Origin of the sequence: Shewanella pneumatophori (genome assembly GCF_023283895.1) — a bacterium.
Classification (GTDB): domain Bacteria; phylum Pseudomonadota; class Gammaproteobacteria; order Enterobacterales; family Shewanellaceae; genus Shewanella; species Shewanella pneumatophori.
This window is the reverse complement of sequence record NZ_JAKILB010000006.1, coordinates 115,344-230,686: the sequence shown is the minus strand read 5'-3', so window position 1 is coordinate 230,686 and position 115,343 is coordinate 115,344. Positions and strand designations below refer to the sequence as shown.

The window sequence follows — 115,343 nt, the reverse complement described above, 5'->3', positions numbered from 1 at the left end:
ACTCGATATTCTCAGTCGCTATCACACTGACTATCGCACCTTTAGCTTGGGTTAAATCTACGTTTTCCTGTAATGGATTTTTAAGTGCGTTGCTTATTGTAAGCTGTAGCTCCTCACCTTCTAATTGTCTAGCGACTCCCATCGCTGCTCGGCCTTGGTGACTAATCACAGCGATAAAGTCATTTAAGTCAATATTAATCAACCCTGATTGACTGATAGTCGTAGTTAAGCCTTGTAAGACATCTTGCAATACGCGATTACTTTCAAAAAAAGCATTGATTAATCTAATTTTTTTATCAAGAGCTTCCATCAACTTGTCGTTAGGTAGAACAATCACCGCATTGGAATGCTGCATAAGCTGCTCAACACCAGCTTGAGCTAGAGCACTCCTATTCTGACCTTCAAAACTAAAAGGCGTTGTCACAACCGCTACCAAAGGTTTATTAAGCTCTGCAGCGACTTCTGCAATAAATGGAATGGCGCCAGTACCTGTACCACCGCCCATTCCCCCAGTAATAAAGATAATATCAGCGCGCTCTATATGTTCTTTCAATATAACTTCAGATTCTTTAGCGGCCTGACACCCTTTTTCAGGGCTTGCTCCTGCACCTAGCCCTTTGGTTACCTCTAATCCAATCTGTAAACGGATACTGCACTGAGAAATCATTAATGATTGTGCGTCAGTGTTTACCGCAATAAGCTCTACATTTTCGTGTAAAGCAGACTGACTTAATTGATTAATGGTATTGCAACCACAGCCCCCTACGCCAAATACTGCGATACGGGGTGCATGTTGGTTTGGGCTGACTAAATCAAACATTTAGCGTACTCCTAAATTGGGATATTAGGAACTTAACTGACTGGCGCGACAAGGTCCGTCGCAGCATTTTGGTATCGAGTATTCATTTTGTGGATAAGACCAATAAAATAAGACCTTAATTTTATCGGCGCCATAACTTCAACCTTGTCATTTATATTCCACAGCCAAGTTCGTAATTTTGGCGTGTCTTTGACAGTGGCCTTAACTAAGTAACGTCCGTCAGTAACCTGCTCTATCGTTTGGTTATCACTTAACCTAACCCCACGTAAAATAAAGCTTGCCGATGGAGTAAACAGTAACTCTATGTCAATCAAAGCTCCCTCACTCGCCTGAGCGCTGCGCCCGATATCAAAATCGTCTCGAGTTATAGCAGCGGAATCGAGCAACCTGACATTACGTAATAAATTTATTGGTTTGGCATAGCGGGTTACGTGAGTCGTACCAACAGTAAAAGCAAGTAAAGCAACGCCATCTGAAATTTTAATTCCTTCAGGGTTCACCGGTTGGTAATCAATCCAATAACGCTTACCTTTTATCACTCGTTCAATTTGACAGGCAATTTGACGTTTGTGTAGCAGTGCATATTGCACCGTTTTAAGTGTTTCTGGATCTGACTCTACATAGGTAAAAGGATAAGGTTCAGGTAACTGCGCCACACGACAGGCCCAATAAAGCCAAGGATTATTAGGATCATTTGCTAAAACTTGATCTGCACGCTCAAAATAAGGCGTGAGCTGCTCGATACTTTCTGGCGGTAACAACTGCTGTGCATTGCGTTTTAAAATATGCAGCCCCAACGCCATATGCTGATCCATCAAGGTCAAATTAAGGCCACGCCAACAGGCTGCGATTGACCACCCAAAAGGTTTACAGCGCTCATCTAAAGCTAAACCAAATAGCCCCATGTCATACATCGCCTTAAGCTCCCGCTGCACGGTACGCAGACCGACTTCGTAGCCACGATTATGCAGCATGTCAGTTAACATATTGGCAGTGACACGCCTTGGCGCAGTAGGGATTAGTTCTAACATAACAAGTTGGCGCTGGATATTTGCTTGCATCTACAATTTCTCAATAACTTCTATGCAGTTAGCATAATACCAGCTTGCGACAAGATATGACGCAGCAAGTTTTTTTGTAAAACTTTTAGGTTCTGCTTGAGAGCAATATTCGATTCACAAAGTGAAGTTGAGTATAAGTAAAAAAAGAGCAGCTTACGCTGCTCTCTATATCGTGTTAATCATTATCCTATTAATAATGTTAGCTGGCTTTTTGCTGGCAGTAATAACTGCTCCACATCACTACTGCGGTAACGCTGCCTGATGCTCGCTAATAAAACGATCCATTTCGTCTTGAGCGCGGCGCTGTGCGCTGGCTAACGTATCTTCTGCCGTCATTGTTGCTACCACTTCGTAATAACATTTAATTTTTGGCTCTGTGCCTGACGGCCTAACAATCACCCTAGCGCCATTGTCTAAACGGTAAATCAGCACGTCACTGGTTGGCAGAGCAATATCTTCTTCACTGCCATCGCTAAATACACGTTTGCTGATGCTGATATCATCGGTTGATAACACTTTATGCCCGGCGATCGTTAACGGTGGATATTGACGCAAATGAGCACCAATATTTGGCGTGGTCGGTTTAAGGGCTATACTCACCTGCGCGTTGAGGTGAAAACCATGTTCACGATAAATACTTTCAAGCCTGTCCCAAATGGTTTGCCCTTGGCTGGCAAGCTCAGCGGTTAATTGCGCAAATGCCACTAACGCTGATAAGCCATCTTTGTCCCATACCATTGAGCCAACGGTGTAACCTAAGGCTTCTTCATAGGCAAATAGGAAACGATTGTCATCCGTTTCTTCACTCATACCGACATTCGTCAACCATTTAAAGCCTGTGAGTGTAGTGCGGCAATTAGCCTGTAAGCTTTGGGCCACTTTTGACAATAAGCTGGAAGAAACAATAGTCGTGCAGGTTAGCTTTTCATTTTCATTAGCATGGGTCAGTAAGTAATGGCCAAATAGCACTCCCACTTGATCACCGGTTAGCATTTGGTAATCGCCACTATCTGTGCGCACTGCAACCGCAAAACGATCAGCATCAGGATCATTGGCGCAAGCTAACATAGCGCCATGCTTTTTCGCCTCAGCAATCACCATATCCATCGCGCCTTTCTCTTCAGGATTCGGAAAATTCACCGTTGGAAAATCGCCATCTGGCTGCGCTTGTTCGGCTACCGAATGCACCTTGGTAAAGCCTGCATCTTTTAGCACATCAAGTGCCATTTTGTTGCCCACACCGTGCATAGCTGTATACGCCAAGCTAACCAAATCAGGTTGAGTATGATTTTGTAAAACGCCGGCTTGGTTAACGCCGCTACGGTAAGCTTGATAAAACTCGGCTTCTAACATAACAAGCAAGTTTGCCGCTTGCGCCTGCTGGGCGTCTAATAAACTAATATTTTCTGTTGCGGCCTTATCAATACAAGCCGCAATACCACTATCATGTGGCGGAATAATTTGTGCGCCGTTGCCCCAATACACTTTGTAGCCGTTATATTGTGGCGGGTTGTGACTCGCAGTAACCACAATACCTGCCGCAGCACCTAAATGCAGAACGCCAAATGCGACTAACGGCGTAGCGGCAACATCAGCAGTTAGATAAACCTTAACCCCTAAGGCTGTTAATACACCTGCAGCATCATGAGCAAATTGTTTTGAGTCATGGCGACCGTCATAACCAATAATGACGCCACGGGTTGCAACATCGCTAATTTGCGCCTTTAAATAAGCGCCTAAACCTGCCGTGGTTTGCTGCACAACTAAGCGGTTCATGCGTGTTGGCCCTGCACCAACCACGCCACGAAGGCCTGCGGTACCAAAGGCTAAACGGCCATTAAAACGCGCTTCTAGCTCACTGACATTACTCGCATCGACCAACTGCTGCAGCTCTTGCTGCATTAGTGGATCAGGGTCGCTTTCAATCCAACGGTTAACTCTTAATGCTAACTGCGTGTCCATAACTCACTCCATTCGCTATTTAATCGGTAATACCAAGGTGTTAGCGCAAGCTTGTTAAACTAACTTAGGCACAAGACCCGTTGGATTACCTCAACCTTAATTAACTAAACACTAAGCCTAGCAGCATGCTAGAACAAGACAATTTGCATTAAATTTTCACCATTAACCGCATAATCAATATGAATAGTCCAAGTCTGCATTAATAATCCGCCCAAAAAGCGCATAACGGTGAGGCTGAATGACGAGAAGTTATGCGTAAGCATGAGCTAAAAACAAGATAATCGTGTAAAATCATCGGCTGATAAATTCTCGTTGATAGCCGTATAGCATGAGCCCTTTGAAAATAGAAACCCATATTAAAATCCAATCAGCAGAGCTCGATGCCGCGAGTTTACTAGCTGAAGATACCGGCCTATCTAAACAGAGCATTAAACAAGCTATGCAAAAAGGTGCTGTGTGGCATAGTCATGGTAAGCAAACTAATCGTTTACGCCGTGCCAAAAAGCCATTAAAAGCAGGTGATGAGCTGCACCTTTATTACAACCAAGCAGTGTTAGATGAAGTCATTACTGCGCCAGAACTGCTATTTGATCAAGGCCAATACAGTATTTGGTATAAGCCGTTTGGTGTACGTTGCCAAGGCTCAAAATGGAGCGATCACACCACCATTAATCGCTTTGCCGAAACCCACTTAGACCCCGCTCGCAGCGCCTATATCATTCATCGCTTAGATCTCGCAGCAAGCGGACTTATAGTGCTTGGCCACAGTAAAAAAGTCACCGCAGCAATCGCCCATCTATTTGAAACCCGTGCGCTAGATAAGTTTTACCAAGTGATTGTTGAGGGTAAGTTTCCTGAGGGCAATATCAGCATTGATACCAATGTTGATAATAAATCGGCGCTGTCCCATGCCCATATACTCGAGTACAACAGCGAGCTAAATCAGTCTAAAGTTCAGGTAAAAATTGAATCTGGGCGTAAACATCAAATCCGCATCCATATGGCAAGTTTAGGTCACCCTGTCGTAGGTGACAGGCAACACGGCAATGGCAGCGAAAATACGCCTAATCTGCAACTAACGTCATGCCATTTGAGTTTTATTTGCCCATTGAGCGGCGAGCACAAGATATTTGAACTACCGCAAAGCTACCGCCCAGAGTTTCAACTCAATTAAGTTAGATAGTTTAAGTTAGATAGTTATTAGCTGTGTCACTAAAGCCCACATCCTTTTGTGGGCTTTTTTGTTGTATTTTTTAGGCTTTATCACCGCCAAATAACGTCTCATTAGCGCCCTCAGTCCATACAGGATATTGCGCCATGACTTTACTAAACATAGCACTTTGCAAATAACCATCTAACCAGCGCCGTACCTCAGGATAAGGCGACTGTAGATACCATTGCCGCTCTACTCGAGCAAATTGGCGAATAAAAGGCATAATCGCCACATCTGCAAGACATGCCTTACCACCAAATAAAAAATCATGTTGAGCTAAACGCGACTCTAGCTGCTGCAAATAGATTTCACACTCAGCGCGATACTGCAATAATTTAGGATCACGATAGCGTTTAGCGCTGCGATAATGCTCTAAACGGGGAATAAACTCGCTGTCAAATTGAGTCATTAACTGCTGCACTGTAGCTGCTTCACTTTGCTTGCCATTAGCAAGTGGCTGATGGAGTTGATAGTTGTTGAGATCGCTTTGGGCAAACGCCCACAGCATAATATCTCGGCTTTGCTCCAACACCTCACCACTTGGCAGCACCAATACAGGCACAGTCCCTTTAGGTGATGCCGTTAGCATTTGTGCGGGCTTTTGGCTCAATAACACTTCGCGCAAACAAACCGTTTGCTCAGATGCAAATATCGCCAACCTTGCGCGCATCGCGTAGGGGCAATTTCTCAGAGAATACAGCACTGGTAATGGCTTTTTCATGCAAAGACTCGCGTTATTTTGCCAACTTTCCCAAATAAAGCATGCTTTACTAAGGTGTTTATTTATCTATGATAATCATACGGCTACAGCGAGCAATTTTAAACAACAAACATGAAAGGTTACCAAGGTAAAAAGGCCACTTTTTTGTCCAGAAAAAGTGGCCTTTGGTACCGTAAACGCAAAAGGATTAGAATCGTTTACGGCGTTTTCTAGCGGATAACATACTCGCTAGTGCTTGTACTGCCTGTTTTAATACTGATAACTAATGTCGATAGTGTATTCAGTACCTGGGTCTTTGGCATAAACGGTTATGTTTTGCTGCTCATACTCGGTTTCTGAGCCCAATAGATTTTTCGCTTTTACTTTAATCGCGAGACTTTCTAGCGGGAAGTAACTATACGTAAAATCAAGGCTTTGGAATGGCTGCTCATACACATCATCCAGTCCACCGCGACCACCATACGCAATGCGATCACCAAACACGTTGTAAACTAAGGTGGCACTGTGTTCTTCGTTAGAGGAGTCATAGCTAAGTTGCACGTTAGTCACCCACTCAGAATGGCCTGTCATGCGGCGGCTATTATTAGTCGGGTCAATTTCACCGTTAGGGGCAATTTCAATTTCAGAATCACTTAAGGTCAAGTTACCTGCGACAAAGAAGTTGCTCCACACGCTATTTTCAGCCCCCAAGAAGCCTAAAGACTGTAGAAACTCAGTTTCGATACCGTAGATATAACCAGAGTCTGCATTGTAAAACTTAAGCTGACGCCCAGCCTCTGAGATCCGCTGAATAGGTTCAATCGGCGCATCGATGTCTTTATAAAAGCCACCCACACTGAGGTTGTTACCGGTTTCGCCATACCATTCCCAACGAAGATCTAAGTTATAAATATCAGAGCTTTGTAGTTCTGGATTACCAAAGAAGTCAAAACCAGTTACCGGATCTTGGAAGCGTACTGGTGATACTTCACGTAAGTCTGGGCGCACTATGGTTTTACTTGCACCAAAGCGCCACTGGGTTGTATCAGTGTTTTTCCAAGTTAGCGACGTTGATGGGAACCAACCATCTTCAGTAATAGCGTAATCAGTTAAGTCATAACGTCCGCCTTCATCAGAGATCTCACCATCAGGATCGATTGGCAAAGTGACTCGACGAAAATCTTCATAACGCACGCCAGCATATAGGCGCCATACATCATCAAAATCAACATCGACACTTACAAAGCCCGCATCTAACTTTTCTGCTGCAATGTAATCTTCAGTATCAGTCGATGCATCTTTAAGCTCAAAGCCTAAGGTGTCGTTAGCGATATTATCGTTGCTAAAGATCTGATTAAACTCTTGCGATAAAATATCGCCATTAGGATCTGTTGGGCTTAAATCCACATCAAAACCTAAACGAGTTGCGTAACTTTCGCGGGTGCGTTCAAAGTACTGATAGCCACCTTTAATCGTCACTATCGTGCTATCAAACTCTATCGGCAGAGATAAATCCCAGCCGTAGTTAGTGGTGTCATCATCTAATTGGCTATAAACATATTTTGGCGCATCTTGAGTATTAAGATTGCGCGAACTAAAGCCATTATTGTCATCAACCACTACGTTATAGGTATAAGACAATTCATTAGGTGCATAGCGCTCTGACCGAGCATCTGAGTACATCCAGTTCGCTTCTAAGTCCCACAACATCTCAAAAAAGTGCTGACCTTTGATTTGATTGCTAATCAGTGATCGTTCTTCATAATCAATATTGTAAACTTGCAGCGCGTTTGGTTCACCTAAGGTATCGATAGTTTCTTCCATCGCCACCGACACATCATCAGAGGTATCTCTTAGGTAAGTAGTAAAGGTCTCGATTTTATGATCTACGTTGAACTCAAAGCCCATGTTAAGCATGCCAGAGATCTGTACGATTGAATCCGTGCCTACAATCTGCTTTTCATTCTCAATTTGTGCTTGGCTTTCGTCACCATCTAATTCGACGTCTAGCTTGGTATAGTTTTCAGCTTGCTCTTTGTAAGAAGCGGCAGCCATAAAACCAAAAATTGACTCTTCGCCAATGTCCCAATTGTTACCTACTGCAATGTTGCCACGAATTCCCGGATCTGTGCCTTTAGTTTGCACTGTCATATCGCGGTTGATATCAAGGCCAAGTTGGCGATTCATCTCTTGCGCTGCTTGAAAATCAATTTGGCCGTTTGATCCCGTCACAATATCAATTGGGCTAATGCCGCCATATTGACTGTAGGTTTGGTTAATACTTGATGGCATGGCGCGCGTGCCATCATCTTTACCAAACCAGTCGTCATCGCCGCCGTTGTAGGTATAAGTATCTTGGCTGTCGTTACTGTTAAAACGACCACCTACCGATGCTTTAAAAAACAGATCTGCCGGTATTGATTTAGTTCGAATATCAACATGACCACCGCCAAATGCAGCAGGCATTGCTGCAGTGCTCGATTTTTGTACCGACAGTGACTCAATAATTGACGCCGGGAACATATCAAGCGGCACCACATTACGAGTTGGATCCGGTGATGGCACTACAGCACCATTTAATGAAGTACTCGAGTAACGCTCACCTAAGCCGCGCACATAAATAAATTTACCATCTTTAAGAGTTAAGCCTGTAACACGGCGCAGTGCTGATGCAGCATCGCTATCACCGGTTCGCGAAATCTGCTCTGAGCCCATAATGTCGGCAACAGCAATTTGTTCGCGGCGCTCTTCCATCGCCTCTGAAGCTGAGGTACGTAAACGGCCGGTAACTTCAATACGTTCAATGGGAAAGTCTTCGCCATTGTCTAATGTTTGATCTTGAGCGTAAGTTGGAGCAGCCGCGAATACTGCAGCTGCAGACACTGCCGAAGCAACAGCAAGGCTGAGCTTAGTTAAGGTAAAGTTCGGCTTGGTTTTCATACTGACAATCCTGAATGCAGTTTAATGAAAGCCGCGTTGCTGCGGCTTTAAATGACACAATAAACACTCCCGTTTCTTTTCAAATCTCAGCTCAATAACACAAAGTGGATTTGAAAAGACCCGAGAGTTAGGCTGACTTAGTTTGGAGTATGTACCCAGCCTTGACGCCAATCGTTAGTTCCATCAAATGCACCGATATAATCAGTCGATTCAAAGAAGCTATCGCTGCTCATATCAATACCTTGACCTAACAGCGTGGTATCAGTTGCTGCTGGCATGCCGTCAGTAATGCTGACTGCTGCAGTGCTATTACCCGCTTGACCTAAGAACCAAGTTTCTACATTTACTGCATCTGCTGTGGCTGCGTTGTCAGAGCTATATTTGAATGGCTCGTTACAATCAATCACAGAGTGGGAGATGGTCAGTTCGTTATTGGTTACGTTATCAACAAGGTCTGCATAAGTACCATCAAGCTCTAAACACTCACCGGTTTCAGTTGATGATGTAGAACCTTTACGACCTTGTACCAGTACGTTATTAAGTGAAGCAGCGGTTGCCACGCGAAGTAAAATCCCCTCGCCTTTATCGCCACTGGCGTTTTCAATATCTACACCAGGTAAAATAGTCACGTTCGACAGCACAGGCTTAGACACCGGAGTATCACCTGTACCTTTATGGCTATCACCTTCAATACCGCGGTTAGCACTTCCATCTTCATGAGTGATGTAGACAAACTGCGCCTTACCTTGCCAACCGTTAGTCCAATCGAGTGAGTCATCGAAGTTTTCAGTCAGATACACATACTTCATGTTGACTGCACCGCCCCAGAACTCAACGCCATCATCGCCATTAGCGTGTACTTGAATATGGTCAACTTGGGTACCGCTACCGACCGCTGCAAACGAAATACCGTTCATTTCTTGGGTATCGTTCACCTTAAAGCCGGCGTACTTGACCACTACATAGCTGATTTGACCGCTGTTATCAGCGTTATCGTTACCACCGTATGGAAAGTCACCCACTTCAAATGCAACATCACAGCTATTTGGATCATCACACTTGTTAGTTAAACCGTTACCCAGTAATACTAAGCCCCCCCACTGGCCGCGAGATCCTTCAGCGCCCATAATCACATCTTGCTCTGAAGTCATTTCAATTGGGTGCTCAGCGCTACCTTTCGCCATAATCTTTGAGCCACGGCTCACTGCGATATAGCTGTTGTCGGTGGCAAATAACTTAGTGCCTGCTTGAATCGCTAAAGTTGCAGAGTCAGTGTTATCACCACCAACAACGACTGCGCCGCCATCAATTTTGTACATTACGTTTTCGCCAGCAAGTAGTGTGGTATTGCTAGTCACATTGCCTTCTAAAGTACAAACTAGATTGATGCTGTCATCTTTATAAATGCCAGCAACAACGCTCTGTGCACTTGTACCTACTGGGCATGAGGTTAATACCGGTAGCGCCACAGGTGCAGGCGTAGCATCATCATGGATCGCCGTGGTCCAGCCCTCAGTCCAATCGTTGCTGCCGTCAAATGCACCTATATATGGCGCATCAGCTAAGCGCTGATCCACATTGCTTAAGTCTGCTGCGCCACCTGTTAGCGCAACCGATGCCGTATTCGGCATATAACCATTTAGATCTGATGCCCCGGCTAAGTTGCCCTCTTGACCTAAGAACCACGCTTCAACATCAAGTGCCAATGAGCGCCCTTCTTCAGCATCGACTTTGGCGTCTTTAAACGGCTCAACACAATCCACTAAGCTGTTCTGCATTGTGAGTGCACCATCTTGAGTGCTGACTACCGTGTTATCATCATTGATTTCTAAACACTCACCAGAGTTAACATCGCCTTTAACCAGAACGTTATAAGCATGAGCACCTGTCCCCTTACGGAATAAAATACCTTCAGCATCATCACCGCCGCTGTTTTCACCGTTAGCCACTTCAATAGTGACGTTAGCAATAGCCGGCAGAGACTGTGGCATTGCCGATGCATCGCTATTACTATCAGCTTCAATACCGCGGTTAGAACCGTTGTCAGCTTGGCGAATATAAACGTGCTGTGCGCTCCCTTGCCAACCGTTAGTCCAATCTAATGAGTCATCAAAGTTCTCAGTCAATACCACGTTAGAAATTGAAACATTACCGCCCCAAAACTCAACACCGTCATCGTTATTAAGGTGAACTTGAATATGGTCTACAACTGTTTGGCTACCTACTGCGGCAAACGAGATCCCGTTCATTTCTTGAGTATCGTTAATTTTAAAACCACCAAACTCAACCCGAACATACTTTAATGTGCCAGAGCTATCTTCAGTGTTGTCGCCGCCGTAGTTGTGACTGCCAACTTCAAATGCCGCATCACACGCTGTTAAGTCTGGACAAGTATTAACTGGTGCATTACCGAGTAGCACTAAACCACCCCATTGTCCCGCTTCGCCGGGCTGGCCGATTGCACTTTCTTTTGAGGTAAACACAATAGGCTGCGTTGCAGAGCCTTGTGCGTGAATTTTAGAGTCGCGACTAACCACTAGGTATGAATCGCTACCGCCAATAATTTTAGTGCCAGCACGTACTTCAAGTATTACGCTGCTTTCTTTATCGCCACCAACAATCACTGCGCCGTCTAACTCCCAAACAACATCATTACCTAGCACGATAGTTTCAGCATCTTGGCCACCAGTGTCACCACTACCAACTGTTGATGCCGCACTTGAAGGCGCCAATGTGCCTTTAAGCGTCCATACTTCTTTACCATCTACCGACAAGCTAGTGTTGCGCTCAGCAAAACCACTGTATGCCGCAGCTTGCTCACTTTGCGAAGGTGTCGTAGTAGGTGTTTCCGTCACCACTTCTTCAGCGCCGGTATTAATGTTGATGTCACCGCCGCAACCCGCTAATGCCATTGCAGTTGATAGTGCGCCAAGTTTAAAAATGTGTTTCAAGTCCATTGTCATCTCCGAAGACGGATTAAAAGTATGTATTAATTGGCAGATGAACCTAATACTTGGATATGACAAAAAGACTTCAACAATATGGCTTGAGTATTTCACTCGGATTTCAAAAATATTAATCCATTTAAAATCAATGGTTAACACATGGTTTTGCTACGCAAATAAATTCACAAAAATAACAATTTATTCACACAACTCACCAGGCTTTTGTCTACACATTGAGAGTTTTGATTAATAACTATGCGATTAAAAGGCGTAACTTGTTTTTTTATAGTGATAACTTTAGAGTGAGCTATATCGTTGTTATTGCATGAAACCTAGTGTTTATGCACCTAACTGACATCAACAATAATAAGAGTTAGCAGGGGATTTTGTGGAACAACTAGCCATTGCCATCGATTTTTTATTAACCCATAAGCTATTGCTTACGGTGTTAATCATTATTCTCATTTCAATGATTAAGCGTTTAGTGATCTCTCGCATTCGAGGCGATGTTGCCTTTCTGACCGAAGTGCAACGTAAATGGATGTCGCGCACTAAAAACGGCACTTTCATCCTTATCATCGTTATTTTGTTCATGTTATGGCAAACCGAAATCAGTAAATTTGCTTTATCTGTAACTGCTATTGCGATTGCTTTTGTTGTCGCATCAAAAGAGATTATTCTTTGTTTTACTGGCTCAATTCAGCGCGCCAGCTCACGCTCATTTGTCATTGGTGACTGGATTGAAGTCGGTAAAATCTGTGGTGAAGTAATTGAACACAACTTGATGGCAACAGTTATTCAAGAAATTGACTTACACCACGGCCAATATCACTTTACCGGCAAAACAGCTACTCTTCCGAATAGCATGTTCTTTAGCTATGCCGTTAAAAATCTCAACTTTATGAAGCGCTATGTTTACCATGATTTCAATATCACCGTGGTTGAGTTTGTGAACCTATATCCGCTGTTTGCTGAATTACATGAGAAGATTGAGGCCCACTGCGAAGAGTTTAGTGAAGTCGCTAAACGTTACAACAGTGTGATTGAAAAACACGCTGGAGTGGATTTGCCCGGTGCTGAGCCGCACATACATATTACCAGCGGCATTAACGGTGAGCAATTTGTGCATATTATGATTTTCTGCCCCACTGAGCAGGCAATTCATTTAGAACAATTGATCCGTGAGGATTTTATGATTGCTTACCACGAAGCCTTTGGCAAAGACGAGCGGGTTTGATATTAACGAGCAGCTATACAATAAACGATTAGTTTTCAAGGACTCGTTATGCATAGAGATTACTTCATTGGAATATCGATAGTATTATCTACATTTATAATATGTGGCTTTAGTTATGACTTCTACCGCACTGAAAAGCTGCTTGAATTAAAACAATTTCAAAAAGCGGAGCTAATAAGCGATGCGTTAACTCTTAATTTGATGAAAGAAGTTTCGCACGGTTTAAGCCAAGGTAAAACTGAAGAAACAAACTGCCTTCTTAGACACTTAATTATTGAAGAAGAGAAAAGAATTTCAACCGAGATAAGTACGTACGAGTTTGATAAGACAAAACTAGGTATTCTTAACAGATCGCTAAAAGCTCCGATAGCACCTTGCAGCGAAAACATACGAACCCACTTTAGACAAAGTATTTAAAAAATACCTTGCGCGGGCTCTGTATCGTTACATTTCCGCTTACCGTTTTTTAGCACTCGCAATACTAACTAGATTAACGACTTAGCAAACCAGAGTTGATAGCCTAAACAACTAAATCGTAAAAGACTGGCGAGCCTACTTGCTTACCCGTTTACTAAATCATTGGCTAAATCCATCTTTCACATATTATTATAACCCGCTATATTTAAAGTATATTTATCGTTTAATTGCTTATATAAACTATGTATTAATCCAATATGGATTATTGCCTTGCTTGCCTCCGTGATAGCTCTTTTGCTGGTAACCTTCATTGCCGTTCAATTTCGTGTTACTACTAAAAATGCGACGTAAGAGGTCGCTGAAAAGACAATTGGGGCTTTCTCCTTTGTCGTTTATTTTAAACTCTTAATAACGTGTAATAGCTAAGTAGGTTTATATGAAGAAAATAAATATTGCTGATAAATTTAATCTGTTCACCGAAGAGTGGACTCCTAAAGTAATAGCTAAGTCCAATGGGCAGCTGGTAAAAATAGCCAAAGGCAGTGGCGAGCTTGTTTGGCATAAACATGATAATGAAGATGAGTTATTTCTAGTGTTTAAGGGACAGCTCACCTTACAATTAAGGACTGGAAATATTGTGCTTAACCCGGGCGAAATGTATGTCGTACCCAAAGGTGTTGAGCACTGCCCTAAAGCACAGGACAACACTCACTTTTTAATGGTTGAGCCTGCATCTACAGCTCATACTGGTGACACTCAAAGCGAGCTTACCGTATCATCAGATGAGCAAAAGTGGATTTAGTGAATAACTAAAAGTGCTAACGAGCGCTAATCATTCTCGAAGCGTCATTATTTCAAAGTAGATAATCAATGGACATAAGTAACATCTTAGCTTTTATTGCAGTAGCGACACTGCTCGTTATCTCACCTGGGCCTAATGGGCTCCTTATCGCTAAAACCGTCCCAGTTTCAGGACAAAAAGCTGGTTTTGCCAATATTTGGGGCTTTGTTGCGGCATTTTATGTTCATGGCACACTATCAATTTTTGGTATTTCAATATTGCTAGTTCAATCAGCTCAGGCCTTTTTTATATTTAAAATGGTAGGTGCTGCCTATTTAATCTGGATAGGGCTAAAGGCTATTTATGGCGCTTTCAAACAAAGTGACACGCGCCCAATCAATGCACGTCATAATAGCCCTAATAATGGCCCTAGTATTAGCCAAACCATGGCTATGGCTGAGCCGAAGTCTAAGCTTTTAGCTAGCCCCAAAAATAACCCTATCGCTAATTCAGTGGTGAGTATGGCATCGGTGCGCGCAGCATTTTTAGAAGGCTTTATCACCAATGTTTTTAACCCGAAAGTATCAATGTTTTATTTGGCTGCTTTCCCACAATTCATGCCTAATAGTGAAAGTGCAATCAGTGCTTATGCACTCGTTACCACCCACACTGTGCTTAATTTTCTATGGTTTTCAATCATGGTGATTATGCTGGCAAAAGTTAAAGGCGTGACCAACAGTACTAGGTTCAAAATGTGGTTACATTCAATTACGGGTGTGTTTTTTATCGCATTAGGATCAAAACTAGCGTTCATGAAAAACGCTTAGTCATTATTGAATCCCCCCAAAAAAACCAGCATAACTTACTGTTTAATAAATACTGTTGATACTCTCAACTACCGAGTTTTATCGTTATTAAACATTAGCAATAAAAAACGCAGTGTTGGCTTAACACTGCGTTTTGTAATTTTATACCAATTAGTTATTTCAAGATTGCTCGTAAGCTACAGACTAATTTGACCACTTGACCTGAAACTCAATCTCTTCTTCAGAGTCGCCACGTTCATGCTCAATACTATACGCTGCGCGCACTGGCACGTATATGCGCTCACCGGCTATTTGGATTTCAAACTGATCGCCTGACTCTATCGCGTCTGCGAGGCGTCTTAATTTAGCCACAAACTCTTCATTACTATAAACTTTCTCAATATCCCTATTAGACTTAGCTGTCATCATGTACTCCTGTTGCGATTTAACTTTACTATCTATTAGTCATGTATTTACGCTAAAATTAGTGAGTTTCAGTCGAGCTTTACCCAAACCTCAACTTCTTTCAACGTCCCATCTTCTGTGCGCTTTGTATGCCATTCATTCCCTTTAAGCTCATAGGTAAACGCAAATGACACACCAGGCTTTACTCCGAAAGAGTTCAACTCGGGAAACTCAACATAGTCGGTTGCAGTATACTGATAGCGACCAGTACCCGCCGCCCAAAACTCATTTTTAGGTTGTTCCGTCGTGCCAATATTCTTGACTGTTGTAAAGCTAAAATGATTAGCAGAAATCACCTTAATAGCACTCAATTTTAAATCTGCATAATCGACCCACTTACCCTTACCATCTAAATATTTACCTGATACGAGCTTCCAGCTTCCCTGTAACGGATTATCCTGAGCGATAGCAAAAAATGGCGTCGTTAATAAAAGCGCCGCTGCAAAAACACTGTTAAGTAATACCTTATTCAACAAAGCTAAATTCCTTTTATTGTAGATAATTAAAAATCCAAATTTTAACGAAAAGCCTAAACTCACCGTAATCCAACCTAATGAACAGCATGCAGCATTAAGCTCTACAGAGAGAAATTTATATATTATTTTTCAAAATTAACACATTAGACTAATTTACATTAGACTTTACGTAACTAGCATCTAGGCAAAACCCATCAACTCAGCGTTATAGGCAAGTGTTGGACATTTAAGGGACTTTATTATGATGACACTACTCTTTGTATTATTTTTAATGGCGATGATATTCGCGCTTAAAAATAAAAGAACCCTCGCATTTTATAGCTTTGCTATCGCACTCGTAGCCAGCATTTTTTGGTTTTCCCATCATGCTAGCGATACGTTAGCTATTTTATTATAGGTGATAACATGACTGAGCAACTATCAAGACAATTGAACGCACTCGGTGCAATTGCTATCTCTTTAGTATTGGGATTTGGATTTTATGCGCAATTTGCAGCTGGAGAGCTGCCTTGCCCACTATGCCTATTGCAACGCGTAGGATTTGTCGCGGTGATGTTTGGACTTATTTGTAATGTGATCTTTGGTCCTAGACCGGTTCATTATGCCATCATGATCTTTGCCGCTTTATTTGGCGCTGCTGTAGCGCTAAGACAAGTGGCTTTGCATGTTATCCCAGGAACACCTTTCTACGGTGATGCATTCTTCGCCTACCATTTTTACACCTGGGCCTTTATCACCTTTAGTATTATTGTCTTTGGTACAACGGTGATGTTGTCGTTTTCATCTCAATATCAACCCACACGTTTTCAACCATTAAAGTCTATGCCTTTGTTAAGCCGAATCGCCCTCTTTTCTGTATTGGCGGTAACAGCGCTAAATGCGGTGAGTACTTTTGCAGAATGCGGGCCATTTCAATGCCCGGACAACCCAGTGAGTTATTGGTTATTTAATTAACTATCACCACTCTAACCGCATATATAAACGAAAAAGACAGCAATGAATTGCTGTCTTTTTCTATCACGAGCCGTCGATAAGCCAATGGAAACTAAACCTCAGCTAATCCGGTTTGTTAAGGCTTGCCTTTAAATATTGCATGCCATCATCAATACTCACTAACGCGCTATAACCCAAATCTTGTTTAGCGGCGCTGATGTCAAAGTAGTGACTAGTCGATAGCTGGCGGGCAACAAAACGCGTCATAATCGGCTCATCTTGTTTACCTAACAAACCGTATACGGACTCAAGCAAACAGCCCGCTGCATAGGCAAGCTTGGAAGGTACACGTTTAGTCACTGGTGGCAGGTTCTTACAAGCAAGAATTTTATTGAGCATTGCCGCCATCGTTATCGGCTCATCATTGCTGAGGTAATATGCTTTACCCGCACACACAGTTTGAGCAGCCTTGTCACTCTCACTAAGCCTTAATGCTGCCAATATATGTGCATAAGCGGCATTGCCTACATAAATAGTGTCGACCAGCTTATCTTGCTTACCCACCAGTTTTAATCTGCCTTTTGCTGCTCGTTCTAGCACACGCGGCACAAGGTGAGGATCATTCGGGCCCCATATCAAATGTGGCCTTAGTGCTGTGGTGCCAAGTTGCTTACCGTTACTCAGTAAATCGCCATTAGCTGCTAGCATCATTTGTTCTGCTATCGCTTTAGATTCACCATAAAAGTTTAAGAACTTGGCAGCATACGGCGCTGACTCGTTATTGCCGTCTTCATCATTGCCCGCAAAGGTAACACTTGGGGTACTGGTATAAACTAAATGAGCGATATTGGCTTGTTTACAAGCACTAATAATAAAGCGTGCACCATCAACATTAGGCGAATAGTAGCTTTGCTTACTGCCCCACACTCCAGCTTTTGAAGCAACATGAAACACCAAGTCGCAGCCTTGCATAGCCCTAAGTAATGCTTGCTCGTCTGCAATATCGCCCTTAATCATATTTACGCCAATTGCGCTTAGCTCTGGATAATCTCCACGGGCAAAGCCTGTGACCTTAATACCTGCTGCAACAAGTCTCTTGCATATTGCCTCACCTAAGAAGCCGCCTGCACCAGTAACAAAAGCATGACTGACATTTTTCTTCAGTGCGGTTAATGCCGCTTGCTCTTGAGGAAGCAGCACGTTGAACTCGCAAATTGACTGCGTTGTTTGAGTTGACTGAGTGGCTTGAGTCGCTGTGCTAGCGCTAGATGAGGTAACTGTGGCAGACAAGATGCATTATTCCTTAATTTGTTTTTGCGCCCAAACCGCAAGTTTCTCTCTAAAGATCTTGGCGTTATGGCGGATATCAACAGGAAAATCGGGGTGAATTAAAAAGCGCTCAATTCCTTGAGTTTGCGCATGTTGCTCGGCAATCGCTTTAAGTTCGCTATAAAGTACACCAGATAATGAGCAAGCAACAGATTGCTTCAGCTCAATGCATATTAATGGCGTGGTTTTACCGCCAATTTGCACGGCAACTAACGCGCTGCGCTTCACATCGCTATGAGTATTAAAAATACGCTCACAAGGAATAGAGTAATAACGTTTTGGTTGATTCATGGTGGCAGGTAACGCATCGGCATCAACCCTGTGCGCTTTACGGCCGCACATCCACAGTAAACCGTCACTATCGAGATAACCGAGGTCGCCCATGCGATGGCGTATGTTGTCACTATCTTGAATTTTTGCCACTTGGGTGGCACTGTCACGCTGATAGTAACTCGCGCTCACCATCGGACCTTTTACAACGATTTCACCGATTTGATTAGCAGGTAGCCACAACTCATTGTGCCAGCTTGCAATCGGCTGCTCGTCAATATCAATAATGGCTATATCAACGCCATCAATTGCGCGGCCGACACAAATACCGCCACCGTTATCGGTTATGGCCGTGGTGTTAAACAGCTCACTACTGGCCATTTTACTAATAGGTAGCGATTCAGTGGCGCCATAAGAGTTAAGCACTTCTACACCACTATTAAGCATTTTGCTAAAGCGCTTTATCGATGAAATGGTTGCTGGCGCACCTGCAGAAATGACTCGTTTGATAGAACAAAGCTTGTGAGACTTTTGCTCGCCCGCTTGACCAAGACGCTCTATCAGCGCAGGGTTTACAAACATATTACTGCATTGATATTTTTCAATTGCAGCAAAGATAAACTCTGGATTGGCAGTGATCGGCTTGCTGGCATCCATATCAGGCACAATTGACGCCATCCCAAGTGCTGGGCCAAACAGCGAAAACAGCGGGAATGTAGCTAAGTCGCGCTCGCCAGGTTTAATCTGATAGTCATTTTTCAGTGCGCTAATTTGCGCTTCAAACATCTTATGTGAATACACCACACCTTTTGGTGTGCCAGTGCTACCGCTGGTAAACAAAATCGCCGCCATTGCATCGCTATCTAACCACTGCATGGCAAATGCTTTATCAGTTGCCCTATTGGCTGCAACAACGCTTGCTAGATCTTTAGCCCCTGTTAATGGGTTTAGCAATTTGCTGCCGCCAACATTAATCTTAAATTTTACGCTGGACTTTCCCCAACCAAATAAACGTCTGGCAATATGTGCTTTAGGAATGCCAATAAAAGCATCAGGTTTTGCCTCAACAAAGCATTGCTTAAGGTTTTTCACGCCCATGCCTGGGTCAACCAAAATAGGGATTATTCCTGCTTTGAAAAGTGCAAAGGTTAAGCAGAAAAAGTCGATACTTGGCGTGACCATCAACACGGCTTTCATACCCGGCCTAAGACCATGATGAACCAGCGCAGCGGCAAGTGTATCGCTCTTGTTATGCAAGGTTTGAAAGTCAATCTCTTGGTATTGCAAGCTACTTAGCGAGCGACTGTTTGATTGCTGCACGGCAACCGCAAGTGATGTAGGAATAGTTTCAGCGGCGCTAACTAAATGACGGCACAAATTTGCGCCGTCATTTTTTATATTACTCTGACTTACCATAGCGACTAAGCTACCGATTCTTGCTTAGCATCATCGGTCTGCTTAACTCCAGCAGCTTGTACCTCAGTTTCAGCAATAAAGTCTTTAATATGACCAATGACTTCATCACTAGCATCTTCAAGAATATAGTGACCACAATCGCTAAACTCATGCACTTTGGCATGCGGCATTCTTTGCTTCCACTCAGTTAAGAAGTGCTTGTCGAATACAAAGTCTTGTAAGCCCCAACAGATAACCGTTGGCACCTGTTGGAATTGAGATAAGCTAGCTGCGATATCAGATACCAAATCGTAATTACGGTCACCCGGCTTTAGCGGGATATCTTGCACAAAGCGCAGGGTCGAAATACGGTTTGCCCATGAGTTAAAAGGAGCCACATAAGCTTCGCGGATATCTTTATGCATTGGTTTACGTTTTACACCTACATAAGATGCAGCCGATGAAAATGCGTTAAACCCACGAACAAGAAAAGTGCCTAACGCAGTGTTACGGCAAATCGATAACGCCCAAGGAAACGGCTTAGTCACTGGCAGATGGAATGCACCCGTATTTAAAATCACCAAACGTTTAATACGCTCAGGATAACGCGCTGCGTAGCCCATGCCTATCATGCCGCCCCAATCATGAACCACTAGGGTAATGTTTTGTTTTACATCTAAGTGTTCAAGCAAAGCTTCTAAATCATCAATGCGATTTTTAAGGGTGTAATCATAGCCACTGTCGTCAGGCTTATCTGATAGGCCGCAGCCAATGTGATCAGGCACAATACATTGATGCTTGTCGCTTAATGCACTGACCAAATTGCGGTAATAGAAAGACCAGCTAGGGTTGCCATGTACCATAACAACCGGCTCACCTTGACCTTCATTAACGTACTGAAGCTTATTACCGTTTCTATCTAAATAATTGCGTTTAAATGGGTGCAGAGTGTCTAGCATGACGTTTCCTATCTTTCTTATACTTATTGGACGCTGTGTAAGCTAAGGGGCAAACTTGGCGTTTGCAGACAATAACGCGAGCAGTGCCCGCGTTATTCATGCCTTACCACTTAAGGCCTAACATCATGCAGTTCAAACCACTGCCTATACCTAAAAAGCTTACTTGGTCGCCGCTTTTCAAAAAGCCTTGATCATGTGCCATTGCAGCAGTAACAGGCAAAGATACTGTGCCCATGTTGCCCAGTAACTTATAGGTTGGAAACTCTTTTTCTTCCGGAATATTTAATGCGCTCAGTACATTACGACGGTTAGACGCCCCCACTTGGTGACAAATAACTTTATCGACTTGCTCAACTAACCAGTTACGTTGCTCAAGGAAGTGGCTCCAAGTATGACGAGCAAGCTCTACGCCTTCTTTTAGCAGTGCGACACCATTAGTACGCATAAACTCGCGATACAGCTGTGGACCCGCTTCTTCAAGGCCCCATTGACAGAGATCGTAATGCTCTGGCGCCGATAGATGGCTAGCACCTAGCAGTTGGTGTTGACGATTGCCTTTAAGGTTTAAGCTGCCATCGGTCAACAAGACTGCCACAGCGCCTGAGCCACCCGTTAATGTCGCTAATGACTGCGCATAATTTTGCATTGTCGGTTCTGCCAGCATTTTATCGATAGTGATATCGACAATATGACGAGCAGACTCACAAGAGACCACAAGGCCGGCTTTAATTTGGCCAAGCTCAATACGGTTGGCGATATCTAAAATGCCCGAAAGCACACCCAAACAGGCGTTACTGATATCGTAAATAGCAGTGTCTTTAGAGACGCCAAGCTCGGCAGCAATACGGCAAGCAGTAGCTGGCTCATGTTGGTCACGGCATACACCGGTATAAACCACTGCGCCTAAATCGCTTATCTGCACATTAGTTTCAGCAATAGTTTTATGGGCTGCTGCTAATGCACCATCAGATAAACGGTGCCCTTTAGGCCACCAGCGTCTTTCATGTATTCCCGTTAACGTGGCAAGCTGCCCCATTGGAATACGAAACTTTTGGTATAAAGGCGCTAAACGCGATTCAAGCTCCGAAGTCGACACAACTTCTGGCGCTAGCTCGTAGGCCATACTATTAATAAAAACGCGGGAATATTTCATGAAACTGCTTTTAGTCGCTCACAAGATTGGCGGATTAACAGCCTATCAAGATTGTTATTTATTATTAACCAGCCATTTGAGCAAGAAAATCCCAATGATTCAATAAAAAACCGCATTACATCGCTCTTTTAATCTGATCCATCTTAGACTTTACTTGAAAAATGGCGTCACTTTTCGCGCGGATTCAATCACAGCTAACTTAATTACAACTTAATAAACAATTTGTTACGACAAGATTAAATTAAGCTAGCCTAGAATTTTTATTTAAATGCAGTAATTAACGCATTTCTCGGCGTAATACTGTTTGCGCAAAATTCACTCAAACTAACCTGGTAGCCATGCTCTTCTAGATAGCAGACTCTATCGAGTAATAACCATTGCTCGAGTGTGGTTCTAAAAAGGTGAGCCACTAAATCGATGCGACGAGTCAATCTTTGGCGTTGCTCGCCTAGTTCGCAATAATACTGCCAATTGATGTCATCGGCCAAGTTCACGTCTTTAGCTGCAGCAGCCCACTTACAAAAGTCGCTAAACTCTCCATTTAATTGGCTCTGCTTTAGCGCTGGTACTGGCAAATAGCTATCAGTTTGGCGCACCTCACGTTGCAGCGCATCATAACCTAAGCGCCAAGCCATTTCCTGCAGACGAAGAGCTTTATGTTTTTCGTTTGCAATCACGCTTTGCTGCAGTGGCAACTGCAGATCAGCACGATGTAAGGTCAATTCACTTGCTTTGGTCACAGCCGATAATGGCTGATACTGTTTGTCTTGAATAAGGTGATAACAACAAGGTGAAATCACAACCTGTTGCGTGCCTGCATGACAAGCATGCTTAAGTAACTGCACATGCAAGTCACCACAGGCATGCAGCGCTACAGCAAGTTGCTTGGTTTGCAATTGCTCACTTTGGCCAGCAAAAGCATCGGCACAGATAAAGCGCTGTGGCAGCTGCCACTTAGTTGCAAACATTTCTCCAGTCTCACACAGGCTTTGTTGCCATTCAAGACTGACCACTTCTCTGTGATGAGCTTTGGCGATTAACCTGCCTAAATGGCCTTTACCTGCACACCATTCAAGCACAGGCGTTTTATCGACGGGAAGCTTAGCAACAAAGGCGTTAATCTGTTGCCACTTACGCCCTTTAATATGGGCGCTAAAATGCGCTTCATCAATTTCATCGAGTAATTGCGGCGTAGATAACACCTCTGTCTCAACTGGTGTTACATTACCTATGGCTGATTGCTCCAACAGTGCAATAGGCCAGTCTTTAGCTTGTGCAGTTAAATCAGCGATTAATGCAGGCAATAAGGTTTTATTTAAGGTGTACTGACAGGCATCAATCTTATCTAGTACATCATCATCTAACTGCCAAACTAACTCGGCAAGCACCGGAAAATCCTGTTGCCAAGGTAAATCCTGACACTCAAATGAACGACAACGCCATAGCATCTGGCTCTGAGTGAGTAAGGTATCTATTTGCTTTAGTTTTTGCTCTGCAGTCATGGAATTGATAATAGCTTTTATATTGAAGTAAAAAGATGCACTAATGAAAACGAGCAGCTTAGTGGCTGCCCGTTAGTTTATCATGCGATAGCTACATATATAGCAGACTATTGCTTAACGACTACTTGGTCGCTGCCTCTGCTTTCAACTTGGGAGTCGTTTGCTTTTTTATCTGCATCCGCTTACCTAACCACACACCTAAGCCTAGAGGAGCAAAAAAGACCACAACTAAGAAGAGTACAAAGTACAAAATTAAGCTCTTCAGGGTTTTAGTGATCTCTTGAAAAACCACTTCTACCGCATTTTGTGAGATCTGCTCTAAGTCAACAGCCGCAGCCGCACGTTCACGTGCCACCATGGTTTCTAATGCTTGACGCTCATTCTTAACCATTAGCTCTAATGCTTGACGTTCAACTGATAACTGTTTCAGCTTATCGTCGGTATCTGCGCTAAGCTGAGCTAACAATGGCGTTAACTCTTTACGCATATCAACCGCCAATGACTGCATCATTTCAGGGCTTTGCGCCATCAGTTGCTGAAACTTAGCTGATGTGTCGCTAATACTGGTTAAAGTACGCTGAATTTCATCGGCATTGATATTTGAGTGCAGTGCGTACAGCTCTGCTTTCCAACCTAAGATTTTAGGCATTTGCTCGGCAATCATCGCCATTCTGTCAGAAATGTCGCTCATCACCTCAGGCACAGTACCAAAGGTGGTGATGGCATCAAATTCACTAATTTGGTGAAACTCAAGCCAATCAGTAAATGCAGATTCGCGCGCAAATGCCATATCCTTGATTGGATGACTAGCGACATACTCTTTAACGAACTTTTGGTTCTTGTTAAATTTAGCAGCGCCGAAACTCTTTACGGTACGCTCAAATTGATCACGTAATTTAATGCTTGCTTCAACTGCAACAGCTTGCTGTTCACCAAAGACATTTTTACCAGCACCAGACTCAAAAAACTCCACCATTTGCTCGGTGAATACCCATGTATCTAGCATTGCAGCCGTTGGCGATGCTTGGAAAATAGTATGCTGTAAATTCTGCTCAGCGTTAATCTTCCACATTAAGGTGTTAGATTTAACCGGAATGCTGTCAGTGTTGCGCTCAATCAAATCTGCAGCGCTTTCAACCTGACTATAGAAAACCGTACTAAAATCACGACTAAATACACGCATATTTAACTGTTCTTGTGGCAATGGCTCAATACCACTTTCCAACTTAATTTCTAGCAGTGAACACCCGTTTAACAGTGTTGCTGCAACAGCGATAAAACAAAAGCGAAACACCGCTTTCATAACTCCTCCAAAAAACACACAATACATTGAAATAAAAGGCCTAATGGCCAATATGCATCAATACTACCATCGGTTTATGCCGTTACCTATTGCTATGTCAATTATGGACTACTCACGCACATTGTGCGGCGCTTGAGTAAAAGATTATCACCAAGCAAATAACTCCACACTTGTAAGTTCTAGTTCGCTCCCTTAAGATCTGCCGCAAATTCGAACAAATAAAAAGTTAATTCTATTATGCAATCACCCTGCGTTGCTCGCTGCGGATTAAACGATGAAGATTATTGTATGGGCTGTTATCGTCATATTGATGAAATTGTAGGCTGGGGCAAAGCCAGCGATGACCGCAAAGCTGAAATTTGGCAAAACATCAACGCTCGCAAAGCCAATATGCAAGGTGGTGAAAATAGCGCAATTTTAAGTCGTGATAAATGGCTAGAAGCTGAAAGCCGTATTAAAGAAGTGAATTAACTCTACCGCAAAAAATAGGCGCAAAAAAGCCGCTTAAGAGCGGCTTTTTAATGATTGCGTCATCGCTATACCATACAAGATAAGGATGTTACTTTTTCAGCATGCTCTTCAAATCAGCAAACGGATTATAAGTTGCTACTTCAACTTTAGTTTCAGTGGTTGAACCGTACTGAATCAACTCTTCAAACTTTGAGTGTTCGTTATCGTGGCAGTAAAGACACAACAGCTCCCAGTTTGAACCATCTGATGGATTATTATCGTGGTTATGATCACGATGATGCACCGTCAACTCTCTCAGATTGGCATTATTAAATTCACGAGTACAACGGCCACAAACCCATGGATATAATTTTAGCGCCTGCTCGCGGTAACCCACTTCACGCTTTGCTTTATATTCCCTAGCTTCAGCCAATACTCTATCTAACTTACTTTGCCCTTGATTGGTCGACATTACATTTCTCATTTAAAGTTTGTTACCTAGACTCGATTGTATACCGAGTCTAGGTAGATTTCATCGCAAAATATCCGTGAATATGAGCCGCGATTTATTTACTTTGCAAACTAGTTCGCTTCGCTACCTAAGTACTCAGAACTTGAAAGGTGCAAGTAATGTAAGTACTTCTCATATTGGGTCACTACATCGGCTAACAGCTGATCTTGAGTAAAGCCCATCACATCGTAGTGTTGACCACCGTGTTCTAGGAATACTTCTACTCGGTAGTAGGCTGTATCACCTTCAGCAACTTCACTTTCAAGCGGGTTAGTAATACTGAAGGCACGGATCCTAAGACCATAAACAAAGTCATTGTGCTCTTCACTGTGAACCACAAAGCGCACACGATTATCAAAGTTTAGGATCTCAGCTGAAATCGAACGACTTAAGAAGCTTTCACACACTTTAGTTAATGCAGGCTGCGCCACATCATCTAAGAAGTCTTGCGCCTCTTGCTGGCTAGGGTGCGATAACAACACATCAATATGCGACTCCCAGCTCACGTTCGTTTTAGTGAACTGGACGCTGGTATTGTGCGACTGTACGCTGTTGATCTTAAGCCAGTCATCTTTAAGCGCAATATACAAGCCAAAGCACATGAGTAACATCACGATTAAGAATGGTAGAGCACTGGCAATCGCTGCGGTTTGTAATGCTTGTAAACCACCCGCTAGTAATAACACCGATGCCACAACGCCTTGCATAACAGCCCAAAAGATACGCTGCCAAACCGGCGCATTGTGATCGCCACCAGAGGTTAAGTTATCAATAACTAATGAACCTGAATCTGACGAAGTCACAAAGAAGGTCACCACCAAACAAAGCGCAATGGAAGATAGTAAAGTCGAGAATGGCATATGCTCAAAGAACACAAACAGAGCAACTGACACATCTTTAGATACCGCTTCAGATAAATAAGTGCCGCCGCTTGAGATCACTTCAATAGCGCTGTTTCCAAAACCGGTCATCCATAAAAATGTTAGTGCTGATGGTACAAACAGCACACCCACTAAGAACTCACGGATAGTACGACCACGAGAAACACGAGCGATAAAGGTACCAACAAATGGTGACCATGAGATCCACCAGCCCCAATAAAGAAGCGTCCAGCCACCAATCCAATCGTTCTTTTGCTCGTAGGCGTACAAGTTAAATGTTTTACCTACAATATCACTTAAATAAGCACCGGTGTTTTGCACAAATGCTTGCAGTAATTCAACGGTTGGGCCAAAGATAAGCACAAATACCAGTAGTAAAACTGCTAGCAATAAGTTCAATTCGCTTAAGCGCTTAACGCCTTTATCTAGACCTGAGAAAACTGATAGTGTTGCAATACCACACACACCAATAATCAAACATACTTGAACCGTTGTGCTAACAGGCACATCAAGTAGGAAGTTAAGTCCAGAGTTAAGCTGGAAAACACCAAAGCCAAGTGATGTAGCCACACCAAACATGGTGCCTAGTACCGCAAACGTGTCGACAGCGTGACCAATTGGGCCATAAATCTTATCGCCAATTAGCGGGTATAAAGCACTTCTTGGCAATAAAGGTAACTTATGGCGGTAAGAGAAATATGCCAAACTCAATGCCACAACAGCGTAAATAGCCCAGGCATGAATACCCCAATGGAAGAAAGTGATCTTCATGGCATCTTTTGCCGCTTGAATGGTCATTGGATCTGCATCAGGTGGCGACATATAGTGCATCACAGGTTCTGCAACGCCAAAGAACATCAAACCAATACCCATACCTGCTGAGAACAGCATGGAGATCCAGCTCTTGTAGGTATAGTCGGGTTCAGCATGATCAGGGCCAAGCTTAATATCACCAAAGCGGCTGACCATAACGAAGATGATAAAAATAAGGAAAACGGCTACACCAAGGATGTAAAGCCAACCAGCTTTAAGCTCAAACCAAGATTGTGCGGTTTTAAAAATATCTTGTGATTGTGTCGGCCATACGGCACAAACAACAACCATTAACGTGATTAAAATAACTGATGAAAAAAAGACGGGTGGATTAATGCTCGATTTTATCGACATAGAGTTACCGAAATTAATTAAGTACGCGCAATTATTCTAGCTTGCGCGACAAGGCCGCCATGTTGCGTTGTGTATTAACTGATAATCACAATACACTGGCGGGGTTATTATTGTGTTGTTCGACTCGTAAGTGATACTCACCTTAAACATGCTAAGTGTCCCGCAAATTATCTAAAACAATAGATAATGCCTTGGGTGATTTAACATATTAATACCAATCAAGAAAATATTTGCTTTCACTTTAGCTACTAGAATGGCTTAAGTAATAAGCACTTACTTACCTTAAAACGTACAACAAATCACATTGAATAGCCCAACTTGAAAACACCGTATTACGGCCGGTTCAGCTATTAAATGGGATTTTACTAACAGGGAGCTACAACACACTATTCACTTACACTATACATTATTTATCGGCTTAACGGTTTCGTCTATAGCCCATAAATAAAAAAGCAGCTTAATCGCTGCTTTTTTGCATTACCTAACTCAACATTTATAAAGAACTGTGAACTCAATCTCACTGCGCCTTATTAACATTTAGCTCAACCATTGATACATTTGCTAATAAATATTAAAGTTTTAAGTCTTTTTCCATCTCTTCATACGAGATGTGGCGCACATCTTTACCTTTTACATAGTAGATAATGTACTCGCAAATATTCTGGCAACGATCCCCTACACGCTCTACCGCGCGCGCCGCCCAAAGTACATCTAGCACCTCAGGAATTGAGCGAGGATCCGCCATCATATAAGTCATCAATTGACGGATAATCCCTTCGTATTCTGTATCGAGCTTTCTATCTTCTTTGTGTAACTCTAACGCGACATCGGCGTCCATACGCGCCAAAGCATCGAGTGTTGAGTGCAATGTACGGGTTGCATGACGTCCCATATTCTCAATGCTAACAAGCAGTGGCTGCTGATTTTTAGAGCGCTTATCCATGGCAGCTTTTGCAATTTTTACACAAGCATCGCCAATACGTTCAAGATCGGTAATGGTTTTTGAAATCGCTAACACTAAGCGTAAATCACTTGCCGCAGGTTGGCGTTTAGCAATAATTCGAGTGCACTCTTCATCGATTGCGACTTCCATGCCATTAACTTTGTGGTCGCCGTCTATCACCTTTTGCGCGAGCTCAGCATCTAGTGCGCCTAACGCATCTAATGATTGCTCTAGTTGACGCTCGACAAGGCCGCCCATCGCCAATACACGGTTACGGATATCATCAAGCTCAGCATTAAACTGCCCTGAGATATGCTTATTTAAATTCATGTTTTCCATTGCAATAATTCCTATCTCAATTAACCGTAACGACCGGTAATATAATCTTCGGTCTTTTTCTGCTTCGGCGTGGTGAAGATGGTATTGGTATCAGCATACTCAATTAACTCGCCCATATACATAAAGGCTGTTTGGTCTGATACACGCGCCGCCTGTTGCATGTTGTGCGTTACGATAACAACGGTATATTTCGATTTAAGGTCAGTGATCAACTCTTCAATTGTTAAGGTTGATATTGGATCCAGTGCGGATGTTGGTTCATCAAGCAGCAATACTTCAGGCTCAATGGCGATTGCGCGAGCAATCACTAGACGTTGTTGCTGACCACCAGATAAACCAAATGCGTTGTCGTGCAGTCTGTCTTTCACTTCATCCCAAATCGCGGCGCCTCGAAGCGAGCGCTCTGCTGCATCGTCAAGTTCGCGGCGATTATTTACCCCTTGCAGGCGTAAACCGTAAACCACGTTCTCATAAATTGATTTAGGGAATGGGTTTGGGCGCTGAAACACCATACCAACGTTACGACGAAGCGCGGCTACATCCACTCTTTTATCGTAAATATTCTGACCATGTAACATGATCTCACCACCAATATGGCAGTTGTCGACCAAGTCATTCATACGGTTAATACAGCGAAGCAGTGTCGATTTACCACAACCACTTGGGCCGATAAACGCAGTCACCTTTTTCTTAGGGATCTTCATCGACACATCAAACAGTGCCTGCTTATCGCCATATTTAAGATCCAAGTTGCGGATCTCTAGAGCTGTTTGTTCTTCTGTAAGGTTTTCTAGGTCTAGCATATCAGTCTTCATTACCGATTGATCTATTGAAATCATGTTCTGTCCTACTGCTTAGGATAATCGTCAATTAATGCTCAAGCGAACGATATTTTTCGCGTAAGTGGTTTCGTACACCAATGGCAGTTAAGTTAAGTGCCACAATTACCGAGACCAAAAGGAATGAAGTAGCGTATACCAAAGGACGCGCTGCTTCTACGTTAGGGCTTTGGAAACCAACATCATAGATGTGGAAACCTAAGTGCATGAACTTACGTTCTAAATGCACAAATGGGAAATTCATATCAATAGGTAGCGTTGGTGCCAGCTTAACCACACCTACTAACATTAGTGGTGCCACCTCACCTGCTGCACGGGCAACGGCTAAGATAAGGCCTGTCATAATCGCAGGGCTCGCCATTGGGATAATAATCCGCCATAGCGTCTCAGCTTTTGTAGCACCGAGTGCCAAACTACCTTGACGCACTGAACTTGGAATGCGGCTTAACCCTTCTTCAGTCGATACAATAACAACTGGCAAAGTTAAAATGGCTAACGTTAATGCAGACCAAATCACACCTGGTGAACCAAAGGTTGGTGCCGGTAGCGCCTCAGGGTAGAACAGCTGATCGAGCGTGCCACCAAACATGTATACAAAGAAGCCTAAACCAAACACACCGTATACGATTGAAGGAACACCTGCCAAGTTAATAACCGCGATGCGGATCATCTTAGTAATCGGGCCTTTCTTAGCATATTCATGTAAGTAAATTGCGGCGATAACCCCAAACGGTGTCACAATAACAGCCATCAACATCACCATAAACACGGTACCGAAAATCGCCGGGAACACACCACCTTCAGTATTGGCTTCACGTGGATCGTCACTGACAAACTTGCCCACTCCCACAAACCAATGACCTATTTTACCGATAAAGCTTAAGCGGTTGGCGTAAGCAACATCTAAAATAGTATCAAGTTTGAGGGTGACTTCTTCGCCGCGCATATCACGAATAACAACAGCGTCTCGTCCCGCCTGGGTTTTCAAGGCAAAGAACTCTTTCTCTACCACTAAATACTCAGCGTTTAGCTTAGCTTTAGCCGCTTCGATTTCAGCTTTGCGAGATTCAGTTAGTGCGTTATCCAACTCATAACTGCGAGCTTTTAAGCGCAGGTTCTCAAGCTCGTAGTTAATAGAGCCAATAACACCTTTTTGCAGCGATAGTGCTTGCTCATTTAAATCGACAGCGCGGTCAATATGCGACTCAAAATCCGCTTCAATATCTTGTGAAGTTAAACGCTTACCGTCTTCGATAATTGCAATGGGATAACCGTAAAAATCACCATTTTTACTGCGCTCAATCACTGCGATATCAGCAGGCTTAGAACGCGAGATAATATCCGTTGCTAGAATCCAGCGAAAATCTAGGCCTACAAATTCACGGTTACCCGTTTTAACTAAGTAACGGGTAACATTGTCGCCCACTTCAGTATCAAACTTATGCCCGGCTGCAATTAAGCGCTCCGTTGGTACTTCTTCTTTATCGTAGATTTCACCAATTAAGGTATAACGCTCACCTTGTTGGTTTTTCATTTCCCACTGATAAATATCAGCTGGCCAAAAGTAACTTAGGCCGCGCCATGCAATTAGCAACAATAAACCCAGCACTGCAATTAAGCTGATACTGACGGCGCCGCTGGTCATCCAAATCCAAGGAGAACCCGATTTAAACCACTTACCCATTTGCTAAACCTCTTAAGGCATTTGCCGAAATTGTATTTAGTGAAATTTTATTCAACATCATTTTCTTATCATCCATAACAAAGGGGTTAAAGTGAGCTGTAACGTTCACGTAAACGCTGTCTCACCACTTCCGCAATCGTGTTGAAGAAGAAAGTAAAGATAAACAGTACAAAGGCCGCTAAGAACAGCACTCGGTAATGTGAACTGCCAATTGCCGACTCAGGCATTTCAACCGCAATATTGGCAGCTAGAGTACGCATGCCTTCAAACACACTCCACTCCATAATAGCGGTGTTACCTGTTGCCATAAGTACGATCATGGTTTCACCCACAGCGCGGCCTAGCCCCATCATCACTGCTGAGAAAATACCTGGACTTGCTGTCAGCAATACCACTCGAGTCAGTGTTTGCCAGGTTGTTGCACCAAGCGCCAAGCTACCATTTGATAAATGACGCGGTACTGAGAACACTGCATCTTCAGCAATAGAGAAAATAGTAGGAATAACTGCAAAGCCCATCGCAATACCAACTACCAGCGCGTTACGTTGGTCGAACGTAATACCTAGCTCATTAGTAATAAACATACGGGTGTTGCCATCAAATAACGCTAGCTCTAATGCAGGGCTAATCGCGAACGAGAACCAACCAACAAAAATAATGATCGGCAGTAAGATAAGCTCTTGATAAGTATCTGGTAGTCGCTGTTTCCAGCTTGCTGGCATTTTATGCCAAGCAAAGGCGGTTGTTAAAATTGAAATAGGTAGCAACACCAGTAGTGTTAAAATACCAGGGAGGTTGTCTTCAATTAACGGTGCTAACCAAAGACCCGCTAAGAAGCCCAAAATTACCGTCGGCAAGGCTTCCATAATTTCAATGGTCGGTTTGACGATTGCGCGCACTTTTGGCGACATAAAATACGCAGTATAAACTGCGCCAGCAATCGCTAACGGAGTCGCAAACAACATAGCGTAAAGTGCGGCTTTCATGGTACCGAAAGCCAGTGGCATCAAGCTTAACTTAGCCTCGAAATCATCTGAACCTGATGTTGATTGCCAAACATATTGAGGCTCTGGATAACCTTCGTACCAAACCTTTTGCCACATCGCACTCCACGACACTTCAGGGTGAGTGTTAGAAACACTGAATAGGTTAAGTTTGCCATCGGCCTCTACGACTAATGCATTTGAGCGTGGGCTAAAGCCTACTGTTCCTGGGTTTTTCAGACCAAGGTTTTCAGAGAAAAGCTGCTTTTCACTAGTGGTGTATAGCAAGCTTAACTCGCCATCTTCAGTAATTGTGACAAAACTCTTACGATAAAATTCTGACGCTACACTATGAATATCGCCTTTAACGTCAAAGTCTCTGATCTCTTGGTATTGACGACCTTGCTCACCGTTCACTTGGAAGTACTGTTGTACAACACCGTTATCGTAACTCACTAATAATGAACTGGCGCCAGCAAGCAAAGTAACGTTAGTGACTTTGGCTTTTGCACGGCCAAGTGAAAGCACTTGGCTTAACTCAACTGCTTCTGCGTCACGAATGTTATAAACAAACAGTTTATTGTCTGAGCTTAAAATCAACTGGCGTTGATCTGGCGTCATTAATTGCTGCTGCACGTTAACAGGAGAATCAGGAATGATGCTGTTATAAGCCATCCACTCCACTTCTTCCGTCATCATGTTCTCTTCACCTTCTTGGCGAGAAAGGTGCCAAACTTTGTCATCTGTTTGATAAACAAAGCTCATTTTATCGCTACTGTAATCAAATACTAAGTTGTTTAGCGCGCGCCCTTCTCTGTCGACCGTCAGTGCTTGATTGCCATTTAAAAAGCGCACTTTAGGCGTGATGAGTCGCTTGTCATCGGGATAAGTTACCCCAAACTCAACACCTGCGATAATTGCTTGGCCATTATCTAAACCCAGTGCAAAGCGTTGCTCACTCGGCACAGCTGCAGAGCTGCTAACCACTTGAGTGCCTGCAGGAGTGTTAATTTGCTCACTTCTTAGCAACTGAGATGTATGAGTGTCATAAAAGTCGACTTTACCTAGTTGCGAAACCCGGTACATGATTTCATTTTGCTCATCACTACCTACCATTAATGCTGGCTTAGCGTCATGAAACTCAGCACTTACAACTTCTGTAACATCAGCACTGTCGAAGATTGGCTTTACTACATACAGTAGATAAAAGAAGATCAATAGCAGCGCAACAAACACCATGGTTCCACCTACGGTGACACCAATTTGGGCTGCTTTATCCTTGATTGCTCTGCGCGTCGTCCCATTGTTTATCAATAGGTTTTTCGCTGCAGGTCCAGGCTGAGTTACCTGAGTTTCCATTAAGAACCTCGATTATTATAAAGCCAGTCAAAGTTTAACTGGGATTGTATTAACGACTATGCTAACACTAGAAGCGTGCTTTGATTTGCCACGACATTAGCTCAGCATATTTTAATGTGGTGCATTATATGACGCAAAAATGACACTAGTGTTACAACGGTGAACTAAAAGCCGACTTAATGAGCAAGAATTTCCGATGTAAATAGCTGGGCAATGAAGCGCTATCTTATAGATTTAGAAAGAATATATACCCTTTGACGTGATAAATAATGGAGTAATATCAAATGTTAAGATATCTAGTTACCTTGCAAGCTAGTGACAGAGAAGGCTTAGTAGAGCAGATTGCCCATAGCGTGAGCAGACACGGCGGCCACTGGTTAGATTCAGAATTACGTCATATTGATGGTATTTTCGCCGCCATTTTATTATTAGAAGTCCCCGCTGCTCAGTGGGATGAATTAATTGAAACATTAGAGTTACTGGACGGTGTAGCGCTGACTTACGCTAAAACCAGCAAACCACAAGCTAAAAATAAACATGTTAGTTATTCATTAGTCGCTAATGATCGACCCGGTCTTGTACATCAAATTTCTAATAAAATTAGTGCGCTCGGCATTAATATTGAGCACATGAGCACCCGCTATGAAAGTGCGAGCCACACTGGGATCCCATTATTTAGGGCTGACTTTAACGTTGGCATGAACACCCATGACGAAGACAAGTTAACTCAAGCACTTTATGACATTGGTGATGATGTGGTGCTCGATAATTTATCGGCATAATCTCGCCTATTTCGAGTAAGTCTAGCGACCTAGCTATAGACAGTTAGGCTTACCGATAACTTTTAATATTGCTAAGCTTTATAAAGCCAGCTTTAATCCGCCAAACACCAAATAATGGTGTTTTAGCGTCCATAAACAACCGTCCGGTTCCTGCCGCTATTTTTTGCAAGATACAGTGAACCATCCACTTTATGCAGCAAGCTCTCAATAGTATCCATCTGAGTTGGCACCAAAGATAATAAACCTATGCTGACAGTGTATTTTATCAACGTATTTTCTACTTTGATCGACGAATGACCTAAGGCTAGATGCAAACGTTGAGTAAATTGGTAGGCTTCATCCGCTGAAGTATTTGGTAAAAGTATCGCGAATTCTTCGCCCCCCAGCCTGCCAATTACATCCGATTGTCGGCAACAACTTTTCAAGACCTTAGTAAAATTCGTTAAAGCTAAATCACCGGCTGAATGGCCATAAGTATCGTTAATGGATTTAAATTTATCTAAATCTAGCGCAACAATGGATACGCTAATTTGTTCGCGAATAGCGTAATTAACCAACACTTTGGCATCATTAAAAAACGCGCGCCGATTCAATAGTCCTGTAAGTGGATCAAGAGACGCAAGCAGTCTCATCTCTTGTTCAAGCGCACTGACCTTCATCAAAACTCCCAGTAAATACCATGAGACAAAGGGAGCCACGGTTAACGGAGTCAAAATTGCTGCGGCTATGCCAATATTACTAATAGCGCTACGTTGCCAAACATAAAATACCATGGAGGTAATGAATAAGGACGTGGATACCGAGACGAAAGTGATGAGTAGGACGATACTTGGTCGTCCCAGTTTATGGATAGTTTGGATCATGAGTTCTATTTTACAATCGCCAAATAGGCTTTAAGCCCTGATAAGCGCTAAGTATCGATGAATTGCCTAAAACAAGTTTAGACATAAAGCGGTGGGACTGGATAATACACCCAGTTCTGTGATAGGGACAACAATATGCTTATCTTCAAGCATAAATCGGCAAATTTAAATAAGTTAAACATCACTAACATCTGATACCAATCAGTATAAGAATTTGATCAGCTCAGAACGATTTTTGGCAAACTAATTCAAGACGAATAGCTGCAATAATGGTTATTCCCTTATAAAGCTATTCAACGCAGAAGTAGGCAGCCAAAAACGTTCCAGAATGGCGAGTTTTAGCGATTCTGATGCTGTGTTAACGAGCTCGAACGTAGAACAACTATGCTCTTCACTCGTTGCCTTGCCTCAAAACCGCTAAACTCTCGCTGAGTGACTAAATGTTTATACTGATTGGTATAATCTTTAAACCGCTGTAAATTTCCTTAAAAAATAACCCAGTGACAAAAGCAACTAGGGCTATTTAGGATGAATCAGTGCTGCAAACTCATACACTTTTAACTGTAATAAATAAGCAATACTTTAAAACTTAGTTAGCAAGCTCCGCTGCAGTATCAGCAAAAATACCTTGGATGTCCTGTGCTTCTCTTTGGGTTTGGCCGCCATGTTTCAAGAACGCAGAGATAATTGTTTGTGTTTTTTGCTCTTTTGCACGCTCTAAAAAGTAACGTAACTCAAGCTCTGCACCGGCTTCTTCATCAATAATTGAGCTATTAATAATTTCTTTGTACATTACAATATCACGTACCTCTAAGCTTGCTATAACTGCTAATGTTTGCGCTAAAAAGTCTTCTAACTCAGCCTTAGCAACAAATTGCGTAATAATGTTTAAAGCTTCAGCTTGCTGCGCTGTAAAATCATGACCTAACAATAATGCTTGTAGCGCTTTACCTTTACCAAGTCGTCTTGCAAACTGCACCGCACCTTGGCCGCCTGTTGGGATATTTACATGCACTTCAGGCTGAGCAAATGCTGCGTTTTCTGTACCGTAAGCTAAGTCACATGCCATCACAAACTCATTACCGCCACCACGTGCAACCCCATCTACCACTGCAACCGATAGCTGCTTCATAGCTTTTATGTTCGCAATCATGTGGTTAAATTCGATAGATGCCGCTTGACCACCTTGAGTACCGTTTATTACGTTTAGGTCTAAATGCGCTAAAAAAAACTGCTCATGTAGCGACTTAAACACCACTATTTTTGTATCGCGGTTATCTTTTAGTGACAGTACAAAAGCATTGATTTCATTAATAAGGTCAATCGTTAGCACGTTTACTGGTGGGTTATTGATGCTTACGGTTGTGATGTGATTTTCAGTAGTAATTGATAACTTGTTCATGGTGTAGCCTCATTCAATTCATTTAATAATGTAAGTTCGCAGACAAAAGGAAATCTAAGTGTAGAAGAGTCTAATCCTTGATAACGCCTTAATATCTTCGGTATGGAGCTACTATAAATTTGTTATTGATGAACAAAAACCCTAAAATAAGCACGTCATTGATGCTAAATATGCACCAATAAGGTTTAGATAAGAGATTATGGATTTTTCAACACGTTTATTATTGTTATTGGAAGTAGTCGAACTCGGCTCTTTTACTAAAGTTGCCGAACAACGAAATCTTGATAGGTCTGTAATTTCTAAGCAGATTAGCCGTTTAGAAGATGAGCTAGGCGTACGTTTGCTTAACCGTACAACCCGCTCATTAGCGTTAACTGCTGCTGGTAATGAGATGCTCAATCAAGCTAAAAGTCTGCGAACCTTGCTAAACGATAGTTATTTGATTGCGCAAAACTTTCATTCGCAGCCTAAAGGATTGTTACGGATCAGCAGCACAAGCTTATTTGGCCGGCAATATGTGCAGCAAGCCGCAATGATATTTCAGCAGCAACACACTGAAGCTCAAGTGGAGCTGCGCCTTGAAGACAGACTCATCGATATGATTGGCGAGCGGTTCGATATTGGTTTTAGAGTCGGCAAGCCAAAAACCTCTAATTTGATTAGCCAAAAAATTGCCCGAAACCGCTTATTAATCGTGGCTTCACCCGCTTTTATTGCCAAACATGGAGCAATTACAACAATAGAGCAGCTAGAGAGTTTGCCTGCCGCCGTATACGCTGCGCCTGGTTTGTTACTTGATAAATTCGCTTATAAGGACAATAAGCAAACAAAACAATTTAAGCTAAACGCCGCCTACAAGGTGAATGATTTAGAAATGCTGACTCAAACCGCTCTCGCAGGAAATATGCTTGCGGTGGTGACAGCGCAGATGATTAGCGATGAAATTATCTCAGGGCAATTAACCCCAATAATGACCCATCTACACTTAGAGGATTTTGGTACAATTTACGCAGTATATCCACACCGAAATGCGCCAATTAAGACCCGACTATTTATTGAAACATTAAAATCGATAGTTGGTGATGAAATCCCTAATTGGGAACAGCGTATACCGGGTTTTGACAACATGTACGCAAATAACAAGCCCAATTGAAAAAAGCTAACTAACCTAAAAAGTAGCAAGTAATCGCTAACTCGCCGGCAGAGCCTCTATCGACTTTAATATTTCTCGGGTAATAGCTTGACGCTTATACAGATCTTGTAAGCGATTTGGCGTGTCTATATTTAAAGCGAAAAACACCGGGCCTGTTGGCCACTCAATCCAGCCAACCCACCAGCCGTACTTCCCTTGCCAACCGGTTTTAGCCCGTAATATCCAATCAGTTTTGGCCTCGGTGATCATGATATCTTTAACTAATAGCTGGGCATCCAACGTAAACGGTAGCTGATTGCGATATAAAGCCTTTAGAAACTCAATCTGTTCAAACGCTGAAATTGCCAAGTTACCATCAATCCAATAACTCGAATTTTCAGCCACTTGGCTATCCATTCTAGGGTCGGCGTTACCATAGTTAATTTGGGTTAAATATTGCCGCGCTTTTTGCTCGCCAAGTTGCTTAGCAAAAATATCGTATACCCAAACAGCAGAGTTTCGCATCGCTGAACGCAAGTTTTGATCTTGGTTGTGTGGTGCAAAACTTCGCTTAACACCGTCCCATTTAAATACCTGAAACTCGTCTTTAACTAATTGGGCGTCTAAGGCAAATAAGCTATGGGGAATTTTGAACGTTGAGGCTGGTGAAAAGCGCTGACTTGCTCGCTCGAGATTATATACCCACTCCTTTTGCTGATTACTGCCATATTTGCCGCGCTGATCAAGCACTACAATTGTGCCCACAGCGTCGTACTTTTCAAAGGCCTGTTGCCAGCCAACATGTTCAACAACATTAGCAAGTGCCAACGAGGCAGGCATAAACGAGCAAATCAATAATGCAATAAACCTAGTAGACAGAATTCGACCCACAAAACGCATTGTTAATAACTCCTTTCACTTAATCACTTGTGATTACAACCAAGCGAACAGCTCATATTGACCCGATAGCAGCTTAATACTCATGGCTATCGACATCACCACCACCAAAGGCTTAATAATCTTTGTGCCTTTAGTTAACACTAAACGAGAGCCTAGTGTGGCACCGATAGCCTGCCCGATAAGCATCACACCACCCAGCATCCAGAATACCTTGCCGCCAATCGCGAAGAATATCAGCGATGCAATATTAGTTGAGAAATTTAAAATTTTGGCGTGAGCGGTTGCTTTCGCCAGACCATACCCCGCCAAAGATACAAAGGCTAACGCAAAAAAGCTGCCAGTACCTGGGCCGAAAAAACCGTCATAAAAGCCCACAGCTAACGCCGCGGTAAATGCAAATACAGTCGGAGTCAGCACTTGATGCTTATCCTCTTCACTAATACTTTTAGAGAATAAAAAGTAGCCACCTATACCTAACATTAAAAATGGCAAGAACACCTCTAAAAATGCAGTATCAATCATCTGTACCGCAATAGTCCCCAATGCAGCACCTGTAAATGCACATGCGATACTTAGCTTCATATCAGCAAGTTTTACCATGCCTTTACGTACAAAATAAAAACTGGCGAAGAAACTACCACCACAAGCTTGAAGCTTATTAGTTGCTAGCGCTACCGTTGGCGGCAACCCGGCCCACATCAACGCAGGTATGGTTAACAAGCCACCGCCACCGGCAATAGCGTCGATAAAACCCGCTAACATAGCGACAAAAAATAGCAGTGCGATAATTTCGAAAGTAAGCTCAAAAGTCATGATGAATTAATAATTGATTATAATGGCGCTATTAAACGTGGTTTGCAGATAAAACTCAAAGGAGTTATTGTTCGGCTTACGTGAAATAAACTCACACTAAAATATATTTCAGGCATTAGCAAATGTACTCGCATCTACCACCATTAAATGCCCTTAGAGCATTTGAAGCGTCAGCAAGATTAATGAGTTTTACGCTAGCAAGTAAAGAGCTGTTTGTCACCCATGGTGCAATCAGCAAACAAGTTAAAATACTCGAAGATTTTGTTGGTTTACCGCTGTTTATTCGTCAACATAGAAGCCTTAAGCTTACCGATGAGGGCGAGCGCTACTTTATCCATGCCCAGGCGGCACTACAAACCATCAACAACGCTACAAGTGATTTAATTAGTCAGCCACTGCGCACACAAACCCTAGCGATTAACGTGTTACCTAGCTTAACGATTAGCTGGCTCATTCCCCGCATGGAAGAGTTTAAGTCACGCTACCCACATCTATATGTGGATCTATCAATTGGTGACTTTGAGGTAGACTTTAATAAGGTCAATTACGATATTGCCATTCGTAGCAGTACCACTGTGCCAAAGGCTGCAAACGTAATGACTTTGATGGATGAAGATCTTTGTTTAGTCTGCTCGCCCGCATTGGCAGAAAACCTGCTCCATATTACAGATATTAATCAGATGACTTTACTACAGCACACGACTAGACCTGGGTTATGGCAGCTATGGGCGGAAAATATTGGACTGGAACTCACTACTGATAAGAAATTTGGTGTTGAACATTTTTACATGTTAAGTCAGGCAGCAGTCAGTGGTATGGGAGTTGCTCTGATCCCACGCTTTTTTATTGAAGATGAACTGCAAACTGGCAAGCTAGTGATCCCCTTTGAAACCAATGCAGACGCGCAGTTTACCAGCCCTTATCGCTATTATTTGTTAACGCCTAAATCGAGCAACCTGCCCTTAAAAGTACAATCCTTTATTGACTGGTTACTCGAGCTATTTAGTCCATATCGCCACTAATTAATGCAGCTATTAAAACGTATTAATCAGTGCTTGGTTCAGCTAAATCAAACATCTCTAAATAATTCATTCCAGCATGAATGCTTAAGTCAAAATTAAGCACTTTATGGCAAACATCATAAAGTGCTTCACCAAACCATTCTCTATCAAACGCTTCTAACGCATTGATGATCCCTGCTTGGCACAAATCGCCCTTTAAGCTTTCTGGCGCCATGGCATCTATAAAACTAGCCACTAAGCCATATAAGTCACGCTCAGCTTCGCCTTCAACTTCCCACAGTGTAGGGTCAGCGTACTGACAAGCGTAATGGCTGGCTGCAATATCGAGACCTATACCGAAATTAACTAAAATTGCCTTATTTTCATTACAAATAATATTTTTCGGGCAAATAGCGCCATGATAAATATCCATTTGATGCATATATTGCAACCCAGTAAGCAACTGTTTGAACCACATTAGCGGCTGACCTAAGCGGATATTTTTCACTTCATCAATTGACTCACCATACTCCCATGCTCTGGCGATAAACAGCTTTTCGCTTTGCGGTAACTGCCCAAACGCCAGCACCTTTTCGATATTCGGGTGATAAACTTTAGCTAAGGTACGATATATACTGCTAAGCATCGGCCAATTTGCTTCAACTTTACTGTAAATTGACACACCGCACTGATACTGCCCCTGCAAATGAGTGGCTCGCCAAAATTGGCTAGTCTCTTTTGCTGCGATGAATTGCTCGAGCTTGAAGTGGTGATCAATAATAGCCCCGGCACTAACCTCGATTTTTTCAGGCACAGCGTCACAAACACCGTGATCGATTATTGCAGATAAGTCACTACGCAGCGCGTCTAAATCTGTTGTCGTACCCGCGACAGCCTCACGATACCATTGATATATACGCGGCTGATTCGTTTGCTCTGCGATCGCTAAAAAGCCCTCTGCGTACGACTTAATATCTTCACTGTTGCTAACGTTATCTTTGATATCGATAAATTCAACATCACCCAGATCAGAGACAAATATACAGTTACTGGTCCAGCCGCCAACGGTAAAACCACGGCGATGTATTTGCTGCAGACCGGTGACACTTCTGCGCAGAACTTCAAGAAGTTGATAGGTGGTCATCTGCTTGGAATCAAGCACATTAAGCGGCACGCCACGCGGCATACGAATAGGCAGAACTAGCTGCTCACCATCTTGAATAAGTGGTGCACAATAAGGAACGCCGCAACAGCCAGATAAAGATTGTAAACGCTGAAATTCACTTCTTAATTGTGCTTCATGAAATTCTGACTGTTCGCTGTCAGTAAATTGAGTAGGAATAAGCACTTTTAATAACCAAGGAGCGGTCCACTCGCCGGGGTTATATTCAGCTTGCCAAACTTCTAAGCCGCTTTGAATGAATAGGCATCTAAGCTTAGTGAAATCTTGAATTTGGTTATTACGCTTTTCAACTATTGCCACTTGGCCAATGGTTTCAAGCACCAACTCTTTTTGAGTGTCAGTAACTTGATGCTTTTTAGGCGCTGTGAGTCCCCACTCTGTAGTTAACGCCTCTACAATTTGCTTAGGAGTATAAATACTCAGTGAGCCTTGCTGCTTTTCAAGCTCGATCTCTTCACCTTTGCGGCCAGTAACAAACACCATGCCTTGACACCAAGGTGCATAAACCCCAACCGGAATTTTATGCTTGACGTTACCAGCAAGTACGCGAGCCACGTAATTTGCCTTTGCTAAACTATTATCTACCTCTCGACCATCGAGCGACCATGCATGAAGACCCGCATCTAAGCGGCCAATGTAGCCTTTTACATCAACAACATATACGCCCCACTCACCGATAACCAAGGCATCAACTTCCATCGCTTGGCCAGTTTTTGTTGGTATTTCAACATTGGTGAGTAAGATATAATCTTCTGGTAATTCATCGGCCAACAAGGAAAATGCCCAACGTTCAGCATCGTTAACCGGCGTCCCAAAACTAATCATTCTTGCCATTCTTTTCTCCTTCGGTGGCAATTAATACTTAAATTGGACTCTCCGTATTCTTAACTTTTGGGCACAAAAAAGCCACTAATATAAGTGGCTTATTACAAAATGGGTCAAGCGATTGATTTAGTGCTTACAATCGTCGCTGCATTCGTGTGCGTCGTCAGCGAAATCATCGTCGCCTTCTTGGTGTTGCATTACGCCCCAACCATCAGTCACGCCGCCAAACTCTTGTGCAAACTCATGTAGGCTAACTTCTTGTTCAACGATAGCATCATATTCTGGCACCATGTTTAGACAAACAATCAGCTCCCACTTACCCGACTCGTCGTTTAGAAGCAGTTCAATTTCACCTTCTAGATCTGATTTACCTAGTTCTTCAAGCGCTGATTCTGCATCACGCTGATCTTCAAAAACTAAGAAAAAATCGACATCAAGTGCTTTTGATAGATCAATGCCTGCATCAGCCATTGCTTCAAGCATTTTACCATTGTCATCATCTGGAAATTGCATGTTAATCCTCTCTAAATCACTTATTCAGCAATAATCTTAACGCTTTCGCCATTAAAACTAACGACTTCACCGGCAACTACTTTCTTGCGTTTGCGGGTTTCAACTTCACCATTAACGGTGACTTGGCCTTCAGAAATAACGTGCTTGGCTTCGCCACCAGCACTCATCATTCCTTGAACTTTCAATACTTTGTATAACTCGATGTATTCTTCGCCTGACTTTAATGTCAGCGTTGGAGTATCTGCACTCACTGTATTTCGCCTTTAATAACTAAATCTGACGGCATTATAGCACTCTATTTATAATGCGAGTGCATGGTTTCTAACACCTTTGTGCTGCCAATAGTCCATAAATACAATCATCAAACCATTGGTCGCCAATTTTGCAGTTTTCACGCAGCAAACCTTCACGCACGAAACCGCATTTTTCAAGCACTTTGGTTGAAGCAATATTTGGCTCCACACAATAAGCGATAAACTTATGTGGTTTATAAGCTAAACAAGCCCAATCAACTATGGCTTGTAGCGCTTCACTAGCAAAACCTTGACCATGGACATCAGGATGAAGCATGTAGCCAACCTGAATTTGTCCCATTTCAATATCGGTATTTTGTAGGCCGATAAAGCCAACAAAAGCTTGTGTATGGACGTCTTCAATAATAGTGAGTAACCACTCGCCTTCAGTAAACTCTTGGCTTTTTAATACACGCTCGAACTTTTGGCGTATCTCGGATTCGGCTTGAGGCTTACGTACAAACTCATTGAGTTGCTCATTTGAGTGAGTATATAAAAAGTTGTTCCAATCGCTGGCAACAACAGTTCTTAACCTAAGTCTATCGGTATACAGTTCGAGCATGTTAATTCCTTCTCAAACAACAAGTGACGACAGATTAACCTCTGCTAGTCACCTCTAGAAGGTGGTAACCAAATTGTGTTTTAACTGGGCCTTGAACTTCATTTAGAGGCGCGCTAAACACAACTTCGTCAAATTCTTTAACCATCATACCTGGGCCAAATGAACCTAGATCGCCACCTTGTGCTGAAGATGGGCAAGATGAATTCGCTTTTGCTACGTCGCCAAAGTCAGCACCATCAAGGATCTGTTGCTTAAGTTCTAAACACTGTGCTTCTGAATCAACTAGTAGGTGTCTTGCTGTTGCTTGTACCATGGTATTTCTCCCATAAAATAATTGTCATTGCCTATCTAGGCAAAATAAAACCCAGCCAGTATATACCAAATTTTACGGTACATCCCAGCAGGGTTGTGACAGATAGATTAAGTTACTTTTGCTTAGCAATCCAATCGTTCACTTTTAACTCCATCACTTCCATTGGCAGTGAGCCTGAAGTCAAAATTTGGTCGTGATAAGCTTTTAAATCAAACTTATCACCCAACTCTTTTTCAGCTTTTGCACGAAGTGCCAAAATCTGCAGTTGGCCAACTTTATAGCTCAAGGCTTGACCTGGTATCGCCATGTAGCGCTCAACTTCAGCGATAATATCGGTTTCTGCCATTGGCGAGTTATCTTTCATATACTGGATTGCTTGCTCACGGGTCCAACCTTTTGCATGCAAACCTGTATCAACCACAAGACGCATTGCGCGTAGCATTTCATCAGACAGTTTACCAAAGTACTGATATGGATCTTCAAACAGTCCCATTTCAATGCCTAAGTATTCCGCATACAGGGCCCAACCCTCTTCAAATGCTGTGTAGCCACCAAAACGCTGAAACTCTGGTACACCTGTAAGTTCTTGCTTAATCGCAATTTGGAAATGATGTCCAGGCGCGGCTTCATGTAAAGATAAAGTGGTCATCCCCCACTTTGGCTGTGCCTTTAAATTATAGGTATTGATGTAGAACACACCAGGGCGTGAGCCATCAACTGCCGGAGACTGATAAGAGGCACCGGCTGCTGATTTTTCCCTAAAGCTCTCAACTGGTTTAACAATGTAGTCCGCTTTAGGCATTACGTTAAAGTACTTAGGTAGCTCCAGATTAATCTTATCTTTAAGCCCCATGTAACCATCAACTAAGTCTTGACGTTCAGTGAAGAAATATTGTGGTTCGGATGCAAGTGATGCGAAAAACTCGGTTAAGTCACCTTCAAATCCAACCTGTTTTCTAACGCTATCCATCTCTGATAAAATACGTGCCACCTCTTCTAGACCCACTTTATGAATTTCATCAACAGGCATTGTTGTTGTCGTATGGGTATTAGCTAAATGCTGGTACCAAACTTTACCGTTAGGTAAGCCCCACCAGCCGTCTGTTGCTCGAGATGATTTAAGGTAAGTATTTTGGAAATAATCTCTTAATGAGGTTAACTCAGGCAGTAATTGTTCACCAATAAGTTGGGTATACTCTTGCGTCAATGCTTGCTTATCAGCTTCTGAAAATGACTCTGGCATTAAAGTGATAGGGGTATAAAATAAGCTATCGCTGACGTTATCAACTAACTGTGCACTGAGTTGAGGAATGATACGTTCAACTAGCACTCGTGGCAGCACAACTTTACTCTCAATGCCTTCGTTCATTCGTTCTTGGGCGACTTGCATCCACTCAATAAAGCCTTGTAGGCGTTTTTGCCAGTTACGGTAATCTTCTACCGTTTTAAACGGCTGTGCACTCTCTCCGCTGCCTAATTGCACCATACTAATAACAGTACTATAGAACTGATTCATCGGCATAAAGTGGTTAGGGAAAGTCTCATCGGCTAATGCCACATTACGATTATAAGTAAACATATCGTAGCTAAGCTTTAAAGCGTCCGGCAATTGCTCTCTATCTATTTTCTTAACGTCTTTTAAATATTGAGTATTCAAATTATGACGTTCAGTTAAGTAAGTATGTGACAAGCCATCGCCAAACTGGTCATTGTAATCATTAACACCAACATAAGTCGCATAGATAGGTTCTAGCTTTAGCTTGTCTTTGAAAAAGTTATCAACCAAGGCTAAATACGCTTGCTCTGCAGACTGAGCTTGACTCGCTTCTACCGGCGCTTTTTGCAACGGTTTATTTGCTTGTTGTGACTGCTCGCTTTCGCTATTGTCACAGCCAGTAAGACCTATGATTGCGCCAATTGATAGCGCTAGTACCGCCTTCCTCATTTTGTTATTCCTTCTATTTATTGTTCTATACTTATACAGGTATTCATAAAACCTGAGCCGTAAAGGAGCTTTCAATGATTTATTCATTTAGTAACTCAGGTTTTAGAGATCCCGAAACAGGCGTTTATAACCAAACCTATTTTATGGAGGTCTTTAATCGTGAATGGCATCGACACATTCGCGATAATCAAAGCTTGGCTTTATTGTATCTATGCCCACACATTCATGAAACTATTTATCAACCTCAATTGTTAGAATTATTCATGAAGCGAGTACAACTTGCTTTATTACGGACAACCGATTTACTCGCAAGGCTTGATAATCAAGCATTTGCATTAGGTATTTTTGAAGTAAACAATGCTGGAATCCAGATCGTGCTTAAACGATTAGAATCTAAAATAGCTGAATTTAATAACAACCTATTATCGCAGCGCAATAGCCCGATTGAGTATGAGTTAGGTGGATGTGTATGTCGCCCTAATAAAGGACTTTATCTAGACAATTTATTTACGACTGTAGAAAAGCACACCCTACAATTACAAAGCAAGCATCAATCTGTCGCTAAAGTGATTCAGTTTTAATCCACTACCAAAACTCTCGACTCTAATTGCCGTAATCAAAAATATCTTTTGAAATGACTGCTAATAAAAAAGCCCCTAAAAAGGGGCTTTTCGTTATCGCTTATGTTAAAGGCTCACGTTATGAACGCGTGCTTTTTCTTTAATATAGGCAATATAGCTTTTAGCTGAGCGTGCAGTTTTCTTGTCATTAGCAGCAAGCGTGGCATATTTGTATGCCGACTTATACTGCTTTTGATTTAGATAAGAGAGCGCAAGTTCAAACTGAACTTCACCAGGACTCTTAACACCTGCATCTAAAGCCTTTCTTAGTGCTGTGATAGCAGACTTATGCTGACCATCTAGCGACAAGATACGGCCTTGTCTTAGATAAAGTTTACCTGAATTATTGATTGCAGCAGCCTTACCATATGTTGCAGCAGCTTCTTTCAGCTCTTTAGCATTATGATAAAAACCGGCAAGAGTGGTTAAGCTCTTTTCATCTTCTTTAATCAATCCAGACTTCATGTGCTTAGCAAAAATCTGTGCGGCATTATATGGTGAACCATTTTGCGCCAACAGCTGAGTCAAACGCGTAATGTTACCCGCTGTCTCTAAAAAACCATTTTTGTAAGCTAAGTCATATGTTGCTAGTGACTTAGTGTAGTCTTCAGTCATCAAGTAAAACTGTGCCAACTGAACCCATAAGCGCTTGTCGTCTTGGAATAATGGCACCATGACTTCAAGTACTTTAACTGCTTCTTTATACTTCTTTTGATTGAAGTAAGCAGTTAGCTTCATTTGATACAAGCCTTTATCAGGCTCTTTCGCTAACGATAAGCCTTTATCAGCGACTTCTAGTACTTTGTTCCACTCTTTCTGCTCTGAATACGCAATACCGATACGACGGTATACTTGCGGATCTTCTTTACAGGTAAACTCCATCCACTTGTAATACATTGGGATAGACTCTTTAAACTTTTTATCTCCGATAAGAAGATCAGCATAGAGTCGTAGAGTTTGAGCGTGGTCAACACCGCCTAGAATGTCAGCGTCTACCGCAGCCTTAAGGTACTTAGTCGCCGTACCCATTTGGCCTTTTTCCGCATAGAAGTTACCTAACATGCGAGCAATATACGCTTTATCAAAATCGTTTTTAGCGTTGGCTTCTAGAAGAATCGAGATAGCTTCATCTAGATTACCTTCGGTGTACGCTTCGAAAGAACGTTGTACTTTCTTTGACGCGCTTTGCCCTACTGCTTTAGATTTACGCTTTTCAATTGGACACTTCTCAGCAGCATAGGCTACCGGAGCTACCGCAACGCTTCCACCTAAACAAAGTAATAAGGCAGCGGCTATAGAGTTAACTTTAGTCATAATTATCTGCCTCCTTTATCTAGTGTGAAATCAAGTTGAACAGTCATGCCAGGTTGCTTAAGGGCTTTGCCATCAACAATCTTTGGCTTGTACTTCCACTTTTTAAGGGCTCGGCGTGCTTCTTTGTTAAATAAACGCTTTGGCTCAGCTTTAATCACCTTAACGTCTTCAACACCACCTAGCTCGTTAATGGTAAAGCTAAGTTGTACCCAACCTTCTTTACCATCTCGTGCTGCAGCAATCGGATACTGAGGCTCGATTCGTACGATAGGTGTAGCATCACCATCTCGCGTCATCATGTTGCCTAGTTTAAATCCAGTATTTGCACCACCGGCTTCAACTCCACCCATATTAAATGACATATTGGTATCAATGTCAGATGAACTATCTGGTGGCGTAGTATCCGGCTTTGGCGGCTGCTCTGGGGGTGTAGGCGGTTTAGGCTTAACCCTTGGCTTTTTCTGCGCAGATGCGTCATCTCTGTTCATGGTAATTTCAATGACAGGTGTTTCTGTCGAGGTTTCGTGGCGGGTTGGACCGCCACCTACCAAGAAAGCCATGAAGACAAACAAAGCAAAAGTCACAGCAGCACCAATTATCAGTGATACTATTCCTCTCAGCATATTATTCGTTCCCCGCCGATACAGATATCTTATCGATACCCGCAGCTTTAACGTTATCAAGTACCTTAACAACTAAGCCATGCTTAGCTTCCTGGTCTGCTTGAATTAATACTGCAGCCTCTGGTGCTTCTGCAAGCATACGTTCAACGTTTGCAGTTACACGCTCGATATCAACTTGACGGTTTTCCATCATGATAACACCAGTGTTGCTCACACCAATAAAGATGTTAGCTGAAGGCTTCTTGGTCGCTTGTGACGCTTCAGGCTTGTTATAGTCAAGACCTGATGGCTTTACAAACGATGTTGTTACAATAAAGAAGATAAGCATGATGAACACGATGTCGAGCATCGGGGTCATATCAATCTCAGCTTCTTCTTCTACGCTTGAATGCTTTCTACGTGCCATGTTCAATCTCTCTCTAGTGGTGCGGCATGCTGTCTTTTAGCTTTGCTAAACTGATTTTCATTTTTGCATCAAGACGCGTACTAAAGAATACGCCTGATAATGCTGCAACCATTCCCGCCATCGTCGGCATGGTTGCCATTGAAATACCAGCTGCCATCATACGAGCATTACTCGTCCCATGAACTGCCATCACATCGAACACTGAAATCATACCGGTTACGGTACCTAGTAGACCAATCATTGGACAAATAGCCACTAAGGTTTTGATAATCAGCATACGTGCAGTTAAATCTTGCTTCGCTTGGGATACCCAAGCTTCACGGATGCGGTGTGCATACCAAGAGGTTGAATCCTCTCGTGCTTCCCATGCGCTAATGATTGCTTTGTGCTGTTTTGGTGATACCCAATTTAGGTACCAGTAGCGTTCAAGCATCAATACCCACATAACAAACAATACACCAGCCACTAACCAAAGGATGTCTCCCCCGGCGGCCATGAAGCCCCTGACGGAATCCCAGATATCCATCAGGAATAACATTAGGCTTTCCTCTTCTCAGCGTGCGCAGCAACGATACCAGCACTTTGTTCTTCAAGTACCTGTACGATTGATTTACTACGAGCGATAACAACAGCGTGCATCAACATTAACGGTAGTGCAGCAACTAGACCTTGAACCGTTGTCATAAGTGCCATAGAGATACCACCAGCCATGAGCTTAGGATCACCTGTACCGAACAACTGGATGCTTTGGAAGGTTGCAATCATACCAGTTACTGTACCTAGTAGACCCATCATAGGAGCGATAGCTGCAAGTACTTTGATGATAGAGATGCGTGACTCTAGTGCAGGGGTTTCTTTCAGAATTGCTTCATCAAGTTTCAGCTCTAGGGTTTCAACATCAACATCTTTGTTGTCTTGGTAAGCTTTAAGTACACGACCTAGTGCGTTGTTACCTGGGTTATCAAGGTTCTTACGCTGAGCCTTAACTTTAGCACCAACTACACCTAGAGTGATTAGACGCTCGATAGAGATTAGCGCACCAAGTGCTAGTAAAGCCATAATGATGTAACCGATTGTACCACCCGCTTCAATACGCTCTTCAATTGTTGCTTTTTGCGTAAAGATGTTTAGTAGAACACCACGAGCAGGGTCGACATAAACAGGTGCTGTACCAGATGTCGCTTGTGCAAATGCCGCTGCAGACTTTACTTGATAGCCATCAGGTTGCTGTGAAAGTTCCTGAATTAGGCCAAGATCTGGATTGTAAACAACATACTTGCCATCAGCGATTAAGTTAAAAGCACCGATACGAGTAACAGTTGTGTTATTAACGCTACCATCAATACCAGTAACTGCACCGTCGAACTTAACAACTTTTCCAGACTCAGCCATTTCAAACAGCTGCTCTTCCCAGAAACGCTCTAGCTCATCAATTTTTGGTAGTTGTTTACGTGCACCAAGGTCTGCAATGAATACATCACGACCAGGGTACTGAGCAGAAACGTTAGAACCCGCTATTTTACCAGCGAAATCACCCGCATCACCTTTAACAACACCAAACATTTCACCCAAGTCACCTTGAGCTGTTTTTAAGTCTTCTTCTAACTGACCGATTTTACGCTCGTTATCTAAAAACGCTTGGTTTAAATCTTTACCGCGTTGGCGTTCAGCCGCTAAAGCATTCTTTTCACGCTTTAGTAGTGCAGCTTTATCGCCACGCTCGTTCTTGAACTCTTGCTCACGCTTTGCATTAGTCTTAGATGCGTTTGCTCGATCAACTTTAACTTGGTTTAGTAGTTGATCAATTGTTTTAGGTGCATCTGCAGCACTAGCAATACCGGCCGATAATGACAGGCTCGCAGCAACGATTGCTGTAGTGATAAACTTCTTCATTATTGTGCAGCCTCCGCAGCAGGAATTGGTAACGAGAATAGATCCGGCGCGCCTTGTTTACGAGCGATACGAATACCTTTAGTTAGATCACGTAGGTAGCTATCAGCTAGTGGCTCCCAGCCTTTAGTTTCATCGTTATACATCCAAGCAGATTTGCCATCTAAGCTTTGTGCATATAGTGCAACACGACCTAGGTTAAAGAAGTCAACCAGTACTTCTTTACCATCAAGCTGTAGCTGACCACTTTTAACTGCTAATACTGAACCGTATTCACGCTCAATTGAATATGCATCTAGAATTAGACGATACTTCTCTGCAAGCGTTACTTCAGCACTGTTAAGTAGTTTCTTTAGGTTTTCTACACGCTCAACACGTGTTTCAGTGTTGAATGGAAGGTCAAGAGCAACAAACTGCTCTAGCGCGTCAACCATTTTAAACATCAATGGCACTACGCCTTGACGTAATGAATCAACGCCGTTGATATCATCTTGAATAGATTTCATTGTAGCTTCTTGGTCTGCTACCAAGCCTGCTACGTAGTCGTTGTAGGATTTTAGTGATTCACGTTCATCAGCAACTGACCCATACTCGAACAACATGTCCTGAGCCTGATCAAAATACTTATCAACTTTCTTCTGAGACGATGCTGCTTCAGTATGAATTTTACTGTCAGCGTTTTGAACGTCTGAAAGAGGATCGGCAATCACTAAGTTGCTGCCTGCTAAGGCTAGTGCGCCAATGAGCGCTGTAGCGATTTTTGTTTTATTGCTTACCTTGGACATAGTTCCCAACCAATTTGAAGTGATTAAAAAAGCTTTAACTTATCAACAACAGGGTGCATGCGCTTATTTTGCTTTAGTTCCCTATTGCCTAAGCCTGTCTTTCTATTGTGATTGTTAATTATTATCTTCCCTTTTCTACATCTTCGAGGATGTAGACCCGCTGGCATCATTTCACAAAATGTTGACCTGTGTCAACATTCGAAAACGCCTAAAACTGTCAGAAAACGAGCTTAAAGAGTAAAAAACAGACAAGATGTTTTTTTTGGGAGGAATCGATGAATAAAATTTGTTATATAACGTGCTTACTTGATTATAGATTACCGCAAGCTGCTGTAAGTTAAAGATATAAAATCAAAAGCAAACACTAGTTAACCAACAAAATCACAACAACCTTAAAAACATTTTCTATTCGATTGAAATTATCTCAATGAATGTATCACGAATAGACTCTTCTTCGCAGAGTGATGAAAGTGGAACTCTACGAATAACAGAAAGTCTAGTTGAATTAACTAAACGAATACTCAATTATTCTCAAGTTAGAGGGAGGAGAGTTAAACCTTACATAAGTAGGCACTGGTGCTACCACATTACTCAAAGAGTACAGCTAAAACGATAACACCATTAACAAGTAAAGTTTGCATATTAAAAGAAGCGCTCAAATTAGGAGCTAACCTCTATTGCTTACGATTCCATTAAGTTAAATACGGAACCTGCATTTTGACTATTGCTACTCATGTGAAAGTAAAACAAAACTTCCTGAAAAATAACGATAAGTTGCCAGCCTAAAATGAAATTAATTTTGTAAAATCAGTTTTAAAAACGTTCTAAACCAACATTAACAATGTGCTAGTAATGCAGGCAATTCATTAGTCATAAAAGAAAAATCATTTTACCTTCTTGACCATTTCCACCTATTAAAGTCAACGTCAACTTTAAAATCGAACATTTATATCACCCAGCGGACACGACCAACTCGACGATACATTCATGAATTCTGACAAAGCCTCATTGATTGAAGTTACGCAGTGAAATAAGTGATTTGAGTCGGATCAAAAAAGCCCAAGTACCCCTAGGGCTTCAGCAGGTTAAGTCCAAAACTCATTCTAAATTCAACTTATGGTTCGAGAAATAACCACATTTAATTACCTGTGGTATAGCCCGTTCTTTGTTTACGATTCAAAGAGGTATAAGCTTCTTTTTTGTCCTTTTCCATTTGTTCCGTGGTTCTACATACTTTAGTTTTTCTATTTGACCCTGTGCGTGACATCATTTCACAATGAATACCTGCTATCACAACTTCACCATCGTCCGTCTGGTTTTTAAACATATCCTGTGAGGACTCGCAACCTACAAATAAAAACAACGATAAAATCAATAGTTTTTTCATACCTATCTCCTTGGTAAAAATAAAAAAGGGCGCTAAGCGCCCTTTAAATATAAATTTATCTTAGAATCTAATACCTGCTCTAACATAGATGGTTCTACCGATAACATCATATGTTGACACATCTGTATTAGCCCCAAATGCTGAATACACAAATGGTGGCGCTTCATCAAAGACATTATCCACACCGGCTGTAAGCGTTAGATGGTCGTTGAACGCATAGTTAGTTTGGAAATCTACAACAACATTTGAATCTACATCTCTTTCAAATGGGTCTGTCCACCAGCCAGCTTCTGTTTCTGTTACACCACTAATATAACGAGTAATCAATGACGTATTGAAGTCAGAAATAGACCAATTAACCGTAAAGTTAGTCTTCCATTCAGCGAACATACCATCATGGTTTCCTTCGAAACGGCCAACGTGGTCAATAACTGAACCGTCTGCCAGATACTTGTCATACTGCAGTAAATAAGTACCATCGATACCGAAGCCCCAGTCACCAAATCCAGACTCTAGGCTATAGCGGAAATCAAAATCTACACCCGCAGTATCGATTCCGCCCACGTTAACGGTATAGTTATCTACTGTAATGATGCCACCAGCTGCTGCGCTATCAGCACCAAAACGTGTAATCGTTTCACAGTATTCGTTAGAATTGAAACAACCATCTAGACGAGTTTGTGTACCAACGGTAGAAATCGCGTTATCAAGCTCAATCTTCCAGTAATCGACACTCATCGAGAAGTTTTCAATAAACTCAGGATTGAATACTAAACCAACAGTTAATACATCAGCAGTTTCAGGTGTTAATGTAACCGCTCCATTCCAGTTTTCAGAACCACCACCATTAGTTGGGATCTGCTCAACACCACCAGAATCATATCCATCTACAGGTACACCGGTACCGGTACAGTTAGCCCAGTTCGGCGAGGCTTTAATCGCTGCATATTCTGCATCGGTATAGAAGTTGCCATCACATGGATCGATTGCTTCAGGGAATCCAACAGATGCACCACCAAATAAATCAGATGTTGTTGGTGCTCGGAATGCTTCAGATAACGTTGCACGAACCATTAACGACTCAACAGGCATCCATTTTATACCTAGCTTGCCACTCGTGTTATCGCCAAAGGTGTCATAATCTGAATAGCGCATTGCCGCTTCAAAATCTAACATGTGAGCGAAAGGCATATCAGACAGGATAGGTACGATTAATTCACCAAAGAACTCTTGAACTTGATACCCACCACTAGTACCTACTGCAGAGCCTGCTGTAGTAATACCTTGAAGAATAAGTGAGTCCGGCGTGTAAGAACCTGATTCTGTACGCTGTTCCCAACCGGCAGCGAACCCGACAGAGCCCGCTGGTAAGTCGAACAAGTCACCAGAAACAATAGCAGACAAGACTTCTTGCTTATTTTGACCCGTTTCTGTTGTATTATAGTCACCAGAGATATACTGAAGCATCTCTTGTGAAACTTGATCATCAGATCCTGGTGTACCGAAGATATTTAACGGTACACAACCTGCGATAACGCCGCCATCAGCATCCAGACAAACAAGTTGGTCTCCAGCAGCATCAACGATAGCATCGCCATTGCCATCAACCATAAGGTTGCCATTTGAATCTAACCAGCCTGTAGGACCTACAGCTTCAGCAACACGATCTAGGTTAAAGTAACCTTGAGCTTTTTCTACAGAGTCACTTTGACCCCATACGTATGAAACTTCCCAATCCCAACCATTGGTGAATACACCGTTAAAACCTACAGCGGTACGGAAAGTCTTATAATCACGCTCGTTAGCACGACCACCAGTTTCTAACATACGGCGACGCCAATCATCAATTTGATAAGCATTACCATTTGCATCCTTAGGACCCATTTTTTGGTTGTAATAATTATTCGGAGAATAAGGCGCCGGTGAGCCGAAGAATACCAATGGTGCTAGCGGCTCAGGTGCAATCAATCTGTTACCTGTTGTTTGCACATAGTTCGCTTCAGCAAAAGAGTTAACTTCGCCCAAGAAACCAAACTCACCTAAAGTATAATTTGAAAATACCGATGCATAACGACGCTTACTTGGCGTTTGTAGGTAGTTTACAGGATTGTAGTTATATGAATCTGTAGCACCGTCATAAGGTCTCCAGTCTCCATACTCAGGTCCACGAGTTACGCGACCATCAGCCGTGTTAGCATTTACCCATGGTGGTGCAGAAGAACCGCCTTGTTGTGTCGTTCCATCTTCGTATGCACGTAGTTCATACTCCGAAAATGAACGGTCTCCCATAAATACATCACCTTGGTCACTATAACCAAGCGCAACAACGACATTTCCTCGCTCACTTTCAGCACCAAAGGTAACATCTACGCCTTTAGTTTTTGCATCGCCCTTATCACTTCCACCGTAGTTAAGCTTAATTTCGAAGCCTTCAAAGTCATTCTTGGTGATAATGTTAACAACACCTGCAATCGCATCAGAACCGTAGGTTGCCGATGCGCCATCTTTAAGGATCTCGACACGTTTAACAATTGCAGTTGGAATAGTATTTAAATCGACTGAAGAGTTAGCGCCACCGCCACCTGCTACAACACGGCGACCGTTGATAAGTACCAATGTACGCTCAGAACCAATACCACGTAGTGAAAAACGAGTACTCGAATCTCCACCGTTGTTGGTCTGTGTGTTTACAGCAGCACCTGCCGATGAAGTCAGATTTTGGAGTAAGTCACCGACATTATTCACGCTCATTTTTTCAATAGCGGCTGCATCAATTAACGTTACAGGGTTCGCACCTTCCATGTCAGTTCTTTTGATACGTGAACCAGTAACTTCAATACGTTCAACGCCGTCTTCATCGGCTGCAAGAACAGCCGGAGCGGTGAATGCTGCTGTCATTGCACCGCTAACGAGCGCTAGACGCACTGAATTAGCGAGTAAATTATTCTTATACATTGTAAATCTCCCTGGACTTTCTTTTATTTTTTTAGCTTTTATCAGTCCATACACCTCAAGTGTTAATGAAATGATAAAATGCAAACAAATAAAAACACAGTCGCAACAAATTTACAACAAGTGAATCAACTTAAAATTTAATAGATACAAATATAGGCTGGAGTTAACTAATAGTGGCTAAAGTCAATATGACGTTCAGTAGCTGTTGTAAAGGCCATGTCTAGTAGCTCTCATTTAAATAAGTAGCTAATCAAAATAAAAGACTAAAAATGAGCTAAAACACTGATAGTTAATAAGTACTAGTTAGAGGGCTTAAGTTAACAACTTCCCTATAGATGAAAATTCTCTGAAATAAATCTCCTTCGCACAAAAATAGAAAGTTATTCGTTCGATTTTAGGTATAGGTTCGCAATCGAAAAACAACTCTAGATGTAAATATTAATTTACATTGAAAATGATACAGATTCTGTACACAACTTAGTTTTAAATAAAATAGAGTTACTTTGCAGCGCAAAATGCGTACAGATTTAGCTCGACCAACAATATATCTAATCTCTCAGATTCGCTCTGCTAGAAAATACAAATAAAAAACCGAGCCCTTTTCAGAGCTCGGTTTTTAAGTTCTATTAACTAATTAAGCTAATATTTGGGCATTCTGCTCGACTATAAAGTATAACGGATACCGATTGCGATACCGTCATCTTCAGACTTAGCCATTGCTTCTTCGTTAGCGCCTGAGAAATCGCTGAAGTCTTTACGACCTTCTAGGTAAAGAACTGTGTTTGAATCCCAAACATAGTGCACACCAGCAACAGCGAACTGACGCTTAAATACGCTATCGTAAGCAGCTTCGTACTCATCACCCGCTTCTAGGATGTTGTAAGAAACGAAAGTACGGATGCCGTTATCAAACTTGTAAGAAGCTAAAGATTCTAGACCCCATGCTTCTGGCATCATACGACCTAGGTTGTCAGTATCGTGGAACTCTTGCTTGTTCACGTTAAATGCAGCGTATACACCTTCTGCATCCCAGTTACCCCAAGTCGCACCAACACCATAGATAGAATCAGTTTCAGTTAAACGCTTACCAGCTGAAGTTGTTGCTTCAAACTCACCTAAGTTAAAGCCTGCAGTAAGAGTTAGCATGTCAGTAACGTTGTAAGTCGCCGAACCACCGTAAGTGTAGTTGTACTCGACTGTAGTCACTGAGTTTTGAACATTAACACCAGCAGCTTTAACATTCATAAAGTCTGCGGTTGGCAGGATAGGGTTTGAAGCACCAGGAACTTCATCTACTTCGAACTCATCTTGCTTTAACTGTGCTTGTAATGCGAAGCTAAAATCACCGAACGCATTACGGTATTGAACAGTCTTATCACCACGACCAGTACCATTTACAGCACCGTCAGCCTTGTTGTAAGTGTAAGTACCTGAAGCATTACCATCCCATACGAAACCGTAGTTAGTGTTGTAAACTACGTCGTACCATGCACCCCATTGCTTACCAATAGTGATAGAACCATAAGTGTCATGAGCTAGACCAACATAACCTAGGCGGTTGTTTAAGAAGTCACTGCTTTGAGATGCAAAAGTGCTGTTGCTGTTGTACACAATATCAGTGTTGCCGAATGGGTTAATGCCCCACTCAAGTTTTGTGTAAGCTTTCCAGCCGTGAGTCATTTCACGAGTAAAACCGAAGTTAATGCGTGACGCACCATCAACAACTTCTGTAGAACCTTGAGTGTTAATCACTCGAGCATCGATAAAACCACCAATTTCAACCGCGTTTTTATCATCTTTATAGATCTCAATCGCTGATGCTGTTGGCACAAATATTACTGCGGCCAAAGCCGATGCTACTAAAGTCTTTTTCATTTAATTTGCCTAACCTTAATGTTGTTCAGTCTGCTTCATTCAAATCGTCATCCATTCCGTTGTTTTCTTTCTATCCTGATTACTGCGGAGATTAGCAAAAGATTATCTACCACTCAAAGACGAACATCACACTATTTGCCAGTTTTTGCACCTAATTAACTAGCAAATACAGAACACACGAAACATTGAACCAACTGTTAACATTTAGTTAGCCGTAAATTAATAACAAAACCCTTAAATTAACGACATCTGCGCAGAGGTTATTTCTATGAAAGTAGTTTTCAATATAGTAAGAATAGGTTCAGCAATAGGCTCTAACTGCCTAGATAAATAGTATTCATAGTCGATTGAGCTTAAACAATGACCTAAAGGCTCAGCACCTTGAATCGTTATGAGATACTCAATTCTTGCGCCGCGCTTAGTATATTGATCATCACCGGTTACTTGCCATAATCTGCGGGCAGCCTTTAAATGTGGTGCAGATTTAGCCGTATAATCCTCTAAATTCCGCCTTAACGGTTTAGTGAAAACTAATTCGTCGTCAAGCTCACCACGATTAAGCTGCTCAACGATACTTTTAAGATAGGAAACCACATCTTGTTGATTGAAAAGTCGATCATATAATTCATACTGCACTCGCCTAGCTAATGGAGACCAATCGCTACGCACTTGCTCCATACCTTTGAAGATCAGTTTTGACTCGCCCTCAAGGCTAGTTTTAGCACCGACATAGCGCTTCTTAGATCCTTCTACCGACCCACGTAATGTTGGCATAAAAAACTGCTCAAAATGAGTTTCAAACTCCAACTCTAAAAAGCTCGTAAGCGCAAACTCTTGCTCAAGCTTTTGCTGCCAGAGCAGATTAATCTTATCGGCTAAAGCCTTACCAGTATGCTCAACCATACTTGAATCGAAGTCATTGCCTAACCAAACAAAGGTTGAGTCAGTGTCGCCGTAGATCACCTCAAAGCCTTCGGCTTCAACCCAAGCTCGCGTTTGTTTCATGATTTCGTGGCCACGCATCGTAATCGAACTTGCGAGTTTCGCATCATGGAAAACACAACCACGAGAGCCTAACACTCCGTATAAAGAGTTCATGATGATTTTAATCGCTTGAGACAATGGTGCATTGCTGTGAGATTTTGCGAGCTCTCGCTGCTCTGACAGCTTTTTAATCAACATAGGCAAAATAGGCTGACTACGGCTAAAGCGACCACCTAGAAACCCGGGAACTGTTTTATTCTCAGGTAAAGCGAGTCCTTCTATGAGCCCTTTAGGATCAATCAAAAAAGTACGGATAATTGAGGGATAAAGACTTTTAAAGTCTAAAACCAGAATATGTTTATATAAGCCTGGTACTGAGTCCATCACATAGCCACCAGGGCTTTCTATGCCGTCACTTGCGGGTTTACTCGGTGCGACAAAGCCAGCACGATGCAAATGAGGTAAATAGAGATTATTAAAGGCGGCGACTGACGCCCCCACTCGACCAAGTTCTAAGCCGGTTAACTTGGCTCGCTCAAGTACAAAATCAAATAATTGCGTTTTTTCAAAGATATCCCAAACAAGCCGGCTATCAGTAATGTTGTAATGAGCTAACGCTGGTTTGTCGTTAGCAAACAAGTCATTAATTTCATCCATTCGGTTATCAACATTATGGATAGCCTTACCTTCATCAAGTAAAATCTGTGAGACATGCTCTAGCGAGTAGCGGTCAAACTGATAAAAAGCCGCTTTTAACCAATCAATACCATCTAACACCACCCGCCCCGGCAAAGAAAGCGTTTCTGGCCGGTATTTATCCTCTACTTTCCAGCTCAAGGTTTGGTTATTTCGACCAATGGTTAAGGCTATACCATGGTGTTTAGCTCTGCGGTAAAGCAAGGCAAGATCAAACGTAACCACCGCCCAACCGATAATAATGTCGGGATCATACTCATCAAACCAAGCGATTAAACGACGTATTAACCCAACTTCACTCTCTACCCATTCGATATAATCTTGCTCAGAACCTTTTACAGACCTTTGATTTGAGTCTTGCGGCGCACCAACCATAATCACTTTTTGGTAAACAATGCCGTCGTTGGTTTGCCCGTATAAACCAACAGAATAAAGCTCTCCAGCAAAGCTACATTCAAAATCAAGAGATATTGCTTGCAAACTTGTGATGGTTTCAGCCTGGCGCGCCCGGCTTGCAATAAATACTGGCTTGTTATCGCTAGATTGACTCTCGATTAGGAAGTGGCCGTAAAACTCCACATCTAATGCAATAAAGCGTTCAATCAAAAATCGATGTTCAGCTTTAATATCAGCTTCAAATAGCTCGATATCCAGATCTTTAGCAATACGCACTAAAGTGCGCTGCTGTCGCCCATCACCACAATACAAGGCTGTAACCGGCTCATGAGTAAAACTCTTCAGATTTACAGCACTTGCTCGCATTCCTTTTAAGCCATCATTAGCCTCAAGTAATGAGTAATCACTACTCTTTATAAAGCAAACATGTTCCTGTCCAGGAATTTCAACCGTCACAGGGCCCGCTTCAGTTTGAATAAAGTATTGCAAAACCAAGCTACCTTGCCGATGAATAGCATGACGAGTTAGCACTCGACCTTTAATCAGTTGTTGCTCACTCGCTGCTATTTTCATACTTAATTCTCAATTATATTCACTAATCATCACTAAACGCTTCTTAGGCTAAGTAATCACTGTTATTATGTACAGCACTATTTATTAGCTTAGTGCATTCATGTTAACCGCAGACGTTAAAACTCAAATTCGTACCATATATAAAGGCATTTCTACTTCACTGCCTAACTTTCGCCCGCGCCGCGAGCAGAATTATATTGTTGCGGAAATATCAAAAACGCTTGCCGGTGAATATGACAAACAGCGCCGCATTATCGTGGTTGAAGCGGGTACCGGTATTGGTAAATCACTTGCTTATATTTTAGGTTCAATACCGCTTGCTTTAGCCAGCAAGAAAAAAGTCTGTATTGCTACCGCTACTGTGGCACTGCAAGAGCAGTTACTGCATAAAGACTTGCCATTCTTTTTACAGCAATCAGGTCTCGACTTTACCTTTGGCTTAGTCAAAGGTCGTCAGCGTTATGTTTGCTTATCTAAACTAGAAATGATGGTTGGGCCAGACAACAGCAGCCAAATGGCCATGTGGCAAACTAAGCCAGATCAAAGCCAAGTGGATATGCTTGAGGGCTTATTAAAAGATTATCAAGCGGGTACATGGAATGGTGAGCGCGATACATTAACCAAACCGTTACCCGATCATTTATGGCAGCAAATTGCCTGTGACAAACATAGCTGTCACCGCCAACTTGCAAGCCACCGTAACTGCCCGTTTCATAAAGCCCGAGAAGATATCGACACTTGGGATGTATTGATCGCCAACCATAGTTTGTTATTTGCTGACTTAGAGCTTGGCGGTGGTGTAATTTTGCCCGATCCTGAAGATCTCTATTACGTTATTGACGAAGCGCACCATTTACCGATTGTTGCCAGAGACTTTAGCAGCGCACAGGCAACGATTCGCGGCGCTAACGATTGGTTAGAAAAACTGACTAAAACCACCAGCAAATTACAAAACCAAATTAAGAGCAACTATATCATCGCTCCAGCACAATCAATGTTGGATCATATTGGTGATATTGCCGGCATGCTCAATCAGGTGGCGCAATTTTGCGATGCCCAATCAGCAAAATTTGATAACCCCGAAAATCGTTTTCGCTTTGAGCATGGCAAATTGCCGTCAGCGTTAATGGTTCTTGCTGAAAACTTAGCCACGGCATCAAACCTTGCACTTAAGCAATTTAACAAAATGCTGTCGCTACTCAATGAAGCGATTAAAGATGGCGAGATCCCCAAACATCAATCAGAAGCCCTGCTTTCAGAAACAGGCTTTATGCTGCAGCGTTTAGAGAATCTACAAAAGCTGTGGAAGATGATGGCCAAAGAGGATAGCCCCAAAGGTGCTCCAATGGCTCGCTGGATTGAACAGCTAACCGGTAAACAATCAGATTACCTGTTTAACGCTTCACCTATAGAAGTAGGCTTTATGCTTGAAAATCTGTTGTGGGATAAAGCTGCTGGCGTCGTACTTTGTAGCGCAACCTTAAGAGCCCTAAATAACTTTAATCATTTTACCCATCAAGTTGGACTGTCAATCAACGATGGTAGCCGCTATTTAGCATTAGATTCGCCATTTGATTTTGAACAAAACGCGACACTATTTTTGCCAAAAATGGACTGCGAGCCAACTGACGATAAGTACACAGATGAATTAGCAAAGCATATTGTTGCACTTGTTGAAGACGAAATGGCCAGTTTGGTGTTATTTGCCTCATACTGGCAAATGGAAAAAGTGGCCGATTTAGTTGAATCAAAAATAAAAACGGGTTTGCTCATTCAAGGCTCTTTACCAAGACAAGAGATCTTAAAGCAACATAAAGAGCGCTGTGACGCAGGCAAACCGAGTATTATTTTTGGCACAGGCAGTTTCTCTGAAGGTCTCGACCTCCCAGGAGATTACCTAACCAACCTTATTATTACTAAATTGCCGTTTGCGGTACCAACCTCACCCGTTGAGCAAGCACATTCAGAATACATTAAAATCAAAGGCGGTAACCCATTTCTACAGCTAACCATTCCAGACGCATCACGCAAATTAGTGCAAAGCTGTGGTAGATTACTCCGTAAAGAACAGGATTACGGCCGGATATCGATTCTAGACAGACGTTTAGTGACTAAACGTTATGGAAAGTCTTTACTAGATGCCCTGCCGCCGTTTCGCCGTGTGATTGAATAGGACAAGCATTGGATTTAATTCTCGACCCAAGCAGCTGGGCCATACTCGCGTTAGTTGGATTTATTGCCGGATTTATTGATGCGGTTTCTGGCGGTGGTGGGTTGTTGTCTATTCCTGCGTTGCTAACAATGGGTGTTTCACCGCACATGGCGCTTGGCACTAACAAACTGGCAGCGAGCTTCGGCTCGTCGGTAGCAGCGTATACGTATTATAAGCAGCGCTTGTTTTCTCCCTCTTTGTGGTATCACACATTTGTCGCTACCTTTATAGGCGCAGTTTTAGGCACATTTATTGTGTACCTTATCGATAATCAATGGCTAGAAAAATGGCTACCCATCATGATTATCGCTATTGCGCTTTATACCCTTTTTCAGCCGAATGCGATGGGTGGCAATAACCATAAAATTCCAACTCGTGCCAAAAGTAAATTAAAGCAATGGCTGCAAGGTTTACCGCTAGGGTTTTATGATGGTTTTGCAGGCCCCGGAATCGGTGCCTTTTGGACGGTATCAAGTACAGGACTACATCAACTACCACTACTATATAGCTGTGGCCTTGCCCGTGCGATGACTTTTACAAGTAACCTCACCTCACTGATTATTTTTATCGCCTTAGGCAAAGTTCATATAATGGTGGGTTTATCTATGGGGCTTTGTATGATGGCCGGCTCCTATTTAGGCGCTCACTCAGCGATTAAATTTGGCCTCCCCTTTATTCGCCCGATATTTATTACCGTTATACTATTAATTGCCGCGCAATTAGTATGGAGTGCTTGGCTATGACCAACGAGCAACTTTTAGCAAAGCTAAAACAGCAGCTCAAACAGTTAGAGCAAGAGGTCTTGCAGCATGACTCACGACTTCCGCCTGGACAACGTAAAATGATGCAAGATGTTGAGCGCTTTAATAGTGAGCTGTTTATACAAGTCGGTGGTCAACTTCAGCCCTGCATCGATCAACTATCAAAAAACATTATCCAGCTTGAGCAACTTTTAAAAGCCAAACGTTCACCTTACACCATAGTTTCAAGCTGTGAGAAAATTCAAGACAGGTTCAGCGCATTACGCCGAGCCCTGTCAACAACCGGGATCAATGTTAAGTCTATTGAGCAACAAAAGCGCAGTCGCCGAGCTTATGCAATTAAGCGCGGTAATCAATCACATGCCGACAGTGGTTTTAGCTGGATAGCCTCAAGTGTGATGCAAAATAGCCATCAACTTTATGAAGAACTTAACAAACATTTGAACTGGGCTAAGATTATTGAACAAAAAATTGAAAATTTGCAATCTTCACTTGAAAACTGTCATAGTGCTGACAAAATCAAGCTGCAGCATGAGATCTTATCGCTGCACAGTCGGTTAGGTAAATGCCGACAAGCGACCAGTTACATTGAAGATCGCATCCAATTATTCGAGCGACCGTTTAAAAGTCACAATCGTTAAGGAACAAACATGAAACCACGTTTAACTATTACCGCACTTCTCGCTCTATGTGGTTCTTCAGCCGCTTTTGCCGCTGACTTCAACATCCCTATGGCTTTTGAGTATATCGCTGTTGACGGCAAAGAAGTTGAAACCAGCTTATTTAGCCACAAATCTGAAATTGAGCTAGACCAAGGTACTCACAAAATAGCCATTCGCTACAATGATCTTGTAGAAGATGACTTCAGTGATAGCGAAACGAATATTAAATCAAATGCGTTTATCGTGACTATTAATGTAGACGGCGACTATAGCTACCAACTAAAGCCTGCTGACGGTGAATTTGTTAAGAATCCAAAAAGCTTCGCCAAGGCGCCACAAGTTGTAGTGACTCGCGAAGATAATGGCAATGTAAGTTACAAAGTTACGCAAACTAATATTAGCGAAGAATCATTTGTGTCTCGCCTATTTAGCGGCAATAACCCAACAGATGTTGACGCTGAAGCCGCTGCCGCGACTGGCGCAGCCGTTGCGGTTGCTGCAACGCCAACGGCACCAGTAAGCAAACCTTCTCCGGCTGCAGCCGCAACGTTACCAGAAGCGGCTAAAGCAGCACCTGCCGCAGCAACAGCTGATACAGCAAAAGCCGAGCAAATGCTTCAATACTGGTGGCTACAGGCTGATGAACAAACTCGTAAAGAGTTCATGAGCTGGGCAATTAAGCAACTTTAGTTTCGCTGCTGTTTATTGCTAGCAAAAATGCTCCCTTTGGTATATCACGCCAGCTACTCTAAGCTGGCGTTACCTACTAATCATCAATTTCCCAGTACTAAATATCGCAACCTATATGATTACCTTTTACAACAAGGTATAGCGGTAAAATCCCAGTTTATTGCACCTGAAAAAGTCAATCCGAAATACCTAAACCAACTACATGACTCCGAGTATGTTGCAAGTTTTATTAATGGAACTCTCGATAACAAAGCCATGCGCCGTATTGGATTCCCATGGAGTGAAGCATTAGTTGAGCGCACACTTTATTCAGTTGCCGGTACAGCACTCACCTGCGAGCAAGCTATTGATTATGGTTGCGCCCTTCATTTAAGTGGCGGATACCATCATGCCCACCATGAGTTTGGCAGTGGTTATTGTATTTTCAATGATCTTACGCTTGCCGCAATGCACTGTCTGCGAAAGGACCCTATTGAAACGGTACTCATATTTGACTGTGACGTACATCAAGGCGATGGCACCGCAACGATAGTGCAGTCCAATAGCAACATCATTACTTGTTCCCTTCACTGCCAAGAGAACTTCCCTAGTCGCAAACAACAATCAGACTATGACATTGAGTTAACTCGCGGTACTGAAGATAAACAATACTTAGAAACCGTCAATCAAACATTGGCCTATTTAATTCGCTTACACCAACCTGATCTGATTATTTACGATGCGGGTGTCGATATTCACCAAGATGACCGCCTAGGTTATCTAGACATCACTAGCCAAGGCATTTTTGAACGAGACAAACTGGTATTACAGCAAGCAAAATCAGCAAAAATCCCGATTGCCTGTGTGATTGGTGGTGGGTACAGTAGAGATGTTACAAAATTAAATCAGCGTCATAGCCAGTTATTCATCGCAGCGAATCAAGTATGGCAACAAGCTGATACCGATAAGCTCTAAAATAGCGGATTAATATCGCACGATAGCGCTAGCGGCATTGCAAAAAGCGGCCATTAGCAAGCCATTGCAAATGGCATTTATCAAATAACAAGTAAATACCGAGTAAAGCCTGAGAAAAGGAGCCAGCCATGCAATTAGAGATCAGAAACTATTACGAAGTGTTATTACTCGAAATGCTATCAGATGAAGGCTTACTCGATGAACTTCCCTCTGACTACCTTGCCGACCTTTGTTGTATCACCCTTAATCAGCTACCAACACGTTATATTCGCCATCTAGTCGATACCTACTTCTTTGAAGATTACAACGAGCTACAGCAAATGAAACACGAGATCCAAAAAGCACTCGAAAAGTCGCGGGCATTTTTGAAGGAATCTGATCATTTAAAAGAATCGCAATAAGTCGTATCGAATACTCTGCCAAAGCTGAAATTCAAAGTAGGATCAGATTAACACTTAATCTTAAAGTTATATGATATTGATGGAGTGAAGTGGTACACATGAATTGTACAACTGAGGCTAGCTTAAGATAGAAAACTTAAAATATCAGTTGGAATATCATGTAAAATCAGGAGTTTATTACTTTTAAGGGGAGTTTTGGAGGCTCCCCTAGAGCCACACCCCGGCACATGAGTCGCCTGCTGCGGTTGCTCCCTTCCGGGCCTGGCCGAGTTCACAAGTTATCATTGCGGGGGGATGCGAGGTAAGCACCCATTAACTAGTTCAGAAATGACCCAAGTAGGGTTAAGTCGTTAATGTCGCACTATATGTACCACTCTCAAAGACCACATTCAAGAATTATTAAATCATGACTAAATGCCTAAACTCTTGTAACTAGGAGAATAGCTGAAGCTGTCGCGTTTATAGAGTACAAAGCCACATGTTCTGAAACATGTTTTTCCTCTACACCTGAGCCATGCGAAATGCCTAATTTATTTCGGATTGTTCCAATGAGCATTAATGGCTGATCAAAAAACTTATCTAGATCTGTATGCTCTATGACTTTCGCTATGAGTGGCCCTACAGTTTCATTCCCTTTGAGTTTTATCTTTCGTTGCTGACAGACTACTTTCATAACACTCTCAAAAGCACTGCAGCATTTAGTTACTGATTCTCTATATTTACCATGACGATAATCTTCGAGTCCGGATAAAAATTCCTTATTTGCTGCACTAAACTCCTTCCCACGTAGTAATGTCAAAACAGGCTCTATAGCCGTCTGATCTATAGCTTCACTATCCTTGCGAATGATCTTGGGGTAAGTAACGTCATATTTGAGAACTCTAGCGAAACCAGAAGTAACGCTGTCATCAGAGTCATTTTCTACTTCTATGGTTTCAACATTCCCGTACGTTAACTTATAAGGAAGCTCGTCTATGTCTAAAAACTGGTTTATTTCATCTATGAAACTATTGTACTGAAGTAAAACCCGACCAGCTTGCGTCTGAAAGATATATTCTAATGCGTCAAAAAAATAGTCATCTTCACAAGACCACATATACTCTAACATTGCCGCGGAGTAATCGTTAAAGTACCCGCGAGACTCCGCAGAACCGATGACCTTACCTAGATTCATCATCATCATGGAGTGAATTTCATTAAGTAATGCTTGCGTTGAAATACCATGTTCTTGTCTTTGAATAAGCATGAAAACACGATTACGAAAAGTTTTAGTAAGGGCCTTAAGTTTCACTTTATCTTTCTTAGGTCTACGAGAGAATACCTCAAAATTGAACATGATATTTTTCACCTTGTTTATTATTGGATAAAACGATTACTCATAGTTTGTTAGCTCTATAAACTACATGTTATACGGTAAAGCTTTGCACTCAAAACCTTTTATCTTAACTACCGACTATAAGTAAGATCATGATTATATGGTCTAAAAAAGTCACAAAATTGTCTTAGGCTTTTAGATATAGCACTTCTGCTATTTTCCCCCGTGGGGTATGCTTAACCCAATATCTGATACTTAGTCTAGTTAGGCAAAATGGATGAACGATAAGCTGGCTGCTCTATTAACCATAGTTGGCCCCCTGATAACCCTTATCTGGATAATCTCCCATTATTCTTCAAAGTCCAACTCAATTTGTGCAAGATGTAGTTCGCAAATTAACTATCAAGCTGACAAGTACAAAGTTGACCTACACGGCCACTCAGGTGTTGTGTGTAGCTCCTGCCAATCAATGCTGAATGAAATCGGTTTAGTCCTATCACCACAAGGTCAGTTCTTGCACCAATGCCAACACTGCAAGGGGGCGTTTTCATTGCGCGATAGGAAGAACTTTATTGTTGTTCGGCAAGATTTATACCTTGTATGTAACACCTGCCTTAATCAAATATCTCTTGATAAAGATAAGCCAATGAGTGACATGCTCTCAAACGTTATCACTCCTGAGTTCCTAGCACTGTGCTCAAACTTTCTGACATTAGAAGAGTTAGTAGTTGCATCTAAAATCCAAAACTTCACTGCGGACCACCTGAAGTCAGCAGAGTGGAATAACCACATTAGACTCAATACAAAATACGATAGTTGGGATGCTTTGTTTATTGCCGCCTCAATATACGCTAGAGACTCGTTACTGATAAAGAAACTAACCTCATAACTTAGGCTCAACAAACCATCGTTAGATGACACCATCATAAGTGACCGCCAGCAGGTATCAACAAATTACCCATTGACATTAATGACACTCAAGATTATTGTTGACACCGTTTATGACACCACTCACTGAGACTAACCTAATGAGAACCTTTGCATACTGTCGTGTATCTACCGTTGAGCAGAACGCTGAAACACAAGCCCACCAGCTTAAGGAGAGAGTCGCTGACCTACTTGATACTCGCATCATAAGTGAATCTATATCTGGTGGTGTCGCAGCTATGGCTCGTCCAGCCTTTAAGGAACTAGTCGACCACAAACTTGAGGCTGGTGACAGATTGGTAGTCTTGAAGCTTGACCGCTTAGGACGAGACGCTATTGATGTGCTTCAAACCATAAAGATGCTGACAGAGAAAGGTGTCTCAGTACAATCCTTAGACCTGCCAGTATCTGACCTCAGTACCCCAGAGGGAAAGCTCATGCTTAGTCTTATGACTGCCTTTGCTGAGTTCGAGAAGTCTAGGATTGTCGAGAGAACACAAGAGGGTCTTGCGAGAGCTAAAGCAGAGGGTAAAACCTTAGGCCGACCAGTAGCAAAAGGTACGACTCAATCAGTGCTCAAAGCTAGAGCCGATGGTCTATCCCAAGCCAAGGCTGCTCAAGAGCTAGGTCTATCATTAGCGACCATCAAGAGGCACTGGAATAAGGAGCTGTAAGCCCTCTAAATGATCCGTAGAGGCACGTTAGACCTCGCTTAGTACAATGGTAGCCATGAAGCAATATGAGCCACTCCAGATCCTTTAAGATCTTTAGGTGCTTATCTGTCTGTGGCTACCTGTTTTTGTCGACCTTATATTTATTTTAGTTTCAGATCCCCGCTTACAGACAACCCAAGCCACTCCATACCTATAAAAGACCATCAGTCACCGAGTGAAAACCAAACTAACTTTGTGCTCAAAATCGACATGTTTACAGACTATAGGCAAGTGTCTTTGAACGTAATACTAAAAATTATTAGTAGCTAATTCCAGACTCTAGATATAGTAGTCTTATGATATTTAAATAGACAGTTTTAAACCAACTCCCACCCTATAGAAAAGCAACCTTTTAAAGATGCTCATAGACTATAGGTAAAACTAGCAATAAGACTATAGACCTAATTAAAAGTACTTAAAGCCTAACTAAAGTTAAAGAAATTACCTAAGCTATATTTATCCTTTTCCAGAGTCACCTTAACTTAAGTCCATAACTTAGTAGCCTTTAGTCTTGTATGCTGCTTTATTTCGACAATAAGCATAAGACCTTCGTAACCATATGTTTATAAAGGACTATATGCACTACATCGTTAATAGACTTGAGACTTAGGTCTGATACTTAAGATATAACTCAGCGAAGCGGTCAATATCAATAACACCTAATAAACTTATACTACTATGGCGCTATAGCCAAAAGAACCAATAATAATAGCGAAGCAATATAGTCACGCTCAAAGCGGACTAATGGAATGAAAATAAGTAGATGTTAGCTGCATCAACTTAATCCCAGCTGTCATTCCTTCAAATCACGGCAACCAACACCGAGGTCACCCAAGACCTATAACTCAAACAGCATTTAGTTAAGCGCATTCACTCGAGACCACACTTAGGAAGTATCCTTTGCTGTTTGGCCTTTGTGTGGATGGGACTTGATGAGTGCGCTTACTTAAACCTAATGGATACAACCATATGAAAACTAACACCACGCAACATACAGTAAATTTAAAAGTCGTTGATGCGATGATGGGCGCAGGAAAGAGCACCGCGATTCAGCAATACATGAAGGATAAGGCACTAGCCTCAAAGTTTGTGTATGTCTCCCCTCTTTTATCTGAACTCGAACGCTTTCAACAAGACTGCCCCGAGCTAAACTTTCAGCAGCCTACATCGATGGGGCGAAGCAAAAAGGATTCGTTCATGGATCTAATTCTCAATGGATATAATGTGGTCACTACACATGCAACACTCCAAAATCTCAGTCACTCTGATGCTGACGAGATTAATGCTGCGGGCTACATCCTTGTCATAGATGAAGCAGTGGAGGCAATCAAAGTTCCTCCGCCTCTTGGACGCCATCGACTTAGAACCTTGATAGAGTCGGAAGCCTTATCTGTAGCGGCTGACGGCCTTATAACTTGGAACTGTGCGAGCTTCCCTATTGCTGCTATTGATGACGCAAGAGAGAAAGCACTTGCAGAGGACTGTTGTAACCAAAGCTTGTACTTGATCGGTGGTGAAACCCTCATACACCAGTATCCAATCAGTATCCTATCTTCCTTTGAAGAAGTTATCTGTATGACCTACCTATGGGAAGGCACCATTTTTGCCCACTATTGTCGTATTCATGACATCAAGCCACAGGATATTACCCATGAGATTGCCTTAATGCGCAATGAGACTGAGCTTAAGCAAATAGCTCGCGACAACATCAAGTTGTTTGAGCCTAAAAAGGATACCCGAGCTTCGTTAACTCAAACGTGGTGGAGTAAAGCACGTCCCACAGTCATCAAGCCTATTGCTGCATTGATTACAAGCTTCGTGACCAACAGAAAACTAACCTCTAAAAATATTCTCATTACTTGCCCAAAGGATAATTGGGTTGACAAAGATGAGAATGGTCAGCGTATCAAGTCAGGAAAAGCTAAAGCTAAGGGAGCAAAATACAGCAAGTCACTTTGGGTCGCTTCAACTTGCAGAGCTACTAACGATTATGCTGACAAAACTGCAGTAATCTATGCTCTTAGTAAGTTTGAAAACCCTGCTATTTATAACCACTGTAAAAATAAAGGAGTTTCTTTCAACAAAGACAAATATGCCTTAGCAGAAATGCTCCAGCTCATATGGCGTGGTTGTATACGTAAAGGTGAGCCTATGCACTTGTTTATTGTATGCCCTCGTATGCGAAAGTTGTTTAAGAATTGGTTAAATGAGTCTGATAATAAGATGCTGGCTTGAGCCAAAGTAGCTACTTTAAATCATTACTCAAACCTTTCTTCTATTCCCAATCCAACGCCTTCACTAACTTCAATATGTTCTCTATCTTATATTCTTTGCCATAGCGGTCAAAAGTAATCGAGCCATGAGAATGACCAAGCAAACCTGCGACCATATCAGAGCTAAACTCTTTACGTTTGAGCTGAGTAGCCACTGCATGACGAATACCATGTAAGGTGTCTCGCTCACCCCAGCCTAACTTAGGCTTAAAGGTGTAGAACCATTTAGAGACCTGATGTGAATAACCACGAGTCGATATCTTCCTAAGTTCTGGGAATAGTCGCTCGTGTCCGCTAGCCTGTTGCTTGTCGACAAACTTAAGGAAGCCCATAGCGATTAGCTTAGGGTGAATAGGGATGACACGTTCACTGGTCGCGGTCTTAATGGACTGATCTGGATGTGTCGCTCTAATGTGGATGCAGGGATAACCATCAATAACAGTAAAGTCATCTATATATAGTTGAGCTAATTCCCCTAGCCTTGCACCAGTATAAGCAGCAAGCCTTGGCAACCATGCACGATAAGGCATCTTATGCTCAGTAGTTGATGGGATTTCCCTAAATAGCTGTCTGATTTTGGTCTCGCTCAAAGCATCTCGAGCCTTAGAGGCTTTAACCTTTGCCGACACCTTAATACTTAAGCCAACCATCGGGTTACTGATGCCGTAATGAATAGCTGCCCACTGTAATAGTGCAGAGACTCGAGTCAGCCGCTTATTAACTGTAGAGACTGCAAGGTCAGCTTTAGATGAGAAGTGTCGCTTGTACTCTAATGCCTTAGCCAGTGTGAACTGTTCAAGACGTATATCACCTAGGAGACCAATCATATCTTTATAGGTCTGACGGTTAACCTGTTCACTGTGTGGCGACCATGCGCCTTGCTTACGTTTCTCTTGGCAAAACTCTTCAGCTACTTGGCTGAGTCTTGGGAGCTTAGGATGACTGCTGTTGCTTTGGGTAGTAATAGTGGGAGCAGAAACCTTGGCAGGTCTTAAGACTTCTTGCGTACAGGCTTGAGAATGAATAGTCTCAGTCGTGCCTTGAGTATCACCTTCAGCAACACTGCGTAACTGACTCAACACCTGCCAAGACTTGCGAACGGCTTCAAGACGGTCTCTAGTCGCTAACGACTTTCTGATTTCACGCTTACCAAGGGAGCTTTGTTGAGCTTCGGGTACGACTATTCGCGCATACCAAATGCCATGACGAGATTGGAACAAATATGGGGGAGTTTTAGATAAACTATTTCTCATCGAGTGTACCACCAAGTGTATCACCTGAGGTCTTTCTGAGATAAGTCTTTGATTAGACTTTAGTTTGGAGGCTCCCCTAGAGCCACACCCCGGCACATGAGTCGCCTGCTGCGGTTGCTCCCTTCCGGGCCTGGCCGAGTTCACAAGTTATCATTGCGGGGGGACCCTAGGGTCACCACTGCTTTCTATTAGAGGCTTGCTCTAAAGAACGAGTGCATTATCTATTATGCATCTCCAGCAATCAAGTGATTATCACGTAACTTAGCCTATATTGGGTTCAATCGACGATTCTATAAACAAAAGCCCTTTAAAAAGGGCTTTATCGACTTGAAAAACAACTTTGAAGAACTGACTTGAAAAATCCAGCGCCACTTATAGACTCAAACTGGCCCTGTTTTTCTCTATCAGCTTTTCTCCAATACCTTTAACTTCATTAAGTTGATCAATCGATTTAAAGTTGCCGTGAACTTTACGATACTCAACAATTGCTTGAGCCTTTGCTTCACCAACTCCGCTTAATGCTGCCAGTTCGGTTACCGTTGCACTGTTAATTTTAACTAACTGCAACTGACTCGACTCAGAAGTAGGTGCAACATCAACTTTCTTAGGTGCCGCCTCAACCGAAAAAGCAAGTAAGCTTAAAAGAATAAAAACAGATAAAATATGTTTGTACATAATTGCTCCTTTGTATTTTCCTAACATTAATGGCCTTAATCCATTTCCATGGCCACCAACAAAAGGTAGATCATAGTCTAGCTTTTCGCTATCAAACGCCCACCATCACACCGCACTCGCAACTAAATAGATCGCGATCACACTTCATGTATTACAAATAACTTTCAGTTACTTGGGACGATTATCGAATTATTGATGTTTTGATGAGTAAATTTCGAAAAATCAGCACAAGCTTCATATTTAATCATCACAAAACCAAAATATACGTGAATCGCATCACTATTTTCAGCGGTCAAAACGGTAAATTTTTAACGCGACAACAGATTTTGAACTTAGTCAAAGCTGAATTAGAGTGAGCCAACTTAAAATAATAAGGGACATTCAAATGTCATTTGAATCAACCAAAATACCCGACACCACCGATACTAAAATGTCTAAACAGCAAAAGAACTTGATCATTCTTGCTGCAGATATCCTGTTGTTGTTTTTAATGTATAACTTTCTTCCCTTTGAAGAAGGCGTTAATACAGGTTTGGCAATGTTGGTATTTGCCGCTATTTTGTGGTTAACAGAAGCTATCCATATCAGTATTACCGCAATTTTAATCCCTATTATGGCCGTGCTGTTTGGCGTATTTGAAACCCAATCAGCAATGAGCCACTTTGCTAACCCTATTATTTATCTTTTCTTCGGTGGTTTTGTTTTAGCTGCCGCGTTAAATCATCAAGGCATTGATAAGTTGATCGCCCAAAAAGTTCTGGGCGCCTCTAAAGGGCGCTTATCGGTGGCCTGCCTGATGTTATTCGGGATCACCGCGGGACTTTCCATGTGGATCAGTAACACGGCCACAACCGCTATGATGCTGCCGTTAGCACTTGGGATCTTGCATCAGATTGATATTAAACAGCACAAAAGTACTTACCTATTCTTATTATTAGGCATTGCTTACTCAGCAAACATTGGCGGTATTGGAACCTTAGTTGGTAGCCCCCCAAATGCTATTGCTGCTGCGCAAGTAGGTCTCTCATTTGCAGACTGGCTCGAGTTTGGCCTAATTACCGTTGCGATCATGCTTCCTATGATGTTAATTGCCCTGTATCTATATCTTAAGCCAGACTTATCAATGGTTTGTGAGCTAAATACAGAAAAGCAATCACTGACTTTTCAAGGTAAGTTAACCTTACTTATTTTCATCAGCACCGTCTGTTGCTGGATTTTCAGTAAACCTATTTCTCAGGCGTTAGGTGGGATCTCAAAATTTGATACCATAGTTGCACTTGGCGCAGTGGTTTTACTTGCTGGCCTTGGCCTTGTTAAATGGAAAAAAATTGAAACGACTACAGATTGGGGTGTACTAATTTTATTTGGTGGTGGTCTAACATTAAGTGCAGTGTTGAAGGCAACAGGTACCAGCGTATTTTTAGCACACTGGATCACCGATATTTTTGGTAACACACATATGGCACTTTTCACCTTTGCCGTGATTGCCTTTGTTGTAATGTTAACTGAGTTTGCAAGTAACACTGCAAGTGCTGCGCTACTCGTACCTGTATTTGCAGCTATTGCCGAAGCACTTGGTTTATCGCCAGTAATGCTATCAGTATTAATTGGCATCGCCGCTTCTTGTGCCTTCATGCTTCCTGTAGCAACACCGCCAAATGCTATTGTTTATGGCTCTGGATACATCAAGCAATCAGAGATGATGAAAGCAGGGGTTATCATTAATTTTATCAGTATGGTTGTGCTTTACATCATTGCGCATACATTCTGGGAAATCTAATTAAACCGCCCTGCCATTAAAGGCAGGGCGACTTTTTATAAGGCAAATATTACCTTATCTACAAAGCCGCCCTACTCAAAATATCCATGAAACATATCACTTAAAGCCTTTCTAGGCCTTGCTCTAACGCTTGAATAATATCTTCAACTGACTCCAGACCAACTGAAATTCTAAGTAAATTATCTTTAATTCCCGCTGCTAACCTTTGTTCTTCAGTATAAGGAGAGTGTGTCATCGACGCAGGATGTTGAATTAATGATTCTGCATCACCTAAACTAACGGCAATGGAAAACAGCGATAATTGATTAATAAAGGCGAGTGATTGCTCAAAGCTTGCATTAAGTTCAAACGCTATCACACCACCAGCTCTGCGCATTTGCTGGCCTAACAAATGATGTCCTGGGTGACTTTTAAGTCCAGGATAATAAACTTTAGATATTTTATGATGCGTTGCTAAATATTCAGCGACTTTTTCTGCATTGTCACAATGCCTTTCGATTCGTACATCTAAGGTTTTTAGACCACGTAAAATTAACCATGCATCATGGGGTGATAAAACAGCGCCTACATCTTTTAATACTTCGTACTTGATAACTTGCATTTGTTGTTCACTTGCGCAAATTACACCGGCAATCACATCACCATGTCCATTTAAGTATTTAGTCGCGCTATGGATAACAATATCAATACCGTGCTTTATTGGCTGCTGTAATAATGGCGTCATAAAGGTGTTATCAACGATACTGATTAAATTGTGCTGTTTAGCTATCTGAGCAATCATCTGCAGATCATATACATCTAAATGAGGATTCACCGGCGTTTCGCAAAAAATCACTTTAGTATTTGGACGTACAGCATCGATTATCGCGGTTTTATCACTAAAGTTGACTAAGCTAACCTCTATGCCAAATTTAGCTAATAAAGAACTCATCAACGAAAAGGTGCATCCATAAACCGCGTTAGAAGCAACAAGGTGATCACCACAGTTTAGATTAGCTAACAGTGCAGCTGATACAGCCGCCATACCAGAGCCTGTTGCAGCTGCCGCTTCACTGCCCTCTAAAACTGCAATTTTACGCTCGAGCTCTGCCGTAGTTGGGTTACCTAAACGGGTATAAATATAACCTTGTTCTTCACCAGCAAAACGGGCGCCGCCTTGCTGAGCATTATCAAAAATAAATGTTGCGCTTTGGCACAAAGGTGTTACCAATGCCCCAGTCTCATTGTGTTCATGCCCTGCGTGAATCACCTTAGTGGCAAGTTGCCATTTATCTTGCATACGTTTCTACCTTTATTCAAAGCGCTTTTTACTTGCTGTTTTCGCCCTGCTATCTTTCTCGACACAAAGCTACAAGCTGCAAAGCCAGTTCTGTTTTTAGTTATTGCTTTTCGCTGTTACTTAAAACACAAACTTCAGAAGTAACGACAAAGATCGGCTAGTACTCATAACTCAACATGGACGAAGCGAATTAAAATTCAAACTAAAAGCAGATAATTCCCCCCGGATGACATGTAAAACAAATGTTACAGACAAGGCGTGCAAAAGGAATTTAAGATGTGGGATCAAAAAATAACGGTTAAATATAAGGTTAAGGCAACTAGACTAACTGAGCAGACACGAGATAGAACTAAGCTAACTCTAGCCACAAAGTTAGCTCGAAAAGGCACAAGTAGATGATCACAGTATTACAGTAATCATCTACTTAAGATTAATTAGCTACGCTCAACTTTCTCCGTTTTAGCCCCAGTGCTCACTGTTTTACTGAGTACACTCGATGAAAGCTCTTTTAAACTAAGCAGAAGCTCTTTATGAATACTGGACAGTTTAGGCTTAGAATCAAGAGTAAACGCTAACGGCCTACACAACGCCATGGCCTGATAACCCAACCTAGCAGTTAGCAGTCCGCCACCGAGCCCTTGTCCAAGTCTTGCTGATAATTTACCAGACATCTCAACAGATAATAGTTGCGTACCTAAGTCCGTCACTATTTCACTTGAGCCTGCATAAATAATATTAGTAATAATACTTCGAATAAGCTTAATTCTGCTCCAGTAACCCAGCTCAACCCCATAGCATTTCGCCAGCTGATTGATCATGCTTTGATTACGCCACAAAATAATAGCCATATCTAATACAGCTAATGGGCTAGCAGCCAAAAGTAATGCAGACTCCTGAGCAAAACGGCGTACGATTTTTTTGGCAGCTAAATCTCTTTCAGTAAGCACAATCTCATCAAACAACATAAGCTTTTCAGCATCATTTTGCTCAGGCGTTAGGCTCACACTAAATTTAGATGTTTCAACAGTATTAGGTAACTTAGCGATAATCGAGTCGATAAATTTATCCGCCTCACCCATTTGCATGCTTTGCGATAATCGCTGGCCAACCGCTTGGGTATCTTCAACCTGCTTTAAGGCCTTTAAATGACGCCACTCACCTAAAGTGATTTTACCGGCCCACAAAACAACTAACCCAGTAACACCAGCATATAAACCAAATAACCAACTACTTTGAATAAACGCGGCCTGTAAGCCAAGAATAGCTTCAACGATAACCACTAGTACAATACCAAATAGGCAAAGCTTACCTAGCCTGCTTCTATGGGTCTTAGCAGGCTTGTCTTGTGCTAAATCAATACTCTCAAAACCAGATAATTGTTGATTGATAGTGGATTCTATTTCAGCATCGGTTAATGGTTCGGCTTCAATAAATTCAACTTTAGATTCAAAGCTAACGGAATGCGCCAAACTCACTTCAGGCTCTTTATCTTGAGCATCAAAACGTTGCTGTCTTTTTATAAAATGGTCACTTTGAGACATTGCTACTCTCTTTTATATCTACTTACTCAACCATGTGCTCTACAAAAATTACTTAAGCTTATCGCCTAATAAAAACTGTAATACATGGTCTAAACGTATATGTTCAAAGTCAGCGCTGCTGCGTGAGTTGCGCTGGTTAGTCGGCGCAAAGTTAATAAACTCAAAACCTTGTTTATCCCAAAAATCTGCTGACGGCAGCGATTTAGGCACTTCACCCGGAAAGAGGGTCACAGCTTGGCGATTAACTAACTCTGTCCCCCTGACGACTTCTATTTCTTTACCATCTTGCTTAACCATGCCATGACTGGTTGATTTAATGGCACTAATAGCCATGGTTTCAACTTCACAGCCTTCAAACTTAGCAAATTGTTGACTCTGCTGGATCAACTGAGTCAATAGCGACAACACATTGCCCTGTTGATCGCGAGTCACGTGATCAACCTTACTGGCAGCGAACAAAAGTTTATCAATTTTCGGTGAAAACAATCGTTTAAGTAAGCTTGATTGACCAAAGTGGAAACTTTCAATTACCGCATGCAACGCCGACTTCATATCATCAAATTGTTCACGACCACGATTAAGCGGTGTAAAGCAGTCTACCAACACGATTTGGCGGTCAAATTTAGCAAAATAATCTTGATAAAAAGGCTTAACTACTCGGTTTACGTATTCGTAATAGCGTTGCTTTAACGTGTGATAAAAGCTATTCGGGATCGATTGCTCTAACGATTGAAAACCTGATTCATCAATATTGAGTAACGGAAACAAAGCTAAAACAGGCGTGCCTTCAAGTTCACCGGGCAATAATAGCCGACCTGGCTGGGCATAATAAAAACCATGATTACTGACACAGTCCTGCAAAACCCTTTGATAAAGATCGGTTATTTCTTGCAGTTTTAATTCATCAGCAGCACAAGTAAGGTCAATACTATTTATCGCCTCAGAGAATGCTTCAAAGTGTTTAGAACGCTGGAAAACTTGTTTGCGAGTAGATTGGCTAACTGACCATTGCTGAAATGATTGCTTTAGCATAGGTAGATCTAGTAGCCACTCGCCGGGATAATCAACGATATCTAAATATAATGTTGCACTATCAGTCAGCTTCGATAATAAACCTTTTGCTGGGCGGTACTTTATCGCTAAACGCAATTCACTAATATTTCGAGTCGACACAGGCCAAGTTTGTGGCTCGTTCACTAACGATTGAATTGCAGCATCGTAATTAAAACTCGGAATGGTTAGATCTGGCTGCAAGTCTCGCTTTACACCATAGAGCCGACTATCTCTAGCGACTCGCCATAAAGGCAGTTGAGAGCCTGTTTCAGCAATCCCTGAATGCAATAATTGATTCACAAGGCCGGTAATGAAAGCCGTTTTACCCGCACCAGCTAATCCTGTAACCGCTAATCGTAAATTTCGGTCTGTGGTTCTGAGTGCAACTGCTTGAGTATTTTTACCGAGTTTTTTAAGTGACTGTTTGAAGCTCGCCATATATTGAAGTACAACCCGTATAAGAAAGTTCTAGGGCAGTATAGCCTGCCCCGTCTTTGAACTATAGCTTGATGAATTAACTATAGGTTGTTGATTTGATTTTTTAAATCATAGTTATCTGATGTTACGTGGCGCTCTAGATTTTGTAATCGGACTTCTAAAGACCTAAATTGGCTGTTTACATCCTTTAACGCCATTTTAGCTGGCTCACCAGACTGCCAAACCTTTTTCTTTACACCAATTTCCTTATTAGAAACCTCATTTTTACCAGTACCTGGTTTAATATCTAAAATCATCCACAGTAATACATAGATGATTAATACTATGCCAGAGCCACCAAGTAAAAAGATTGAAGCCGCAACAACTCGTACCAACCAGGTTTCAAAATTAAAGTAATCAGCAATCCCTGAACATACGCCTGCAATTTTGCCTGATTGAGGAATTCGATATAAGGTTTTGTTACCTTCGTTCATCTTACATCCTCCTTATTAAGCACTCATTGGGTGGTATTTATTTGCCGTAATAGAAATCATCTGCTTAGTCATGACGATTTCTCCATTGCGGCGCCTCACTGTCTAAGATTGCTTCTAGAGTTTCGATGCGATGAGACATCTTATCCGCTTTAGCAATTAACTCATTTAGCTGGCTAAATTCTTCTTCAGTAAGTCCCTGGCTAACCTGTCGCTTACTACGGTAATGAAGTATTAGCCATATTGGAGCCACAAAAATCATAAAGATGATAATTGGAGCCATCAAAATATCCGTGTTCATAACTCACCTCTGATTAGTGTTGATTACTTAGCTTTTGTTTTACTTTCCTTCATTTTAGCTTTTAGCGCTTCAAGTTCGGCGTTAACTGAATCTTCAGCTTCTAATGCTGCAAACTCATCGTTTAATGTCTTTTTGTTACCTAAGTCATAAGAGTCTACTTGTGACTCAAGGTTCTCTACGCGGCGCTCGTATTGCTCAAACTTGCTCATTGCATTATCAATTTTGCTTGAGTCTAACTGCTTTTTCACCTCTAAACGTGACGATGCAGTTTGCTTGCGCATAATAATAGTTTTCTGGCGAGCTTTAGCATCAGCTAGCTTTTCTTGTAGTAAGTTCACTTCTTCTTTAAGACGTAAGATGTGCTCTTCAACAACAACCAGTTCAGCTGCTAGTGTTTGCGCTAGATCATTAGCTTTTTGTTTTTCAACTAGTGCTGCTTTAGCAAGATCTTCGCGGTCTTTAGAAAGTGCAAGCTCGGCTTTACTTTCCCAATCTTGTACTTGTTCTTGTACTTTCGCGATACGACGAATAATATCTTTTTTCTCAGCCAGAACTTTTGCCGAAGTTGAACGAACTTCAACAAGTGTATCTTCCATCTCTTGAATGATTAGACGAACCATTTTCTCTGGATCTTCAGCCTTATCTAGTAAAGCACTGATGTTTGAGTTAATGATGTCTGCAAAGCGTGAAAAGATTCCCATAATAACTTCCTCTAATTAACGTTGGATTCGACAAAAGATAATCCACTTTCCGTGCCAACTTTAATAAAACCCTAATATACAACAAGTTAAACAAAATATTAACTTTTACTTTCATTTATAAACTACGCATCATATTATTATTTTCACCAATTATTAGCGTGAAAGACTAAATTACTGTGAGAAAGCAATTTCAGCAAGATAACCTTATCGGTCAATCCAATGCTCTTTTAGAAGTCTTAGAGCACATTTCACAAGTTGCGCCGCTGTCTAAACCGGTACTAATAATTGGTGAGCGCGGCACAGGCAAAGAGCTTATCGCCGAGCGACTTCATTATTTATCAAAGCGTTGGGATCAAAGCTTTATAAAGCTCAACTGCTCATCACTAAGTGAAAATCTACTCGAAAGCGAACTTTTTGGCCATGACGCTGGTGCATTTACGGGGGCGAGTAAAAAACATGAAGGCCGTTTTGAGCGTGCCGATGGCGGCACTTTATTTTTAGATGAGCTAGCTAATACTTCTGGGCTCATTCAGGAAAAGCTACTGCGCGTAATTGAATATGGCGAGTTTGAACGAGTCGGTGGCAGTAAAACAGTACAAACCGATGTACGTCTTATCTGCGCTGCTAATGAAGACTTACCAACCCTTGCCGATGCAGGGGAATTTAGAGCCGATCTACTTGATAGATTAGCCTTTGATGTGATCACCCTGCCGCCTCTAAGACACAGAAGTGAAGACATCATGCCACTCGCTGAATATTTTGCTGTTGGTATGGCACGTCAGCTAAAGCTGGAATTGTTTGAAGGCTTCAGTAATAACGCTATTCAACAATTAATGGAGTATCAATGGCCTGGTAATATTCGTGAGCTTAAAAACGTGGTAGAGCGCAGCGTGTATCGTAATGCTGACTGTCACAGCGCTATCGAACAGATTATTATTGATCCTTTTGCTTCACCATACCGACCGACAAAGCGCGTTAAAACCAAAGAACGTCAGCAACCCGGTACAACAGAACAGTCAACAATAAATACTGAGCAGACGAGCGAAGTAAGTGCTAACCCAAATGGGCAATCTAGCAATAATAATCACGCTTCAATTAGCTTCCCAATAGACTTTAAAACTCACTGCGAACAAAACGAAACACTTATTTTAAAACAAGCCTTAGAAGCCGGGCAATTTAACCAAAAGAAAACAGCTGAACTACTAGGCTTGAGCTACCATCAGCTGCGCGGGATCTTAAAGAAATACAACTTACTGGATAAATAATTGCTGTTAACTGTTAGGCACTGTTAAAATAGCTATTAATATTCAGCTCAAAAATGATTTCTTAATGATACAGCTGCTAAAGAGCATAAAGCTGACTGCTGCTATTGCACCGTTCAGCTTGTTACTCACTGCCTGTGGCCCTCAGCAAGTTCCTGCTGGTTTGGTCTATTGCTCTGAGGGAAACCCAGAAACTTTTAACCCGCAATTGGTCACATCAGGCACCACAATTGATGCAACGTCGCAGCAGTTATACGACAGCCTAATTGATTATGATCCAGTTTCTGGTGAACTTGTTCCTGCACTCGCTAGCTCATGGGAAACATCAGCTGATGGTTTAAGTTATCGCTTTAAACTTCGACCAGGTGTGCAGTTTCATCATACAGATTGGTTTACACCAACTCGCACTTTCAATGCAGATGATGTCATTTTCTCGTTCAATCGCATCATAAACAGCGAAAATGCTTATCATTCAGTGTCTCAAACTGGTTATCCTTTTTTTCAAAGTATTGGTTTTAACGAGCAAGTCACGCATATTGAAAAAGTGGCCGATGATGAAGTGATATTTCATCTAAATCAAACTAATGCCTCTTTTTTAGCCAATTTAGCAACCGGCTTTTCAGTGATCCTATCAAAGGAATATGCTGATAACTTACTTGCGAAAGGCACACCAGAACTTTTAGATAGAAACCCCGTTGGTACAGGACCGTTTAAACTAGTTAACTACGCAAAAAACGAATTTATTCGTTATCACCGCAATGAAAAGTTTTGGCGCACTCTGCCAGAGTTTGAGCAGTTAGTGTTTAACATTACGCCACAAAGTAGTGCTCGTTTAACTAAGTTAATCACCGGGGATTGCAGCGTCTCAGCCCTGCCAAAAGCCGGTGAGTTACCCGTTATAAAGCAGCACCCGAGTCTAGAGCTTGACACTCAACTAGGATTCAATGTTGCATTTTGGGCGTTTAACACCCAAAAGCCACCATTTGATGACGTACGAGTACGTCAAGCATTAGCTTATGCGGTAGATAAACAAAATATTTTACGGGCTGTGTACCAAGAAACCGCTATCAAGGCGACTGGCATGCTGCCACCGCAATCGTGGGCATATAATTACAACAAAAGTAGTTATCAATATAACCCTGACAAATCGCGTGCTTTGCTAGCTGATGCAGGTATTAAAGAGTTAACTATCGATATTTGGGCAATGCCTGTAGCACGAATTTATAACCCTAACGCGCTTAAAACTGCTGAGTTAATCCAAGCTGATTTGGCAAATATTGGCGTCAACGTCAATATCATCACCTATGACTGGAGCGTGTTTAACCAAAAGCTCAACCGCAATAATTATGACTCGGTATTAATCGGCTGGAACGCCGACAATAGCGACCCTGATAATTTCTTCTCACCAATCATGAGCTGTGCATCGTTAACATCATCGAGCAACCGTGCTCAATGGTGTAGCCAAGAAATGGACGCCCTTTTGAATAATGCCAAAGCCACAACCGTAGAGTCGGAGCGTAAGGCCTTGTACCAACAAGCTGAAGCCTTATTTAATGAACATGTGCCTATGATGACTTTTGCTCACGCGACCCAGCTTACATTTAAGAGCAAAGCGGTTAAACAAACTCAGCTCACACCATTTGGTGGGATCTCTTTTGAAAACGCTAAAACTGTCGCTATAAAAGGAGATTTATAATGGGTCGTTATCTCCTTCGCAGATTAAACTTGTTTTTAGCAACCACTTTAGCTTTGGTAACTGTGTTGTTTATCACCACAGGTTATTTCCCAGTGAGCAAACCCTTCGCGCTGAGCGGCATTGCAACGCCAACTGCTGAGCAGTTAACCCAAATTGAAAACAATTACCAATTAAACGGCAATCAACTGCAACAATTTATCGCTTATGCGCAAACCCGCTTAAGCGGTGATTTAGGCTTGTCAGTTACCTCACAGCGACCGGTAATTGAAGAGCTTACTCAAGCACTACCTGCTTCGTTCGAGTTAGCGATAGTATCGGGCATTATCGCAGTATTACTTGGGGTGCCTTTAGGCGTATTGGCGTCACTCAGCAAAAACAAAATTACTCAGCACAGCATCATGGCTATAACGTTAACCGGTTACTCAATCCCAGTATTTTGGCTCGGGCTAACGCTATCATTATGGTTTGGAGTTGAGCTTGGCTGGCTACCTGTATCTGGGCGTATAAACCTCTTATACGAAATCGAACCTGTAAGTGGCTTTATGCTTATCGATACCCTTTTATCAGATTCTGCATACCGTATATCGGCATTTAAAGACGCGGTATTTCATATTATTTTACCCGCGATTACGTTAGCGGTATTACCCTTCACTGTCGTGGTGCGTATTACTCGCTCAGCCATGCTGAGCATTATGGAGCAGCCTTATATTAAGGCGGCAGAAGCACGTGGTTTACATACAGGTACCATTGTTTTGCGCCATGCACTGCCAAACGCGCTTATTCCGGTACTAAAAAATATGGGCTTAATGTTAGGAACCTTTGCAAGTTACGCCATGATCGTTGAGGTGATCTTCTCACGCCAAGGTGTAGGCAGTTGGTTAGTATCAGGTATTTATCAACGAGATTACACCGTGATTCAAGGCGGCGTATTAGGCGTAGCACTTATCATCATCTTCTTTAGTATTTTAATTGAAGTGCTACATAATGCTTATAATCCGCTAAGTAGGAAAGAAATCTATGCCGCGAATTAGAATTTATCAAGAAGACCATATCGCCTCACCTATGCAGAAAGTATGGCAAGCATTTGCTGATAATCCTTTTGCATTAATGGGCCTTTGGGCTGTGTGCTGTTTATTGACCTTAGCGATTTTTGGTCCTTGGATTGCCCCTTTCTCTCCAGAGCAACAAGATCCGTCGGCGTTATTACTGCCACCATCTTGGGATGCCAGTGGCACTGTAGAGCACTTTCTTGGCACTGATGATTTGGGCAGAGACATTTTCAGCCGCTTACTACATGGTGCTCACCTGACCTTCGGCATGGCGCTCGCTATCGTACTCGCCTCTTTACTTGTTGGCTTTGTCATAGGTTCTATTTCAGGCATGATGAAGGGGCTTAAATCATCGATTTTAAGCCACTTATTAGATGCCTTGCTTTCAATTCCATCTTTGCTATTGGCAATCTTAGTGGTTGCTGTAATGGGACCAGGGTTAGACAATGTATTTTGGGCTGTTGGTATTGCCCTCACACCACAGTTTGTCAGAGCCATTCACCAAGCTGTTCACGAAGAACTGCAAAAAGACTACGTGACTGCTGCAAAACTTGATGGTGCGAATTCTATTCAAGTTTTTTGGTACGTGATTATGCCTAACGTATGGGAAACAGTGATCATTCAAACAACACTCGCAATTTCTGCCGCTATTCTTGACATTGCTGCCCTAGGTTTTTTAAACCTAGGCGCGCAAGCCCCCAGTCCTGAATGGGGTGCGATGGTGTCTCAAGGACTGGATAATCTATTAACCGCACCTTGGACGGTCACTATACCTGGAGTCGCTATTTTATGTAGCGTACTTGCCATTAACTTAGTTGGCGACGGCTTAAGATCGGCGTTATCGCCCATCAGAAATTAATATTATGCCATTACTCGATATTCGTAATCTTACCATTGAGTTAGACACACCTCATGGGCGTGTTAAAGCACTTGAGCGTGTAAGTTTAATGATTAATCCAGGCGAGCTACACGCCCTAGTTGGTGAATCAGGCTCTGGCCGCACTCTGCTTGCACGTGCCATTTTAGGTGTGCCAGGCCATAACTGGACCATCACCGCAGATCGTATGATGTGGGATGGCCAAAACCTAATGGATATGTCGCCTAAACAGCGTCGTAACTTGATGGGCAGCGAAATTGCAGTGATTTTCCAAGACCCAATGGGAAGCCTTGACCCTGCAATAACTGTCGGCAGCCAACTTATTGAAGCAATGCCACAAGACAAGCAAGTTTCTTTTTGGAAACGGAATAAAGCACGTAAGGCAATCGCACAAAAGTGGCTGCACAAAGTCGGTATCAAAAACACCGAGGAAGTCATGAGTAGCTACGCTTGGGAGCTCTCTGCAGGCGAATGCCAAAAAGTGATGATTGCGATGGCCATTGCCAATCAACCACGATTACTGATCGCCGATGAACCTACAGACTCAATGGAGCTAAGCACTCAGGCACAAATTTTCAGGCTACTAAGTAAATTAAATCAGCTGCATAGTGTATCTATCTTACTTATTAGTCATGAGCTTGAAACGCTTTCAGGTTGGTGCGATCAATTAACTGTGTTGTATTGCGGCCAAGTGATGGAGTCAGGACCGACAGCAGAAGTTCTTGAGCAGCCATTTCATCCTTATACCAAGGCGTTACTTGATAATATGCCAGACTTTTCAGGCGGACTTGCTCATAAATCAGTGATGCAGACTCTGCCAGGCTCGTCACCGGCTTTGCAACATTTGCCTATTGGTTGTCGCCTCGGGCCACGCTGCCCGCAAGCGCAAAAGCGCTGTGTGAGCAAACCAAGCTTATGCCACCAAAAAGACCGCTATTTTGCTTGTCATTTCCCCTATAACAGTGAGCCATGTAATGACGACCCCACTTCTTAAAGTCAATGATCTCAGCAAAAGCTACTATGCGGGATATAAACGCTTTAAACGCCAATATAATCATGCATTATCGCCAGTTTCATTTGAACTAAATCAAGGTGAAACCCTCGCTATTGTGGGTGAAGCGGGCTCTGGTAAAAGTACCATTGCGCGGATTTTAGTCGGCGCAGAAATTCGCAGTGGCGGTGAGATCTTTTTTGAAGGTGAAGCTTTGGAAAAGCGTGATTTAAAACAGCGCTGCCGCTTAATTCGGATGATTTTCCAAGATCCAAACACCTCGCTTAATCCTAGGCTGACCATTGGTGAGCTTTTAGATGAGCCGTTAAAGTTTAATACTCAGCTCGACAAAAATGAAAGAAAAGCATTAGTTATTGATAAGCTGAGAAAAGTCGGCTTGCTGTCTGAACATATTGAGTTTTATCCGCATATGATTTCTGAGGGGCAAAAGCAGCGAGTTGCGGTCGCGCGTGCATTAATGCTCGACCCTAAAATCATCATTGCTGACGAAGCCCTCACAGCACTTGATCTATCAGTACGTTCGCAGATACTAAACTTACTTCTCGAATTACAGCAAGAGATGGGACTATCTTATATCTTCGTATCCCATAATATGAATATCATTCGCCATGTTAGCGATAAAATTATGGTATTGAAAAAAGGTGTTATGGTTGAGAAAGCGACGACTGAGCAACTCTTTAATGCGCCACAACATGAGTACACCCAAAGATTAATTCAAGAGCAGAGCTTATTCACTCGTAAAAAGTAAAAGTAAGCTTGTTCATGTGTATAAAGCCTACACAATTATGCGGTGGTGCAGTTAAAAAGCGAATGAATCAAATGAGCGAAACTGCTCCAACCACTGCTAAAAAGGCCCATTTTCAACAAAAATAAGTGCCATTTTATATTGGTTTAATTATCCTAAAGACAATTTTTTAAGAGAATCAAAAAATATGATCATCAAACCTAGAATCCGTGGCTTCATTTGTACTACGACCCACCCTGTTGGCTGTGAAGCTAACGTACTTGAGCAAATAAACTTTACCAAAGCAAAAGGTAAAATAACCAACGGCCCTAAAAAGGTTTTAGTTGTTGGTTCATCAAGTGGTTACGGTCTGTCTTCGCGCATTACAGCTGCCTTTGGTAGCGACGCAGCCACGTTAGGTGTGTTTTTTGAAAAGCCAAGCTCTGAGACCAAACCAGGAACTGCCGGTTGGTATAACTCAGCGGCATTCGACAAGTTTGCTAAGGCTGAAGGCCTGTATTCTAAAAGCATCAACTGTGACGCATTTAGCCATGAAGCTAAGCAAAAAGCGATTGAGATTATCAAGCAAGATCTAGGTCAAGTTGATATGGTGGTTTACTCACTCGCATCACCAGTCCGTAAAATGCCTGATAGCGGTGAGCTTATTCGTTCATCACTTAAACCTATTGGTGAAACCTACACAGCGACTGCAGTTGATACCAATAAAGACCTAATCATCGAAGCAAGCGTAGAGCCGGCGACTGAGCAAGAGATTGCCGATACAGTAACGGTAATGGGCGGTGAAGACTGGGAATTATGGATGCAGGCGCTATCAGAAGCTGGTGTTCTTAGCGATAACTGCAAAACCGTTGCTTACAGCTACATTGGTACCGAGCTTACTTGGCCAATCTACTGGCACGGCGCACTAGGTAAGGCCAAAATGGATCTTGACCGTGCAGCTCACGCACTAGATGCAAAGCTTTCTGCTACTGGTGGCAGCGCCAATGTTGCAGTGCTTAAGAGTGTTGTTACTCAAGCAAGCTCAGCAATTCCTGTTATGCCACTTTACATTGCCATGGTGTTCAAAAAGATGCGTGCAGAAGGCCTACATGAAGGCTGTATCGAGCAAATAAGCCGCATGTTTAACGAGCGTTTATATAAAGCTGATGGCTCAACTGCGGATGTTGACGACTCAAATCGTTTACGTCTTGATGACTGGGAACTGCGTGAAGAGATCCAGCAGCATTGTCGTGATATGTGGCCACAAGTAACCACTGAAAATCTATCTGAACTAACTGATTACCGTGAATATAAGGAAGAATTCCTTAAACTGTTCGGTTTTGGTGTAGAAGGTATTGATTACGAAGCAGACGTTAACCCACACGTTGAGTTTGATGTCGTTTGTATCTAAAGATTAGCTCTAACCATAAGAGCTGACCATAAAACGCCGTAATCATTGATTGCGGCGTTTTTTATTGCCGATAAAAACCGCCGACTGCGCTCTCCTCAATCAATACTTTTAAAAACTCCCGCCATCGCCTGGCAGATAAGATCCTACAGTATGAGCATCACGCTTTTAATTAGCCGAAAGCGCCTCATATGCTTTGTCTTATCATTATTGGCTTGTCGAGCTGTCCAACGCAGAGGTTGGCAGCTAAAAACGCTCCGGAATACCGACTCACGATTTATACTGATTGGTATTACTACACAAACAGCCGAATTGAACTCAGCTAAGTAGAGCTGAATTTTAGACATAAAAAAACCGGCTATATTTAGCCGGTTTTTGCTACCTCGTTAGAGGCTATATGCTTACTGATGCCGTAATGCTAACTGCTACTCTGCAACAGGGTAAAGCACTTCACCCTTAGCCTTTAGAGAAGCAATAACTGCACGGTAATCATTTTCACTGTACTGAGAGCTTAAGCGTTGCTTAAGTGCATCTAACAAACCAGCGTCAACACCGTCTGCGGCATTTACTTGCTTAAGAACAATAACAGCATAACCGTTAGCGAGTGCAACAGTATCAACTGAAGCTTTACCTGCTGGTTGTGCCATAGCAAATGCTTTGTTCACAATCGCGCCATCAATTTCTTGATCAAAACGTGCAAGCTTAGCTTTTGCAATATAATCTGCTGTTACGCCAGATGCTTCAACTTCTGTCATAGCTTCTTGTGCTTGCTTACGCGCTGCTTCATTAGCTTGTTCTTGCTTTAAACGATTAGCGATAGCATTGCGTACGTCAGCTAATTCCATTGTGCCAGCAGCTTTATGAGAGTTAGCACGAATAACCACTACATGGTTTGGTGCAACTTCAAGTACATCACTGTTCATGCCATCAAGTAATACATTTGAAGAAAAGGCTTCTTTCAAAATGTCTGGCTTGCTAAACAATTCAGGTGCATTAGTACGTGTAAACTCAGGTGTAGTTTTCACTTCAACATCTAAATCTTTAGCCGCTTCAGCAAGAGTATCTGGCACTTCGTAGCTTGTATCAGCAAGGATTTGCTGCAATTCGTAGAACTTGTCTACCGCTTGCTTATCTTGCAGTTGCGCTACAATTTTATCTTTAACGTCTGCAAATGATGCTTGAGCGCCAGCTTGAATGTCTACTGCTTTAATGATGTGGTAACCAAAGTTAGTTTTCACAACATTTGAGTACTCACCTTTATTAAGCGCAAATAGTGCAGTATCAAACTCAGGCTCCATTACTCCCGCTTCAAACCAATCTAATTGGCCGCCTTGCTCACCACTGAAAGTATCTTCAGATTCTGTTTTTGCAAGCTCTGCAAAATCAGCACCGTCTTGAAGCTGTTTGTATATAGCCTCAGCTTTCGCTTTTGCAGCATCCTCGTCATCACCTAGTTGTACTAGGATATGAGCAGCTAAACGCTTTTCAGCTTGGGTGTAGTTAGCTTTGTGCTCGTCATAATAAGCTTGTGCATCTGCATCAGTGATCTTAACGTCTTTTGCTAGCTCATTCGCGTCAAGCTCAATGTAGTCAAGACTTACAACTTCTGGGCGTACAAACTGTGCAAGATTGGCATTATAGTAAGTTTGGATTTGCTCATCAGTTACACTGATCTCAGCCAAGAATGGCGTTGCATCAATGATTTTATAATCGATATCGCGAGTTTGACCTTGAAGATCTGCCACATACTGAGCTTCACCCGGTAATACAAACTCTGAACCCACTAATGTCGCAACAAGTTGACGACGAGTCATATCTGTACGCATCATGTCGCGGAATGTATTGGCTTGATAACCTAGCTGACGCAAAATAGCTTGATAACGATCGTTATCAAATACACCGTCAGTTTGGAATGCAGGCTCAGCCAGAATCGCAGCTTTAATCTGCTCATCAGATACGCGCAAGCCTAGCTCTGCAGCGTTTTGGTCAAGCAGTTTTTCTGCAACCAAACGTTCTAATACGCTTTGCTTTACGCTCTGCATGTAGTTGTCATCAGCTGAAAGTGTAGCGAACATGTCACCTAACTGCTGTTCTAAACGACCACGCTCATTTTGATATGCTTGTTCTAAAGCTGAGTTGCTGATCTCTTCACCATTCACGGTAGCAGCTGCAACCTCAGTTGAAGAACCCAAATAACTACTCACACCTGTAAATGCAAAAGAAAGTATCACTAGGATTAGAATGCTTTTAGCAATAACCCCTTGTGAGCCTTCGCGAATCTTTTCTAACATCAGACTTCTCGCTTGTTGCGATTAATATAATAAAAAGGCGCATCACTGTTTGGATGCGCCTTTTTGTAATTTAAAGGAGAGGAAATGTTCCCTTTGAAACTCCCGATGACAAAATTAAGTTATTCCTTAATTTATGCCCTTTCTATTTGTAAAAAGCACTGTTTAAACAGTGCTTTTTTACAATAGCCTTACAAAAGGCTGCATTGCTAACTTTTATTTAGTTAACAGCGTCTTTTAGAGCTTTACCAGCTTTAAATGCTGGGATGTTAGCTGCAGCGATTTTGATCTCTTTACCCGTTTGTGGGTTACGACCAGTGCGCTCAGCGCGTTGACGCACTTCGAAAGTACCGAAACCAACAAGAGCAATCTTATCGCCTTCTTTAAGGCCGTCAGTAACAGCGCCGATGAAAGAGTCTAATGCACGGCCAGCAGCCGCTTTAGAAATGTCAGCACCAGAAGCGATTTTCTCGATTAGTTCAGATTTGTTCATGTCATCCCCTTGAATGTAATTTGTGCGCCGCACCCAAATCCTTGTCTAGAGCGGTCTGCGGAGGCTTTTTATAACAAGCTTAGAACCAAAGTTCAAGCCTTATAGGAAAACCAAAGAAATAAATTAGGATACTACTCAAAACCAGTCACTCCAAGGGCTGGAGCGACTGACTCTCCACAGACTTAGGCTACCACAGCTTGATACTTAGGTAAGCACCTTTTTACTGTTTTTTTCAAGCAATCCCGCAATTTATTGCGTTAGTCCACGTTTTAGACGACTTCAAAGCCTTCAACTGGTCGTTCAAGCGCCAATTTAAGAACTTCATCAACCCACTTCACAGGGTGGATCTGTAAGTCTGCAATTACGTTTTGTGGAATTTCTTCCAAATCACGTTCGTTTTCTTTTGGAATTAGCACTACTTTGGTGCCGCCACGGTGCGCAGCTAAAAGTTTTTCTTTTAATCCACCAATTGGCAATACTTCACCGCGAAGGGTAATTTCACCGGTCATCGCCACATCTGCGCGAACAGGGTTACCGGTTAGGCTTGAAACCAACGCAGTACACATTGCTGCACCTGCTGATGGACCATCCTTTGGTGTTGCCCCTTCTGGTACGTGTACGTGAATATCACGTTTTTCGTAAAAGTCTGGGTTAATACCAAGCTGTTCAGCGCGAGCACGTACAACTGTCATTGCCGCTTGGATAGACTCTTGCATCACGTCACCCAGCGAGCCGGTATAAGTCAGCTTGCCTTTACCTGGTACAGAGGTCGCCTCAATTGTCAGTAAATCACCACCAACTTCTGTCCACGCTAAACCAGTAACTTGGCCAATTTGGTTGTTTGATTCAGCTTTACCGTAATCACAACGCTGCACACCTAAGAATGACTTCAGGTTGTCTTGATTAACTTCAACATGCTTAATGCTCTTATCAAGCAGAATTTGCTTAACCACTTTACGGCAAATCTTCGACAGCTCGCGCTCTAACGCACGTACGCCCGCTTCACGAGTGTAGTAACGGATAATGCCGATAATAGCACTATCATCAACAGTCACTTCTTTTGCTTTTAAGCCGTTACGTTCAATTTGCTTTGGCAACAAGTGTTGCTTGGCAATATTGAGCTTTTCATCTTCGGTATAACCCGACAGACGAATCACTTCCATACGGTCAAGTAGTGGACCCGGAATATTCATTGAGTTAGATGTTGCAACGAACATTACATCAGATAAGTCGTAATCGACCTCCATGTAGTGATCGCTAAATGCTGAGTTTTGCTCAGGATCTAAGACCTCTAAAAGCGCAGAAGCTGGATCGCCACGCATATCACTGCTCATCTTATCGATTTCATCAAGCAGGAATAATGGGTTTTTAACGCCCACTTTAGACATCTTTTGAATCACTTTACCCGGCATAGAACCAATATAAGTACGGCGATGACCACGGATCTCCGCTTCATCACGCACGCCACCTAATGCTACGCGCACATACTTACGGCCAGTCGCTTTTGCAATCGACTGACCCAGCGATGTTTTACCTACACCTGGTGGGCCGACTAGACACAGAATTGGACCTTTCAGCTGCTTAACACGGCTTTGAACCGCGAGATATTCTAAAATACGCTCTTTGACTTTCTCAAGACCAAAGTGATCGGTATCAAGCACGTCTTGCGCTTTAGCGAGGTCACGCTTGATTTTAGAGCGCTTATGCCAAGGTACAGACACCATCCACTCAACGTAGCTTCTAACTACCGTTGCTTCAGCAGACATTGGCGACATCATTTTTAGCTTATTGAGTTCAGCAGAAGCTTTTTCTTTTGCCTCTGCAGGCATTTGTGCCTCTTCAATCTTTTTCGCTAAACTTTCAAACTCATCGTGAGACTCGTCAATATCGCCAAGCTCTTTTTGAATAGCTTTCATTTGCTCATTCAAATAGTACTCGCGCTGACTTTTCTCCATCTGCTTTTTAACACGGCTACGAATGCGCTTTTCAACCTGTAGTAGGTCGATTTCAGCTTCCATCATCGCCATTAGATATTCAATGCGTTCACTTACATTGACCATCTCTAGCACTGATTGCTTGTCTTCAAGCTTCAGTGGCATATGAGCAGCCATAGTGTCTGCAAGTCTTGCAGCTTCGTCGATACCCGATAGTGACGTTAACACCTCTGGCGGGATCTTTTTATTGAGCTTGATATAGCCTTCAAATTGGCCAACTGCTGAGCGAACTAGCACTTCCTCTTCTTTTTCAGATAGAGGCTCAGACTCAAGATAATGAGCTGTCGCTTGGAAGATATCGTCTTGATCGATATAGTTGTCAATACGAGCTCGCTGCCCGCCTTCAACTAATACCTTTACGGTACCGTCTGGCAATTTTAATAGCTGTAAAATTGACGCAACAGTACCAACGTCAAAGATATCGTCGCTTGTAGGATCGTCCAACTCAGCATCACGCTGAGCGACTAAAATAATTTGCTTGCCTTGCTCCATTGCTTTTTCTAAGCAACGAATAGACTTTTCTCGACCGACGAATAACGGAATTACCATATGGGGATAAACCACCACATCTCTTAGTGGCAGTACGGGTAGTTCGATTCGCGCATCACGCTCTAGGGTCATAGCTCGATTCCGTTTTTTATGATTACTAATGAGTATATTGGGATGATTAAATAGGTTTCAATGGTGAAAAACAATTAATTAAAGAAGTGTACAAAAAAGGAGCCATATTGGCTCCTTTTAATCTTTTTAACTATCGTTGATAGCTTATTCAGCTGTTGCTGCTTGGGTTTCATTATTGGCATAAATCAGGATAGGTGTCGATTCACCTTTCACTACTGATTCATCGATAACCACTTTAGCAACATCGTCAGTTGATGGCAGGTCGTACATGATATCAAGTAAGATCCCTTCAACAATTGAACGTAGGCCACGAGCACCAGTCTTACGAGTCTGAGCTTTCAGTGCAATCGCTTTTAATGCATCTTCTCTAAATTCAAGTTCAACGCCTTCCATCTCAAACAATGCTGCAAACTGTTTAGTAATCGCATTTTTTGGTTGAGACAAAATTTGGATCAATGCTTCATCATCAAGTTCAGCCAGTGTAGCTAAAACAGGTAAACGACCAATGAACTCTGGAATTAGACCAAACTTCACTAAATCTTCAGGCTCAACCTCTAGAAGTCTATCAGAGATATTCTTCTTATCCGCTTCGCCTTTCACCTGAGCACCAAAACCGATCCCCGTGCCTACGTGTGCACGTTGCTCAATCACCTTTTCAAGGCCAGCGAATGCACCACCACACACGAATAAGATCTTAGAAGTATCAACCTGTAAGAACTCTTGTTGTGGATGCTTACGACCACCTTGTGGTGGAACCGCTGCAACTGTACCTTCAATAAGCTTTAAAAGCGCTTGCTGAACACCTTCACCAGAAACATCGCGAGTAATTGATGGGTTATCAGACTTACGACTGATTTTATCAATTTCGTCAATATAGACGATACCACGCTGTGCTTTCTCTACATCGTAGTCGCACTTTTGTAGTAACTTCTGAATGATGTTCTCAACATCTTCACCAACATAACCAGCTTCGGTTAATGTCGTTGCATCTGCCATAGTAAATGGCACATCAAGGAAACGCGCTAACGTTTCAGCTAAAAGTGTTTTACCGCTACCCGTAGGGCCAATAAGCAAGATGTTACTCTTACCTAATTCAACACCGTCTTTCGGGCTAGCATTTCTCAAGCGCTTGTAGTGATTGTACACCGCGACAGAGAGGACTTTCTTAGCTTTATCTTGACCGATCACATAGTCGTCCAAATGAGCTCTTAACTCATGTGGCGTTGGCAATCTGTCCTGATCTTGCTTCGGTGAAATCTCTTTGATTTCTTCTCTAATAATGTCGTTGCAGAGTTCAACGCACTCATCACAAACATATACAGAAGGCCCAGCGATGAGTTTTCTTACTTCATGCTGGCTCTTACCACAAAAAGAGCAGTACAGCAGTTTTCCGCCGTCACCGTTACCTTTGTCTTCACCCATTACTTTACCTCTGTTTGCAGTCAATCTACTGCGTGGATCTTTTTAATACTTCCTTTCTATGAGCATAGCTCAGAGGAGAGTAAAAATCAGTCTCGTTTTGTCATCACTGAATCGACTAATCCGTATTCAGCGGCTTCTGAAGCACTCATAAAGTTATCACGATCAGTATCACGCTCAATTACTTCTAGAGGCTGACCAGTATGCTCTGCAAGCATAGTGTTTAACTTGTTCTTAATGCCTAAGATCTCTTGCGCATGAATAGCGATATCTGATGCTTGACCTTGGAAGCCACCTAATGGCTGATGGATCATCACTCTTGAGTTAGGTAAGCAATGGCGTTTGCCTGGTGCGCCGCCTGCTAACAAAAATGCGCCCATGCTTGCCGCTTGACCAATACATACTGTACTTACGTTCGGCTTAATAAACTGCATAGTATCGTAAATAGCCATACCCGCTGTCACGCTACCGCCTGGCGAGTTAATGTATAGGTAGATATCCTTATCTGGGCTCTCTGACTCCAAAAACAGTAACTGAGCAACGATAAGGTTAGCCATGTGTTCTTCAACTTGGCCAACTAGAAAGATTACTCGCTCTTTCAAAAGGCGAGAATAAATATCATATGAACGTTCACCTTTAGCTGTTTGTTCAACAACCATAGGAACGAGTGCGTTAAGTACTGATTCTGGCGCTTTGTGCATGATTAACTTCCCTAAATAAAAATGGCCCGCATGAGGAACCTCATACGAGCCATTATAAATGGCTAATAGCCATTTAAGTCAAGCGATGGTTACGCGCGACCGGTAGCCTTGTTCATAAATTCTTCAAACTGGACTGGTTTTTCAGTCAAAGTTGCAGTTTTTAACAAAGCTTCAACCGCTTGCTCTTCTAGAGCAACGTTGCGCATGTTTTGCATAAGTTCTTCGTTACCATTGTAGTATGCTACAACTTCACTTGGATCTTCGTATGCAGAAGCCATAGAAGCGATTAGCGCTTGAACGCGCTCGTCTTCAGCTTTTAGCTCGTTTGTTTTGATCACTTCGCCAAGTAGTAGGCCTACTTTAACACGACGTGTAGCTTGCTCTGTGAATAGGTCAGCTGGTAGCTCAGGCATGTTAGCAGCTTGGTCACCGAAACGTTGCATAGCTTGCTTGCGCAATACTTCAACTTCACCAGTGATTAGCGCAGATGGCAATTCGATGTCGTTTTGCTCAACTAGACCATTAAGCACTTGCTCTTTAACGTTTGCTTTAAGCGCTTGCTCAAGCTCACGGCTCATGTTCTTGCTGATTTCAGCGCGAAGAGCGTCGATACCGCCTTCAGTGATACCAAATAGAGTAGCGAATTCATCGTTAACTTCTGGAAGGTTAGCCGCTTGAACTTCAGTAAGAGTGATAGCGAAAGTTGCTACTTTACCCTTTAGGTTTTCAGCGTGGTAATCTTCTGGGAAAGTCACTTCGATATTGAACTCTTCACCCGCTTTGTGACCTTCAACACCAGATTCGAAACCTGGGATCATACGGCCGCTGCCTAGTTGAAGTTCGAAATCGTCAGCTTTGCCGCCTTCAAACTCTTCGCCGTCGATAGAACCAACGAAGTTAATCTTAGCTTTGTCGCCTTCTGCAGCTTCACGCTCAACAACTTCAAAAGTTGCGTGTTGCTTACGTAGCGTTTCAATCATCGCGTCAACATCAGCTTCTGTTACTTCAGCAGTTGGCTGTTCAACAGTGATAGACTCAAGACCTTTTAGCTCTACTTCTGGGTAGATTTCAAAAGTAGCAACAAACTCAAAGTTTTCGCCTTCAGTTGAACCAGCAGTTAACGTAGGTGCGCCAGCTGGGTTTAACTTCTCAGCAATGATTGCTTCAACGAAGTTACGCTGCATCACTTCACCAGTGATGTCTTGGCGAATTGCTTTACCATAACGCTTATTAATTACGCTTACAGGTACTTTTCCTGGACGGAAACCTGGGATACGGGCACGCTTAGCTTCGCTTTTTAATGCTTCTTTAACAGTGTTCTCGATCTGCTCAGCAGGTACAGAAATTGTTAGGCGACGCTCTAGGCCTTGTGTGGTTTCTACAGAAACTTGCATTTTTTTACCTCGAAATATGTCTATCGTCCTTTGCAATAGTCGAAAACTCAACTATTCAGGTATTCGTTTCTTGATCCATAAATTTAACCAAAATGCCCATAAATACTGACGATCGGCACAGGTATCTTTTAGTTGATAATTATCAAGACGCGACATTATAGCTATGGAATGCGCTCGAGTCGAGCCTCAAAGCGTGATTTACAGGCGTAAAAAAAGCGACCTAGGGTCGCTTTTTTTACTTCTTTACAGAAAGAGTGGGGTGACTGATGGGGTTCGAACCCACGACAACCGGAATCACAATCCGGGACTCTACCAACTGAGCTACAATCACCACAAAAATGGTACGCCCGGCAGGATTCGAACCTGCGGCCACCCGCTTAGAAGGCGGGTGCTCTATCCAACTGAGCTACGGGCGCTCGGTAATGAAAATAAATTCATTTCCTGAACTGGGCAACTAACGTTCCACGTTAGTCTAAATGTGGTCGGTGATAGAGGATTCGAACCTCTGACCCTCTGGTCCCAAACCAGATGCGCTACCGGGCTGCGCTAATCACCGAGTTTTGAAACTTAATGTAAAGTACGTTTTCACGCTGAGACACCCTTTACTGCTTCTTATCCTCACCAACAGCAATTCGCTGTCTCGCTGAGAACGGAGCGCATAGTATCCCCTCACCTAAAAGTCGTCAACGACTTTTTTCAAAAAACATGTTTGCATGATTACTTTATACACCATTTGAATCATGATTAAGCAAACTGCTAAAAATAACGGCTATTTCATTTTGAATTGAACAATTTTGGCAGCCTTTCAGTCGCATACTACATAAAACAGACGTATTAAGCTCTTATCAGCAACACCGAGACTTACTCGCTATTATCCGTATTTTAGAATTGACTGTTAATTACCTAAACCAATGACACTTTTATCCTGTCCTGTTAAAATGTCTCCGTTTTCCATTATCGCGCCGTATAAAGGACACCAACCCCAATGACAGCCCAAAACATCGATGGTAAGGCCATTGCCCAATCCATTCGAACGCAACTCAAAGATAAAGTAACCGCCCGCAAAGAGGCTGGTCTAAGAGTCCCTGGTTTAGCCGTAATACTTGTAGGAGCAGATCCTGCCTCACAAGTTTATGTTGGTAGTAAGCGTAAAGCCTGTGAAGAAGTTGGCTTTATGTCTCGCTCATATGATTTAGATAGCAGTACCTCTGAAGAAGCACTTTTATCATTAATTGATGAATGTAATAACGATCCAAGCATCGACGGGATCTTAGTACAGTTGCCATTGCCTGAACATATTGAAGAATCAAAAGTCATCGAACGTATTCGTCCAGATAAAGATGTTGATGGCTTCCACCCGTATAACGTTGGCCGTTTAGCACAACGTAGCCCGGTGCTACGTTCATGTACGCCAATGGGGATCATGACATTACTTAAGGCTACCGAAGTTGATACTTACGGTTTAGACGCACTGGTTGTTGGTGCCTCTAATATTGTCGGCCGCCCTATGGCACTAGAACTTCTACTTGCTGGTTGCACCACTACTATCTGCCATCGTTTTACTCGCAATCTTGAAGATAAAGTAAGACGTGCTGACCTAGTGGTAGTTGCCGTAGGCAAGCCTGGCTTTATTCCTGGTGATTGGATTAAGCCTGGTGCAGTTGTAATCGACGTGGGGATTAACCGCCTTGAAAACGGTCAGCTGGTTGGCGATGTAGAATTTGATGTTGCTGCGCAGCACGCAAGCTTTATCACCCCGGTTCCTGGTGGTGTTGGTCCTATGACTATCGCAAGTCTGCTAGAAAACACCTTATACGCTTGTGAGCAGTATCACGACTAGCTCACTCAAAAAGCTATTCAACTTAAATATTACCTACCAGAATATTTAAGGTATAAAAAAGCCTGCAGATGCAGGCTTTTTTGTGTTTTATCGTTCAATTTTTCGCGAAGAATTACTTCTTACGCCAAGTCGTACCTTCAGGGCCATCTTCTAAGATCACGCCGAGAGCATTTAAGCCGTCACGTGCGACATCAGCTGCTGGCCAGTCTTTTTCTGCACGAGCACGGTTACGCTCAGCAATCAAAGCTTCAATTTGTGCTACTTCGTCGTCACTACCTTCACCTTTAAAGAAGGTATCAACGTCTTGACCTAGAATTCCAAGCACGTCAGCGAGTTCTTTAAGCGCAACACCTAACGCAGACGCTTTAGCCATGTCAGTTAGTTTAAGGCGGTTGATCTCGCGTACCATGTCAAACAACACAGAGTAAGCTTCTGGTGTATTAAAGTCATCATCCATTGCCGACTTAAACTTAGCCACAAACTCTTCAGCTGGTGCAGCCTCAACAGTTAAATCAAGATCTTTAAGGGCGGTGTAAATACGCTCAAGTCCTGATCTAGCTTGCTTTAAGTTTTCTTCAGAGTAGTTAAGCTGGCTACGGTAGTGACCAGACAACAAGAAGTAACGAACAGTTGCCGCATCGTAATGACCTAACACATCACGGATGGTGAAAAAGTTATTCAAAGACTTTGACATCTTTTCTTTATCAACCATCACCATACCTGTATGCATCCAGTAGTTTACATATGGCGTGTCGTGGGCACAGCAAGACTGAGCAATCTCGTTTTCATGGTGCGGGAACTGCAGATCTGAGCCACCGCCATGAATGTCAAAATGGGTACCTAAATGTTTGCTGTTCATCGCAGAACATTCAATGTGCCAACCTGGACGACCTGGCCCCCATGGCGACTCCCATGTTGGCTCGCCTGGTTTAGACATTTTCCACAATACGAAATCCATCGGATCGCGCTTGGCGTCTTCAACTTCAACGCGAGCACCGGCTTGCAACTGCTCTAGGTTTTGACCAGACAAACGACCGTATTCAGGGAAAGAAGAAACGCTAAACAGTACGTCACCATTCGATGCAACATAAGCATGTTCGCGCTCAATAAGTCTTTCAACCATGTCGATAATTTCAGCCATGTGCATAGTCGCACGAGGCTCATTATCTGGGCGCGCCATGTTTAATGCATCGAAATCACGGTGCATCTCAGCGATTAATCGCTCGGTCAATGCATCACAACTTTCGTTGTTTTCATTTGCACGTTTAATAATTTTATCATCAACGTCAGTAATGTTACGTTGAAAGTTAACATCATAACCGCTGTATCTTAGGTATCTAACAATCATGTCAAAAGATACAAATGTACGTCCGTGGCCAATATGACATAAATCATAGATGGTCACCCCACACACATACATGCCAACCTTTCCTGGTTGTAATGGCACAAACTGCTCTTTTTGGCGGGTAAGACTATTGTAAAGCTTCAACATTGATTATTCTCTTCAACGACTATCTGTAAAAATGTGTTTGTCAGTCTACCATTGCCAAAGTAGCTGTTCCAAGCTGTTTTCGTGTTCTCACAACGCAAAAATGAGTAGATATGCTGTATTAAAGGAAGTTTGCGATCTTTGCCCTATTCTGACGGCCCTTTACATTCGACACATGATGATTATTCAACCGAGTTAAGCGGTTAATGCAGTTAATTATATAGTGCTGACACAGAGTGCTTTATGGAAGTTAGCAATTACGTTAGAATCCAGCCATTATTGACTACGTAATAAATGACGAGAGTTTTAAATATGATCACACTTCATACAAATCATGGTGAAATCAAATTAGCGTTAAACGCTGAAAAAGCACCTAACACAGCTGCTAACTTCGTTAACTATGTTAAAGAAGGCTTTTACGACGGCACTGTTTTTCACCGTGTAATTGATGGTTTCATGATCCAAGGTGGTGGTTTCACTGAAGATATGGGCCAAAAGCGTCCTAACGAAGCAATTGCCAACGAAGCAAACAACGGCTTATCAAACAAAACCGGTACTATTGCAATGGCGCGCACTTCTGATCCGCATTCAGCAACTGCACAGTTCTTCATTAACGTTGGCGACAACACTTTCTTAGACTTTAAGTCTGAGTCAGCGCAAGGCTGGGGTTACTGCGTATTTGGTGAAGTTACTGAAGGCATGGACGTTGTTAATAAGATCAAAGCGGTTAGCACTGGCAACCGTGGCATGCATCAAGATGTTCCTCTTGAAGCTGTTATCATCGAAAAAGTAACCATCGAAGAGTAATACTGCCTCGATGCGCACTTTATTTGTGGGCGATTTGCACTTAAGTGCTAATCGCCCCGATATCACCCAAGCTTTCCTTTCGTTTCTCGACACACAGCTTCACGACACTGATGCGTTATACATCCTTGGCGATCTCTTTGAAGTCTGGGTTGGAGACGATATCGCTGAACCTTTTGCAAATCAGCTTGCTGATGCCATTAAAAAGGCGTCTCTCACACTGCCGATCTATTTTATTCATGGCAACCGCGACTTTTTAATTGGTAAAGAGTTTGCTAAACGCAGCGGAATGACATTATTGCCAGAAGTACAAACGCTTGAGCTCTATGGCGTTTCTACAGTTGTTTTGCATGGCGACAGCCTTTGCACACTCGACAAAGCTTATCAGCGTTTTCGTAAGTTTCGTAATTTAGGCTGGGCAAAATGGCTTTATGCGCATTTACCTAAATCTAAGCGTCTTGATATTGCCACTAAGTTACGTAATAAAAGCCAGAGCAGTAATCAGCAAAAAAGTTACACCATCATGGATGTTGAACCAGATGCTGTAAATGAGCTGCTTAAAACGACTAATACACAGCAAATGATCCACGGCCATACACATCGACCAGCAATCCATGAATTAGACAAGGGTAAACGCCGGATTGTTGTTGGTGATTGGTACGAGCAAGGCAGTATGCTCAGTGTTAGCCAAGATAATGTCGAGCTAATTGAGCTACCTTTCGGCAAGTAATTCATACTTGCCGTTATTTCATATCCTAATACCACTCAACTTAAGTAATATCTGCGGTTACGCTTGCAACAGGTGAGCCACTATGAAACTTAAAATCATCGTCTTCAGCTAAAATAAGTTCAGCCTCTACAGCAGCAAAATGCGCAACTCGGTCACTAATATCTTCCTTTGCTATCGCTTGCGCCAAAGTTAGGTAGTCTTGATAATGGCGCGCTTCAGAGCGCAACAAAGATACATAAAACTTATTTAATTCATCATCTAAAAATGGAGCAAGTTTTGCAAAACGTTCGCAAGAGCGCGCTTCAATAAAAGCACCGACAATAAGTTTGTCAATTAACGTCGCCGGCTCGTGAGTTCTAACTTGCTTCATCATTCCCTTAGCGTAGCGACCAGCGCGAATATTTTGATAGTCAATCCCACGGTTTTGCATTATTTGCAGCACTTGTTCAAAGTGATGAAATTCTTCTTTAATCAAGCGCACCATCTTAGCGATGAGATCGTCACTTTGAGCGAAATCACTGCGGCCAATTAGCTCATTCGCTAACTCATTTTTCTTGCCACTTTTCGCCAAAAAATCTTCTATGCTTCTATTTTGATTATAAATAAACTCTTCATAAGGCTTAGCCCAATCTCGGAGGATTTGGCCACTCGCCTCATCAACCGCATATTTTCTCACCATAAACATCGCGGTCTGGGCAGCTTTAAGCTCGCAATTACAATGATCGATTAATAAACCGGTTAAATTCTCAGGTTTCTTGGCCTCTTCAATCCAACTATCTGGGGTTGAACATGTTAAAAAGGCGTTAATCGGCGCCAAAAGCTGCTGCATATTTCAATCCATTACTGCGGGTCAATAGAACGCTATTTTATCAGCAATTTGAAGCACAATCCTAGCTTAACGCCTATGCTTAAAGAGACAGGCTTGACTCTTAGCAGATTTTGTTCAATAAATAACCTTAGAGCTGTAACAAGTTCGTCTGCAGTTTGGCGAGCCAATTTAATAAAAAGTTAAATGCTAAACGAGGATAATTATAATGATATTGAATCACTTAATGGGGCTATACACTCATCCAAAAGAAGAGTGGCACACAATTGAGCAAAACCACGAAGCATTGCGCAGCAGTTTAAGTCATATCATCATCATCGCACTCATTCCTGCGGTCTGTTCTTTTATCGCTACATCACAAATCGGCTGGGACCTCGGCGTTGGTGAGCGTCAGTTTTTAACAACTGAAAGTGCAATGATCATGTCTACAGGGATGTATTTTGGGTTAATTGCCGGCGTTTTTGCCCTCGCTTATTTAGCGTTTTGGATGGCGAAAACCTTTGATGCTAAACCAAGCTATACCCAAGCATTAGAGCTCGCGGCTTATACCGCTACACCTCTGTTTATGGTTGGATTATCGGCGCTATATCCTACGCTTTGGTTTATTATGGTGATTGGACTTGCAGGGCTTGCCTACTCGGTTTATCTCCTTTACACCGGTGTACCAATTATTATGAACATCCCTGAAGAAAAGGGCTTTATTTACGCAAGTTCGGTTGTCACGGCAGGATTAGTGTTATTGGTAGGTTTAATGGCTTCAAGCGTGATCCTTTGGAGCATCGGCTTTGGCCCTATGTACCAGTAAGTTTATTGGCAGTGGTTATTTACAGACCCCTCTGCTTTTGACTGCTTAGTTTTAGTCAGGCTAAACCCAAGCAATTAAAGCTAACTCAATTAAAATGCAAGCAACAAAAAAGCCGACATAATGTCGGCTTTTTTAGCTTTAACGCTTGTTTAGAGATTTATTCGAAAGAATCTCTTAAAGGCACGGTTAGGTTAAACACTAACGCATCTTCAGTTGAGTCTTTGCTATCAGCACAGAAGTAACCTTCACGCTCAAACTGATATGCTTTTTCAACTTCAGCAGACGCTAAGCTTGCTTCAACCAAACCATGCTTAACTGTTAGTGAATGTGGGTTTAGTACTTCATCAACAGATTCCGCTGCAGCTGGATTTGGATCGCTAAATAAACGCTCATATAAACGGAACTCAGCTGGTTTTGCAGTCGTTGCTTCAACCCAGTGAATCACGCCTTTCACTTTGCGCCCATCGCTTGGGTTTTTACCCAAAGTCTCATCATCATAAGTACAGAAAATAGTGGTGATGTTACCATCAGCATCTTTCTCGCAGCGCTCAGCTTTGATAACGTACGCATTACGTAAACGCACTTCTTTGCCTTGCACTAAACGCTTGTACTTCTTGTTTGCTTCTTCACGGAAGTCATCAGCATCAATAAATAGCTCACGTCCGAAAGATAGCTCACGCTTGCCCATCTCTTCCTTGCTAGGATGATTTGCAGCGTTGATGATTTCAACTTGGCCTTCTGGGTAATTCTCGATAACCACTTTAACGGGGTTAATCACAGCCATTGCACGCGGTGCAAAGTCATTTAGCTCTTCGCGGATACAGGCATCAAGCATGGCGACTTCAACCATGTTATCTTGCTTAGTCACACCGATACGCTTACAGAACTCACGAATCGAAGCAGCGGTATAACCGCGACGACGGTAGCCTGCGATAGTCGGCATACGCGCGTCATCCCAACCTGTTACCAAGTTGCGAACCACTAAGTCATTGAGCTTACGCTTTGACATCAATGTGTATTCAAGGTTGAGTCTTGAAAACTCATATTGACGTGTTCTGTTTGGCGCTTGAAAATCATCTAAATGATCTAACACCCAGTCATACAGTCTACGGTTGTCTTGGAATTCAAGCGTACATAGAGAATGAGTGATGTTTTCAATCGCATCAGAAATACAGTGAGTGAAATCGTACATTGGGTAAATGCACCACTTATCACCTGTTTGATGATGATGAGCAAAGCGAATACGGTAGATGATTGGATCACGCATACACATAAACGGTGATGCCATATCAATCTTAGCGCGCAGTGAACACTCACCTTCTTTGAACTCACCAAGACGCATTTTTTCAAATAGCGCTAAGTTTTCTTCAGGCGTGGTATCACGGAACGGGCTGTTCTTACCTGGCTCTTTAAGCGTGCCACGGTACTCACGTGTTTCGTCACCATTTAAGAAACATACATAAGCTAAGCCTTTGTTGATTAATTCAACGGCGTACTGATGCAGTTGGTCAAAGTAATTTGACGAATAACGAATGTCACCATCCCACTGAAAACCGAGCCACTGCACATCAGCCTGAATAGAATTAACGTAATCGATATCTTCTTTTTCAGGGTTGGTATCATCAAAACGTAAGTTACATTGACCTTTGTAGTCCTGTGCAATGCCAAAGTTTAGGCAGATAGACTTAGCGTGGCCGATGTGAAGAAAGCCGTTTGGTTCTGGCGGAAAACGAGTTTGAACACTCGAGTGCTTACCCGTGGCTAGATCTTCATCTATGATATTACGTATGAAGTTACTAGGACGTACTTCAGTGTCCACATGACTCATGGAAATCCTCTTTGCGAACGATGATTAAAAACTAAAAACGCATAATCCTACAGTTTCTGTAAAGGATCAACGATTGCGGCTTAAAAACCTACTCTACTGGCTATAGCATAAGCATACATAGCGCAAAAAGCAGCGAAATATCGCTGCTTTTTATTACTTGATAACAGTATACGCTATTCGCGTTATTCCGTAATCACTTTAATGCCTGGAATGATAGTTTGGGTTTTCTTACCCTTTCTTTTAAGCCAAACATAAAATACCACTAGCGCCACAGTAAAGAAGCCAATCCAAAGGCTTGATTGTAATGGGTGCTGTGCAAACGTTGCCGCTTGATAGAACACTGTTGCTACGCCGTAAGCTAAGCCAAATGTCCATAGCCCTGCAAATGCTGCCCAGCGGCCTCCAAACTCATTTACTAATGCGCCCATTGCTGCAACACAAGGCGTGTAAAGCAGAACAAATAACAAGTAAGCGAATGCCGCGGTAACACCAGCAAAGCCAGCTTGCAGTGCGCCAAAGGTAGAAGTATCAACTTCTAACTCTTCTGATGCTGTTTCTACTGATGACACATCACCAACTGAGATTGATAGTGGATCTTCAGGGGCGATACCAAATAGATTCTCTGGAATTGTGCCAAGTGCTTCTGTTAGCGTTTCGCTAAATGGTGCTAGCTCGTCATCACCTGCGCCAGCATCTGAATAAAGGCTGTTCAAGGTACCAACCACGGCTTCTTTAGCGAAAATACCGGTAATAATACCCACTGTTGCTGGCCAGTTATCTTGCTCAACACCCATTGGCGAGAATAGCGGCGTCACCTTTTGGCTGGCAACACTAAGCACTGACTCTGAGCTGTCTTCATGGCCGAATGAACCGTCAACACCAATTGCGTTAACAAAGTTCAACAAGGTCACCACAATAACAATGGTTTTACCTGCGCCCATGATAAAGCTCTTAGTACGCTTACCTGTACGTGCCATTACTGTTTTGAACTTTGGTTTTTCGTAGCTTGGTAGCTCCATTACCACAGCACTGCTTGTACCTGGAAGTAGAGTTGAACGTAATAGCAAACCTGTACCAATAGCGGCAAAAATACCGATGATATAAAGTAAGAATACTAAGTTTTGACCAGATTCTGGAAAGAAGGCTGCGGCAAACAGTGCATATACAGGTAGACGTGCACCACAAGACATAAATGGAGCCATCATACCGGTAACAATACGCTCACGCTCACTGCCTAAGGTACGGGTAGCCATAATGGCAGGCACTGAACAACCAAAGCCCACAATCATAGGTACAAACGCACGGCCAGGTAGACCAATGCGGCGCATTAAGCCATCAACCACAAACGCTGCACGCGCCATGTAACCAGAGCCTTCAAGCACTGAAAGCGCTAAAAACAAGGCCGCAATAACCGGAATAAAGGTCGCTACAGTTTGAATACCTTGACCTACACCACCCGCAATAATCGTCACTAACCAAGTTGGCGAACCTAGGCTAGTCATAAACGCGCCTAAGTGATCAACAAATAATGCACCAGCTGTAATGTCAAAGAAGTCAATAAACGAGCTGCCCACGTTAATACTAAACATGAACATTAAATACATAACAAACAAGAAAACAGGAATACCCGCAATAGGGTGCAGTACAAGTTTATCTAGTTTATCAGTGAAGGTTTCACGATTGTCGCTCTTAACTGAGCTAGTAAATACACGTTCAACGTAATCAAAACGTGTTGTCGCAACCATGATCTCAATATCTTTGCCTTGGCTAGATAACGCTTGAGAATATTGTTCAACTTCACTGGCCATTTGGCTATTTTTACATTTGCCACAACCGAGCCCATTAGCAAGCATTGCCAATGCACGGCCACGGCTTAATGAGTCATCTTGCGCTAATAAATTAGCAACGCCAGATTCGATTTCAGCATCGTAATCAAGTACTAATGGCGCTTCTGACACTTTACCGTCAAGCAGAGCAACAAACTGTTGTTTTACTTTTTCAATATCTTTCTCGTCGCGAGAACACACTGCAATAACCGGGCAGCCTAGCTCTTGGCTCATTTTAGCGACATCAATATTAATACCACGCTCAAGCGCTGCATCAATTTTGTTCAGTACAACCACTAACGGAATACCCAACTCGCGTAGCTGAACCGTTAAGTATAAGTGGCGCTCGATGTTAGTCGCATCAACTAGGTTGATAATACCGTCAATATCTTGATCGGCTAAATATTGCTGAGCAATTTGTTCATCTAAAGAGCAGTCGCAGCTATTGCCTGCTGGTAATAAATCGTAAATACCCGGTAAGTCAGTTAGAAATACGTCGGTACCTTGCAGCGCAAATTGGCCAGTTTTCTTTTCAACTGTTACACCAGACCAGTTACCAACTTGTTGGTTAGAGCCGGTCAACGCATTAAAAAGCGTAGACTTACCCGCATTTGGGTTACCTACAGTAACGCAGTTAAATTGTTTAGCCATTCGCTTTTTCAACCTCAATAATATCTGCTAAATCGCGACGCATACATAATTTACTGCCACGGATATCAAGTTCAACACCAGATCCCATAGGGGCTCTGCGGATCAAGGAGAATCGAGTATTTGGGGTGATCCCCATTGAAAGGAGTTTACGTTTTACAACGGCTGGCAAATCAATCTCGCCAACTTGAGAAATTCTGGCGATATCGCCCGGATTCAATTCACTTAACTTCATGCGTGTTCCACCTAATTTACAGGCCTCGACTCTCTTAGAATTGATGTAGATTCTAAAGGAGCTAAACAAGTAATAACTTTACCTAGATCAAGATTTAGGACTGTAAACGATAATAATTTTCAATTGTGTTCTGCATTATGTGACAAATCTCTCAACTAATAAACGCCTAGTTTAAGATAAATCTATCGCTCGCAATCTCTGTCAATATCGCCCCTATATAAGAATGGTTATTATTTACACTTTAGCATTTTAAATACCTTACAAACCGAGCGTGACCTAGATCACACTTTAATCATTCCCATCTGTAAAAACGGCTTATATCAGCATCAAACTCCCTACTTTTGTTACGGGATTGTCACTAAAGTGATCTATTATTTTACTTTAGTAATTTACAAAACTACTTAAATAAAATAATCAAAAAATCGCTTATAAAAGTGAATGGGATGAGATGATGAACAAGAACACCGGATGTTTCGCGGGCAATTTGACGCGCCTGATCTTACTGATGCTCGTAAGTTTAAGCATGAGTGTCTTTGCTGCACCATGGGACGACCAAGATCCAGATGAAGTTGAGGCAATACTCGATAAGAAGTTTGCCGAAGGTCAGTATTCATCAAAAGGCGCGGATTCCTGCTTAATGTGCCATCGAAAGAGTGAAAAAGTTATGGCGCTTTTTGATGGCGTACATGGCAGCTCAGTGCAAAACTCACCAATGGCCGATCTACAATGTGAGGCTTGCCACGGCCCACAAGGAAAACATAATCGCGGCGGTAAAGAGCCAATGATTACTTTTGGGTCAGACTCCCCCGTTCCAACTGAAAAGCAAAATAGTGTTTGTATGAGCTGCCATAACGATGATCAACGTATGGCTTGGCAAGGGAATCATCATGATAACGCTGATGTCAGCTGTGCTGATTGCCATCAAGTGCATACTGGTCATGATCCCATAGCTGATAAAAGTACAGAAGTCGCGGTATGTACTAACTGTCACACACAGCAAAAAGCCGACATTAATAAACGCTCTGCTCACCCTATCAAATGGCAACAAATGGTCTGTAGTGATTGCCACAACCCACACGGCAGCTTAGCCGATGCAAGCCTCAAACAAATGAGCGTGAATGAAAACTGTTATGCATGCCATGCTGAAAAACGTGGCCCTAAACTTTGGGAGCACGCGCCAGTAACTGACAACTGCGCCTCTTGTCACAACCCACATGGCAGCGTTAATGAAGCCATGTTAATCGCAAAACCTCCTATGTTATGTCAGCAATGCCACGCGTCAGTTGGCCACACTTCTAATGCCGTGTTTGGGGCAAATCCTAACGCCTTTAATGCCGGACAAAGCTGTATGAACTGTCATTCACAAGTCCATGGTTCAAATCATCCATCAGGCAAATTATTGCAGCGCTAATTAGGAGTGACCGTTATGTTTGCATCACAAAGAAACATCAATACGCAGCTTACTCTACTCGCGCTAGCAATTGGTACGAGTATTTCGCCTGCATATGCACAAGGCTACGGCATACAAAATGCCAACCGTGATAAAGCCAATACCGAAAAGTGGGAGTGTAAGCGCTGCACTGTTAATTCTGGCTTTAGTGGCAGCGTAGGAGTTGGCGCTGCTTATAATGATGCCGATGATATTCATTTCGGCAATACAGCAGGCACTGACAAGGATGGCGTTGTTGGCCACCTTGATGCAGATCTTGTCAATAAGGCTGAGTCGGGTTATCAAACCAGCTTTGTTGCCGACAAACTCGGTTACGATACCGGCACTGCAACATTAGAAACGGGTCGCCCTGGTCACTACAACATTACGCTCGGTTATCGTGGATTAGCGCATTACGATACCAATGATGCTTTATCACCCTACGTTAATAATGGTGATAATCAGTCTCTACCCAGCAACTGGCAAACCGGTGCTATCACCTCACAAATGCCAACTCTACTAGAAGACGTGCGTAACCTTGAATTAAAAACTGAGCGAGAACGTTTTCTGCTTGGTGGTGATTATCTTGGCTCATTTTACCGGGCTGAAGTGAATTATCAGCATGAAAAGCGTCAAGGGAAACGAGCTTTTTCAGGCAATATTCTAACCAATAGCGCAATGCTTGCCCAACCCATAGACGATACCACTGACGAATTTGGCGCCAAGATTTATTTTAACGGTAAAGGATGGTTAATCGGTGTTGACTCTAGCTTTAGCCAATATAAAAACGATCATGATGCCATTAGTTGGCAAAATGCCTTCACACCGACCTTTGGCGCAGCATACAGTGGCCAAAGCGCAGTATCACCAGACAATAAAGCCTATAGAATTGGCGCAAACGCGCAGCTAAGTGGCAATGGCCATCAAGTATTAATGCATTTAGGGGTTGCAAGTTTTACTCAAGATGATGCATTTTTGCCAGCGACAATAAATGGGCTGTCACCAGCGCTGCCAACGACAAGCCTTGACGGCAAAGTTGATACCACCGAGATGAAGCTCAAATACAATGGTCGTATAGTGAGAGGCCTAAGCGTTCGTGCCAGTTATGACTACTCTGATCGTGATAACAAAACGACACTAAACCCTTACCCACAAGTGATTACCGACAGCTATTACGCCGGAACCGCTATTAACCCGGAGTACGACCGAACCAAGCAACAAGCAAAGCTTGCAGCCAAATATCGTATTAATCGCGCCATCTACCTTAATGCTGGCTACCAATACGATCACAATGATTACAGCGATTTAGATAGAGACTCACTCAAACAAAATAGTGTGTTTGCTAAAGTTAATTACAGCATCACTTCCTCTTGGTCTGCATGGCTAAAGGCAGAATTTAGCGACAGAAGCGGCAGTACTTATAAAGCCGTAACAACCACGAATAGCCAAAGTAACCCTTACTTAAGAAAGTCATATCTGGCAGATAGAGAGCGTCAAAAATATCAGCTAAGTATCAACTTCAATCCAGAGTCTGCGCTTTCTGCAAGTGCGAACGTCCACGTCAGTAGTGACGATTATGACGATACCTTAGTGGGTCTCACCCAAGTCGATACTCAAGGCTATGATATTTCTGCCAACTACCTATTAAGCGATGATTTAAGTATTAATGCATACCTTAACCAAGACTGGCGCGACAGTGATCAAGCAGGCAGCAGTAACTTTGGTTTACCAAACTGGTTTGTTAATACCGATGAAAAATCCACTGTTATCGGCGCAGGTGTAGATTATTTACACCTTTTAGACAAAAAACTCGACCTTGGCCTCGACTACACCTATTCAGATGGGCAAAGCGATACAGAAATCACTCAGGGCCTCACCTCGCCTTACGGTGATTACTTTGCCAAAAGACATAACATCAATGCATTTGCTCAATATCATTTAAACGAAAAAATGGCATTACGTTTTGATTGGATTTTTGAAAACTACCAAGATTCCGACTGGTTAAATCAGGGAACAAGCGTTGACACTATTCCCAACGTATTAACCTTTGGCGACTTAAGCCACGACTATAGTGCTCACTATGTGGGTCTGACATTTAGCTACCAACTATAACCTTAAGCCATGATTGCTAACACCAATTACAAGGATTTCAGGGAACACTAAGGTGAAGGACATCGATATGAAACGAGCCACATTAGCACACTTAGCAAACCGCGCTCTGGCGAGTAAGAAAATAATACTATTAGCAATCATTGCTATGTTAGCAGCCTGTAGCGGAGATGATGGAACCTCAGGTAATCCAGGAGAGCCAGGCGGACCACCAGCAAGTGAAATCAACGCACTGAATATTGCAATTAATGAAGTGCTGTTTGAAGCAGGTATTGCCACAGTGAATTATCGCATCACCAATGAAAGCGATGAGCCTGTTGTGGGCATCCCTTCAGCCACTTACTTAGCAGCGCAGCTATTACCACAAGGTTTCACTAATGCCGGTAATGCCAGTGAGTGGCAATATTTCACCTCGGAGTCGTGTTCAAGTAGCTGCGATGGTGAATTTGTTGATCATAAAAATGGCCAGTACAGTTATACATTCAGTGCCGCTTTTGATGGATTAAATGATATTGCCTTTATGCCAGGTGCTACGCAGCGTGTTGTGATAAAAGTTGGCGGCGATGCATTACCCGATGGCACCGATTTACCAGTTACCAATCAGCATTATGACTGGCAAGATAACGGCAGTGCACCTGCTTATACCCGCAACCTTATCGAGATGCAGACCTGTAATACATGTCATAACGATCTTGCATTTCACGGCAGCAAATACAATGAAGTCGAAACCTGTGTGACCTGTCATAATGCCGACAAAGTCAGCAACCCTGATAACGTGTTTGCGCCAATGGTTCATAGCAAGCACCTTACAGGCTTTCCAGTATCACTTGCAGATTGCCAAACGTGTCATGTTGCCGATGAAACATTAACCGAAAATATGAATTGGGCGCGCGTACCAACTATGGCGGCTTGTGGAAGTTGTCATACCAATATTGACTTCCCTTCGGGTCAAGGCCACCCAGCACAAGTTGATAACAGCAACTGTGTCGCTTGTCATAATCCAGATTGGACCATGAGCGCACACAGTCAAGCAGATACCGATGCTGTGTTAGGTCAATTTAATGTTGAAGTGGTTAGCGCTAAGCTTAATGGTGATGCCGTTGATTTTTCAGTCAGGCTATCCAACCCCGCTACCAATGAAGTGTATAGCGACAGCGCTGATAAACTTGATTTTATTGATGATCTACGTGTGTATGCCAACTTTGGGATCAGTGTTGATTACACCACCCGCAGCGCCAAATCGATAAAGCTACAAGATGTTGAGCCAATATCAGGCAGTAACGGCATTTATCATTATCAAATAGCCGGCTTAACGCTTAGCGATGATCCTGCTACAGATAAAGGTAGTCTCGCCCTACAAGGTAAGTTATGTAGTAATGACGCCATGCTTGCCAACTGTGCTGATTCCGATGTTACCACCACGATCAAATCGAGCTACCAGTTCTTTAGCGCCACAGAAGTGACCGAGCAAGGGCGAAGAATGGTGGTCAGCAATGAGACTTGCGGCAGCTGTCATGGTGATCAGCAGTTAAATTATCACGGTTCGCGTAACGATCTTGAGCAGCAATGTCAGCTGTGTCACAACCCCAACATGCAAGCAGATGCAAGTGCGGTAAACCCTGCAGCTTCAACAGCCGATTATAAGCACCTAGCGCATACTTTACATGCAGGCTCTCGAGAAAGTTATCCTGATATTAACTACCCAGGCAACATAGGTAATTGTGCTCAATGCCATACAACGGATGATACAGGCGTATTAACCGTAGCCTTGCCGCTTTCGCCAACTGTTCAGCCCTTAGCCTTTAACGATGGCAGCTTTACTAGCGCGACTTCTGCCATTTGTAGCGCCTGCCACCTTAGCGATAGCGCCAAGGCGCACATGACCCAGCAAGGTGGCGTATTTAACGGCACAGAGGCAGATGCAACAGCAGGCACCGAAAGCTGCGCAACATGCCACGGTCAGGGGGCAAGCGCTGATGTACTAAAAGTCCACCCAATAAAATAACAATACAAGGCCTAGGCGCAACGCACTAGGCCGCCTTCATATTAAATGAGAAAAGATTGTGATGCTGACTATGGGCTTAAAGCTCATAACAAAACAATGGAACGCAAAATTATGGATATAAAAACGAAACAGTTAAAGCTGAGTTTGATTGCGCTCACCGCTTCAGCGCTACTTTTTGGTTGTAGTGATGGCAATGATGGTGCTGATGGCATTGATGGCGTAATCGGCGTCAATATTGATTCAGCCAGCAGTGTTCAAGCTCAATTTACAGAAGCAAGCGTTGCTGATGGTGTAGTCACCGTTAACTTCAACCTCGAAAATGCCAATGGTGTGGCAGTCCTTGGGTTAACTAAAGATTATGATCTGCGCTTTGGTATCGCTCAATTAGCCAAAGTCACCGAAGTTATCGGCGATGAAGAAGTTGATAGAGGCTATCAATGGCAAGCTTATATTAATGAGCTTAAAGAGCCGGGAACCCCTCCGGATGACACTAGTGGCCTAAATCCATCATCGCAGTATCAGGCAAATGTAGAAGCAGCCAGTAATTGTGAAGAATGCCTTATCGACAATAACGATGG

General features: G+C 42.6%; 97 protein-coding genes, 3 tRNA genes and 2 other RNA genes (2 of these 102 cut by a window edge). 37 read left to right on the top strand and 65 right to left on the bottom strand.

Features of this window, described 5'->3' with window-relative positions; all coding sequences use genetic code 11:
- The 3 genes from ftsZ to L2740_RS11585 all read right to left on the bottom strand — a co-directional run.
- Nucleotides 1–820, bottom strand: the 5' portion of a protein-coding gene (gene ftsZ / locus L2740_RS11595) for a cell division protein FtsZ (RefSeq protein ID WP_248950361.1). Its footprint begins 380 nt before the window's first position; 820 of the gene's 1,200 nt are visible here — the first part of the coding sequence; it begins with the start codon at nucleotides 818–820; its stop codon lies off the left edge, out of view.
- A gap of 32 nt (nucleotides 821–852) precedes the next feature.
- Nucleotides 853–1,881 carry a helix-turn-helix transcriptional regulator gene (locus tag L2740_RS11590; RefSeq protein ID WP_248950360.1) on the bottom strand — a complete coding sequence of 343 codons (1,029 nt, stop codon included), beginning with the start codon at nucleotides 1,879–1,881 and terminating at the stop codon, nucleotides 853–855.
- Nucleotides 1,882–2,121: 240 nt separating this feature from the next.
- On the bottom strand, nucleotides 2,122–3,843 hold the full coding sequence (locus L2740_RS11585) for a phospho-sugar mutase (protein WP_248950359.1): 1,722 nt from the start codon (nucleotides 3,841–3,843) through the stop codon (nucleotides 2,122–2,124).
- A gap of 328 nt (nucleotides 3,844–4,171) precedes the next feature.
- Here L2740_RS11585 and L2740_RS11580 point away from each other — a divergent pair, with 328 nt between their 5' ends.
- Complete coding sequence (locus L2740_RS11580; RefSeq protein WP_248950357.1) at nucleotides 4,172–5,017, top strand: pseudouridine synthase family protein; 846 nt, start codon at nucleotides 4,172–4,174, stop codon at nucleotides 5,015–5,017.
- Between the two features lie 79 nt (nucleotides 5,018–5,096).
- On the opposite strand, the gene L2740_RS11575 is transcribed toward L2740_RS11580, so the two are convergent.
- From L2740_RS11575 to L2740_RS11565, 3 genes are all read right to left on the bottom strand, one after another.
- The gene (locus tag L2740_RS11575) at nucleotides 5,097–5,777 is read right to left on the bottom strand and encodes a glutathione S-transferase (protein WP_248950356.1); all 681 of its coding nucleotides are present in this window, start codon (nucleotides 5,775–5,777) and stop codon (nucleotides 5,097–5,099) included.
- Between the two features lie 249 nt (nucleotides 5,778–6,026).
- Nucleotides 6,027–8,696, bottom strand: a complete 2,670-nt coding sequence (locus L2740_RS11570; protein ID WP_248950354.1) for a TonB-dependent receptor domain-containing protein — start codon at nucleotides 8,694–8,696, stop codon at nucleotides 6,027–6,029.
- A 137-nt stretch (nucleotides 8,697–8,833) separates the two neighbouring features.
- Complete coding sequence (locus tag L2740_RS11565) at nucleotides 8,834–11,653, bottom strand: hypothetical protein (protein ID WP_248950353.1); 2,820 nt, start codon at nucleotides 11,651–11,653, stop codon at nucleotides 8,834–8,836.
- 376 nt (nucleotides 11,654–12,029) lie between these two features.
- Here L2740_RS11565 and L2740_RS11560 point away from each other — a divergent pair, with 376 nt between their 5' ends.
- The 4 genes from L2740_RS11560 to L2740_RS11545 all read left to right on the top strand — a co-directional run bounded on the left by L2740_RS11560 (nucleotide 12,030) and on the right by L2740_RS11545 (nucleotide 14,903).
- Nucleotides 12,030–12,878 carry a mechanosensitive ion channel family protein gene (locus L2740_RS11560; RefSeq protein WP_248950351.1) on the top strand — a complete coding sequence of 283 codons (849 nt, stop codon included), beginning with the start codon at nucleotides 12,030–12,032 and terminating at the stop codon, nucleotides 12,876–12,878.
- Nucleotides 12,879–12,926: 48 nt separating this feature from the next.
- Entirely contained in the window at nucleotides 12,927–13,295 is a 369-nt protein-coding gene (locus tag L2740_RS11555) for a hypothetical protein (RefSeq protein ID WP_248950350.1), read from the top strand.
- A gap of 436 nt (nucleotides 13,296–13,731) precedes the next feature.
- The gene (locus tag L2740_RS11550; RefSeq protein ID WP_248950349.1) at nucleotides 13,732–14,097 is read left to right on the top strand and encodes a cupin domain-containing protein; all 366 of its coding nucleotides are present in this window, start codon (nucleotides 13,732–13,734) and stop codon (nucleotides 14,095–14,097) included.
- A 68-nt stretch (nucleotides 14,098–14,165) separates the two neighbouring features.
- Complete coding sequence (locus tag L2740_RS11545; RefSeq protein ID WP_248950348.1) at nucleotides 14,166–14,903, top strand: LysE family translocator; 738 nt, start codon at nucleotides 14,166–14,168, stop codon at nucleotides 14,901–14,903.
- 183 nt (nucleotides 14,904–15,086) lie between these two features.
- Here the strand turns inward: L2740_RS11545 and L2740_RS11540 are convergent, their stop codons facing one another.
- Together L2740_RS11540 and L2740_RS11535 are read right to left on the bottom strand one after the other, a co-directional pair.
- A complete protein-coding gene (locus L2740_RS11540; protein ID WP_248950347.1) occupies nucleotides 15,087–15,308 on the bottom strand; it encodes an amphi-Trp domain-containing protein in 222 nt (73 codons plus the stop codon).
- A 68-nt stretch (nucleotides 15,309–15,376) separates the two neighbouring features.
- Nucleotides 15,377–15,886 carry a hypothetical protein gene (locus L2740_RS11535; protein ID WP_248950346.1) on the bottom strand — a complete coding sequence of 170 codons (510 nt, stop codon included), beginning with the start codon at nucleotides 15,884–15,886 and terminating at the stop codon, nucleotides 15,377–15,379.
- A gap of 178 nt (nucleotides 15,887–16,064) precedes the next feature.
- Here L2740_RS11535 and L2740_RS11530 point away from each other — a divergent pair, with 178 nt between their 5' ends.
- A complete protein-coding gene (locus L2740_RS11530; RefSeq protein ID WP_248950345.1) occupies nucleotides 16,065–16,220 on the top strand; it encodes a DUF5993 family protein in 156 nt (51 codons plus the stop codon).
- A gap of 8 nt (nucleotides 16,221–16,228) precedes the next feature.
- Complete coding sequence (locus L2740_RS11525) at nucleotides 16,229–16,777, top strand: disulfide bond formation protein B (protein WP_248950344.1); 549 nt, start codon at nucleotides 16,229–16,231, stop codon at nucleotides 16,775–16,777.
- A 102-nt stretch (nucleotides 16,778–16,879) separates the two neighbouring features.
- Here L2740_RS11525 and oleD read toward each other — a convergent pair whose 3' ends face one another.
- The 6 genes from oleD to L2740_RS11495 form a co-directional block, all read right to left on the bottom strand.
- Nucleotides 16,880–17,971, bottom strand: coding sequence for a 2-alkyl-3-oxoalkanoate reductase (gene oleD, locus L2740_RS11520; RefSeq protein WP_420833530.1), 1,092 nt, complete (start codon nucleotides 17,969–17,971; stop codon nucleotides 16,880–16,882).
- A gap of 81 nt (nucleotides 17,972–18,052) precedes the next feature.
- On the bottom strand, nucleotides 18,053–19,771 hold the full coding sequence (gene oleC / locus L2740_RS11515) for an olefin beta-lactone synthetase (protein ID WP_248950342.1): 1,719 nt from the start codon (nucleotides 19,769–19,771) through the stop codon (nucleotides 18,053–18,055).
- A 5-nt stretch (nucleotides 19,772–19,776) separates the two neighbouring features.
- Entirely contained in the window at nucleotides 19,777–20,709 is a 933-nt protein-coding gene (locus L2740_RS11510) for an alpha/beta fold hydrolase (RefSeq protein WP_248950340.1), read from the bottom strand.
- A gap of 103 nt (nucleotides 20,710–20,812) precedes the next feature.
- Nucleotides 20,813–21,862: a 3-oxoacyl-ACP synthase III gene (locus tag L2740_RS11505; RefSeq protein ID WP_248950339.1), complete on the bottom strand. Its 1,050-nt coding sequence runs from the start codon at nucleotides 21,860–21,862 to the stop codon at nucleotides 20,813–20,815.
- A gap of 260 nt (nucleotides 21,863–22,122) precedes the next feature.
- The gene (locus L2740_RS11500; protein ID WP_248950338.1) at nucleotides 22,123–23,364 is read right to left on the bottom strand and encodes a methyltransferase; all 1,242 of its coding nucleotides are present in this window, start codon (nucleotides 23,362–23,364) and stop codon (nucleotides 22,123–22,125) included.
- A 121-nt stretch (nucleotides 23,365–23,485) separates the two neighbouring features.
- On the bottom strand, nucleotides 23,486–24,667 hold the full coding sequence (locus L2740_RS11495) for a chemotaxis protein (protein WP_248950337.1): 1,182 nt from the start codon (nucleotides 24,665–24,667) through the stop codon (nucleotides 23,486–23,488).
- A gap of 237 nt (nucleotides 24,668–24,904) precedes the next feature.
- On the opposite strand from L2740_RS11495, the gene L2740_RS11490 reads away from it, so the two are divergent.
- Nucleotides 24,905–25,138 (top strand): DUF1289 domain-containing protein, encoded by a 234-nt coding sequence (locus tag L2740_RS11490; RefSeq protein ID WP_248950336.1) that lies wholly within the window; start codon nucleotides 24,905–24,907, stop codon nucleotides 25,136–25,138.
- Between the two features lie 88 nt (nucleotides 25,139–25,226).
- On the opposite strand, the gene L2740_RS11485 is transcribed toward L2740_RS11490, so the two are convergent.
- The 6 genes from L2740_RS11485 to L2740_RS11460 all read right to left on the bottom strand — a co-directional run bounded on the left by L2740_RS11485 (nucleotide 25,227) and on the right by L2740_RS11460 (nucleotide 33,823).
- On the bottom strand, nucleotides 25,227–25,589 hold the full coding sequence (locus L2740_RS11485; protein WP_248950335.1) for a YajD family HNH nuclease: 363 nt from the start codon (nucleotides 25,587–25,589) through the stop codon (nucleotides 25,227–25,229).
- A 110-nt stretch (nucleotides 25,590–25,699) separates the two neighbouring features.
- On the bottom strand, nucleotides 25,700–27,676 hold the full coding sequence (locus L2740_RS11480) for a BCCT family transporter (RefSeq protein ID WP_248950334.1): 1,977 nt from the start codon (nucleotides 27,674–27,676) through the stop codon (nucleotides 25,700–25,702).
- 571 nt (nucleotides 27,677–28,247) lie between these two features.
- Nucleotides 28,248–28,958, bottom strand: a complete 711-nt coding sequence (gene phoU, locus L2740_RS11475; RefSeq protein ID WP_248950333.1) for a phosphate signaling complex protein PhoU — start codon at nucleotides 28,956–28,958, stop codon at nucleotides 28,248–28,250.
- A 20-nt stretch (nucleotides 28,959–28,978) separates the two neighbouring features.
- Complete coding sequence (pstB, locus tag L2740_RS11470) at nucleotides 28,979–29,797, bottom strand: phosphate ABC transporter ATP-binding protein PstB (protein ID WP_248469361.1); 819 nt, start codon at nucleotides 29,795–29,797, stop codon at nucleotides 28,979–28,981.
- A gap of 31 nt (nucleotides 29,798–29,828) precedes the next feature.
- Nucleotides 29,829–31,481, bottom strand: a complete 1,653-nt coding sequence (gene pstA, locus L2740_RS11465) for a phosphate ABC transporter permease PstA (RefSeq protein ID WP_248950332.1) — start codon at nucleotides 31,479–31,481, stop codon at nucleotides 29,829–29,831.
- Nucleotides 31,482–31,567: 86 nt separating this feature from the next.
- Nucleotides 31,568–33,823 (bottom strand): ABC transporter permease subunit, encoded by a 2,256-nt coding sequence (locus tag L2740_RS11460; RefSeq protein WP_248950330.1) that lies wholly within the window; start codon nucleotides 33,821–33,823, stop codon nucleotides 31,568–31,570.
- A gap of 284 nt (nucleotides 33,824–34,107) precedes the next feature.
- Here L2740_RS11460 and L2740_RS11455 point away from each other — a divergent pair, with 284 nt between their 5' ends.
- Complete coding sequence (locus tag L2740_RS11455) at nucleotides 34,108–34,605, top strand: glycine cleavage system transcriptional repressor (RefSeq protein ID WP_248950329.1); 498 nt, start codon at nucleotides 34,108–34,110, stop codon at nucleotides 34,603–34,605.
- 122 nt (nucleotides 34,606–34,727) lie between these two features.
- Here L2740_RS11455 and L2740_RS11450 read toward each other — a convergent pair whose 3' ends face one another.
- Together L2740_RS11450 and L2740_RS11445 are read right to left on the bottom strand one after the other, a co-directional pair.
- A complete protein-coding gene (locus L2740_RS11450; RefSeq protein WP_248950328.1) occupies nucleotides 34,728–35,468 on the bottom strand; it encodes a GGDEF domain-containing protein in 741 nt (246 codons plus the stop codon).
- A 589-nt stretch (nucleotides 35,469–36,057) separates the two neighbouring features.
- Nucleotides 36,058–36,870: an enoyl-CoA hydratase/isomerase family protein gene (locus L2740_RS11445; RefSeq protein ID WP_248950327.1), complete on the bottom strand. Its 813-nt coding sequence runs from the start codon at nucleotides 36,868–36,870 to the stop codon at nucleotides 36,058–36,060.
- A gap of 199 nt (nucleotides 36,871–37,069) precedes the next feature.
- On the opposite strand from L2740_RS11445, the gene L2740_RS11440 reads away from it, so the two are divergent.
- On the top strand, nucleotides 37,070–38,023 hold the full coding sequence (locus tag L2740_RS11440) for a LysR family transcriptional regulator (RefSeq protein ID WP_248950326.1): 954 nt from the start codon (nucleotides 37,070–37,072) through the stop codon (nucleotides 38,021–38,023).
- 36 nt (nucleotides 38,024–38,059) lie between these two features.
- On the opposite strand, the gene blaOXA is transcribed toward L2740_RS11440, so the two are convergent.
- Together blaOXA and L2740_RS11430 are read right to left on the bottom strand one after the other, a co-directional pair.
- Nucleotides 38,060–38,881, bottom strand: a complete 822-nt coding sequence (gene blaOXA / locus L2740_RS11435) for a class D beta-lactamase (protein ID WP_420833529.1) — start codon at nucleotides 38,879–38,881, stop codon at nucleotides 38,060–38,062.
- A gap of 54 nt (nucleotides 38,882–38,935) precedes the next feature.
- Complete coding sequence (locus L2740_RS11430) at nucleotides 38,936–39,715, bottom strand: TSUP family transporter (RefSeq protein ID WP_248950325.1); 780 nt, start codon at nucleotides 39,713–39,715, stop codon at nucleotides 38,936–38,938.
- A 122-nt stretch (nucleotides 39,716–39,837) separates the two neighbouring features.
- Between L2740_RS11430 and L2740_RS11425 the strand changes: the two genes are divergently transcribed.
- The gene (locus tag L2740_RS11425) at nucleotides 39,838–40,737 is read left to right on the top strand and encodes a LysR substrate-binding domain-containing protein (protein ID WP_248950324.1); all 900 of its coding nucleotides are present in this window, start codon (nucleotides 39,838–39,840) and stop codon (nucleotides 40,735–40,737) included.
- A 22-nt stretch (nucleotides 40,738–40,759) separates the two neighbouring features.
- Here L2740_RS11425 and L2740_RS11420 read toward each other — a convergent pair whose 3' ends face one another.
- The 6 genes from L2740_RS11420 to L2740_RS11395 form a co-directional block, all read right to left on the bottom strand.
- Complete coding sequence (locus L2740_RS11420; protein WP_248950322.1) at nucleotides 40,760–42,733, bottom strand: NERD domain-containing protein kinase family protein; 1,974 nt, start codon at nucleotides 42,731–42,733, stop codon at nucleotides 40,760–40,762.
- Between the two features lie 117 nt (nucleotides 42,734–42,850).
- Entirely contained in the window at nucleotides 42,851–43,237 is a 387-nt protein-coding gene (locus L2740_RS11415; RefSeq protein ID WP_248950321.1) for a ribonuclease E inhibitor RraB, read from the bottom strand.
- Between the two features lie 20 nt (nucleotides 43,238–43,257).
- Nucleotides 43,258–43,488, bottom strand: coding sequence for an RNA-binding S4 domain-containing protein (locus tag L2740_RS11410; RefSeq protein WP_248469372.1), 231 nt, complete (start codon nucleotides 43,486–43,488; stop codon nucleotides 43,258–43,260).
- Nucleotides 43,489–43,558: 70 nt separating this feature from the next.
- Nucleotides 43,559–44,092: a GNAT family N-acetyltransferase gene (locus L2740_RS11405; RefSeq protein WP_248950320.1), complete on the bottom strand. Its 534-nt coding sequence runs from the start codon at nucleotides 44,090–44,092 to the stop codon at nucleotides 43,559–43,561.
- Between the two features lie 34 nt (nucleotides 44,093–44,126).
- Complete coding sequence (locus L2740_RS11400) at nucleotides 44,127–44,405, bottom strand: peptidylprolyl isomerase (RefSeq protein WP_220780756.1); 279 nt, start codon at nucleotides 44,403–44,405, stop codon at nucleotides 44,127–44,129.
- Nucleotides 44,406–44,517: 112 nt separating this feature from the next.
- Complete coding sequence (locus L2740_RS11395) at nucleotides 44,518–46,350, bottom strand: DUF885 domain-containing protein (protein ID WP_248950319.1); 1,833 nt, start codon at nucleotides 46,348–46,350, stop codon at nucleotides 44,518–44,520.
- Nucleotides 46,351–46,424: 74 nt separating this feature from the next.
- Between L2740_RS11395 and L2740_RS11390 the strand changes: the two genes are divergently transcribed.
- On the top strand, nucleotides 46,425–46,931 hold the full coding sequence (locus L2740_RS11390; RefSeq protein ID WP_248950318.1) for a diguanylate cyclase domain-containing protein: 507 nt from the start codon (nucleotides 46,425–46,427) through the stop codon (nucleotides 46,929–46,931).
- Nucleotides 46,932–47,036: 105 nt separating this feature from the next.
- On the opposite strand, the gene L2740_RS11385 is transcribed toward L2740_RS11390, so the two are convergent.
- From L2740_RS11385 to L2740_RS11340, 10 genes are all read right to left on the bottom strand, one after another.
- Complete coding sequence (locus L2740_RS11385) at nucleotides 47,037–48,284, bottom strand: tetratricopeptide repeat protein (RefSeq protein ID WP_248950316.1); 1,248 nt, start codon at nucleotides 48,282–48,284, stop codon at nucleotides 47,037–47,039.
- A 2-nt stretch (nucleotides 48,285–48,286) separates the two neighbouring features.
- Nucleotides 48,287–48,907 (bottom strand): energy transducer TonB, encoded by a 621-nt coding sequence (locus tag L2740_RS11380; RefSeq protein ID WP_248469377.1) that lies wholly within the window; start codon nucleotides 48,905–48,907, stop codon nucleotides 48,287–48,289.
- Nucleotide 48,908: 1 nt separating this feature from the next.
- Nucleotides 48,909–49,313: an ExbD/TolR family protein gene (locus tag L2740_RS11375; protein ID WP_248469378.1), complete on the bottom strand. Its 405-nt coding sequence runs from the start codon at nucleotides 49,311–49,313 to the stop codon at nucleotides 48,909–48,911.
- Nucleotides 49,314–49,326: 13 nt separating this feature from the next.
- Nucleotides 49,327–49,851 (bottom strand): MotA/TolQ/ExbB proton channel family protein, encoded by a 525-nt coding sequence (locus L2740_RS11370; RefSeq protein WP_220780762.1) that lies wholly within the window; start codon nucleotides 49,849–49,851, stop codon nucleotides 49,327–49,329.
- The gene (locus L2740_RS11365) at nucleotides 49,851–51,206 is read right to left on the bottom strand and encodes a MotA/TolQ/ExbB proton channel family protein (protein WP_248950315.1); all 1,356 of its coding nucleotides are present in this window, start codon (nucleotides 51,204–51,206) and stop codon (nucleotides 49,851–49,853) included. Before L2740_RS11365 ends, L2740_RS11370 begins: the two co-directional genes overlap by 1 nt.
- The gene (locus L2740_RS11360) at nucleotides 51,206–51,988 is read right to left on the bottom strand and encodes a DUF3450 domain-containing protein (protein ID WP_248950314.1); all 783 of its coding nucleotides are present in this window, start codon (nucleotides 51,986–51,988) and stop codon (nucleotides 51,206–51,208) included. The genes L2740_RS11365 and L2740_RS11360 overlap by 1 nt, the downstream gene beginning before the upstream one ends.
- Before the next feature lie 1,138 nt (nucleotides 51,989–53,126).
- Nucleotides 53,127–53,375 carry a hypothetical protein gene (locus L2740_RS11355; RefSeq protein WP_248950312.1) on the bottom strand — a complete coding sequence of 83 codons (249 nt, stop codon included), beginning with the start codon at nucleotides 53,373–53,375 and terminating at the stop codon, nucleotides 53,127–53,129.
- A gap of 60 nt (nucleotides 53,376–53,435) precedes the next feature.
- Nucleotides 53,436–56,330: a TonB-dependent receptor domain-containing protein gene (locus L2740_RS11350; protein ID WP_248950311.1), complete on the bottom strand. Its 2,895-nt coding sequence runs from the start codon at nucleotides 56,328–56,330 to the stop codon at nucleotides 53,436–53,438.
- A 663-nt stretch (nucleotides 56,331–56,993) separates the two neighbouring features.
- Nucleotides 56,994–58,205: a porin gene (locus L2740_RS11345; protein ID WP_248950309.1), complete on the bottom strand. Its 1,212-nt coding sequence runs from the start codon at nucleotides 58,203–58,205 to the stop codon at nucleotides 56,994–56,996.
- 234 nt (nucleotides 58,206–58,439) lie between these two features.
- Entirely contained in the window at nucleotides 58,440–60,854 is a 2,415-nt protein-coding gene (locus tag L2740_RS11340; protein ID WP_248950308.1) for a DNA polymerase II, read from the bottom strand.
- Nucleotides 60,855–60,954: 100 nt separating this feature from the next.
- Here L2740_RS11340 and dinG point away from each other — a divergent pair, with 100 nt between their 5' ends.
- The 6 genes from dinG to L2740_RS11310 all read left to right on the top strand — a co-directional run bounded on the left by dinG (nucleotide 60,955) and on the right by L2740_RS11310 (nucleotide 66,534).
- The gene (gene dinG / locus L2740_RS11335; RefSeq protein WP_248950306.1) at nucleotides 60,955–63,027 is read left to right on the top strand and encodes an ATP-dependent DNA helicase DinG; all 2,073 of its coding nucleotides are present in this window, start codon (nucleotides 60,955–60,957) and stop codon (nucleotides 63,025–63,027) included.
- Nucleotides 63,028–63,035: 8 nt separating this feature from the next.
- Entirely contained in the window at nucleotides 63,036–63,809 is a 774-nt protein-coding gene (locus tag L2740_RS11330) for a sulfite exporter TauE/SafE family protein (RefSeq protein WP_248950304.1), read from the top strand.
- The gene (locus tag L2740_RS11325) at nucleotides 63,806–64,468 is read left to right on the top strand and encodes a primosomal replication protein (RefSeq protein ID WP_248950303.1); all 663 of its coding nucleotides are present in this window, start codon (nucleotides 63,806–63,808) and stop codon (nucleotides 64,466–64,468) included. The genes L2740_RS11330 and L2740_RS11325 overlap by 4 nt, the downstream gene beginning before the upstream one ends.
- A 9-nt stretch (nucleotides 64,469–64,477) precedes the next feature.
- Nucleotides 64,478–65,179, top strand: coding sequence for a DUF2057 domain-containing protein (locus L2740_RS11320; protein ID WP_248950302.1), 702 nt, complete (start codon nucleotides 64,478–64,480; stop codon nucleotides 65,177–65,179).
- Nucleotides 65,180–65,206: 27 nt separating this feature from the next.
- Nucleotides 65,207–66,133 (top strand): histone deacetylase family protein, encoded by a 927-nt coding sequence (locus tag L2740_RS11315; protein ID WP_248950301.1) that lies wholly within the window; start codon nucleotides 65,207–65,209, stop codon nucleotides 66,131–66,133.
- Nucleotides 66,134–66,261: 128 nt separating this feature from the next.
- A complete protein-coding gene (locus L2740_RS11310) occupies nucleotides 66,262–66,534 on the top strand; it encodes a late competence development ComFB family protein (RefSeq protein ID WP_248950300.1) in 273 nt (90 codons plus the stop codon).
- Nucleotides 66,535–66,738: 204 nt separating this feature from the next.
- Here L2740_RS11310 and ffs (L2740_RS11305) read toward each other — a convergent pair.
- Nucleotides 66,739–66,835, bottom strand: an RNA gene (gene ffs, locus L2740_RS11305) — signal recognition particle sRNA small type.
- Between the two features lie 117 nt (nucleotides 66,836–66,952).
- Nucleotides 66,953–67,870, bottom strand: coding sequence for a DUF7014 domain-containing protein (locus tag L2740_RS11300; RefSeq protein WP_248950299.1), 918 nt, complete (start codon nucleotides 67,868–67,870; stop codon nucleotides 66,953–66,955).
- Nucleotides 67,871–68,126: 256 nt separating this feature from the next.
- On the opposite strand from L2740_RS11300, the gene L2740_RS11295 reads away from it, so the two are divergent.
- The 3 genes from L2740_RS11295 (at nucleotide 68,127) to L2740_RS11285 (ending at nucleotide 71,724) form a co-directional block, all read left to right on the top strand.
- On the top strand, nucleotides 68,127–68,738 hold the full coding sequence (locus L2740_RS11295) for a hypothetical protein (protein ID WP_248950298.1): 612 nt from the start codon (nucleotides 68,127–68,129) through the stop codon (nucleotides 68,736–68,738).
- A 139-nt stretch (nucleotides 68,739–68,877) separates the two neighbouring features.
- Nucleotides 68,878–69,450 (top strand): recombinase family protein, encoded by a 573-nt coding sequence (locus L2740_RS11290; RefSeq protein WP_248950297.1) that lies wholly within the window; start codon nucleotides 68,878–68,880, stop codon nucleotides 69,448–69,450.
- Nucleotides 69,451–70,458: 1,008 nt separating this feature from the next.
- Nucleotides 70,459–71,724, top strand: coding sequence for a DEAD/DEAH box helicase family protein (locus L2740_RS11285; RefSeq protein WP_248950296.1), 1,266 nt, complete (start codon nucleotides 70,459–70,461; stop codon nucleotides 71,722–71,724).
- Between the two features lie 40 nt (nucleotides 71,725–71,764).
- On the opposite strand, the gene L2740_RS11280 is transcribed toward L2740_RS11285, so the two are convergent.
- From L2740_RS11280 to L2740_RS11270, 3 genes are all read right to left on the bottom strand, one after another.
- Nucleotides 71,765–73,015, bottom strand: a complete 1,251-nt coding sequence (locus L2740_RS11280) for a site-specific integrase (RefSeq protein WP_248950295.1) — start codon at nucleotides 73,013–73,015, stop codon at nucleotides 71,765–71,767.
- A 73-nt stretch (nucleotides 73,016–73,088) separates the two neighbouring features.
- An RNA gene (ffs, locus tag L2740_RS11275) (signal recognition particle sRNA small type) lies at nucleotides 73,089–73,185 on the bottom strand.
- 202 nt (nucleotides 73,186–73,387) lie between these two features.
- On the bottom strand, nucleotides 73,388–73,690 hold the full coding sequence (locus L2740_RS11270; RefSeq protein WP_248950294.1) for a ComEA family DNA-binding protein: 303 nt from the start codon (nucleotides 73,688–73,690) through the stop codon (nucleotides 73,388–73,390).
- Between the two features lie 430 nt (nucleotides 73,691–74,120).
- Here L2740_RS11270 and L2740_RS11265 point away from each other — a divergent pair, with 430 nt between their 5' ends.
- A complete protein-coding gene (locus L2740_RS11265; protein ID WP_420833528.1) occupies nucleotides 74,121–75,470 on the top strand; it encodes an SLC13 family permease in 1,350 nt (449 codons plus the stop codon).
- Between the two features lie 100 nt (nucleotides 75,471–75,570).
- Here the strand turns inward: L2740_RS11265 and L2740_RS11260 are convergent, their stop codons facing one another.
- From L2740_RS11260 to pspA, 6 genes are all read right to left on the bottom strand, one after another.
- Nucleotides 75,571–76,749 (bottom strand): trans-sulfuration enzyme family protein, encoded by a 1,179-nt coding sequence (locus tag L2740_RS11260; protein ID WP_248950292.1) that lies wholly within the window; start codon nucleotides 76,747–76,749, stop codon nucleotides 75,571–75,573.
- 434 nt (nucleotides 76,750–77,183) lie between these two features.
- Nucleotides 77,184–78,290 (bottom strand): TIGR01620 family protein, encoded by a 1,107-nt coding sequence (locus L2740_RS11255; RefSeq protein ID WP_248950291.1) that lies wholly within the window; start codon nucleotides 78,288–78,290, stop codon nucleotides 77,184–77,186.
- Between the two features lie 48 nt (nucleotides 78,291–78,338).
- Nucleotides 78,339–79,781, bottom strand: a complete 1,443-nt coding sequence (locus L2740_RS11250) for a YcjX family GTP-binding protein (RefSeq protein WP_248950290.1) — start codon at nucleotides 79,779–79,781, stop codon at nucleotides 78,339–78,341.
- Nucleotides 79,782–79,861: 80 nt separating this feature from the next.
- The gene (gene pspC / locus L2740_RS11245) at nucleotides 79,862–80,254 is read right to left on the bottom strand and encodes an envelope stress response membrane protein PspC (protein ID WP_248469396.1); all 393 of its coding nucleotides are present in this window, start codon (nucleotides 80,252–80,254) and stop codon (nucleotides 79,862–79,864) included.
- Between the two features lie 64 nt (nucleotides 80,255–80,318).
- Nucleotides 80,319–80,552: an envelope stress response membrane protein PspB gene (pspB, locus tag L2740_RS11240; RefSeq protein WP_220760446.1), complete on the bottom strand. Its 234-nt coding sequence runs from the start codon at nucleotides 80,550–80,552 to the stop codon at nucleotides 80,319–80,321.
- Between the two features lie 23 nt (nucleotides 80,553–80,575).
- The gene (gene pspA / locus L2740_RS11235) at nucleotides 80,576–81,253 is read right to left on the bottom strand and encodes a phage shock protein PspA (RefSeq protein WP_248950289.1); all 678 of its coding nucleotides are present in this window, start codon (nucleotides 81,251–81,253) and stop codon (nucleotides 80,576–80,578) included.
- A 176-nt stretch (nucleotides 81,254–81,429) separates the two neighbouring features.
- On the opposite strand from pspA, the gene pspF reads away from it, so the two are divergent.
- From pspF to fabV, 7 genes are all read left to right on the top strand, one after another.
- Nucleotides 81,430–82,518, top strand: a complete 1,089-nt coding sequence (gene pspF / locus L2740_RS11230) for a phage shock protein operon transcriptional activator (RefSeq protein ID WP_248950287.1) — start codon at nucleotides 81,430–81,432, stop codon at nucleotides 82,516–82,518.
- Nucleotides 82,519–82,582: 64 nt separating this feature from the next.
- A complete protein-coding gene (locus L2740_RS11225) occupies nucleotides 82,583–84,211 on the top strand; it encodes an ABC transporter substrate-binding protein (protein WP_248950286.1) in 1,629 nt (542 codons plus the stop codon).
- Nucleotides 84,211–85,242: an ABC transporter permease gene (locus tag L2740_RS11220; RefSeq protein WP_248950284.1), complete on the top strand. Its 1,032-nt coding sequence runs from the start codon at nucleotides 84,211–84,213 to the stop codon at nucleotides 85,240–85,242. Before L2740_RS11225 ends, L2740_RS11220 begins: the two co-directional genes overlap by 1 nt.
- Nucleotides 85,229–86,119 carry an ABC transporter permease subunit gene (locus L2740_RS11215; RefSeq protein WP_248950283.1) on the top strand — a complete coding sequence of 297 codons (891 nt, stop codon included), beginning with the start codon at nucleotides 85,229–85,231 and terminating at the stop codon, nucleotides 86,117–86,119. Before L2740_RS11220 ends, L2740_RS11215 begins: the two co-directional genes overlap by 14 nt.
- A gap of 4 nt (nucleotides 86,120–86,123) precedes the next feature.
- Nucleotides 86,124–87,131: a peptide ABC transporter ATP-binding protein gene (locus tag L2740_RS11210; RefSeq protein WP_248950281.1), complete on the top strand. Its 1,008-nt coding sequence runs from the start codon at nucleotides 86,124–86,126 to the stop codon at nucleotides 87,129–87,131.
- Nucleotides 87,112–87,897 (top strand): ATP-binding cassette domain-containing protein, encoded by a 786-nt coding sequence (locus L2740_RS11205; RefSeq protein ID WP_248950280.1) that lies wholly within the window; start codon nucleotides 87,112–87,114, stop codon nucleotides 87,895–87,897. The genes L2740_RS11210 and L2740_RS11205 overlap by 20 nt, the downstream gene beginning before the upstream one ends.
- Nucleotides 87,898–88,081: 184 nt before the next feature.
- Nucleotides 88,082–89,284 carry an enoyl-ACP reductase FabV gene (gene fabV / locus L2740_RS11200; RefSeq protein ID WP_248950278.1) on the top strand — a complete coding sequence of 401 codons (1,203 nt, stop codon included), beginning with the start codon at nucleotides 88,082–88,084 and terminating at the stop codon, nucleotides 89,282–89,284.
- 422 nt (nucleotides 89,285–89,706) lie between these two features.
- Here the strand turns inward: fabV and L2740_RS11195 are convergent, their stop codons facing one another.
- From L2740_RS11195 to L2740_RS11155, 9 genes are all read right to left on the bottom strand, one after another.
- Nucleotides 89,707–91,572, bottom strand: a complete 1,866-nt coding sequence (locus L2740_RS11195) for a SurA N-terminal domain-containing protein (RefSeq protein ID WP_248950277.1) — start codon at nucleotides 91,570–91,572, stop codon at nucleotides 89,707–89,709.
- A gap of 217 nt (nucleotides 91,573–91,789) precedes the next feature.
- Complete coding sequence (gene hupB / locus L2740_RS11190; protein ID WP_220736800.1) at nucleotides 91,790–92,077, bottom strand: nucleoid-associated protein HU-beta; 288 nt, start codon at nucleotides 92,075–92,077, stop codon at nucleotides 91,790–91,792.
- 254 nt (nucleotides 92,078–92,331) lie between these two features.
- Nucleotides 92,332–94,677 carry an endopeptidase La gene (gene lon / locus L2740_RS11185; RefSeq protein WP_248950276.1) on the bottom strand — a complete coding sequence of 782 codons (2,346 nt, stop codon included), beginning with the start codon at nucleotides 94,675–94,677 and terminating at the stop codon, nucleotides 92,332–92,334.
- Between the two features lie 144 nt (nucleotides 94,678–94,821).
- A complete protein-coding gene (gene clpX / locus L2740_RS11180; protein ID WP_248950274.1) occupies nucleotides 94,822–96,099 on the bottom strand; it encodes an ATP-dependent protease ATP-binding subunit ClpX in 1,278 nt (425 codons plus the stop codon).
- An 86-nt stretch (nucleotides 96,100–96,185) separates the two neighbouring features.
- Nucleotides 96,186–96,797, bottom strand: coding sequence for an ATP-dependent Clp endopeptidase proteolytic subunit ClpP (gene clpP / locus L2740_RS11175; protein WP_248469408.1), 612 nt, complete (start codon nucleotides 96,795–96,797; stop codon nucleotides 96,186–96,188).
- Between the two features lie 89 nt (nucleotides 96,798–96,886).
- Nucleotides 96,887–98,191: a trigger factor gene (gene tig, locus L2740_RS11170; RefSeq protein ID WP_248469409.1), complete on the bottom strand. Its 1,305-nt coding sequence runs from the start codon at nucleotides 98,189–98,191 to the stop codon at nucleotides 96,887–96,889.
- Nucleotides 98,192–98,446: 255 nt separating this feature from the next.
- A tRNA-His gene (locus tag L2740_RS11165) sits at nucleotides 98,447–98,522 on the bottom strand.
- An 8-nt stretch (nucleotides 98,523–98,530) separates the two neighbouring features.
- Nucleotides 98,531–98,607 (bottom strand) — tRNA-Arg (locus L2740_RS11160).
- 63 nt (nucleotides 98,608–98,670) lie between these two features.
- Nucleotides 98,671–98,747, bottom strand: a tRNA-Pro gene (locus L2740_RS11155).
- A 429-nt stretch (nucleotides 98,748–99,176) separates the two neighbouring features.
- Between L2740_RS11155 and folD the strand changes: the two genes are divergently transcribed.
- Nucleotides 99,177–100,031 (top strand): bifunctional methylenetetrahydrofolate dehydrogenase/methenyltetrahydrofolate cyclohydrolase FolD, encoded by an 855-nt coding sequence (gene folD / locus L2740_RS11150; RefSeq protein WP_248950272.1) that lies wholly within the window; start codon nucleotides 99,177–99,179, stop codon nucleotides 100,029–100,031.
- A gap of 112 nt (nucleotides 100,032–100,143) precedes the next feature.
- On the opposite strand, the gene cysS is transcribed toward folD, so the two are convergent.
- Nucleotides 100,144–101,523 (bottom strand): cysteine--tRNA ligase, encoded by a 1,380-nt coding sequence (cysS, locus tag L2740_RS11145; protein WP_248950271.1) that lies wholly within the window; start codon nucleotides 101,521–101,523, stop codon nucleotides 100,144–100,146.
- Between the two features lie 309 nt (nucleotides 101,524–101,832).
- Here cysS and L2740_RS11140 point away from each other — a divergent pair, with 309 nt between their 5' ends.
- On the top strand, nucleotides 101,833–102,327 hold the full coding sequence (locus L2740_RS11140; protein WP_248469412.1) for a peptidylprolyl isomerase: 495 nt from the start codon (nucleotides 101,833–101,835) through the stop codon (nucleotides 102,325–102,327).
- A gap of 10 nt (nucleotides 102,328–102,337) precedes the next feature.
- Nucleotides 102,338–103,054, top strand: coding sequence for a UDP-2,3-diacylglucosamine diphosphatase (locus L2740_RS11135; protein WP_248950270.1), 717 nt, complete (start codon nucleotides 102,338–102,340; stop codon nucleotides 103,052–103,054).
- Between the two features lie 40 nt (nucleotides 103,055–103,094).
- Here the strand turns inward: L2740_RS11135 and miaE are convergent, their stop codons facing one another.
- Nucleotides 103,095–103,883: a tRNA isopentenyl-2-thiomethyl-A-37 hydroxylase MiaE gene (gene miaE / locus L2740_RS11130; RefSeq protein WP_248950269.1), complete on the bottom strand. Its 789-nt coding sequence runs from the start codon at nucleotides 103,881–103,883 to the stop codon at nucleotides 103,095–103,097.
- Between the two features lie 205 nt (nucleotides 103,884–104,088).
- Between miaE and L2740_RS11125 the strand changes: the two genes are divergently transcribed.
- Nucleotides 104,089–104,685 (top strand): Yip1 family protein, encoded by a 597-nt coding sequence (locus L2740_RS11125; protein ID WP_248950267.1) that lies wholly within the window; start codon nucleotides 104,089–104,091, stop codon nucleotides 104,683–104,685.
- Nucleotides 104,686–104,842: 157 nt separating this feature from the next.
- Here the strand turns inward: L2740_RS11125 and glnS are convergent, their stop codons facing one another.
- The 3 genes from glnS to L2740_RS11110 all read right to left on the bottom strand — a co-directional run bounded on the left by glnS (nucleotide 104,843) and on the right by L2740_RS11110 (nucleotide 109,222).
- The gene (glnS, locus tag L2740_RS11120; protein WP_248950266.1) at nucleotides 104,843–106,513 is read right to left on the bottom strand and encodes a glutamine--tRNA ligase; all 1,671 of its coding nucleotides are present in this window, start codon (nucleotides 106,511–106,513) and stop codon (nucleotides 104,843–104,845) included.
- A gap of 182 nt (nucleotides 106,514–106,695) precedes the next feature.
- Nucleotides 106,696–108,990 (bottom strand): Fe(2+) transporter permease subunit FeoB, encoded by a 2,295-nt coding sequence (gene feoB, locus L2740_RS11115; RefSeq protein WP_248950265.1) that lies wholly within the window; start codon nucleotides 108,988–108,990, stop codon nucleotides 106,696–106,698.
- A complete protein-coding gene (locus L2740_RS11110; protein WP_248469418.1) occupies nucleotides 108,983–109,222 on the bottom strand; it encodes a FeoA family protein in 240 nt (79 codons plus the stop codon). Before L2740_RS11110 ends, feoB begins: the two co-directional genes overlap by 8 nt.
- A gap of 505 nt (nucleotides 109,223–109,727) precedes the next feature.
- Between L2740_RS11110 and L2740_RS11105 the strand changes: the two genes are divergently transcribed.
- The 4 genes from L2740_RS11105 to L2740_RS11090 form a co-directional block, all read left to right on the top strand.
- Entirely contained in the window at nucleotides 109,728–110,633 is a 906-nt protein-coding gene (locus L2740_RS11105; protein ID WP_420833527.1) for a DmsE family decaheme c-type cytochrome, read from the top strand.
- Nucleotides 110,634–110,648: 15 nt separating this feature from the next.
- Complete coding sequence (locus tag L2740_RS11100; protein ID WP_248950263.1) at nucleotides 110,649–112,763, top strand: MtrB/PioB family decaheme-associated outer membrane protein; 2,115 nt, start codon at nucleotides 110,649–110,651, stop codon at nucleotides 112,761–112,763.
- 67 nt (nucleotides 112,764–112,830) lie between these two features.
- Complete coding sequence (locus L2740_RS11095; RefSeq protein WP_248950262.1) at nucleotides 112,831–114,765, top strand: OmcA/MtrC family decaheme c-type cytochrome; 1,935 nt, start codon at nucleotides 112,831–112,833, stop codon at nucleotides 114,763–114,765.
- 96 nt (nucleotides 114,766–114,861) lie between these two features.
- Nucleotides 114,862–115,343: the 5' portion of an OmcA/MtrC family decaheme c-type cytochrome gene (locus L2740_RS11090; RefSeq protein ID WP_420833526.1), read on the top strand. Its footprint extends 1,678 nt past the window's final position; the window shows 482 of its 2,160 coding nt (coding positions 1–482); it begins with the start codon at nucleotides 114,862–114,864; its stop codon lies beyond the right edge, outside the window.

What these genes read in the sequence shown, in the direction of transcription:
- L2740_RS11390 (WP_248950318.1), top strand. Translation starts at nt 46,425, where the DNA reads ATGATTTATTCATTTAGTAACTCAGGTTTTAGAGATCCCGAAACAGGC.
- L2740_RS11420 (WP_248950322.1), bottom strand. Translation starts at nt 42,733, where the DNA reads ATGGCAAGAATGATTAGTTTTGGGACGCCGGTTAACGATGCTGAACGT.
- L2740_RS11300 (WP_248950299.1), bottom strand. Translation starts at nt 67,870, where the DNA reads ATGTTCAATTTTGAGGTATTCTCTCGTAGACCTAAGAAAGATAAAGTG.
- L2740_RS11530 (WP_248950345.1), top strand. Translation starts at nt 16,065, where the DNA reads ATGATGACACTACTCTTTGTATTATTTTTAATGGCGATGATATTCGCG.
- L2740_RS11440 (WP_248950326.1), top strand. Translation starts at nt 37,070, where the DNA reads ATGGATTTTTCAACACGTTTATTATTGTTATTGGAAGTAGTCGAACTC.
- L2740_RS11210 (WP_248950281.1), top strand. Translation starts at nt 86,124, where the DNA reads ATGCCATTACTCGATATTCGTAATCTTACCATTGAGTTAGACACACCT.
- L2740_RS11540 (WP_248950347.1), bottom strand. Translation starts at nt 15,308, where the DNA reads ATGACAGCTAAGTCTAATAGGGATATTGAGAAAGTTTATAGTAATGAA.
- L2740_RS11460 (WP_248950330.1), bottom strand. Translation starts at nt 33,823, where the DNA reads ATGGAAACTCAGGTAACTCAGCCTGGACCTGCAGCGAAAAACCTATTG.
- L2740_RS11400 (WP_220780756.1), bottom strand. Translation starts at nt 44,405, where the DNA reads ATGGTACAAGCAACAGCAAGACACCTACTAGTTGATTCAGAAGCACAG.
- L2740_RS11580 (WP_248950357.1), top strand. Translation starts at nt 4,172, where the DNA reads ATGAGCCCTTTGAAAATAGAAACCCATATTAAAATCCAATCAGCAGAG.
- L2740_RS11105 (WP_420833527.1), top strand. Translation starts at nt 109,728, where the DNA reads ATGCTCGTAAGTTTAAGCATGAGTGTCTTTGCTGCACCATGGGACGAC.
- L2740_RS11485 (WP_248950335.1), bottom strand. Translation starts at nt 25,589, where the DNA reads ATGTCGACCAATCAAGGGCAAAGTAAGTTAGATAGAGTATTGGCTGAA.
- L2740_RS11455 (WP_248950329.1), top strand. Translation starts at nt 34,108, where the DNA reads ATGTTAAGATATCTAGTTACCTTGCAAGCTAGTGACAGAGAAGGCTTA.
- L2740_RS11365 (WP_248950315.1), bottom strand. Translation starts at nt 51,206, where the DNA reads ATGAAGAAGTTTATCACTACAGCAATCGTTGCTGCGAGCCTGTCATTA.
- L2740_RS11430 (WP_248950325.1), bottom strand. Translation starts at nt 39,715, where the DNA reads ATGACTTTTGAGCTTACTTTCGAAATTATCGCACTGCTATTTTTTGTC.
- fabV (WP_248950278.1), top strand. Translation starts at nt 88,082, where the DNA reads ATGATCATCAAACCTAGAATCCGTGGCTTCATTTGTACTACGACCCAC.
- L2740_RS11405 (WP_248950320.1), bottom strand. Translation starts at nt 44,092, where the DNA reads ATGCTCGAACTGTATACCGATAGACTTAGGTTAAGAACTGTTGTTGCC.
- L2740_RS11135 (WP_248950270.1), top strand. Translation starts at nt 102,338, where the DNA reads ATGCGCACTTTATTTGTGGGCGATTTGCACTTAAGTGCTAATCGCCCC.
- L2740_RS11255 (WP_248950291.1), bottom strand. Translation starts at nt 78,290, where the DNA reads ATGTCTCAAAGTGACCATTTTATAAAAAGACAGCAACGTTTTGATGCT.
- L2740_RS11375 (WP_248469378.1), bottom strand. Translation starts at nt 49,313, where the DNA reads ATGGCACGTAGAAAGCATTCAAGCGTAGAAGAAGAAGCTGAGATTGAT.
- L2740_RS11290 (WP_248950297.1), top strand. Translation starts at nt 68,878, where the DNA reads ATGAGAACCTTTGCATACTGTCGTGTATCTACCGTTGAGCAGAACGCT.
- L2740_RS11575 (WP_248950356.1), bottom strand. Translation starts at nt 5,777, where the DNA reads ATGAAAAAGCCATTACCAGTGCTGTATTCTCTGAGAAATTGCCCCTAC.
- L2740_RS11205 (WP_248950280.1), top strand. Translation starts at nt 87,112, where the DNA reads ATGACGACCCCACTTCTTAAAGTCAATGATCTCAGCAAAAGCTACTAT.
- clpP (WP_248469408.1), bottom strand. Translation starts at nt 96,797, where the DNA reads ATGCACAAAGCGCCAGAATCAGTACTTAACGCACTCGTTCCTATGGTT.
- lon (WP_248950276.1), bottom strand. Translation starts at nt 94,677, where the DNA reads ATGACCCTAGAGCGTGATGCGCGAATCGAACTACCCGTACTGCCACTA.
- L2740_RS11445 (WP_248950327.1), bottom strand. Translation starts at nt 36,870, where the DNA reads ATGAACAAGTTATCAATTACTACTGAAAATCACATCACAACCGTAAGC.
- L2740_RS11395 (WP_248950319.1), bottom strand. Translation starts at nt 46,350, where the DNA reads ATGAGGAAGGCGGTACTAGCGCTATCAATTGGCGCAATCATAGGTCTT.
- miaE (WP_248950269.1), bottom strand. Translation starts at nt 103,883, where the DNA reads ATGCAGCAGCTTTTGGCGCCGATTAACGCCTTTTTAACATGTTCAACC.
- L2740_RS11265 (WP_420833528.1), top strand. Translation starts at nt 74,121, where the DNA reads ATGTCTAAACAGCAAAAGAACTTGATCATTCTTGCTGCAGATATCCTG.
- L2740_RS11525 (WP_248950344.1), top strand. Translation starts at nt 16,229, where the DNA reads ATGACTGAGCAACTATCAAGACAATTGAACGCACTCGGTGCAATTGCT.
- phoU (WP_248950333.1), bottom strand. Translation starts at nt 28,958, where the DNA reads ATGGAAAACATGAATTTAAATAAGCATATCTCAGGGCAGTTTAATGCT.
- L2740_RS11125 (WP_248950267.1), top strand. Translation starts at nt 104,089, where the DNA reads ATGATATTGAATCACTTAATGGGGCTATACACTCATCCAAAAGAAGAG.
- L2740_RS11325 (WP_248950303.1), top strand. Translation starts at nt 63,806, where the DNA reads ATGACCAACGAGCAACTTTTAGCAAAGCTAAAACAGCAGCTCAAACAG.
- L2740_RS11510 (WP_248950340.1), bottom strand. Translation starts at nt 20,709, where the DNA reads ATGCTAGACACTCTGCACCCATTTAAACGCAATTATTTAGATAGAAAC.
- L2740_RS11350 (WP_248950311.1), bottom strand. Translation starts at nt 56,330, where the DNA reads ATGTATAAGAATAATTTACTCGCTAATTCAGTGCGTCTAGCGCTCGTT.
- L2740_RS11385 (WP_248950316.1), bottom strand. Translation starts at nt 48,284, where the DNA reads ATGACTAAAGTTAACTCTATAGCCGCTGCCTTATTACTTTGTTTAGGT.
- L2740_RS11140 (WP_248469412.1), top strand. Translation starts at nt 101,833, where the DNA reads ATGATCACACTTCATACAAATCATGGTGAAATCAAATTAGCGTTAAAC.
- L2740_RS11095 (WP_248950262.1), top strand. Translation starts at nt 112,831, where the DNA reads ATGAAACGAGCCACATTAGCACACTTAGCAAACCGCGCTCTGGCGAGT.
- L2740_RS11545 (WP_248950348.1), top strand. Translation starts at nt 14,166, where the DNA reads ATGGACATAAGTAACATCTTAGCTTTTATTGCAGTAGCGACACTGCTC.
- L2740_RS11220 (WP_248950284.1), top strand. Translation starts at nt 84,211, where the DNA reads ATGGGTCGTTATCTCCTTCGCAGATTAAACTTGTTTTTAGCAACCACT.
- L2740_RS11555 (WP_248950350.1), top strand. Translation starts at nt 12,927, where the DNA reads ATGCATAGAGATTACTTCATTGGAATATCGATAGTATTATCTACATTT.
- pstB (WP_248469361.1), bottom strand. Translation starts at nt 29,797, where the DNA reads ATGATTTCAATAGATCAATCGGTAATGAAGACTGATATGCTAGACCTA.
- pspC (WP_248469396.1), bottom strand. Translation starts at nt 80,254, where the DNA reads ATGAACGAAGGTAACAAAACCTTATATCGAATTCCTCAATCAGGCAAA.
- L2740_RS11495 (WP_248950337.1), bottom strand. Translation starts at nt 24,667, where the DNA reads ATGAAAGCGGTGTTTCGCTTTTGTTTTATCGCTGTTGCAGCAACACTG.
- L2740_RS11355 (WP_248950312.1), bottom strand. Translation starts at nt 53,375, where the DNA reads ATGAAAAAACTATTGATTTTATCGTTGTTTTTATTTGTAGGTTGCGAG.
- L2740_RS11310 (WP_248950300.1), top strand. Translation starts at nt 66,262, where the DNA reads ATGCAATTAGAGATCAGAAACTATTACGAAGTGTTATTACTCGAAATG.
- L2740_RS11215 (WP_248950283.1), top strand. Translation starts at nt 85,229, where the DNA reads ATGCCGCGAATTAGAATTTATCAAGAAGACCATATCGCCTCACCTATG.
- L2740_RS11225 (WP_248950286.1), top strand. Translation starts at nt 82,583, where the DNA reads ATGATACAGCTGCTAAAGAGCATAAAGCTGACTGCTGCTATTGCACCG.
- tig (WP_248469409.1), bottom strand. Translation starts at nt 98,191, where the DNA reads ATGCAAGTTTCTGTAGAAACCACACAAGGCCTAGAGCGTCGCCTAACA.
- L2740_RS11500 (WP_248950338.1), bottom strand. Translation starts at nt 23,364, where the DNA reads ATGACTGCAGAGCAAAAACTAAAGCAAATAGATACCTTACTCACTCAG.
- L2740_RS11370 (WP_220780762.1), bottom strand. Translation starts at nt 49,851, where the DNA reads ATGTTATTCCTGATGGATATCTGGGATTCCGTCAGGGGCTTCATGGCC.
- L2740_RS11195 (WP_248950277.1), bottom strand. Translation starts at nt 91,572, where the DNA reads ATGTTAGAAAAGATTCGCGAAGGCTCACAAGGGGTTATTGCTAAAAGC.
- L2740_RS11280 (WP_248950295.1), bottom strand. Translation starts at nt 73,015, where the DNA reads ATGAGAAATAGTTTATCTAAAACTCCCCCATATTTGTTCCAATCTCGT.
- pspB (WP_220760446.1), bottom strand. Translation starts at nt 80,552, where the DNA reads ATGAACACGGATATTTTGATGGCTCCAATTATCATCTTTATGATTTTT.
- L2740_RS11260 (WP_248950292.1), bottom strand. Translation starts at nt 76,749, where the DNA reads ATGCAAGATAAATGGCAACTTGCCACTAAGGTGATTCACGCAGGGCAT.
- clpX (WP_248950274.1), bottom strand. Translation starts at nt 96,099, where the DNA reads ATGGGTGAAGACAAAGGTAACGGTGACGGCGGAAAACTGCTGTACTGC.
- glnS (WP_248950266.1), bottom strand. Translation starts at nt 106,513, where the DNA reads ATGAGTCATGTGGACACTGAAGTACGTCCTAGTAACTTCATACGTAAT.
- L2740_RS11570 (WP_248950354.1), bottom strand. Translation starts at nt 8,696, where the DNA reads ATGAAAACCAAGCCGAACTTTACCTTAACTAAGCTCAGCCTTGCTGTT.
- L2740_RS11480 (WP_248950334.1), bottom strand. Translation starts at nt 27,676, where the DNA reads ATGTCGATAAAATCGAGCATTAATCCACCCGTCTTTTTTTCATCAGTT.
- folD (WP_248950272.1), top strand. Translation starts at nt 99,177, where the DNA reads ATGACAGCCCAAAACATCGATGGTAAGGCCATTGCCCAATCCATTCGA.
- L2740_RS11110 (WP_248469418.1), bottom strand. Translation starts at nt 109,222, where the DNA reads ATGAAGTTAAGTGAATTGAATCCGGGCGATATCGCCAGAATTTCTCAA.
- L2740_RS11100 (WP_248950263.1), top strand. Translation starts at nt 110,649, where the DNA reads ATGTTTGCATCACAAAGAAACATCAATACGCAGCTTACTCTACTCGCG.
- L2740_RS11415 (WP_248950321.1), bottom strand. Translation starts at nt 43,237, where the DNA reads ATGCAATTTCCAGATGATGACAATGGTAAAATGCTTGAAGCAATGGCT.
- L2740_RS11490 (WP_248950336.1), top strand. Translation starts at nt 24,905, where the DNA reads ATGCAATCACCCTGCGTTGCTCGCTGCGGATTAAACGATGAAGATTAT.
- L2740_RS11550 (WP_248950349.1), top strand. Translation starts at nt 13,732, where the DNA reads ATGAAGAAAATAAATATTGCTGATAAATTTAATCTGTTCACCGAAGAG.
- oleC (WP_248950342.1), bottom strand. Translation starts at nt 19,771, where the DNA reads ATGGTAAGTCAGAGTAATATAAAAAATGACGGCGCAAATTTGTGCCGT.
- L2740_RS11250 (WP_248950290.1), bottom strand. Translation starts at nt 79,781, where the DNA reads ATGGCGAGCTTCAAACAGTCACTTAAAAAACTCGGTAAAAATACTCAA.
- L2740_RS11380 (WP_248469377.1), bottom strand. Translation starts at nt 48,907, where the DNA reads ATGCTGAGAGGAATAGTATCACTGATAATTGGTGCTGCTGTGACTTTT.
- L2740_RS11270 (WP_248950294.1), bottom strand. Translation starts at nt 73,690, where the DNA reads ATGTACAAACATATTTTATCTGTTTTTATTCTTTTAAGCTTACTTGCT.
- L2740_RS11345 (WP_248950309.1), bottom strand. Translation starts at nt 58,205, where the DNA reads ATGAAAAAGACTTTAGTAGCATCGGCTTTGGCCGCAGTAATATTTGTG.
- L2740_RS11450 (WP_248950328.1), bottom strand. Translation starts at nt 35,468, where the DNA reads ATGATCCAAACTATCCATAAACTGGGACGACCAAGTATCGTCCTACTC.
- L2740_RS11315 (WP_248950301.1), top strand. Translation starts at nt 65,207, where the DNA reads ATGCTCCCTTTGGTATATCACGCCAGCTACTCTAAGCTGGCGTTACCT.
- pspA (WP_248950289.1), bottom strand. Translation starts at nt 81,253, where the DNA reads ATGGGAATCTTTTCACGCTTTGCAGACATCATTAACTCAAACATCAGT.
- cysS (WP_248950271.1), bottom strand. Translation starts at nt 101,523, where the DNA reads ATGTTGAAGCTTTACAATAGTCTTACCCGCCAAAAAGAGCAGTTTGTG.
- L2740_RS11590 (WP_248950360.1), bottom strand. Translation starts at nt 1,881, where the DNA reads ATGCAAGCAAATATCCAGCGCCAACTTGTTATGTTAGAACTAATCCCT.
- dinG (WP_248950306.1), top strand. Translation starts at nt 60,955, where the DNA reads ATGTTAACCGCAGACGTTAAAACTCAAATTCGTACCATATATAAAGGC.
- L2740_RS11585 (WP_248950359.1), bottom strand. Translation starts at nt 3,843, where the DNA reads ATGGACACGCAGTTAGCATTAAGAGTTAACCGTTGGATTGAAAGCGAC.
- L2740_RS11285 (WP_248950296.1), top strand. Translation starts at nt 70,459, where the DNA reads ATGAAAACTAACACCACGCAACATACAGTAAATTTAAAAGTCGTTGAT.
- L2740_RS11320 (WP_248950302.1), top strand. Translation starts at nt 64,478, where the DNA reads ATGAAACCACGTTTAACTATTACCGCACTTCTCGCTCTATGTGGTTCT.
- L2740_RS11565 (WP_248950353.1), bottom strand. Translation starts at nt 11,653, where the DNA reads ATGGACTTGAAACACATTTTTAAACTTGGCGCACTATCAACTGCAATG.
- L2740_RS11505 (WP_248950339.1), bottom strand. Translation starts at nt 21,862, where the DNA reads ATGAAATATTCCCGCGTTTTTATTAATAGTATGGCCTACGAGCTAGCG.
- L2740_RS11340 (WP_248950308.1), bottom strand. Translation starts at nt 60,854, where the DNA reads ATGAAAATAGCAGCGAGTGAGCAACAACTGATTAAAGGTCGAGTGCTA.
- L2740_RS11425 (WP_248950324.1), top strand. Translation starts at nt 39,838, where the DNA reads ATGTACTCGCATCTACCACCATTAAATGCCCTTAGAGCATTTGAAGCG.
- pstA (WP_248950332.1), bottom strand. Translation starts at nt 31,481, where the DNA reads ATGGGTAAGTGGTTTAAATCGGGTTCTCCTTGGATTTGGATGACCAGC.
- L2740_RS11360 (WP_248950314.1), bottom strand. Translation starts at nt 51,988, where the DNA reads ATGTCCAAGGTAAGCAATAAAACAAAAATCGCTACAGCGCTCATTGGC.
- L2740_RS11295 (WP_248950298.1), top strand. Translation starts at nt 68,127, where the DNA reads ATGAACGATAAGCTGGCTGCTCTATTAACCATAGTTGGCCCCCTGATA.
- feoB (WP_248950265.1), bottom strand. Translation starts at nt 108,990, where the DNA reads ATGGCTAAACAATTTAACTGCGTTACTGTAGGTAACCCAAATGCGGGT.